General features: G+C 57.0%; 108 protein-coding genes. 56 read left to right on the top strand and 52 right to left on the bottom strand.

Annotation, left to right across the window (positions count from 1 at the left end; genetic code table 11):
• Positions 1-137: 137 nt before the first annotated feature.
• The gene (glmM, locus tag E1J53_RS16850; RefSeq protein ID WP_134273419.1) at positions 138-1,505 is read right to left on the bottom strand and encodes a phosphoglucosamine mutase; all 1,368 of its coding nucleotides are present in this window, start codon (positions 1,503-1,505) and stop codon (positions 138-140) included.
• A gap of 112 nt (positions 1,506-1,617) precedes the next feature.
• Between glmM and E1J53_RS16845 the strand changes: the two genes are divergently transcribed.
• The 5 genes from E1J53_RS16845 to E1J53_RS16825 all read left to right on the top strand — a co-directional run bounded on the left by E1J53_RS16845 (position 1,618) and on the right by E1J53_RS16825 (position 6,214).
• Positions 1,618-2,202 (top strand): phosphatase PAP2 family protein, encoded by a 585-nt coding sequence (locus E1J53_RS16845; protein ID WP_173021536.1) that lies wholly within the window; start codon positions 1,618-1,620, stop codon positions 2,200-2,202.
• Positions 2,203-2,366: 164 nt separating this feature from the next.
• Entirely contained in the window at positions 2,367-3,122 is a 756-nt protein-coding gene (locus E1J53_RS16840; RefSeq protein WP_134273421.1) for a ZIP family metal transporter, read from the top strand.
• 100 nt (positions 3,123-3,222) lie between these two features.
• Positions 3,223-4,152: a DMT family transporter gene (locus E1J53_RS16835; RefSeq protein WP_134273422.1), complete on the top strand. Its 930-nt coding sequence runs from the start codon at positions 3,223-3,225 to the stop codon at positions 4,150-4,152.
• Positions 4,153-4,199: 47 nt separating this feature from the next.
• Positions 4,200-5,609, top strand: coding sequence for a DNA repair protein RadA (radA, locus tag E1J53_RS16830; RefSeq protein ID WP_134273423.1), 1,410 nt, complete (start codon positions 4,200-4,202; stop codon positions 5,607-5,609).
• 173 nt (positions 5,610-5,782) lie between these two features.
• Positions 5,783-6,214: a cytochrome c gene (locus E1J53_RS16825; RefSeq protein ID WP_134273424.1), complete on the top strand. Its 432-nt coding sequence runs from the start codon at positions 5,783-5,785 to the stop codon at positions 6,212-6,214.
• Between the two features lie 57 nt (positions 6,215-6,271).
• Here E1J53_RS16825 and E1J53_RS16820 read toward each other — a convergent pair whose 3' ends face one another.
• On the bottom strand, positions 6,272-7,492 hold the full coding sequence (locus E1J53_RS16820) for a hypothetical protein (protein ID WP_134273425.1): 1,221 nt from the start codon (positions 7,490-7,492) through the stop codon (positions 6,272-6,274).
• Between the two features lie 102 nt (positions 7,493-7,594).
• On the bottom strand, positions 7,595-8,635 hold the full coding sequence (locus tag E1J53_RS16815; RefSeq protein WP_134273426.1) for an aldo/keto reductase: 1,041 nt from the start codon (positions 8,633-8,635) through the stop codon (positions 7,595-7,597).
• Positions 8,636-9,017: 382 nt separating this feature from the next.
• Between E1J53_RS16815 and E1J53_RS16810 the strand changes: the two genes are divergently transcribed.
• The 3 genes from E1J53_RS16810 (at position 9,018) to E1J53_RS16800 (ending at position 11,062) form a co-directional block, all read left to right on the top strand.
• Positions 9,018-9,596 carry a sigma-70 family RNA polymerase sigma factor gene (locus tag E1J53_RS16810; RefSeq protein ID WP_134273427.1) on the top strand — a complete coding sequence of 193 codons (579 nt, stop codon included), beginning with the start codon at positions 9,018-9,020 and terminating at the stop codon, positions 9,594-9,596.
• 64 nt (positions 9,597-9,660) lie between these two features.
• Positions 9,661-9,918 (top strand): hypothetical protein, encoded by a 258-nt coding sequence (locus E1J53_RS16805; RefSeq protein WP_134273428.1) that lies wholly within the window; start codon positions 9,661-9,663, stop codon positions 9,916-9,918.
• 106 nt (positions 9,919-10,024) lie between these two features.
• On the top strand, positions 10,025-11,062 hold the full coding sequence (locus E1J53_RS16800; protein WP_134273429.1) for a DNA topoisomerase IB: 1,038 nt from the start codon (positions 10,025-10,027) through the stop codon (positions 11,060-11,062).
• Here the strand turns inward: E1J53_RS16800 and E1J53_RS16795 are convergent.
• From E1J53_RS16795 to E1J53_RS16780, 4 genes are read right to left on the bottom strand one after another with little or no spacing between them, the layout of a single operon-like run.
• Positions 11,034-12,038, bottom strand: coding sequence for a DUF4835 family protein (locus tag E1J53_RS16795; RefSeq protein WP_134273430.1), 1,005 nt, complete (start codon positions 12,036-12,038; stop codon positions 11,034-11,036). The genes E1J53_RS16800 and E1J53_RS16795 overlap by 29 nt on opposite strands.
• A 41-nt stretch (positions 12,039-12,079) precedes the next feature.
• Positions 12,080-13,327 carry a bifunctional phosphopantothenoylcysteine decarboxylase/phosphopantothenate--cysteine ligase CoaBC gene (gene coaBC / locus E1J53_RS16790; RefSeq protein ID WP_134273431.1) on the bottom strand — a complete coding sequence of 416 codons (1,248 nt, stop codon included), beginning with the start codon at positions 13,325-13,327 and terminating at the stop codon, positions 12,080-12,082.
• A gap of 11 nt (positions 13,328-13,338) precedes the next feature.
• Complete coding sequence (locus tag E1J53_RS16785) at positions 13,339-13,686, bottom strand: DNA-directed RNA polymerase subunit omega (RefSeq protein ID WP_134273432.1); 348 nt, start codon at positions 13,684-13,686, stop codon at positions 13,339-13,341.
• A complete protein-coding gene (locus E1J53_RS16780) occupies positions 13,652-14,485 on the bottom strand; it encodes an outer membrane protein assembly factor BamD (RefSeq protein WP_134273433.1) in 834 nt (277 codons plus the stop codon). The genes E1J53_RS16785 and E1J53_RS16780 overlap by 35 nt, the downstream gene beginning before the upstream one ends.
• A 225-nt stretch (positions 14,486-14,710) precedes the next feature.
• On the opposite strand from E1J53_RS16780, the gene E1J53_RS16775 reads away from it, so the two are divergent.
• Complete coding sequence (locus tag E1J53_RS16775; RefSeq protein ID WP_173021535.1) at positions 14,711-15,646, top strand: DUF3137 domain-containing protein; 936 nt, start codon at positions 14,711-14,713, stop codon at positions 15,644-15,646.
• Positions 15,647-16,110: 464 nt separating this feature from the next.
• Here the strand turns inward: E1J53_RS16775 and E1J53_RS16770 are convergent, their stop codons facing one another.
• From E1J53_RS16770 to E1J53_RS16755, 4 genes are read right to left on the bottom strand one after another with little or no spacing between them, the layout of a single operon-like run.
• Positions 16,111-16,584: a T6SS immunity protein Tdi1 domain-containing protein gene (locus tag E1J53_RS16770; protein ID WP_134273435.1), complete on the bottom strand. Its 474-nt coding sequence runs from the start codon at positions 16,582-16,584 to the stop codon at positions 16,111-16,113.
• Between the two features lie 28 nt (positions 16,585-16,612).
• Entirely contained in the window at positions 16,613-17,524 is a 912-nt protein-coding gene (locus E1J53_RS16765) for a phosphatase (RefSeq protein ID WP_134273436.1), read from the bottom strand.
• Positions 17,525-17,551: 27 nt separating this feature from the next.
• Positions 17,552-18,037, bottom strand: coding sequence for a hypothetical protein (locus E1J53_RS16760; RefSeq protein ID WP_134273437.1), 486 nt, complete (start codon positions 18,035-18,037; stop codon positions 17,552-17,554).
• Positions 18,034-18,645: an outer membrane beta-barrel protein gene (locus E1J53_RS16755; RefSeq protein ID WP_173021534.1), complete on the bottom strand. Its 612-nt coding sequence runs from the start codon at positions 18,643-18,645 to the stop codon at positions 18,034-18,036. Before E1J53_RS16755 ends, E1J53_RS16760 begins: the two co-directional genes overlap by 4 nt.
• A 141-nt stretch (positions 18,646-18,786) precedes the next feature.
• Between E1J53_RS16755 and E1J53_RS16750 the strand changes: the two genes are divergently transcribed.
• Complete coding sequence (locus tag E1J53_RS16750) at positions 18,787-19,080, top strand: hypothetical protein (protein ID WP_134273439.1); 294 nt, start codon at positions 18,787-18,789, stop codon at positions 19,078-19,080.
• A gap of 95 nt (positions 19,081-19,175) precedes the next feature.
• Here the strand turns inward: E1J53_RS16750 and E1J53_RS16745 are convergent, their stop codons facing one another.
• Entirely contained in the window at positions 19,176-19,838 is a 663-nt protein-coding gene (locus E1J53_RS16745; RefSeq protein ID WP_134273440.1) for a hypothetical protein, read from the bottom strand.
• Positions 19,839-19,924: 86 nt separating this feature from the next.
• The gene (locus tag E1J53_RS16740; protein ID WP_134273441.1) at positions 19,925-20,491 is read right to left on the bottom strand and encodes a hypothetical protein; all 567 of its coding nucleotides are present in this window, start codon (positions 20,489-20,491) and stop codon (positions 19,925-19,927) included.
• A 130-nt stretch (positions 20,492-20,621) separates the two neighbouring features.
• Between E1J53_RS16740 and E1J53_RS16735 the strand changes: the two genes are divergently transcribed.
• Positions 20,622-20,981 carry a BlaI/MecI/CopY family transcriptional regulator gene (locus tag E1J53_RS16735; RefSeq protein ID WP_134273442.1) on the top strand — a complete coding sequence of 120 codons (360 nt, stop codon included), beginning with the start codon at positions 20,622-20,624 and terminating at the stop codon, positions 20,979-20,981.
• A gap of 12 nt (positions 20,982-20,993) precedes the next feature.
• Positions 20,994-22,841, top strand: a complete 1,848-nt coding sequence (locus E1J53_RS16730) for a M56 family metallopeptidase (protein ID WP_134273443.1) — start codon at positions 20,994-20,996, stop codon at positions 22,839-22,841.
• Between the two features lie 188 nt (positions 22,842-23,029).
• Here E1J53_RS16730 and E1J53_RS16725 read toward each other — a convergent pair whose 3' ends face one another.
• From E1J53_RS16725 to E1J53_RS16695, 7 genes are all read right to left on the bottom strand, one after another.
• Complete coding sequence (locus E1J53_RS16725; protein WP_134273444.1) at positions 23,030-24,346, bottom strand: gluconate:H+ symporter; 1,317 nt, start codon at positions 24,344-24,346, stop codon at positions 23,030-23,032.
• Between the two features lie 69 nt (positions 24,347-24,415).
• Entirely contained in the window at positions 24,416-24,730 is a 315-nt protein-coding gene (locus tag E1J53_RS16720) for a DUF4286 family protein (protein WP_134273445.1), read from the bottom strand.
• Positions 24,731-24,783: 53 nt separating this feature from the next.
• Positions 24,784-26,100: a UDP-N-acetylglucosamine 1-carboxyvinyltransferase gene (gene murA, locus E1J53_RS16715; protein ID WP_134273446.1), complete on the bottom strand. Its 1,317-nt coding sequence runs from the start codon at positions 26,098-26,100 to the stop codon at positions 24,784-24,786.
• Between the two features lie 387 nt (positions 26,101-26,487).
• Positions 26,488-27,195: a DUF4290 domain-containing protein gene (locus E1J53_RS16710; protein WP_134273447.1), complete on the bottom strand. Its 708-nt coding sequence runs from the start codon at positions 27,193-27,195 to the stop codon at positions 26,488-26,490.
• 239 nt (positions 27,196-27,434) lie between these two features.
• Positions 27,435-29,273, bottom strand: coding sequence for a glutamine--fructose-6-phosphate transaminase (isomerizing) (gene glmS / locus E1J53_RS16705; RefSeq protein WP_134273448.1), 1,839 nt, complete (start codon positions 29,271-29,273; stop codon positions 27,435-27,437).
• A gap of 304 nt (positions 29,274-29,577) precedes the next feature.
• Entirely contained in the window at positions 29,578-30,960 is a 1,383-nt protein-coding gene (locus E1J53_RS16700; protein ID WP_134273449.1) for a DUF4270 family protein, read from the bottom strand.
• 193 nt (positions 30,961-31,153) lie between these two features.
• On the bottom strand, positions 31,154-31,978 hold the full coding sequence (locus tag E1J53_RS16695) for a glycogen/starch synthase (RefSeq protein ID WP_134273450.1): 825 nt from the start codon (positions 31,976-31,978) through the stop codon (positions 31,154-31,156).
• A 333-nt stretch (positions 31,979-32,311) separates the two neighbouring features.
• Here E1J53_RS16695 and panC point away from each other — a divergent pair, with 333 nt between their 5' ends.
• Positions 32,312-33,181, top strand: coding sequence for a pantoate--beta-alanine ligase (gene panC / locus E1J53_RS16690; protein ID WP_134273451.1), 870 nt, complete (start codon positions 32,312-32,314; stop codon positions 33,179-33,181).
• 85 nt (positions 33,182-33,266) lie between these two features.
• Positions 33,267-33,611, top strand: coding sequence for an aspartate 1-decarboxylase (panD, locus tag E1J53_RS16685; RefSeq protein WP_134273452.1), 345 nt, complete (start codon positions 33,267-33,269; stop codon positions 33,609-33,611).
• Between the two features lie 198 nt (positions 33,612-33,809).
• Here panD and E1J53_RS16680 read toward each other — a convergent pair whose 3' ends face one another.
• Positions 33,810-35,048, bottom strand: coding sequence for an ABC transporter permease (locus E1J53_RS16680; protein ID WP_134273453.1), 1,239 nt, complete (start codon positions 35,046-35,048; stop codon positions 33,810-33,812).
• A 241-nt stretch (positions 35,049-35,289) separates the two neighbouring features.
• On the opposite strand from E1J53_RS16680, the gene E1J53_RS16675 reads away from it, so the two are divergent.
• Positions 35,290-36,804, top strand: a complete 1,515-nt coding sequence (locus E1J53_RS16675) for a lipopolysaccharide biosynthesis protein (RefSeq protein WP_134273454.1) — start codon at positions 35,290-35,292, stop codon at positions 36,802-36,804.
• Between the two features lie 140 nt (positions 36,805-36,944).
• On the top strand, positions 36,945-37,607 hold the full coding sequence (locus tag E1J53_RS16670) for a GDSL-type esterase/lipase family protein (protein ID WP_173021533.1): 663 nt from the start codon (positions 36,945-36,947) through the stop codon (positions 37,605-37,607).
• Here E1J53_RS16670 and E1J53_RS16665 read toward each other — a convergent pair.
• Positions 37,601-38,620 (bottom strand): WYL domain-containing protein, encoded by a 1,020-nt coding sequence (locus E1J53_RS16665; RefSeq protein ID WP_134273456.1) that lies wholly within the window; start codon positions 38,618-38,620, stop codon positions 37,601-37,603. The genes E1J53_RS16670 and E1J53_RS16665 overlap by 7 nt on opposite strands.
• A gap of 89 nt (positions 38,621-38,709) precedes the next feature.
• Between E1J53_RS16665 and E1J53_RS16660 the strand changes: the two genes are divergently transcribed.
• Positions 38,710-40,074 (top strand): RtcB family protein, encoded by a 1,365-nt coding sequence (locus E1J53_RS16660; protein WP_134273457.1) that lies wholly within the window; start codon positions 38,710-38,712, stop codon positions 40,072-40,074.
• A gap of 71 nt (positions 40,075-40,145) precedes the next feature.
• On the opposite strand, the gene E1J53_RS16655 is transcribed toward E1J53_RS16660, so the two are convergent.
• Positions 40,146-40,676, bottom strand: a complete 531-nt coding sequence (locus tag E1J53_RS16655; protein WP_134273458.1) for a biopolymer transporter ExbD — start codon at positions 40,674-40,676, stop codon at positions 40,146-40,148.
• 163 nt (positions 40,677-40,839) lie between these two features.
• Here E1J53_RS16655 and E1J53_RS24700 point away from each other — a divergent pair, with 163 nt between their 5' ends.
• From E1J53_RS24700 to E1J53_RS16625, 8 genes are all read left to right on the top strand, one after another.
• Entirely contained in the window at positions 40,840-44,877 is a 4,038-nt protein-coding gene (locus E1J53_RS24700) for an ATP-binding protein (protein WP_173021532.1), read from the top strand.
• A gap of 158 nt (positions 44,878-45,035) precedes the next feature.
• Entirely contained in the window at positions 45,036-45,161 is a 126-nt protein-coding gene (locus tag E1J53_RS24475; RefSeq protein ID WP_256366214.1) for a hypothetical protein, read from the top strand.
• Between the two features lie 38 nt (positions 45,162-45,199).
• Positions 45,200-45,694: a hypothetical protein gene (locus E1J53_RS24000; RefSeq protein WP_173021531.1), complete on the top strand. Its 495-nt coding sequence runs from the start codon at positions 45,200-45,202 to the stop codon at positions 45,692-45,694.
• 10 nt (positions 45,695-45,704) lie between these two features.
• Positions 45,705-46,193 carry a rhodanese-like domain-containing protein gene (locus E1J53_RS16645; protein ID WP_173021530.1) on the top strand — a complete coding sequence of 163 codons (489 nt, stop codon included), beginning with the start codon at positions 45,705-45,707 and terminating at the stop codon, positions 46,191-46,193.
• 102 nt (positions 46,194-46,295) lie between these two features.
• The gene (locus E1J53_RS16640) at positions 46,296-47,099 is read left to right on the top strand and encodes an energy transducer TonB (protein WP_134273461.1); all 804 of its coding nucleotides are present in this window, start codon (positions 46,296-46,298) and stop codon (positions 47,097-47,099) included.
• Positions 47,100-47,186: 87 nt separating this feature from the next.
• The gene (locus E1J53_RS16635) at positions 47,187-47,423 is read left to right on the top strand and encodes a DUF434 domain-containing protein (protein WP_134273462.1); all 237 of its coding nucleotides are present in this window, start codon (positions 47,187-47,189) and stop codon (positions 47,421-47,423) included.
• A gap of 115 nt (positions 47,424-47,538) precedes the next feature.
• A complete protein-coding gene (locus tag E1J53_RS16630) occupies positions 47,539-48,348 on the top strand; it encodes an energy transducer TonB (protein ID WP_173021529.1) in 810 nt (269 codons plus the stop codon).
• A 105-nt stretch (positions 48,349-48,453) separates the two neighbouring features.
• The gene (locus E1J53_RS16625) at positions 48,454-49,152 is read left to right on the top strand and encodes a DUF434 domain-containing protein (protein ID WP_134273464.1); all 699 of its coding nucleotides are present in this window, start codon (positions 48,454-48,456) and stop codon (positions 49,150-49,152) included.
• A 29-nt stretch (positions 49,153-49,181) separates the two neighbouring features.
• Here E1J53_RS16625 and dnaX read toward each other — a convergent pair whose 3' ends face one another.
• The gene (gene dnaX, locus E1J53_RS16620) at positions 49,182-50,918 is read right to left on the bottom strand and encodes a DNA polymerase III subunit gamma/tau (RefSeq protein WP_134273465.1); all 1,737 of its coding nucleotides are present in this window, start codon (positions 50,916-50,918) and stop codon (positions 49,182-49,184) included.
• A gap of 151 nt (positions 50,919-51,069) precedes the next feature.
• Between dnaX and E1J53_RS16615 the strand changes: the two genes are divergently transcribed.
• A complete protein-coding gene (locus E1J53_RS16615) occupies positions 51,070-51,567 on the top strand; it encodes a hypothetical protein (protein WP_134273466.1) in 498 nt (165 codons plus the stop codon).
• A 16-nt stretch (positions 51,568-51,583) separates the two neighbouring features.
• Here the strand turns inward: E1J53_RS16615 and E1J53_RS16610 are convergent, their stop codons facing one another.
• The 3 genes from E1J53_RS16610 to E1J53_RS16600 form a co-directional block, all read right to left on the bottom strand.
• Positions 51,584-54,133: a sigma 54-interacting transcriptional regulator gene (locus E1J53_RS16610; RefSeq protein WP_134273467.1), complete on the bottom strand. Its 2,550-nt coding sequence runs from the start codon at positions 54,131-54,133 to the stop codon at positions 51,584-51,586.
• 203 nt (positions 54,134-54,336) lie between these two features.
• Entirely contained in the window at positions 54,337-54,672 is a 336-nt protein-coding gene (locus tag E1J53_RS16605) for a DUF4296 domain-containing protein (RefSeq protein ID WP_134273468.1), read from the bottom strand.
• The gene (locus E1J53_RS16600; RefSeq protein ID WP_134273469.1) at positions 54,669-55,166 is read right to left on the bottom strand and encodes a histidine phosphatase family protein; all 498 of its coding nucleotides are present in this window, start codon (positions 55,164-55,166) and stop codon (positions 54,669-54,671) included. The genes E1J53_RS16605 and E1J53_RS16600 overlap by 4 nt, the downstream gene beginning before the upstream one ends.
• A 98-nt stretch (positions 55,167-55,264) precedes the next feature.
• Between E1J53_RS16600 and E1J53_RS16595 the strand changes: the two genes are divergently transcribed.
• The 5 genes from E1J53_RS16595 (at position 55,265) to E1J53_RS16575 (ending at position 61,137) form a co-directional block, all read left to right on the top strand.
• The gene (locus E1J53_RS16595) at positions 55,265-55,945 is read left to right on the top strand and encodes a response regulator transcription factor (RefSeq protein WP_134273470.1); all 681 of its coding nucleotides are present in this window, start codon (positions 55,265-55,267) and stop codon (positions 55,943-55,945) included.
• Between the two features lie 5 nt (positions 55,946-55,950).
• Entirely contained in the window at positions 55,951-57,000 is a 1,050-nt protein-coding gene (locus E1J53_RS16590) for a cell wall metabolism sensor histidine kinase WalK (protein ID WP_134273471.1), read from the top strand.
• A 149-nt stretch (positions 57,001-57,149) separates the two neighbouring features.
• Positions 57,150-59,102 carry a heavy metal translocating P-type ATPase gene (locus E1J53_RS16585; RefSeq protein ID WP_134273472.1) on the top strand — a complete coding sequence of 651 codons (1,953 nt, stop codon included), beginning with the start codon at positions 57,150-57,152 and terminating at the stop codon, positions 59,100-59,102.
• 84 nt (positions 59,103-59,186) lie between these two features.
• On the top strand, positions 59,187-59,375 hold the full coding sequence (gene rpsU, locus E1J53_RS16580; protein WP_134273473.1) for a 30S ribosomal protein S21: 189 nt from the start codon (positions 59,187-59,189) through the stop codon (positions 59,373-59,375).
• Positions 59,376-59,568: 193 nt separating this feature from the next.
• Entirely contained in the window at positions 59,569-61,137 is a 1,569-nt protein-coding gene (locus E1J53_RS16575) for an AAA family ATPase (protein ID WP_134273474.1), read from the top strand.
• A gap of 131 nt (positions 61,138-61,268) precedes the next feature.
• Here the strand turns inward: E1J53_RS16575 and E1J53_RS16570 are convergent, their stop codons facing one another.
• From E1J53_RS16570 to E1J53_RS16550, 5 genes are all read right to left on the bottom strand, one after another.
• On the bottom strand, positions 61,269-61,574 hold the full coding sequence (locus E1J53_RS16570; protein WP_134273475.1) for a hypothetical protein: 306 nt from the start codon (positions 61,572-61,574) through the stop codon (positions 61,269-61,271).
• Between the two features lie 6 nt (positions 61,575-61,580).
• Positions 61,581-62,102, bottom strand: coding sequence for a hypothetical protein (locus tag E1J53_RS16565; RefSeq protein ID WP_134273476.1), 522 nt, complete (start codon positions 62,100-62,102; stop codon positions 61,581-61,583).
• Positions 62,103-62,189: 87 nt separating this feature from the next.
• Complete coding sequence (locus E1J53_RS16560) at positions 62,190-63,602, bottom strand: peptidylprolyl isomerase (protein ID WP_134273477.1); 1,413 nt, start codon at positions 63,600-63,602, stop codon at positions 62,190-62,192.
• A gap of 10 nt (positions 63,603-63,612) precedes the next feature.
• Positions 63,613-64,464: a peptidylprolyl isomerase gene (locus E1J53_RS16555; RefSeq protein WP_216650069.1), complete on the bottom strand. Its 852-nt coding sequence runs from the start codon at positions 64,462-64,464 to the stop codon at positions 63,613-63,615.
• Positions 64,461-66,422, bottom strand: coding sequence for a peptidylprolyl isomerase (locus E1J53_RS16550; RefSeq protein WP_173021528.1), 1,962 nt, complete (start codon positions 66,420-66,422; stop codon positions 64,461-64,463). Before E1J53_RS16550 ends, E1J53_RS16555 begins: the two co-directional genes overlap by 4 nt.
• A gap of 235 nt (positions 66,423-66,657) precedes the next feature.
• Here E1J53_RS16550 and E1J53_RS16545 point away from each other — a divergent pair, with 235 nt between their 5' ends.
• The 4 genes from E1J53_RS16545 (at position 66,658) to E1J53_RS16530 (ending at position 70,807) form a co-directional block, all read left to right on the top strand.
• Positions 66,658-67,155 (top strand): hypothetical protein, encoded by a 498-nt coding sequence (locus E1J53_RS16545; RefSeq protein ID WP_134273479.1) that lies wholly within the window; start codon positions 66,658-66,660, stop codon positions 67,153-67,155.
• A 94-nt stretch (positions 67,156-67,249) separates the two neighbouring features.
• A complete protein-coding gene (locus tag E1J53_RS16540) occupies positions 67,250-68,335 on the top strand; it encodes a DUF6544 family protein (RefSeq protein WP_134273480.1) in 1,086 nt (361 codons plus the stop codon).
• 125 nt (positions 68,336-68,460) lie between these two features.
• Positions 68,461-69,333 carry a lipoyl synthase gene (lipA, locus tag E1J53_RS16535; RefSeq protein ID WP_134273481.1) on the top strand — a complete coding sequence of 291 codons (873 nt, stop codon included), beginning with the start codon at positions 68,461-68,463 and terminating at the stop codon, positions 69,331-69,333.
• Between the two features lie 55 nt (positions 69,334-69,388).
• Entirely contained in the window at positions 69,389-70,807 is a 1,419-nt protein-coding gene (locus E1J53_RS16530; RefSeq protein ID WP_134273482.1) for an HTTM domain-containing protein, read from the top strand.
• A gap of 108 nt (positions 70,808-70,915) precedes the next feature.
• On the opposite strand, the gene E1J53_RS16525 is transcribed toward E1J53_RS16530, so the two are convergent.
• Positions 70,916-71,626: an NUDIX domain-containing protein gene (locus E1J53_RS16525; protein ID WP_134273483.1), complete on the bottom strand. Its 711-nt coding sequence runs from the start codon at positions 71,624-71,626 to the stop codon at positions 70,916-70,918.
• A gap of 84 nt (positions 71,627-71,710) precedes the next feature.
• Here E1J53_RS16525 and E1J53_RS16520 point away from each other — a divergent pair, with 84 nt between their 5' ends.
• Positions 71,711-74,122 carry a beta-glucosidase gene (locus E1J53_RS16520; protein ID WP_134273484.1) on the top strand — a complete coding sequence of 804 codons (2,412 nt, stop codon included), beginning with the start codon at positions 71,711-71,713 and terminating at the stop codon, positions 74,120-74,122.
• A 60-nt stretch (positions 74,123-74,182) separates the two neighbouring features.
• On the opposite strand, the gene E1J53_RS16515 is transcribed toward E1J53_RS16520, so the two are convergent.
• The 6 genes from E1J53_RS16515 to E1J53_RS16490 all read right to left on the bottom strand — a co-directional run bounded on the left by E1J53_RS16515 (position 74,183) and on the right by E1J53_RS16490 (position 80,961).
• On the bottom strand, positions 74,183-74,737 hold the full coding sequence (locus E1J53_RS16515; RefSeq protein WP_134273485.1) for a M48 family metallopeptidase: 555 nt from the start codon (positions 74,735-74,737) through the stop codon (positions 74,183-74,185).
• A gap of 83 nt (positions 74,738-74,820) precedes the next feature.
• The gene (gene cysM, locus E1J53_RS16510) at positions 74,821-75,699 is read right to left on the bottom strand and encodes a cysteine synthase CysM (RefSeq protein WP_134273486.1); all 879 of its coding nucleotides are present in this window, start codon (positions 75,697-75,699) and stop codon (positions 74,821-74,823) included.
• A 248-nt stretch (positions 75,700-75,947) separates the two neighbouring features.
• Positions 75,948-77,297, bottom strand: coding sequence for a helix-hairpin-helix domain-containing protein (locus E1J53_RS16505; protein WP_134273487.1), 1,350 nt, complete (start codon positions 77,295-77,297; stop codon positions 75,948-75,950).
• A 10-nt stretch (positions 77,298-77,307) separates the two neighbouring features.
• Positions 77,308-77,814, bottom strand: coding sequence for a DUF1761 domain-containing protein (locus E1J53_RS16500; RefSeq protein WP_134273488.1), 507 nt, complete (start codon positions 77,812-77,814; stop codon positions 77,308-77,310).
• A gap of 222 nt (positions 77,815-78,036) precedes the next feature.
• On the bottom strand, positions 78,037-80,172 hold the full coding sequence (locus E1J53_RS16495; RefSeq protein ID WP_134273489.1) for a carboxypeptidase-like regulatory domain-containing protein: 2,136 nt from the start codon (positions 80,170-80,172) through the stop codon (positions 78,037-78,039).
• A gap of 60 nt (positions 80,173-80,232) precedes the next feature.
• Entirely contained in the window at positions 80,233-80,961 is a 729-nt protein-coding gene (locus E1J53_RS16490; RefSeq protein WP_134273490.1) for a hypothetical protein, read from the bottom strand.
• A 217-nt stretch (positions 80,962-81,178) separates the two neighbouring features.
• Between E1J53_RS16490 and E1J53_RS16485 the strand changes: the two genes are divergently transcribed.
• From E1J53_RS16485 to E1J53_RS16455, 7 genes are all read left to right on the top strand, one after another.
• Positions 81,179-82,228 carry a sensor histidine kinase gene (locus E1J53_RS16485; RefSeq protein WP_173021527.1) on the top strand — a complete coding sequence of 350 codons (1,050 nt, stop codon included), beginning with the start codon at positions 81,179-81,181 and terminating at the stop codon, positions 82,226-82,228.
• 1 nt (position 82,229) lies between these two features.
• On the top strand, positions 82,230-83,054 hold the full coding sequence (locus E1J53_RS16480; RefSeq protein ID WP_134273492.1) for a LytTR family DNA-binding domain-containing protein: 825 nt from the start codon (positions 82,230-82,232) through the stop codon (positions 83,052-83,054).
• Positions 83,055-83,090: 36 nt separating this feature from the next.
• Positions 83,091-83,906 (top strand): DUF5995 family protein, encoded by an 816-nt coding sequence (locus tag E1J53_RS16475; RefSeq protein WP_216650068.1) that lies wholly within the window; start codon positions 83,091-83,093, stop codon positions 83,904-83,906.
• 311 nt (positions 83,907-84,217) lie between these two features.
• Positions 84,218-85,081 carry a prephenate dehydratase gene (locus tag E1J53_RS16470; RefSeq protein WP_134273493.1) on the top strand — a complete coding sequence of 288 codons (864 nt, stop codon included), beginning with the start codon at positions 84,218-84,220 and terminating at the stop codon, positions 85,079-85,081.
• Positions 85,082-85,083: 2 nt separating this feature from the next.
• A complete protein-coding gene (locus E1J53_RS16465; protein WP_154640223.1) occupies positions 85,084-86,262 on the top strand; it encodes a pyridoxal phosphate-dependent aminotransferase in 1,179 nt (392 codons plus the stop codon).
• Between the two features lie 32 nt (positions 86,263-86,294).
• Positions 86,295-87,137 carry a prephenate dehydrogenase gene (locus tag E1J53_RS16460; RefSeq protein ID WP_134273494.1) on the top strand — a complete coding sequence of 281 codons (843 nt, stop codon included), beginning with the start codon at positions 86,295-86,297 and terminating at the stop codon, positions 87,135-87,137.
• 170 nt (positions 87,138-87,307) lie between these two features.
• Positions 87,308-88,384 (top strand): bifunctional 3-deoxy-7-phosphoheptulonate synthase/chorismate mutase type II, encoded by a 1,077-nt coding sequence (locus tag E1J53_RS16455; RefSeq protein ID WP_134273561.1) that lies wholly within the window; start codon positions 87,308-87,310, stop codon positions 88,382-88,384.
• Positions 88,385-88,465: 81 nt separating this feature from the next.
• On the opposite strand, the gene E1J53_RS16450 is transcribed toward E1J53_RS16455, so the two are convergent.
• Together E1J53_RS16450 and E1J53_RS16445 are read right to left on the bottom strand one after the other, a co-directional pair.
• Positions 88,466-88,645 carry a hypothetical protein gene (locus E1J53_RS16450; protein WP_134273495.1) on the bottom strand — a complete coding sequence of 60 codons (180 nt, stop codon included), beginning with the start codon at positions 88,643-88,645 and terminating at the stop codon, positions 88,466-88,468.
• 114 nt (positions 88,646-88,759) lie between these two features.
• On the bottom strand, positions 88,760-89,560 hold the full coding sequence (locus E1J53_RS16445; protein WP_134273496.1) for an SDR family oxidoreductase: 801 nt from the start codon (positions 89,558-89,560) through the stop codon (positions 88,760-88,762).
• A 99-nt stretch (positions 89,561-89,659) separates the two neighbouring features.
• Between E1J53_RS16445 and E1J53_RS16440 the strand changes: the two genes are divergently transcribed.
• Both E1J53_RS16440 and E1J53_RS16435 read left to right on the top strand, forming a co-directional pair.
• A complete protein-coding gene (locus E1J53_RS16440; protein WP_134273497.1) occupies positions 89,660-90,583 on the top strand; it encodes a DUF5996 family protein in 924 nt (307 codons plus the stop codon).
• 254 nt (positions 90,584-90,837) lie between these two features.
• Positions 90,838-93,207 (top strand): family 78 glycoside hydrolase catalytic domain, encoded by a 2,370-nt coding sequence (locus tag E1J53_RS16435; RefSeq protein ID WP_173021526.1) that lies wholly within the window; start codon positions 90,838-90,840, stop codon positions 93,205-93,207.
• Positions 93,208-93,229: 22 nt separating this feature from the next.
• On the opposite strand, the gene E1J53_RS16430 is transcribed toward E1J53_RS16435, so the two are convergent.
• From E1J53_RS16430 to E1J53_RS16420, 3 genes are all read right to left on the bottom strand, one after another.
• Positions 93,230-93,898, bottom strand: a complete 669-nt coding sequence (locus E1J53_RS16430) for a metallophosphoesterase family protein (RefSeq protein ID WP_134273499.1) — start codon at positions 93,896-93,898, stop codon at positions 93,230-93,232.
• Between the two features lie 167 nt (positions 93,899-94,065).
• Positions 94,066-95,163: a redox-regulated ATPase YchF gene (gene ychF, locus E1J53_RS16425; protein WP_134273500.1), complete on the bottom strand. Its 1,098-nt coding sequence runs from the start codon at positions 95,161-95,163 to the stop codon at positions 94,066-94,068.
• Between the two features lie 128 nt (positions 95,164-95,291).
• Positions 95,292-95,930: a rhomboid family intramembrane serine protease gene (locus E1J53_RS16420; protein WP_134273501.1), complete on the bottom strand. Its 639-nt coding sequence runs from the start codon at positions 95,928-95,930 to the stop codon at positions 95,292-95,294.
• 77 nt (positions 95,931-96,007) lie between these two features.
• On the opposite strand from E1J53_RS16420, the gene E1J53_RS16415 reads away from it, so the two are divergent.
• From E1J53_RS16415 to E1J53_RS16390, 6 genes are all read left to right on the top strand, one after another.
• Positions 96,008-96,469 carry a Dabb family protein gene (locus E1J53_RS16415; RefSeq protein ID WP_134273502.1) on the top strand — a complete coding sequence of 154 codons (462 nt, stop codon included), beginning with the start codon at positions 96,008-96,010 and terminating at the stop codon, positions 96,467-96,469.
• Between the two features lie 171 nt (positions 96,470-96,640).
• Positions 96,641-96,913: a hypothetical protein gene (locus tag E1J53_RS16410; RefSeq protein ID WP_134273503.1), complete on the top strand. Its 273-nt coding sequence runs from the start codon at positions 96,641-96,643 to the stop codon at positions 96,911-96,913.
• A gap of 287 nt (positions 96,914-97,200) precedes the next feature.
• Positions 97,201-97,758: a hypothetical protein gene (locus E1J53_RS16405; protein ID WP_134273504.1), complete on the top strand. Its 558-nt coding sequence runs from the start codon at positions 97,201-97,203 to the stop codon at positions 97,756-97,758.
• 42 nt (positions 97,759-97,800) lie between these two features.
• The gene (locus E1J53_RS16400; protein WP_134273505.1) at positions 97,801-98,583 is read left to right on the top strand and encodes a sulfite exporter TauE/SafE family protein; all 783 of its coding nucleotides are present in this window, start codon (positions 97,801-97,803) and stop codon (positions 98,581-98,583) included.
• A 24-nt stretch (positions 98,584-98,607) separates the two neighbouring features.
• Positions 98,608-98,880, top strand: a complete 273-nt coding sequence (locus E1J53_RS16395; RefSeq protein ID WP_134273506.1) for a MoaD/ThiS family protein — start codon at positions 98,608-98,610, stop codon at positions 98,878-98,880.
• Between the two features lie 9 nt (positions 98,881-98,889).
• Entirely contained in the window at positions 98,890-99,306 is a 417-nt protein-coding gene (locus E1J53_RS16390; protein ID WP_134273507.1) for a molybdenum cofactor biosynthesis protein MoaE, read from the top strand.
• On the opposite strand, the gene E1J53_RS16385 is transcribed toward E1J53_RS16390, so the two are convergent.
• The 3 genes from E1J53_RS16385 to moaA all read right to left on the bottom strand — a co-directional run bounded on the left by E1J53_RS16385 (position 99,303) and on the right by moaA (position 102,043).
• Positions 99,303-100,346, bottom strand: a complete 1,044-nt coding sequence (locus E1J53_RS16385; protein WP_134273508.1) for a HesA/MoeB/ThiF family protein — start codon at positions 100,344-100,346, stop codon at positions 99,303-99,305. The two genes, E1J53_RS16390 and E1J53_RS16385, sit on opposite strands and share 4 nt — an antisense overlap.
• Positions 100,347-100,348: 2 nt before the next feature.
• Positions 100,349-100,837 carry a cyclic pyranopterin monophosphate synthase MoaC gene (gene moaC / locus E1J53_RS16380; RefSeq protein ID WP_134273509.1) on the bottom strand — a complete coding sequence of 163 codons (489 nt, stop codon included), beginning with the start codon at positions 100,835-100,837 and terminating at the stop codon, positions 100,349-100,351.
• Between the two features lie 168 nt (positions 100,838-101,005).
• Entirely contained in the window at positions 101,006-102,043 is a 1,038-nt protein-coding gene (moaA, locus tag E1J53_RS16375) for a GTP 3',8-cyclase MoaA (protein ID WP_154640222.1), read from the bottom strand.
• 11 nt (positions 102,044-102,054) lie between these two features.
• On the opposite strand from moaA, the gene E1J53_RS16370 reads away from it, so the two are divergent.
• Positions 102,055-102,879, top strand: a complete 825-nt coding sequence (locus E1J53_RS16370; protein ID WP_134273511.1) for a GldM family protein — start codon at positions 102,055-102,057, stop codon at positions 102,877-102,879.
• 88 nt (positions 102,880-102,967) lie between these two features.
• Positions 102,968-103,363, top strand: coding sequence for a GldM family protein (locus E1J53_RS16365; protein ID WP_134273512.1), 396 nt, complete (start codon positions 102,968-102,970; stop codon positions 103,361-103,363).
• Between the two features lie 161 nt (positions 103,364-103,524).
• Here the strand turns inward: E1J53_RS16365 and E1J53_RS16360 are convergent, their stop codons facing one another.
• Both E1J53_RS16360 and E1J53_RS16355 read right to left on the bottom strand, forming a co-directional pair.
• On the bottom strand, positions 103,525-104,334 hold the full coding sequence (locus tag E1J53_RS16360; protein ID WP_253931915.1) for a family 16 glycosylhydrolase: 810 nt from the start codon (positions 104,332-104,334) through the stop codon (positions 103,525-103,527).
• A gap of 181 nt (positions 104,335-104,515) precedes the next feature.
• Positions 104,516-105,862, bottom strand: a complete 1,347-nt coding sequence (locus E1J53_RS16355) for a peptidoglycan DD-metalloendopeptidase family protein (protein WP_134273513.1) — start codon at positions 105,860-105,862, stop codon at positions 104,516-104,518.
• Positions 105,863-106,121: 259 nt separating this feature from the next.
• Between E1J53_RS16355 and E1J53_RS16350 the strand changes: the two genes are divergently transcribed.
• Both E1J53_RS16350 and E1J53_RS16345 read left to right on the top strand, forming a co-directional pair.
• The gene (locus E1J53_RS16350; protein WP_134273514.1) at positions 106,122-108,155 is read left to right on the top strand and encodes a LysM peptidoglycan-binding domain-containing protein; all 2,034 of its coding nucleotides are present in this window, start codon (positions 106,122-106,124) and stop codon (positions 108,153-108,155) included.
• A gap of 112 nt (positions 108,156-108,267) precedes the next feature.
• Positions 108,268-109,416 carry a CNNM domain-containing protein gene (locus E1J53_RS16345; protein WP_134273515.1) on the top strand — a complete coding sequence of 383 codons (1,149 nt, stop codon included), beginning with the start codon at positions 108,268-108,270 and terminating at the stop codon, positions 109,414-109,416.
• Between the two features lie 245 nt (positions 109,417-109,661).
• Here the strand turns inward: E1J53_RS16345 and E1J53_RS16340 are convergent, their stop codons facing one another.
• From E1J53_RS16340 to E1J53_RS16330, 3 genes are all read right to left on the bottom strand, one after another.
• A complete protein-coding gene (locus E1J53_RS16340) occupies positions 109,662-110,165 on the bottom strand; it encodes a metallophosphoesterase (RefSeq protein ID WP_134273516.1) in 504 nt (167 codons plus the stop codon).
• Between the two features lie 244 nt (positions 110,166-110,409).
• Positions 110,410-110,646, bottom strand: a complete 237-nt coding sequence (locus E1J53_RS16335) for a hypothetical protein (protein ID WP_134273517.1) — start codon at positions 110,644-110,646, stop codon at positions 110,410-110,412.
• 122 nt (positions 110,647-110,768) lie between these two features.
• Positions 110,769-111,203 carry a DUF2147 domain-containing protein gene (locus tag E1J53_RS16330; RefSeq protein ID WP_134273518.1) on the bottom strand — a complete coding sequence of 145 codons (435 nt, stop codon included), beginning with the start codon at positions 111,201-111,203 and terminating at the stop codon, positions 110,769-110,771.
• Positions 111,204-111,510: 307 nt separating this feature from the next.
• Here E1J53_RS16330 and E1J53_RS16325 point away from each other — a divergent pair, with 307 nt between their 5' ends.
• Positions 111,511-114,597, top strand: coding sequence for a T9SS type A sorting domain-containing protein (locus E1J53_RS16325; protein WP_134273519.1), 3,087 nt, complete (start codon positions 111,511-111,513; stop codon positions 114,595-114,597).
• Positions 114,598-114,612 lie beyond the last annotated feature (15 nt).

The raw sequence follows: 114,612 nt of genomic DNA, 5'->3' as shown, positions 1-114,612 counted from the left end.
CGACAAATTCTTTATTTCTGACGTAGTCAATATAAAGTTTGTCTGACGAATCGCGGTAGGGGAATTCGGGTAGTGGAAAGTGATTTTCACTATGACTTGATACCGGTAAGGACTCCGCCGCACAACCCGTCAAAAATCTAATAAACCAACCCCTTAACCCCTGCGGCCAGCTCCCGCGCCCGCTCCGCGGTCGGCGCTTCGGAGTATACCCGTACGATTGGTTCGGTATTGGAAGCGCGGAGGTGCACCCAGCCATCGGGGAAGTCCAGTTTGAGGCCGTCAATTTCGCTGCGCTTAACGTCCGGGAATTGTTCTTTGACGCGGGCGAAGGCGGCGCTGAGGTCAAAGTCAGCGTCGACGTCCACTTTGTCCTTGACCATCTCGTAGTGCGGGTAGCTGTCCCGCAGGGCGTTAATGGATTGTCCGGAGGTGGCCAGGTGGCTGAGTACGAGGGCCAGGCCGATCAGGGAGTCCCGGCCGTAATGGAGTCGCGGGTCAATGATGCCGCCGTTGCCCTCTCCGCCGATGGTGGCACTAACCGCCTTCATTTTGTTGACCACGTTTACCTCCCCGACGGCCGAGGCATAATAGGGCTGGCCGTAGCGGGCCGCCACGTCCGCCACGCAACGGCTGCTGCTGAGGTTGCTGACCACCGGACCGGGTTCCCGTTGCAGTACGTAATCCGCCACGGTGGCCAGGGTATATTCTTCCCCGATCCAGCGGCCGCCCGGACCGACCAGGGCCAAACGGTCTACGTCGGGGTCCACGGCAATGCCGAGGTCCTTGCCGGGCGATTTCATAGCCTCCATCAGGCCCTCCAGGTGCTGGGGGAGGGGTTCGGGGTTGTGGGCGAACTGTCCGGACAGCTCCCCGTTCATGATCTCACACGTTACCCCAAGGGCTTCACACAGGGGCGGGATCGAGACGGCGCCCACGCTGTTGACCGCGTCGAGTACGACGCTGAATTTGGCGGCTTTGATGGCCTCTGCCTCCACCAGGGGGTGGCCAAGCACGGCATCGAGGTGATGCTGTAGCGCCGTGGTATCGGTCCGCAAGCTCCCGAGTTGGTCCACCGTCACGTAGGTGATGTCTCCCGCCGCGACCTTGGCCATCAGGTCCTGGCCGGCTTCGTGGGAGATGAATTCCCCGCGGGCATTCAGCAGCTTGAGGGCGTTGTAGGCCACCGGGTTATGGCTGGCGGAGAGAATGATGCCGCCGCCGGCCCCGAAGTGCGTCACGGCCATTTCGACCGTGGGGGTGGTGGCGTATCCGCAGTCGATCACGTCAATGCCCATGCTCTGGAGGGTCGCGGCGGTGAGGGCACTCACGACGGACCCGGAGGGCCGGCCGTCCCGGCCGATGACCACCAATGGAGGGGCGCCGCTCTCCTTGAGCCAGGCGGCGTAGCCCGCTACGTTGGTGACGATGTCTTCCGGGGTGAGGTTGGTGCCGGGCTTTCCGCCGATGGTGCCGCGAAAGCCAGAAATCGATTTTTTCAGGGGCATATGGTAGTGGGGATGCTGATCCTTTTGGTGATGCGGATGAGGGGGCGCAAATATAGCCCAGGGGATTCCTACCGGGATTATGGATATTTGCGCTCAAATATTGCCCACCAGTATGCAAATTGACTACGCCATCTTTGATTTTATCAATCAGAGCCTGGCCCACCCCTGGCTGGATGCCGTCTTACCCACCTACCGGGAAAAAACCACCTGGATTCCGTTGTACCTGGTTCTGGTCGTCTTGCTGCTGCGCGAGTATGGCTGGCGGTCCACGCTGCGGTTACTGCTTTGCGTGGGCGTGGCGATCGCCGTTGCGGACCAACTGGCGGCCTCCGTGCTCAAGCCCTGGGTGGGGCGATTAAGGCCCTGTGCGGACGCCAGCATCGCGGACCAGGCGCGTATTTTGGTCAGCTGCGGTGGGCAGTACAGCTTTCCCTCCAATCACGCCACCAATCACTTTGCACTGGCGCAGGTGCTGGCAATGACCTGGCTGGTGGGTAAGCCACGGACGTTTACATTCCTTCTCTACGGCTGGGCGGCGAGTATTTCCCTGGCGCAGGTCTACGTCGGCAAGCATTTTCCGGCCGATATCTTCTTCGGCGCCCTGTTGGGCATCACGATTGCCTGCCTGGTGGTCCTGGCGGGTCGTCGCTGGCTGAGGGGGCTGCCGGGGAATCCGGCGGATGTGAGGGTGGAGTAAGCTTATTTGGCGTCACCGCAGGTGCAACGGAGTTTTCTGTGGCCATGAACTGGGTAGCTTTCTCCCCATTGGAGGAAGAAAGTCAGAAAAAAGAGAAGTGCAATGCTGTTGCATTTAACTTTTGGGGGAGCCCGGCGTTTGTGTACCGATAATGCCTTTATAAAATGCTCATCTGGCAATACCTGCTGCTGATTTCCAGTGTCTTCATTGGGGGTGGTTTCGCACAATTCCTCCGGGGGCGTGACGAAAGCCAGCGGTGGCGGATGTATTTGCCCTTACTGCTTTCCTTCAGTGGTGCCTATCTGTTGGGCATTGCAGCCATGGAACTGATGCCGGGGGTCTTTCAGCAGCCCGGCTACCACACCGGAGCCTGGCTGCTGGGGGGCTTCTTCGTGCAACTCCTGCTGGAAAGCCTCAGCCAGGGAGTTGAGCACGGCCACGTCCATACGCACCGCAACCAATCTTACCGGTACGCCATCGGGGTGATGATCGGGCTGGGGTTACATGCGCTTCTGGAAGGCTTACCCCTGGGCGCTTCGGAGGGCTTAATGGGGCATGACCACTCTTCGCACGATCACCCGGATAACGTGCACCTGCTTTTTGGGATCGTGCTCCATAAAATCCCCGCGGCCTTTGCGCTCGGACTACTCCTGCTCCACTCCGGCTATTCCAGAATATTTACCTGGGGGTGCTTGGCATTTTTCGCCATCCTGTCACCTATCGGGGCCTGGCTGGGGGAAATCATCAGCATTGATCCCGTGTGGCAGAACCGGGTGCTGGCCCTGGTCGTCGGTAGCTTTTTGCACATTTCCACCACCATTCTCTTTGAAGCGGATGGTGGACGGGGACACGGAATCTCCCTTAAAAAGTTTGTGGTCATCGTCATCGGAATGTTGGTCGCCTACTTCACCGCTCACTAAGGACTGACCGACTACGGGCAATATTTAGCGATTGTAAGTTGGGTAATTATCCGTCCAAACTGCGACTTGTCGGTCACGACCTTCGCCCCACGTATTCATCATGGCCAACCCCCTAACGCTCGAAGACCAGTCCGCTTACCTTCGGAACCGAAGACTGGGACTCTTGTGTCTGCTGTCGGGGTCCATCCTGTTCTCCTGCAAGGCCATCGTCATCAAGTTAGCCTACCAGTATGCCGTGAGCAGCATCAGCCTGCTGGGGCTCCGGATGGCTTTTTCTCTACCACTTTTCTTACTCATCGGATACTACCGTCGGGAACGCTCCAGTACCCACGGCAAGGTAAAGCGTGGCGACTACGTGGCCCTAGTCCTACTGGGTATTTGCGGCTACTACCTGGCCAGTTACACCGATTTTCTCGGCCTGCGCTACCTCAGCGCGGGGATGGAGCGCCTGATTTTGTTCAGCTATCCCACCATGGTACTCGTCCTGCAACTGATGATCTTTGGGGTCCCCATACGACGCGTTCAGTGGATTGCCGTGGTGATCTGCTACGGGGGAATCACCCTGGCCTTCAGTGGAGCTGATTTTAGCGCCGGGAGTAACCTGCCCCTGGGGGCAGGATTGATTCTGCTGAGCGCCCTGCTGTATTCGGCCTTCGTGATCGGAAGTGGCCGGCTGGCGCCCCGGCTGGGAAGTATTCGCTTCACCAGTATGGCGCTGGTGGTGGCCAGTGTTGCCGTACTAACCCATGTTTTCTTCTCCGGAGCGCCCCTGTTGGGCCTGCATTATATGGTGTACGTTTACGGTCTCATTATGGCCGTATTTTGCACCGTGATCCCGAGTTACCTCATGACGGAGGGGATTCGCCGCCTGGGGGCCGGAGATGCGGCCATCGTTGGGGCCATCGGCCCCGTAGCCACCATTGTCCTGGAATACTTTGTGCTCGGAGAAAGCCTGAACCTGGTGCAGGGTTTGGGGGCCTTCCTGATCATCTCCGGCGTGGTACTCATCGGGAGGAGTAAGGGGAACTAGGTGCTAACATTTTGTTGTATATTTGAATTTTTATAGCAAATCGTATTATGGCTAAGGTTAAGGTCGCCTTCTTCTGCCGCAACTGTGGCGCCGAATCACCAAAATGGATGGGACAGTGTCCGAGCTGCCGGGAGTGGAATACGCTCGTGGAGGAAAAGGTGGTGAAAACCAAGAATGACCGTTTAGAGCAGAAACCGGACTGGAGATCAGTTGGCTCCGGCGCCGCGGCCAAAGCCGCGGGCCCCCTGGGGAAGGGCCCCCGCCCGGTACCGCTCGACGAAGTGGTGGCGGGAGAGGTGAAACGGCTCGTCAGTCCCGATGCCGAGCTCAATCGGGTACTGGGCGGCGGTATCGTGCCGGGCAGCATCGTTCTCTTCGGGGGGCAGCCCGGTATCGGAAAATCAACTCTCTTGCTGCAGCTGGCCCTCAATCTGGGGAAGAAAGTCCTCTACGTGTCCGGAGAAGAGAGCGAGGAGCAGATCAAAATGCGCGCCGATCGCCTCGGCGGAAAGGCCGAGAACTGTTACCTGCTGACCGAAACCAACACCAATAAACTCCTGCAACACGCGGCGGACCTGAAGCCAGACCTGCTCATCGCCGACTCGATTCAGACCCTGGCCAGCCCCCACGTGGAAAGTATGGCGGGTACGGTAAGTCAGGTTCGGGAATGTGCCGCCGAACTGCAGCGATTCGCCAAGGAAACGGGGATTCCTACCTTCCTGATCGGTCACATCACCAAAGAAGGCAGCATTGCCGGCCCCAAACTGCTGGAACACATCGTCGATGCCGTGCTGCAGTTTGAGGGGGACCGAAATTATACCTACCGAATCCTGCGGACACTGAAAAATCGCTTCGGGAGTACGGACGAACTGGGAATTTACCAGATGGATTCCTCCGGGCTCCGGGAAGTCACGAACCCCAGCGAATTACTGCTTAGCGAACGGGATGAGCAGCTGTCCGGTTCCGCCGTCTGTGCTACGCTGGAGGGGATGCGCCCAATGCTGGTGGAAGTGCAGGCGCTGGTGAGCACGGCCGTCTACGGGACGCCCCAGCGCAGTGCCACCGGCTTTGACCTTCGGCGCCTATCCATGTTGCTGGCCGTGCTGGAAAAACGAGCTGGTCTCCCGCTTGGCAACCAGGACGTCTTTCTCAATATCGCTGGAGGACTGCGAGTCGATGACCCCGCCATTGACCTGAGCATTATCGCGGCCCTGCTGTCCAGTGCCATGGACGTAAACGTACCGCCGAACGTCTGCTTCGCCGGGGAGGTTGGCCTCAGTGGGGAAATTCGGGCCGTAACCCGGATCGAACAGCGCATCCAGGAGGCGGATCGCCTTGGTTTTCGGGCCATCTACGTCAGCAAATACAACGTCAAGGGCCTGGACCCCGACCGCTACGGCATCCGGATTCATACCCTGAGTACGGTGCGGGAACTCTACGAAGCGCTGTTTGCTTGATCTGGCCTTTCTCGGCCGTTGACAAAACAATGACAAATTGCACCAACGGGAATGATCTTGTTGGTATTTATCGGTTTTTTCAGGAACTAATTTGGGTGCTGAACCAGGAGGAATAGTCGTGGTCACCTGCGGCCTGTCCTTCATCTTATCACCCATTTAGTTTCCGAAACGCCATGCTTAAGCTGCCATCTAAACTTCAGACCATTTTTGCCTTTCTGCTTACGGCAGGACTCTTTTTTATCCTTCATTCCTGCACCGAACCCGCCCCCGACGGTTCCTTCGCCAAGCAGGCCGAGGCTGGGGAAGCTCACTTCATGAAATACTGTGCTCGTTGCCACGGCGAAGACGGCAAGGGAATCGTCATCGATTCTCTGGGGACCCAACCGGCGGACCTCACGCAAATCATGAAGGGCAGAAGAAGTAAGGAGTTCCCCATTTTGGAGGTCGCCTTCCAGATTGATGGCCGAGAAATGGCCAAAGCCCACGGTGCGCGCGATATGCCGGTTTGGGGAGAGGTTTTCTCCGAAGAAGAGTACATGAACGAGGGCGAAATCAAGGGTAAATTGGGTGAATTGATCGCCTACATCATCGAAATCCAGGAATGATACCATAGTCCTTATCCGAACGGCTGGTGGCTAGTGTTCATCAGCCGTCCGGATGGGCTACTCTTTTGCCTCGAAGCTGGCGCCGTCGATGGGCTCTTCGATGTAAACTTCCCAGGGCTGATTGCCCGATTTTAGCGCCCGGAATTGGGCGGTGGACGAGGAGGTGAAGTAGACAAACTGACGGACGGGATGTCCCTGCCCCAGCACGAAGCGTCGGCCGGTTTTTTCGTCGCGGGGATAGTATCGCTCGCGACCATTCTCAAAGCGCAGGGGGTGATGGTCCTCGGAGAATCCAAGTTTGGCGACTTCATTATCGTCTAACCGACGTTCTTCGTAGTACGTCCAGCGACCCCGCTCGCGGGTTGCATAAAAGTGACGCTTGCCACCATCTCCCGGGGAAACTACTTCCAGTTGGCGACTGATCGAACCGTCATCGTTGTCCCAGTCGAGTTGGGCCGTTCGGCCCACCGTAGCGGGAGCACCCTCCAGCAGGATGTCATCTCCCGTGCCACTCAGGTAAAAGGGGAAGGTGAGATCGTGCTCCGGAGCGGGAAGGATCCGGGGTTTGAGGAATCCACTGGATGAAGATGCCGCCCAGTCTTCTCCGGGGACGAAAATGCCGTCATCGGACGACCGCCGGGCCGCTTCCGCGGCGATTTTGTGCTCCGCCTCCTCCATCTTCTGCGCCATGGACGCCGGTAACCACTTCTTGATTTTTTGCAGCCTTTCGAGATTCGCCCGCACCTCGTCCAGGTTGAGCCCATTCATGGATTTACCGCTCAGGTTCATGCTGGGATCGTCCGCAATGCCCAGATAACGCTCCACGGTAGCTTCTACTTCGAGTAACCTTTCCTTATCCATTTCTGCGCCGATGAGCTTTACCCTGGCGTCCGTATCCAATTGGGCCATCAATTGATAGGTAGACTGGTTGTTCTGCTTCACCGGGCCAATCTCGACGTAGAGTTGTTTGACCGCCCGCGCGGGAATCTGCCTATCCTTGGAAAACCAGGGGATGGGGCCGTGGGTGATGGTCAGCTCCTGGGAACTGGCCTTAATGACCGACTTATTAAGGAACAAGGTCAGGGTATACCAGCCAATGAACGCGCCGGCAATCAGGTGGAATACAATGAACCAACCCGCGCCAACGGCCAGGAAAAACAGGACGAAAGCATTCCAGAAAAGAGAAAAGAAGGCTAGAAACCAGCGGGAGGGGTTACCCCAGGAATAGGTAATGTCCAGGGCACCGGCGCTTCGCTCGATTTTTAATTTTTTTGACATGGGATGGGCAAGTGTATGGCGCTAAAGATAAGTGCTGTCACGAATCAATAATAGCGGGGCTACACTTTCATGCCACTGCTCACAGACTTGTTACGGACAGGTTTATACCGAAGGGTTCGGGTACCTGGCCTGAACGGCATTGATGTCTTTGATTACTTCGGCGCTAAGCTGAAGGTCAATGCTATCAATGTTCTCCTTCAACTGCTCCAGGCTGGTGGCTCCGATGATGTTGCTACCGGTAAAGTCACGGTCATTGACGAAGGCCAGCGACATCTGCGTGAGGTTCAGGCCGTGTTTTTCGGCCACCTCCGCGTAGGCGGCCGTGGCCGCCAGGGCGTTGTCGTTGTTGTAGCGGGTGTACTGTTTGAACTGATTGAGGCGGGCGTCCGGGCGGTCGGTACCGCGGAGGTATTTTCCGCTGAGGCGCCCCATGGCCAGGGGGGAATAGTGGAACCCGGCGATGTTTTCGCGCAGACAAACCTCCGCCAGGCCAACTTCAAAACTCCGGCTCAACAGGTTGTAGGGGTTTTGGATACTCACCGGTTTGGGTAATCCGTGCACTTCCGCCAGGTGAAGGATACGCATAACTCCCCAGGGCGTTTCGTTACTGAGCCCCCAGTGACGGATGACGCCCTGTTTGATCAGCTCCTGCATGTTTTCCAGGATTTCCAGGAAATCATCCTCCCAGGGGTCATGCTTGATGCTGCTTACCCCCCGGGTACCGAAGAAATTGACTTTCCGGGCGGGCCAGTGAAGCTGGTACAGGTCAACGTAGTCGGTTTGCAGGCGCTCCAGGCTTTTGCCGAGGGCTTCGTCCAGCTGCGCCCGCCCGAAACCCAGGTTGGGACGGATATGGCTGGCAAAGGGTAGGGGGCCGGCGATTTTGGTGGCCAGGTAGTACCGGTCGCGGTTGCCGCGAGCCTTGATCCAGCTGCCGATGTAGCGTTCGGTACTGCCCTGGGTTTCGGCCCGGGCGGGAACACTGTAAAGTTCGGCGGTATCAATGATGTTGATGCCCCGTTCGAGTGCGTAGTCGAGTTGTTCGTGGGCTTCGGCCTCGGTGTTTTGCTGGCCGAAGGTCATGGTGCCAAGGCAGATGCGGGAAACCTCCCATCCGGTTGTTCCAAAAGTAGTGTAACGCATATCGGGGGGCGCCGGAGCGCATTAGTACGGATTGTTTTTTTAGGGAAGGTGGCGGCGGTCCAAAAGGTTTACCCCGAAACGGGAAAATACCCACCCCGGTAGAGACAAGGCACACTGTAGAGACAAGGCATGCCTTGTCTCTAAACACCCCCGCACCCAGAACAACCACCCACCGGTTTGCTCCTCCGAAAAACCACGGCACCTGCGGCCCCCGCAAAAAAAAATTAAAAAAAATTGCACCCAACGCAACTTCTGGTCCCGGTCGGGGCATTTTCCCCGCGTAAACAACATAACCTGAACCTTACCTGATTAAACTTAGGTAAAGCCGGAAGGCGGTATTTGTAGCATCGTCAGGCCGGCACAAACCCCACAAGGGACCATTATGGCACGCAACACCCGCGAGCGAATCTTCGAAACGGAAATGCTGGAGCACTACCAGGTGGTGTACAACTTCCTGTTCCGTATGTGTGGCAACGGCGCCGACGCCGCTGACCTCACGCAGGAAACTTTTGCGCGGGCGTACGTGAAAATCGATCAGTACGAACCCGGTACTAACGCCCGTGCATGGTTGTTCCGCCTTGGCCAGAACCTGTTCATCAACGAGTACCGTAAGCGTACGCGTCGGGGTGAAACGGAGCTGGACGAACGGACCGCCTACAACCAGCGTGACGAAGGCCATTCTATGGCCGGATTTACCGACCTACGGATCGCCGGAGCCCTTGATCAGGACTTCTCCGATCAGATCGTAAAAGCGATGGCCCTGCTCAAGGATGACCAACGCGCCATCATCATCATGGCCGATCTGTATGACTTCAGCGAAAAGGAAATTGCCGAGGCAATGGACATGAAGCTGAATACCGTTAAGTCTACCACGCGGCGTGCCCGCCTGGCCCTGATCAAGCAGCTCAGTGGCTACGCCGTGGATACTTACGGTATCGTCAATACGCGCAACCTCGGATAAATTCATCAGTGCCACTCCGCGAAAGGCTCGCGGAGTGGCACTTTTTTCATACAATTTCTTAACAATGCCAAATCACAGTCGCAACTCCCAAAAGCCTAAGCTCATCGATCCCAAACTGCCCGAAGTGGCGGACCGGGAACCCGAAGTCTTTGATCACGAATCCTGTCTGGACCTATCCATAGATGGCAGAACAGGAGACCTGAAAAATCCCGAAGCTTATCGCGTTTTTATGAAGCGGAATTTAGGGTGGCAGCGCCCACCGGCAGACTTACTACAAAATATCCACGCCCGCATCGAACGAATTAAAGCCGGCGAAGAATAGTTAGCGACTTTTAGCACATTTAAAATTTTGCCCGTTACCCCATCGGTAACGAACATATTTGCCTCCCGGGTAGCTTTGGTAAGAGCATAGTAAACGAAACCTACCCATGGGAGCTCATCCCGCACGTACGCAGTACGTACCCCCCAAGTTAGTCCACGTATCCGATGACCGCCCCGGTTGGTCACGCCGCCGTTACGGTCGCGGATTCCAGTACCTCCGGGAAAACGGATCCCCCATCCGGGAACCCCGGATCAAGGCCCGACTCCGGGCGCTGGCCATACCGCCGGCCTGGACCGACGTCTGGATTTGCCCGTTGGAAAACGGCCACCTGCTCTGTACGGGGCGGGACAATGCGCAGCGCAAGCAATACCGCTACCACCCCCTGTGGCTGGCCTACCAGCAGCAGAATAAGTTTGATCGCCTGATCAAATTTGCCGCCCGACTACCCGAGGCTCGGGGCACCATCCGTAACCTCCTCACCCAGGTGGGAGCAGGGTGGACCCGCCGACGGGTGACCGCCCTGGCCCTGGCCATCATGGACGAAACGGGGATGCGGGTGGGCAACGCCGGCTACCGGAAACTGAACGGGACCATCGGACTGACGACTCTGCGCCGTAAACACCTGGAAATTGATATCTCCAGTCTCCACTTCGCCTATCCCGGCAAGAGTGGGGTAGACCGTTCGGTCGATTTGACCGACCCACTGCTGGTTCGCCTCATCAAGAACGTCAGTGAACTACCCGGATACGAACTCTTTCGGTACCGGGGGAAGGACGGCAAAATGCACAACCTCGAAAGCGCGGACGTGAATGAGCTCGTCAGCGAACTGTTCGGGGATGAGTTCAGCAGTAAATACTTCCGCACCTGGGCGGGGACTTCGGCCGCCGTGCGGTCGCACTGGGCGCTGAAGCAGGAAAATCCCGACGAGGAACGTCCCGATTTACGCACGCTGGAAGGCGTCGCGGAAGAACTTGGTAATACCGTAGCGGTGTGCCGGGAATATTACGTCCACCCGGCCGTTCTCACGGCGATTCGGGAGGGCAATTTACCGGATGCCTCCAGCATCACCCCACAAGAGGATCGCCTGCTGGGGGACACTTTCGAACCGGAAGAAATTATCGCTTTCCGCGTGTGTTCCGCCTGACGGGAGCGCGGCTCACGGAAGGACGACGTCCACCGGTGAACCGGATGTTGCGGTAGGTGGAAGCCTTCGACGGGTCCAGCCGACTCATGGCGGAAATCACCGTGTTCTGCTCCGGTCCGGTAGCTCCCTTGTAGATTTCCACGATTTCCTCGCGCTTGGCGTCCACGAAGGCCTGAGCGTACATCGTATTGGGGTAGGCCTGGTTGGCCTTCACGGCGTCTTCGATGGCCAGGGTAATGTTGGCGCGGGCGGCCGCCACGTCGATGGTCATCATGTCCAGCCCCAGGCGGTGGTAGGTGTAGTAGGCCCGGCGAAGAACCAGCATCCGGCCTTCCAGCACATTTTCCAGCAACCAGTAGCGATTGCGGCTCTTGTTGCCCGAGCGCCATCCCTGAGTGTTCTGAATCTCCGTGGGCAGGCGGTTATAGAGATCCTGGGCCTTCTTGAAGAGTTCTTCTCCGCCACGGGGGGAGAAGGTATCGTAGTCAAATCCGAGAATCATGTAGGAATAAAAGGCCAGAATGTTGGCCAGGTCTCCGGTGTACGTCTGCTCACTGTACTGAATGCCCTCCCCGCGCTGGTACTGGAACTGCACGAACCGATCCTGAAAATTGAAGACCGGCGTTTTTTCCGTCGTGCCGTAAATGGGCCGACTGCTCTGCACGGCAACGGTGGCCTTGTAGACGTCGGGTACGACAACCGAAGCACCGCCGCCTTTATTGGACTCCTCAAAGACTTCACTGATCGTGAGGAAGATGGTGGCTTCCACCCGTTCTTCGGGCAGAAAGCGGTCCTTGGTCCAGAAAATACCGTCCAGGAAACGGACGATCTGGCTTTCCAACTCGTTGAAAATCCGCTTGTCCGTTTGGGTAATCTGATCGGTGTTGATCTTTACCGTCCAGTCGATTTCACTTTGGGCGTAGCCGCAGGTGCCAAGCAAGATCAGAAAGGTGCAAACAAGTAGGGAACGTACCATGGGGAAGTGATTGGTCAGTATTTCGTTTGATGGTGCCGGGCCTAGGTGGTCGGGGATAACCGCAGGACCAGCTCCTGCAGGATGTCGTGGGCCACGAGATCCTTAGATTTTAACTCGTAGGGCGTCACCTTATTGTGATCCACTACCTGAATTCGGTTGGTGGCGTGGCCGAAGGCTGCTCCGGCCTCGTTGGGGGAGTTCAGCACGATGAAATCAAAATTCTTTTTGCGGAGCTTGGTGCGGGCGTTGTCGACCTCGTTCTCGGTCTCCAGCGCAAAGCCGACCAGCGTCTGGTGGGGCTGCTTACTGGCCCCGAGGGTAGCGGCAATGTCGGGGTTGCGGACCAGATTGATCCGCAGGGGCCCTTCGCCTTTTTTGATTTTCTGCTCCGACACGGTGGCGGGGCGGTAATCGGCCACGGCTGCGGCCAGAATGCCGGCCTGGGCCCGGGGCCAGAGTTCCACGGCCCGGTCGTGCATCTCCCGGGCGGAACGCACGGAAATCAGGTTGATGCCCTCCCGTTGGGTACTGAGGTGGGTGGGGCCGAGGAGCAGGTCTACCGTGGCGCCGCGCGCCGCGGCGGCCTCGGCCAGGGCGATGCCCATGCGGCCGGTGCTGCGGTTGCCGAGGAAGCGGACCGGGTCCAGATCCTCCAGCGTAGGGCCGGCTGTGATCAGCAGGTGCTTACCGCTTAAATCATGAGGGATGGCAACCGGTTTGGTCCCGGCATCCTGCGCACCTGCGCCCTGAGCAAAAAAGGTATTCAGTTGAAGCAGGATATCCTCCGGTTCGGCCAGCCTTCCCGCGCCGACCAACCCACTGGCTAATTCTCCTTCGGCAACGTCGATCAGATGGTTGCCGAAAGACTGTAGCCGCTTGACGTTGGCGACGGTGGCGGGGTGGAGCCACATGTCCACGTCCATGGCGGGAGCAAAGAAGACGGGGCAGCGGGCGGAAAGATAGACGGCCACCAAGGCGCTGTCGCAGAGCCCGTGAGCCATCTTAGAGAGGGTAGTGGCGGTAGCCGGTGCGACGAGCATCGCGTCCGCCCACAGTCCCAATTCTACGTGGTTGTTCCAGCTAGCCTCGTCGTGTACCGAAGAGACGACCGCGTGCTTGGACAGGGTAGAAAGGGTCAGGGGGCTGATGAAATCGGTCGCCGCCCGGGTCATCAGTACCCGTACTTCGGCTCCGGCTTTCACCAACCCCCTGACGATCAGGGCGCTCTTGTAGGCGGCAATGCTGCCGCTGACGCCAAGAATTATTTTCTTACCGCGGAGATGTTCCAAACTCCCGCAGACTAAAAGTCATCTTCCTCCTCCCGGCGCTCGTTGTACCGGTGGTAGAGTTCGTCGTCGAGGAATTCCCGCATGGCGATCAGTACCGGGTTGGGAAGCTTCTCGTAGAACTTGGAGATTTCAATTTGCTCCTTGTTCTCCGTCACCTCTTCGATGGTGTCGGTTACTTCGGCAAATTCTTCCAGCTTCTGGTCCAGTTCATGCTTGAGGTCAACGGCAAGCTGACGGGCACGGCGGCTGACGATGGACAGCGTTTCGTACACGTTGTCGGTGTCCTTAACCAGTTGCTGAATATCACGTGCGGATACGTCTGGGCTAAGACCTTGGGCCCGTGCTTTGATATCTGACATCTTTGAGTTCGTTTAGTCGTTTATTTGATTTTTCCAGATTGCGTTCAATCTCTTCACGATTCTCGCTTTCCGGGTAGCGGTCCAGAAAAAGGTTACTTAACTCGACCGCTTCTTCGTAGCGTTCCCGCTGACGGGCAACGAAACTGCGTTCTGCGTACTGAAATTGTGATTTCGCCATCAGGTAGCGAATTTCTTCGCCCCGCTGGGTTTCGGGATAATCCTTCAGCAGGTTGTTGAAACTCTGAATCGCTGATTCATAACGCGAAAGGTCCATGTACAGTTTTGCCGATTCAAAATCCTTCAGCTCCATTTTGGCCCGCATCTCGTCGATGAGGCGGTTGGCTTCGGCTACCCGCGGACTGGTGGGGTAGCGGTTAGCAAACTCCTCGAAGCCCTCGATCGCCTTCTCGCTGTAGCTTTGGTCCAGGCGGTAGACGGGACTGAGCTGGAAATTAGAGTAGGCCGACATGAAATCGGCTTCTTCCCGCAGCGTACTGCCACCGTAAGTGGTGGCGAAGTTCTTGAAGTAATAGCTCGCCAGCACGTACTGCTTGGTGTAGTAGTAGGTGTAGGCGTAGCGGTAGGCGATTTGTTCGGCTTCGGCCTGCCCCCGGTAGGGAGCGATGGTCAGCTCATACAGGGTCTGAGCCCGCTGATATTCCTCAGCATCGTAGTACTCATTGGCCTTTTTGAGCCAGAGCTCGGGGTTGCCGCTGGTGCGCACTGATTCAAATTCAGAACGGCAGCTGGCGAAGGCCAGGGAAAGCAAAACAGCAAAAAATAAGTGGCTGATTTTCATAGGGGCGCAAAGGTAAGGCGATTTGGGGAGATACGGTAGCCCCAACTGGGACGGGGACTTTCTGGAGCTTCCCAAGAAGTAGTGAAGAATTAGTGATGGCATAAGTCGGTGCCCGGAACAGATCGGACACCCATGATCCATTCAAGGAGTATCCTGGATGCCGTTTTGGTTGGGTGGGGCCGGTGGTGGAGCCGACAAATCAAAAAATCAAATATCTTGGGGGCCATGATCGTACCCCCGCGGATTGATGAACTCCGGGTGTATTACAACACCACTATCCGGCCGGAGTTGCTCCGGCTGGAGCGCCTGAGGATTCGACTGATCCGGGGAATCGTCCTTTCCCTGCTGGCCATCGCGGCCCTGGGGGCCGCGTTCGTGATCTACGATCTCGGGTTTCTCATTTTCCTACTTGCGGTGCCGGTGGTTTTTTACATCGGTAGCCTGTATTTCCGCATCGAGAAGTTTCGTCAGGCCTTTAAGCCGGCCATCGTCGAACTGCTGATGACCTTTCTGAATGAGTCCCCCAATTACCGCTCGCTAACCTATGACCCCAAGGGCAAGATCAACCAGGATCGTTTTGAGCGCAGTGGGCTTTTTCGTCCCATGCCGGATACCTACCACTCGGAAGACTACATCCGCGGGATGGTGGGCGAGATGGCCTTCGAAATGGGGGAGGCCTACGTACGGGAAATCAGTCCGGCCAGCAACCGACTCCTTTTGGTGTTCAGTGGCTTGTTCGTCCACGCCATCTTCAATGAACCCACTACGGGCCAGCTGGCCGTCTGGCCCCGCCAGAACCTGCGCCGCCTGAAGCGCACCATCGATGCCTACGTATCGTCGGGCGGGAAACTGGCGGACGTGGAAATTATGAACCCCGGCTTCCGCGAAGAATTTGCGGTTTACGCCAAACCGGGTACCCACGTGGCGGGCATCTTAACGCCCCCGATGCAGGAAGCCATCCTGGAGTTCTCACGGGAGCAGGACCGCGACATCTTCTTCGCCGTCTACAACAAGGATCTCTTCATCGGGGTGGCCCACGAATACGACCTGCTGGAGCCCAAGTTCTTTTCCTCCAACCTCTCCTTCCAGCTCATCCGGCAGTTTTATACCGACATCACCATCATGCTGGAAGTGATCCAGGACTTTGACCAGACGCACTAGGGGAGGATAGAATGATAGAAGGACAGGATGATTGAATGTCGTCCGACGAATCCGTCACGGCCTAGCCGTGTACGCTTCGTCTGACGAATTGGGGGCTAAGATTCAGTTGGCGGACCGTCGTTGGTTAAAACCTTATGCCGGATAAATCCGGCGCTACAGAATGATCATTGTCAGAGAATCCGGTCGAGCACTTCTAGTGCGAGCGGTAATCCAGGGCTTTGACCAAACCCTTCAGATAGGGATAGAATGATTGAAGGACTGAATGATTGAGGGGCGGAGCACTGCATTGTTTAACCAACCTAGCCATTTCAGTAGCGACGGCTTCAGCCGTTGATCAAAACCTTTTGCCGGATAAATCCGGCGCTACAGAATCATCATTGTCAGAGAATCCGGTCGAGCAATTCTAGTGCGAGCGGTAAATAACGGACGCTGAAAATTGGAAACCTGGGTTGACGAATTAGGGGTTAAGATCCAATTGGCGGACCGTCTTTCTTCTGCCGATCAGTGGTGGTAAGTTTTACTTCATCTCCATCTTTCAGATCCTTAATCTGGAAACCCAGGTCACCACTCAGGCGAATCAATTCCTGAAAGCTAATTTTTCGAATATTGCTGACGTTGTACTGGCCACCCAATACCCCCGGAAGGACCAGATAAAATTTTTCGTATGGAGCCAATTCACCCAGGACGGCTTTGGCTTCCTTCACCAGATGATCCATCTCCCAATCATCAATAAACTCTTGTTCGGTGAGGACCTGGTTTAGTTCGGTTGCCGAGGAAGCAATTTTATGGCAGCTAAGTTCTTCGGGGCATAAACGCCAGTATTCATTCAGGGCCGTTTTAAAAATCACGTTTCCAAAATCATTGATCCGGATGGCTTCGGTGGCCGTAAACCCCTTCCAGTTCCAGGCTTGATTAATCGTGGAAATAACCTCCCTCATGTGAAATAGCTTGCTCACCGGGCGAATCCTACATCTCCGACAACATCCCCTCCTTCATCGCGTAATCACTGACCGTCACCCGACGGATGCCCGCGAGGGTGAAGACGAAGCGCAGCAGAATCATGGCCACCACGATCATGTCTGCGCGTTGGGCGGGGATGCCGGGCGTATGGAGCCGTTCTTCGAGGGTGGAGTTGATGATGCGATCGTGCAATTCCGCCAGCCCGTCAAGCTGGAGTTGGTGGCTCGTGGGATGCTTGGGGGCGTTTTCGTCGTAGAGGACGTTGGCGAGCACGTCGAAGGTTCCCGCAGCGCCCACCAGATGGTGGGCGGGGTAGCGCTCCAGTGCCCGCTGCAGCGGGCGCAACTCCCGGGAAAGGAAGTCCTCCAGTCTCGTCACCTCCCCGGAGGAAATGGGGTCCTGGTGGTGGAAGCCGTTGTGCAGGACGGAAACCCCCACCGGGAAGGATTGCCGCCAGAGCGCTTCTCCGTCCGCCACGATGATGAATTCGGTGGAGCCGCCACCGATGTCCATGATGAGGATGCGACCTTCGGGCGGAGGTATGGCCAGCAAGACGCCTTTGGTGATGAGGCGCGCTTCTTCGTCTCCGGGGATGAGGGTGATGTCGATGCCGGCCGCTTCGCGGGCCTCGCGAATGAAATCCGGACCGTTGCTGGCCGTGCGCAGGGCGGCCGTGCCAAAGGCCCGGACTTCCCGGACCTCCTGCTCATCCAGCACCTGGCGGAAGAGTTTCAGGGCCTCCTGGCCCCGGCGATAGGGCGCCGGCCCGATCTCGGCAATCCCGTTTTCCGCCAGCTTTACGAAGTGCCGCTCCCGGTGAATTTCGTGGATGTGGCCAACGTCATTCACCTCCGCAATCAGGAGGTGAAAGGTATTGGTGCCCAGGTCGATGACCGCATTACGGCGAACGGTGTGCATAGTGGGGAGGGTTTGTTAAGGAAGGAACTACTGTCCGCCACCTCCGGCCTGTTCCTGGACGGATCGCATGATGTTGTAGTAGAATTCCAGTCCTTCGGCAGTGAGCCCGTTGGCGTAAGCCGGTTGCCCGTTTTCGTACCAGACGTAGTAGGTGCACTGGTCGCCGAGGTAGATATCCGCTTCCTCCACGTTGACGCCGTTGACCTGGTACCAGAGGTGACCAATCGGCTTACAGGCGGGATTGATTTTTGGTGCTTCGGCACCCACCAGCACCAGGCTGGACCGGATTTGATCCAGCGTATTCTGGTTGATGGAGATGGGAACCTGATAAAAGGTGGCGTCCATGTAGGTCGCATTATCAAACAGGTATTCCAGTTTCTCTACGGGAATGGGCGGATATTCCGGCACTTGGGTGCTGGTCGTCGCGGTGGTGGCACCGCTATTGGAACTATCTCCTCCGCAGGCGAAGAGAAAAAGGCAGAGGCAAAGGGAGCAAAGGGTCTTTCCGATCATTGTTCTTCAATTGGTTGGGGCATTTCTTCCCCGTCACCAAAGGTATACACTAAACGCAAACTAACCGTGCGGCCGCGGAAGTCCGGCGCCTGCCGGTTGAAGTCACTCAGGTGCTTGGACCAGCGCATGTTCATGCCCCAGTTCGGACTGAAGTAGATGGTTGCTCCGGCCTTGAAGGCCACCAGGTTTTCTTCGAATTCGGTAACCTCCGTGATGTCCTGCCCGCCGGAATCCAGGGCGCTGAAGTTGATCAAGCGCTGATAGCTGAAGCCCGCTTCGGCGGTAATGCGCCAGTCTTTGAAGTAAACCATCAGCGGCACTTCCAGGGTGTTCAGGCGGAAACGGTCGTAGGGGCTGATGTTGACCGTGTTCGCGTTACGCCGGGCCCCCTGTTGGGAAAACAGAATTTCGGGACCCACGCGCCAACGGTCACTCAGGATGGCCACTACCCGCAAGCCGGCGTTAAGGCCCGGCTGGTAAAACCCATTCAGGTCATCCCCGTCAATCTGACTGAAGTTAACCCCGAAAAGGGCCGAACCACGGAACGTCTGGGCACCTGCGCTCGTCGCAAAAAACAGAAAGAAAGACAGGAAAAGTAGTTTTTGCATGGGGCAAAAGTAAATAGCATTTATAGATTCGGAGCGGTAAGCCATCGCCGGAGGAATCAAAATTCCTTCGCATCTTCGCGCTGGCCTTTTCCTCCCGGTCAGGGTGGTACGGGAAAGAAAAGCTCGGGAAATTTCAATTACATGGTACCCAACACCAAGCACGGACTGAAGAAACTGGAGACCCTCGCCAAGGAGCTGGGGTATACCGTCCGCTACGAAAAAGGGAATTTTCAGTCGGGATATTGTCTCGTCGAAAGTCGTAAGGTTGCCATTATCAACAAGTTCTTTGATACCGAGGCCCGGGTGACTTGTCTGCTGGACATCCTGAGCCAGTACCGTACTCCCGAAGCGGAACCCCAATTAAGCCCACCCTCCGAAAAATTGTGGGAAAAACTCAAACCCTTCCTCGGAATCCGGGATCCGGAAGAAGAATAGACTTTTGGCCTGAGGTCATACACGGAAAAGAAATAAAAAACCCCACCTCAAAAACTTGAGGCAGGGATTGACAGTGTGTTTGTTTGTCCAGTATCTTATTGATCGTCGTCCGTTGGGTCAAAGAATTCCGTACTGGCCCAGGGTGCATTGACCATCTTGGCCTTTTTCCATTTTCCGGAGCGTTCGTGGTAATCATACATCACCCGATTCGAGCGACGGGTTTCTCCGTCCTTCTGCACTCGGAAAATCTGCATGATTTCGAATTCGGTGTCTCCGTCCACGTCGGTCAGAAAGCTGTCGATCTGACGGCAGTCGTTTCCTTCACACTGGCGGTAGGCCAGGGTTTGTACGTGCTTCACCACCGCGTCATCAATCTGAAACATTTCGATGCGGTCCTGATCGGCACCTTCCATACGCACCAGGTACAACTTACCGCCCTGTCCGTCGCGAACGGCGGCAGCGGCGTATAGCGTGGCCTCCATCCGGTTGGCTAACCGCTGAATCTTATTGGGCAGCAGCGCGGTTTCGTATCCTCCGATCACCTGTCCACGCAGAAGGTATACTTCATTGGGATCAATGACGGGATCCGTGTACACGTGGAAAAACCCAACGTTCTGGTCGGGGAAGGCGGCATCCCAGGCGGCAAGACTCTCCGTCGGGAAATCCGATTCGTTCTGCGAAAGACTCACGCCCGCATCCTGGGCGATCAGGGTGGTAGATAAGAGGGTAGATATTATAAAGGCCAGTAATTTACACATGTTGGTTTTTTATTATTCAACATGAGCTGGCGGGGCATTTGTTCGTTTTTGCTGGGGGTCTGGTCCAAAAATTCTTTGGGGGGAGATTATTCTTCGATCAACTCCAGCCTGGCCCGTTGAAATCCGCTGACCAGAAAGGAGTTTACCGGGGGGATTTCTTCTCCGGCGTGTTCCTTGCCGCCACTTTCCCGGATGGGGGCTTCCTTGCCGCTGTGGATGGCGTAAACGAGGTGATCACCCCGGTGCTCGACGGAAGAAATGATGTAATTGCCCATCACGGTGAACATGCTCTGGTAAATATTGCCCAGGTAGTATCCGTCCAGTAGAATGGTGTTCTTCTCGTCACAAACCCAGTGGTGCGGCCCGTCGGGGCCCCGCACGATGTAGTAATCCCGTTTGCCGGCCACCTTGTCCTCCCCGTAAATGATGGTGTAGGTATAGGTCGTATCGTCCACCGGCAGAATGTGCAGTTCCATGGGCACGCTTTGTACCACGCCTTCCGGCCGGTAAATCTCGAGGGTGCCGCCCCATTTTCCCTCGAAGTCTTCGGGGAAGGCGGGCGTTGTGGCAGTTTGAGCAAAACAACTGGGCGCCGTGGCGCAGGTGCCAAGCAATACCAGAAAGAGCAGGGGGAAGCGGTGGAGTAGGGGCATCGGTAGTGATTTGCCACAAAGATGAAAAAGACAACGAAATACTCCCCGGAAAGGAAGGGGGACGAAAAAAATAGTTACTCAACTATAAAAATAGTTGCTCAACTAAAAATTTAGCCATAGCTTTGATTCCATGGAAACCCTGACCCGAAAAGAAGAAGAAGTACTACGGTTGCTCTTTAAGCTGAAGCGCGCCTTTGTCCGTGACATCATTGACGCCATGCCCGGCAAGAAACCCGCCTACACTACCGTATCCACGGTAATTCGTAAGCTGGAGGAAAAGGGCTACGTGGACCATGAGGACTTTGGTACCACCTACCGTTACTTTCCCGCCATCAGCGAAGAAGACTTTTTCCAGCGCGACATCCGGCGGGTAGTCAGCGACTTTTTCAACGATAGCCATAAAGACCTCGTTTCCCACTTCGCCCGCAACAAGAAGCTGACCCGGGCGGATCTGGAGGACATCCTCCGGATGATTGACGAACAAGAATAAACACCTAAAACCATGATTACTTATTTACTCAAGGCGAGTATCGTCTTGCTCTGCCTTCCACCCGCTTACTGGCTGCTCCTGCGATTCTCTGATCGCTACCAACTCAACCGCTTCCTGCTGCTGCTCGGGGTGGCCGCCACCCTGCTGCTGCCCGTCTTACCCCTGCCCAGTCCCTTACCCCCCGCCAGCGAGACGATTGAGCGCCTGATCCGGGAAACCCCGGTTTTCACGGAGGTTGCCGCGGTAACCGCGCCCACGGAATCAGTAACGATTATTCCAGCCGCAGCGCCGGCTACCAGCCCCGTCGCGGTTCCTCCGGCGGTCCGCGCTTGGACGCCGAATTACCTCCACCTCTATGGCCTGATAAGCGGTTTACTACTGTCGTTATTAACCTACAAGTTGGCCCGGATGTGGCTCATTCATCGTCGTTCGGCCGCCTTGCCGGGGTATGCGGGCTGCCGCCTACTGGAAGCAGGAGCGAGTGCCGGCCAGGCCTTCACCTTTGGCCGGACCGTGTATCTGTCCGCTGACCTACTCGGAACCCGTGACTTACCGCTGATCCTACGCCACGAGCGGATCCACGCCCGGCAACTCCACGCCCTGGACATCCTCATTGGAGAGCTCTTCCTCTGCTTTTTCTGGTTCCATCCCGGGGCCTGGTGGCTGCGGCGCGCCCAGCGCGCCAACCTGGAGTACCTGGCCGACGAAGGGGCCCTAAAACAGACCGGTGACCGCCGGGCCTACCAACTGGCGCTGGTGCGCCAGAGCATCGCCGGCCAACAACTGGCCCTGGCGCTGCCGTTCTCTGAGCCGAGCCTGAAACGCCGGATTGAGAAAATGGGACAACGCCGGAAGCAGAAAATGGTCGTTGGTCTGGCGGCAATGGGACTCATGGGGTGGCTGGTAGTAGCTACCTTCCTAATCAATGGTCGCGAGACTGCCCCGGTACTCTTTCCCGGAGCCGATAGCGTGGCCCAGCCCGGCGGGGCGGGCCAACTGATCGAAAATCACGCCCAGGTGTACGCGAACTGGTTCGACCAGAACGATTGGCTACCCGAACGAATCGACAAGTTTGAGCTGTATTTCCGGCGCCTGCCTACTCCCGAGGAATACGCCCAGATTAAGGCGGTCCTGCACGGAATTTCCAAGACAAACTTCTCCATTTATCATCCCTGTTATGATGATCCGGAGTCTTACGTGGTGCAACTTGATCATTATTTCAACATAGATGCCGCCAGTGAGCCCCTGCGGGAGGGGGAGTTGCTCAGGGATCATCGGGTGCTCAAGTTGGTCCCGAATGGTCCACTGGGGGCTGACCGTTCCCTGCCCCATCCAGTGGTGGGGCGTTTTACCCCGGAGCTCAAGTACACGACTACCGCATCCTTCTTCGGGGAGCAGCAACCAGAAGAAAATATGCGATTGCTTGATTACCGAATGGACATAGAGGAGGAAGAAATTGCCCTGTTTGTCAACAACGAGCGCTTCGATTTTGTGGATGGAAATCTGACCGGGCTACCCGCCATTCGCTCCTACAAGAGTATACCCGGCACGCTTCCCGTACCACCCAATGCCCGCCTTGGTTGTCTGCTGCGGGATTCCAGGTTCGGCGGCGGCATTCAAAAATATTTTTGGAACGACGTGGAAGATCATCGGGAATTTGCGGAAACCACCCTCGCAAAGGTATTAGCCAATAACACTAACCGGGCAGTTCACTACTTCCATAATGAGGCGGAAATGTCCCGGACCGCATTGTTTTCCCAGGACTTTCCGCGAGAGACCATCATCCAGCTCGGGTATCGGCCCAATGACCCTGAGGGAGAAATCATCGTCCAGATCATTGACGATATGCCCTGGAACTAGCGGGTGCTGGTCACCGATCTTGGCAGCAAATCAATGGTGTCGTCTTTCCCCGGCCATCGGCCGGGCAAGTCCGAAAGACGACCATGCCCTCAAGAAGCGGAATTGGACTCTGTCGATGAATCACCTGCTTTTGGAGAAAGTCGGTCATTTATCCTGGTCACCTAATCATTCCTCCCCGTAAGGCTCCCTTACACCACCAGGGAAAGTCCCAAACAGCCCACGAGTCCAATGAGGCTGACCACCGTCTCCATCACCGTCCAGCTGCGGAGGGTTTGGGGCACGGTGAGGCCGAAGTACTCCTTGAAGAGCCAGAAACCCGTATCGTTGACGTGGCTGCAGGTGAGGCTACCGGCACCGGTGGCGAGCACCAGCAGCTCCGGGCTAACGCTTCCTCCCTGCGCCAGGGGCAGGGCGATACCCGCCGCCGTGATGGCGGCCACGGTGGCCGAGCCCAGGGTGATCCGCAGGGCGGCGGCAATGAGCCAGGCAATCAGGATGGGGTGGGCGTTGAAGCCCTCCAGGGCACCGACGATGTAGTCACTGGTGCCACTGTCCACCAGCACCTGCTTAAAGGCACCGCCGCCGGCAATGATCAGCAGGACGGCGGCCATCGGGGCGAGTTGCTTACCCACGCGAGACATCAGGTCGGCGAAGGAAATGCCGGTTTGCCGACCGAGGATGAGCATGGCCGCCACCACACCGATGAGCAGGGCCACGGTGGCGTTCGTCACCAGGGCGATCCAGCGGTTGCCTTCCCCCTCGGCGCCCGGAAAAAAGCTTTGCACCAGCGCTCCGGCGCCCAAAAGAATTACGGGCAGCAGCGCACACAACAGACTGGCCCCGTAGCTGGGCAGTTGCTCCGGTAAGTCCTTGGCTTCCATCGGAATGGCGCCCTCCGTCTGGGGCATGTTTTTGAGGGTACGCGCTAATAATGGGCCCGCCAGGATCACGGAGGGTACACCGAGAATCAGTCCGAACAACAGCGTCTTCCCCAAATCGGCCCCGTAGGTGTCGGCAATGATCACCGGAGCGGGGTGGGGGGGCAGAAAGCCGTGCGTAACCGAGAGGGAGGCGACCGTCGCCACGGCCACCATGGCCAGCGGGAGGCCGGTGCGTTTGCTGGCGGCAAAAATGATCGGCGCCATCATGACGAAGGCAACGGTGTAAAACAACGGGATGCCGATGAGGAAACCTACGAAACACAAACCCCACAGAACGTCCGTTCCCTTCCGTCCGGCGACCAGGCGATCGGTAATGACCTGAGCCGCTCCCGTTTCGGCGATGATGCCACCGAGTACGGCACCCAGGCCCAAAATCATGGCCAGGCCACCCAGGGTGCCGCCCACGCCGCCCTTGATGGCCGTCATGGTGCCCTCGGGACCCATGCCCAGCCCAAGTCCCGCCAGAATGGCCACCAGGATCAGGGCAACGAAGGGGTGCCACTTAAGGCCAATAATCAGGCCAAGCAGCAATAAAACGGCCAGGAGGGTAATCAAAATGGGCATGGATCAAACGGTGGTTGGACGCCCAAGGTAACATCCTTCCTTCATTTTGGCCCCGGTGGGCTCGGAAGGCTAATCTCCGTGCGCCACCACGTCCAGCAGGGAGGGGAAACTGACGTATTTGCCCTTGAACTCCCGGTCGTGCATTTTCTGATGGTCCAGGGCATACTTCTCCTGGTAAATGTCGAAGGCCGGACGGGAAGAAAAGCGCAGCAACAGGGCGTAGGTGACACCATCGCTCTCGTCCACGCCGCGCAGGCGGCAGAGGTGGTAATCTTCAATGGTATTGCTGTCCATCAGGTGAGGGATGTAGGCGTGCTGCATCCACTGCAACCATTTGGCGTGCGCAACGTGGTCGATCTTGGTGGTGATGTTGTACAGTAACATGGGGAGCAAAGGTAGCACCGTCCCCGGTAGTTTTCATCTACCGGGTGTTCTCCCTAGTCCTCCCGTTGAATCCGGGCCCCAATGGCCCGCAAACGTTCGTCGATGCGCTGGTATCCCCGGTCAATCTGGTGGATGTTGTCGATCTGGCTGGTCCCCTCCGCGCTGAGCGCGGCAATGAGGAGACTCACGCCCGCCCGGATGTCCGGCGAAGTCATGCGGATGCCCCGCAGCGGTGCCCGCCGGTCCATGCCAATCACCGTCGCCCGGTGCGGGTCGCAGAGGATGATCTGGGCGCCCATGTCGATGAGCTTGTCCACAAAGAAGAGCCGACTTTCAAACATCTTCTGGTGAATCAGCACGCTGCCGCGGGCCTGAATGGCGGTCACCAGCGCAATGCTCATCAGGTCGGGTGTGAAGCCCGGCCAGGGAGCGTCGTAAATGGTCAGAATGCCCCCGTCGATGAAGGTCTGGATTTCGTAGTGATCCTGGGCGGGAATGTGGATGTCGTCACCGGGGTAGTTCATCTTGATACCCAGCCGTTCGAAGGTGCGGGGGATGATCCCGAGTTGGTCCCGCCGTACGTCCTTGATGGTAATGTCGCTCTGGGTCATGGCGGCCAGACCGATAAAACTGCCGATCTCAATCATATCCGGCAGCATCCGGTGCTCGGTACCGGAAAGGCTATTCACCCCCTGGATGCGGAGCAGGTTGGAACCGATGCCCTCGATGTTGGCGCCCATGCTGACCAGCATCCGGCACAGTTGCTGCAGATAGGGTTCGCAGGCGGCGTTGTAGATAGTGGTCTCGCCTTCGGCGAGTACGGCGGCCATCACGACGTTGGCCGTACCCGTCACCGAAATTTCGTCCAGGTGCAGGAAGGTTCCCTTCAGGCCCTTGGTCTCAAAGCCGTAGATATTGCGTTCGGCGTCGAAGTCGAAGTCTGCCCCCAGGGCCTGCAGGCCGAGCAGGTGGGTGTCCAGCCGGCGGCGGCCGATCTTGTCCCCACCGGGTTTGGGCAGGCTCGCCCGGCCGTACCGGCCGAGCAGCGGAGCAATGAGCATCACCGAACCCCGGATGCGCTGGGCATCGCGGACGTAGTCCTCGCTGAGCACGTAGTCGATGTCAATGTCGCGGGCCGTCACCCGTACGCTCTCGCGGTTCAGCCGCTCCACTTTGGCGCCCAGTCCGGCCACCAGGTCGAGCAGCTTGTTGACGTCGAGAATGTCGGGCAGATTCGAGATCGTCACCGGCTCCGGGGTCAGTAGGGTAGCGCTGATGATCTGGAGTGCTTCGTTCTTGGCCCCCTGGGGGATGATCTCGCCACTGAGCTGGTGGCCGCCTTCGACAATGAAGGTTCCGTTGGTGGTCATTCAATTGGTTTTGTCACGGCGGGATATACCGTGGTTTTCACTGCTCCGCGAAGGTAGTGAGACCTGCCGGTTTTCCAAGACCTCAATGAGCCTTAGCGGTGATTCGCGGAGTATTCGCCGGTACCGAATGAGTATTGTTTTTCGGGAATCGAAACTTCTAAGCAGCAATCCGGGCCGACGGCCCAGTAGTGACAGCTCCAAAGACCGGCTGTACTACCTTCGCTGTAGTGCTCCTCCGAGCCGTCGAGTGGAACGAGCTGCTCGTAGGTGTCGTGAAACGATGATCAGCTTACGCTTACCTCATCAGTTAAATAGTAGTGTGGAAGCACACCTCTACATCAAACGTCCTATTTCAAACATCAAACATCAAACATCAAACGTCACCCTCTACCGTCTCCGGTTCCGGCTCCTGCTCCGTGAGCGCGACCGATTGCCACCACCGGAGTTGTTGTGCTGGTTGCTGGGGCGCGTTTTCTTATTTTTTTTCTTCTTTTTCTTTTTGCGGCGATCATCGTGCTGGGCGGGCTGGTTGGGGCCGGGCTCACCGATTTTTGCGTCGGGAGGCAGGACGAGGGTGCGGTCGCTCATCTCGTAGAGGTCCTTCCGGATCATCTCTTCGTTGACGTGCTTGCCCTGGTTCCAGCTGGACAGCGCAATTTTCATGTAGTAGGCAGCCGTGTAGGTAACCAGGTCCCGCTCCGGACCGTCTTCCATCTCCTTGCCCTTGGCAATGAGTGCCTGCACGTGTTGCCCGTAGTGCCGCATCCGGCTTTTTTCCTTGCTGGGGTAGGGCAGGGCCTCCAGCGACTCGTCTTCGGCTTCCGGTTTGGGCTCAATGCCTTCCGGGAGCTTGACGTTCAGGGGTTCTCCGGCGATGGCGAAAGCGTGGTGCCAGAGCCGCTCCTCATAATTATCCTGGGTCTTGATGCCGGGCTGCATCTGCAGCATCAGCTTAATGACGCGCTCCACGTACGCCTGACGCTCTTCGTCTCCCTCAATGCTGTTGGCATTGCGGAGCAGGTCCTGCACCGTCCGGCCATATTCACTGATGACAAGTTCGTCTCGACTGGTGTTATAAGCGATATCCCATTCCATACGTAATCTTTCTTCTTTAATCGCGCAGCGCCCCGAATCCTATTGGCCTATTCAGCGCCAGAAATCTCTGTTCAGGGGGTTAATGCTGCGGAGGTAATTTTTCTTTGGGCGCAAGCGTGAAGCAAAGCGGAATACTCGGCTCAGCCGGTGCAGGTGCCGGGGGCAATCGGTAAAGCCAGCTTTCCGGGAGCTTCGCCGCCGTGCGGCCCCAAAGGTCGTGAATTATTTTATTTATCCGTTTATTCTACCGTCACGGACTTGGCCAGATTCCGCGGCTGGTCCACGTTCCGCCCGAGTTCCACGGCAATGTGGTAGCTCAGCAGTTGCAGAGGGATGACAGACAGCAGCGGAGAGAAGGGCTCGTCGGTGGCGGGAATCTCAATGATGTGGTCCGCAATCTTCGAGATGGCTTTTTCTCCCTGGTTAACGATGGCGATCACCCGACCCTTACGGGCGACGACCTCCTGAACGTTACTGACGATTTTCTCGTAGGCGGAGGGGTTGGTGGCCATCACGATGACGGGCATATTCTCGTCAATCAGTGCAATGGGACCGTGCTTCATCTCCGCGGCCGGGTAGCCTTCAGCGTGTACGTAGCTGATTTCCTTTAGCTTCAGCGCACCCTCCAGTGCCACGGGGAAGTTGTATCCCCGGCCAAGATAAAGCGCGTTGTCGTGGTTCTTGATCTCCTGAGCAATGTAGCGGATGTGATCGTTTTCCTCGAGTACCTCCCGCACTTTTTCCGGAATCAGCTCCAGCTCCCGCAGGTACTGCTGCAGTTCAGTATTACTGATGGTACTCAGCTTCTGTGCCAGACTCAGCGCCAGAATGGTCAGGACGGTCACCTGACCGGTAAAGGCCTTGGTGCTGGCCACCCCGATTTCGGGACCACAGTGGATGTAGCTGCCCGCGTCGGTCAGGCGGGCGATGGAGGATCCCACGGAGTTGACGATTCCGTAGATCATGGCCCCCTTTTGCTTGGCCAGTTCCAGGGCGGCCAGGGTATCGGCCGTTTCTCCGCTCTGGCTGAGGGCAATGACGATGTCGCCTTCGTTCAGGATCGGGTTCCGGTAGCGGAACTCGCTGGCGTATTCCACCTCCACGGGAATACGAGCCAGGTCCTCAATGAGGTATTCCCCAATCAGACCGGAATGGTAACTCGTGCCGCAGGCCACGATGATGATGCGATTGGCCCGCACGAAGCGGTTGGCAAATTCTTCGATACCCCGGAGGTAGACCAGACCATCTTTACTGCTGATCCGTCCCCGCATCGCGTCCACAATGGTCTGGGGTTGCTCGTGGATTTCCTTGAGCATGAAGTGCTCGTAGCCGTCTTTCTCCAGGGCTTCAATCTGCAGGTCCAGCTCCTGGATGAAGGGCGGTTGGGTCTCGTTGGCGGTGTTTTTGATCTTCAGCCCCTTGGTCCGACTGATCGAGGCGATCTGATTGTCGTCCAGGTAAACCACTTTCTTGGTGTGGTCCAGGAAGGGGGAGGCATCCGATCCGATGAAAAACTCATCTTCGCCAATGCCCACTACCAGGGGGCTGGCCTTTCGGGCACCCACCAGGATGTCGGGGTTCTCGCGGTCAATGACCGCGATGGCGTAGGCTCCTTCCACCCGGTTGAGGGCCAGGCGTACGGCCTCCTCCAGGGAGAGGTTACCCTCCCGCTGAATCTCTTCGATGAGGTGGACGAGGACTTCGGTATCCGTGTCGCTTTCAAAGGTGTGCCCCTCGGCCATCAACGCGTTTTTTAACACGCCGTAGTTTTCGATGATCCCGTTGTGTACGAGGGCCAGACGACCCCGACCACCGAGGTGGGGGTGAGCGTTGATGTCGTTGGGCTCCCCGTGGGTGGCCCAGCGGGTATGGCCAATGCCCAGTGTGCCGGTGGTGTCATGCTCGTTGACGATCGCCCGCAGCGCCGCTACTTTCCCCTGCTTCTTGTGGACTTTCAACGCTCCGTTTAAAATAGCAATGCCGGAGCTGTCGTAGCCCCGGTATTCCAGACGTTCCAGTCCTTTAATGATCAATTCGTCGGCCTGGCGGTTACCGATGTAGCCTACAATTCCACACATACTTGGGATTATTTTCTGAGCTTGCTCTTTGGGCAGTTGATGCTGGTCCGGGGGTACATAGGGGGTAAGCCTTAATATCCTGCTCCGTATCTCCCCCTTTCTCAGGGATTTTCCGCTACGGGGAGCCCGGACTCCGGTAGGGTGTCGGTTCCAAGAACAGTACTCAGGGAGCAAAGGTTGGCGTGATCGTACGCGCTGCTTGGGAAGAAAGCCCGGGCAGCGCGTACTTATGAATACTTAGAGCTTGTTTGGATTTTGGTCATCTGGCCGAATGGAAGTCGATTATTAAATTCCAAACAAGCTCTTAATCCAGTTCCGTAAAGGTCACCCGCACCGTAGCCGGTTTCACGGATGATTCGGGACCTCCCAGAATTACGCGGGAAGGATCAATGTCTACCGGCACCACGCGCATGTAGATGGTGGGCGGCACTTCCCCACTAACCATTCGCTGCATGTGGACGGAGAAACGGGGACGGTAGAAGGAGTCTCCGTCGCTGTCCAGTAAGTCTTCCCCGCCGAGGAATTGACGGATGATGTCACTGGAGAAGGGGTTCCCCAAGCGAACCCGGTCGTCAATGGGCGTAATCACACCTTCTTCGTTCCGGTAGTAGAGCGCCACAAAGGTGGGGATGGGACGATCTTCGGTGCTGTATCCACTGACCTCCTCGACCGTGAAGCTGATCTCTGCCTGATTGATGACCACGTCCTCCAGCGCACTAAGATCCGTAAAAGTGATTTCGGTCATGAGTCCCGCCTGACCGGACAAGAGTACTTGCTCATTGTCCTGGTCGGGGCCAAGCAGTGATCCGGCGAGCGAGCCAGTGTAGTTTTTCTCGTAGCGGGGAAGCCAGAGGAAAAGGGGAGCCCGGTAGAACGTAGGCTCCTGATTGGCCGTGTCGGGGTAGAAAAGGTACAAGCCGCCAAAGGGTGTGGCGCCCTGGCGGGTGGGCTGGGGCTCTAGCGTGAGCAGGCCGTCGGTATTGCCGTCGGGCTCCAGGTAAAAACCGGCCAGGAAACTCCAGAAAGCGGAATCCGACTCAAAAGTGGCGGTATCCTGGAGGTTGAGTTGGGTGACAAATTGATCCGTGAAGGGGATACGGATGTGGGAACCCAGCACGGAGTCTCCGTTGGAGGCGACGAGCGTATCGTAGAGCAGGCGTGGCGTTTTGGTCGCAAAGAAGGAGCTTTCCCGGTTCAGGTCTTCAAATCCCCGGGGGAAGCTTACGTTGCTGTAATAGTCCTGTTCCTGATCTACGGGACTGGCCAGTCTTCCGAGACGGAAATTGAACTCCCGGGTGTTGCCGTAAAAGGCATTGGCCGTGTCGATGGGGATGATGAGCACCACCGAATCAACCATCTCGTCGGTGAAGGCGAAGGGCGGAATCCGGGCAAATCCACTTGAATTCCGGGAGAGATTGGGAATGAGGTACGCACCGTGCTTGACGGAACCGAAAACATCGTCTTCCAGCGTACCGAAGGTGAAACCGGCAATGGCCGCGTTGACGGAGGCGTCAAAAGTGAGGATGGTATCATCGCGGACGACCTTGGTGGTGAACTCCAAATCCATCGTTTGACCGAGTTCCGCCCGGTCGACGTTGAGGATGTCCGACCCAACGGTAATGGGTTCAGTACAGGAAGGAATGACGAAGGTGAGCGCAACCAGGGCCAGGAATATGAATTGTTTCATTCGCTTGGGGAATAAAGTCGTAGTCGGTTAGTCTGTAAGTAGCGGTGAGCTGTTAAAAGTATTGGACTGTTGATGCGGTAGTGATCTGAGGGGAGAACAGACTAACGCTTCAACAGTCCAATCAAAGGGACACCATACGGCCATGGAGGGTTGTTTCGGAAAACTTAACGATGGCCGTTAGTGAGAGATTTGTTTACTTGGCGACTTCTTCTTCAAGAAGGTTCTGGAAGAATTCTACGGAAGCCGCGGGAGCTTCTTCGCCCTGTACGTCAAGCACGGGAATGGATACGCTGCCGAGGAGTTCCTTGGTCGCATCACTGGTCTCCGGGCTTCCGATGATGACCGCATCGGCGTACTGGAGTGCTCCGCGGTGCAGGTCGGGCTTGCCGTCGTGGACGTAGGCAGCCAAATCTTCTTCCATCAGGGCATTGATGCTGGCCTTGAGGGCAAAGTCTTCGTGGATGTGGTTTTCCGGACCGCTTTCGTAGAGGCTGTAGACGATCTTACTGTCTTTGAACAGTGGCTCGGTCTGGTAGGCTTCCCGCAGGTAGAAGGGAATCAGGCTCGTCATCCATCCATGGCAGTGAATGATGTCTGGTGGCCAGCCGAATTTCTTTACCGTTTCGATTACTCCCTTACAGAAGAATACTGCCCGGTCGGCATTGTCGTCGAAGGGCTTGCCTTCCTTGTCGTGGTGGACGAACTTGCGCTTAAAGAAGTCTTCGTTGTCGAGGAAGTAGACCTGCATGCGAACGCCCTTGTCCGGCAGAGAAGCCACCTTGATGATCAGTGGGTAGTCATCATCGTCCACGATGATGTTCATCCCGGAAAGACGCACTACTTCGTGGAGGCGGTGGCGACGTTCGTTGATGGTTCCGTACCGCGGCATGAGGACGCGGATTTCCATCTGGTTTTTTTGGAGGTATGGAGCCAGAGCCCTAACGGTTTTGGCGATGTCAGTTAACTCTGTGTAAGGGTCCATTTCCTGGGTGACAATTAGCACCTTCTTTTTACTCATATCGCAAGCGGTATCAATTCGAATTTTCTTTAGTGCGGACCATCATTATGGTCAGTCGCGGGGGCAAAGCCGGCGGCAAATTTACGAAATATTATACACACGGACTATCTTCGCCGCCGTTTTGCCCTTCCCGGCACCTTTTTGCACGCTGCCGTACCCATCCGTCCGGCACCTGCACGCCGCTGCTTTCATGATAAAATCAGCGGTCCCGACGACCACTACGGCACTCGGGATCGTGGCCCGCAAGGGTTTTTATCATCCGAATATGGTCGCCGGTAACCGGATTAATTGGGGGCATGCACGATCGTGTGAAGTACTAATGATGGAGCCGTCATGATAATCTGTACGACTGCCGCCGAACTGAACGAGCGGCTTGCCGGAGCCCGGAAGGAGGGCCAACGGATTGGGTTTGTGCCCACCATGGGAGCACTGCACCGGGGCCATATGGCCCTGATCCGCGCGTCGGTTACCAGCTGCGAACTCACGGTGGCGAGCATCTTTGTCAACCCCACCCAGTTCAACGAAGCCAGTGATCTGTCGGCTTATCCCCGCACTCCCCGGGCCGATGAGGAGTTGCTCATTGCCCACGGATGCGATTTTCTCTACCGCCCCGATGTAGCGGACATTTACCCCAACGGAGATCAGGAAAGTGCTGCCGCCGAACTGGACTTCGGTTCCCTCACCGAACGTATGGAAGGTGCCCACCGGCCCGGCCACTTTGCGGGAGTAGCCCAGGTGGTGAGTCGGCTACTGGACATCGTCAAACCACGGGTATTGTTCCTGGGGCAGAAAGACTATCAACAGGTGGCCGTGATCCGGTCCATGGTCCGGCAGCTGGATTTGCCCGTCATGATCGAGGTCGTAGAAACCGTACGGGAAGTAGACGGACTGGCGCTGAGCAGCCGGAATCGACGCCTGGGACCCCAGGAGCGGAAAGCGGCCGGCCTCATTAACCGCCAGCTTAGCGCCGTAGCCGCGGGCCTGCTGGCCGGATGGGATCCGGAAAAGCTGGAGACCGCCGCCATGGACGCTATGCAGCGACACCCGCTACTCAACCCTGAGTACGTGGAGGTGTTTACTGGCCACAACCTCCTTCCTTATCGGGGCGGACCGGCCGCCGCTGAAATCGTCGTGGCCTGTGCCGTGCACTGTGGCCCGGTTCGATTAATTGACAACCGCATTGCCATCCCGTCCAACCCTTAAGAAAATTTTACGTTTCTATGGTCGCAATCTTGCGTCCTAAAAGCGATTTAACTCCCCCAAACCGCCCCAACCTCATCGTCAGATTATGCTAATTCAACGCTTTAAAGGAAAAATCCACCGCGCTACCATCACCGAAGCTAACCTCAACTACGTGGGTAGCATCACCATCGATGGCCTTCTGTTGGACGCTGCGGGCATCCTGGAAGGTGAAAAGGTGCAAATCGTTAATAACAACAACGGGGAACGCATCGAGACCTACACCATTCGCGGTGAAGAAGGCTCGGGCGTGATCTGTTTGAACGGTGCCGCAGCGCGCAGGTGCCAGGTGGGTGACGTGGTCATCATCATCGCCTACGGCTACATGACCGAGGACGAGGCCCGGGCATTTGAACCGAAAGTGGCCTTCCCCGACGACAATAATCAGCTTTAGGGCTACACCAGGCTCCCCGAATAGCGGGGTTCAAAGTGCCTCCTGGGGTCCTGATGGACCAGTGGCGTAGCTAATTCAGTACCTGCTTTCCGTCAGTATGCATAGCGACGGACTGATCCCACGAACGGATATGGGGAGCGCCGAGGTATCCGAGGTCAACCCGCTGCGGCATGCTGTCGTTGCCAACCAGCAACCAGCCTACTCGTAGCGCAAAGATTCAATCGGGTCCAGGGCCGCGGCGCGCATGGCGGGGTAGAGTCCGGAGAGGAGCCCAACCACCGTACAGACGATCAGCGCCAGGCCGATCCATAGCCAGGGCACGATGAAACTGCCCCCGGTGATGAGGGCCACGACGTTACCCACGGCAACACCGAGGATGATGCCCAGGATGCCACCGATCTGGCAGATCACGACGGCTTCGATGAGGAACTGCAACAGTACGTTTTTGCGAGTTGCCCCCAGGGCCTTGCGCACCCCAATTTCCCGGGTACGTTCGGTGACGGATACCAGCATGATGTTCATCAGGCCGATGGCGGCACCCAGCAGGGTCATCAGGCCGATACTGACGGCCGCCAGGCGCAGGGTGACGGTGTTTTCCTTGATGATGGAAACCAGGTCGGAGCTGTTTTCTACTTCGAAGTCGTTCTCTTCGCCGGCCTTCAGGCGGCGGACTTTCCGCAGCGTAAGGGTGGCCTCCGCCATGGCCGCTTCGATGCCCGTTGGGTCTTTGACGGCGACGAGGATATCGTAATTGGTGCGGGAAGACCCGTAGAAACGTTTGGCCGTTTGCAGGGGAATGAGCACCCTCCGGTCTTCGCTGGCGTTCATACTGCTGCCCTTACTCTTCAGGGTGCCGACAACGCGCACCCGCAGGCGCCCGGCCACAATCTCTTTGCCCAGTGCCTCCTCGTCATTGCCGTCGAAGAGGGTTTCTACCAGATCGGAGCCAATGATGGCAATATTCCCGCCTTCCCGCACTTCTCGGTAGGTATAATTTCGACCGCGCTCGATCTCGAAGCCCTTACTGTTGAGGTAATTAACGGACATGCCGTAAATGGATACGTTGGGGTTCGTTTCCTTGTCTCCGAAGGTTACTTTGGTGGCACCACTGGCAAAAAAGCTTACGGAAACGGCGGCCGGATATTCGTAACGTTCCATGAACTCCATGGCCTGATCGTAGGTGAAGGGGTCGGAGCGCTTACCGCGTTCCCGTCCGCTGGCACTGCGGATGGTTTCCCGCTTCCTTTCCACCTCGAAGGTGTTGGCTCCCAAACTGGATAGGTTGGAAGACAGCGAATAGATGGCGGCGTCGATGGCCGTCAGAATTCCTACCAGCGCCATAATGCCCACGGCGATGATGAGCGTGGTGAGCAGAGCGCGGAGTAAGTTGGCGTTGACGCTGCGCAGGGCAACGCGGATGTTTTCCATTAATCCCATAGCGCCCCAAATGTAGCTTTTTCACTCCGGCCGTAACCCGCTTTTCGACGAATGACGGTTGTTGAACTACGGAGAGTGTCCCGGCAAACGGTCCGGTATTGATCGGACCGTGCCTCACGCGAAAGAACGCTGGTGCACAGAAAGGCGGCAATCACCGGGAATTTCCCGGCGAATAATCAATCACGGTGTTTTTCGCGGGGAAGCACGCTACCTTGTGCCCTGAAATTGTGAACCACCGCGTATGACCCTCCGCAAACTTGGCGGCGAAACCATCATCTACGGCTTCAGCAACGTCCTGGGGCGACTGCTGAACTACGTCCTGGTGACCTATTTCATCACCCGGCTCATGAGTTCGGAAGAGTTTGGCGTGGTCAATGATCTGCTGTTCTGGACGGCCTTCCTGATCGCCATGTTGGTCTTCCGGATGGATACGGTGCTTTTTCGGTTCGCCAGCCGGCAGGAATACCATGCCGACGGGGTTTTCCGCCGGACCCAGGCCTGGGTCACCGGAGCGGTGGTCATCCTGGTTGGGGGAATGCTGCTCTTCGCCGAAGAAATTGCCGGCTGGCTAAAGTATCCGGATCGGGTAGTCTACGTCCGGCTGGTGCTGGCGACCGTAGCCTTTGATGCCCTCAGCGCCGTGCCGCTGGGCCGACTGCGCCTCGATCAACGGCCGTGGTTTTTCGTGGCCGTCAACCTGGGTAACGTCATCGTGAACATTGCCCTGATTTACCTACTGCTCTTCATCTGGCCAGCTAACGCGGCTTGGGTAGCGGAAAAAATGGGCTGGACCTACGATCCGGCCTACCAGGTCGGCTATTACCTCTTTACGCTGGCGGCCGCCGCGGGACTTCGATTGCTGGCCCTGATGCTCGACCAGTGGTGGCGGGCGGGTAAGCGGAAAGCCCTCGCAACGGGCATCGTGCCGGATTGGTCGGAAATGCTCCGTTACGCCTACCCCCTGGCGTTGGTAGCCGTGGCCGGTATCATCAATTTTCTGGCGGCTCCCTGGGTGATCAAGATGTACAACGGGGGGACGGTCACCGAGAACTTATACTGGTCCGGACAATTTGGTGCGGCGGCCAAACTGGCCGTAGCCCTTAACCTTTTCGTTACGGCCTACAATTACGCGGCCGAACCCTTTTTCTTCCGGCAGGCCGGGCGAGGTCTGGAAAGCAGTGACCGTACGATTTACGCGGATGCGACGCGCGCCTACGCCATCATCGGGGTGGTGGCCTCCGTGGGGATTTTGCTCTTTCAACCCTGGCTGGAACTCATCATCGATGAGGGAGAGCGTGTGGGGATGTTCATCCTGCCCCTGCTGCTGGCCGCCAACTTCTTCTTCGGGTTGTATTCGAATTTTTCGGTGGCCTACAAGCTCACCGACAAGACCATCCTGGGCGGTGGCATCGCCCTGCTGGGGAGCGTGATCGTGCTCTTCGGAAGCATCACCTTTGTGGAGAAATACGGAATCTGGGCACCGGCTACGGCCATGCTGGCCTGCTTTGCCGTCATGTGCGTACTGGCCTACGGGGTGTCCCGCCGCTACTTTCCGGTAGATTACCCCCTGGGGCGCATCGCCGCATACCTGGTGTGGGGCGCAGTGGTGCTCTTGGGGACCAATGCCGTCACCGCCGCGATCAGCGGGCCCGCAGGGCTGGGTGCCCTATTGATCCGGGGTGCCAGTTTTCTGGTGCTGGTTGGGGGTTTGTTTCTGGCCGAACGGGCGTGGATCAGAAAAACCTTTGTGCGGTAGAGACAAGGCATGCCTTGTCTCTAATGTTTCGGATTGCGTACCTTCTAAACCACGGAGACAAGGCCTACCGAAAAATATTGCACCTGCGCTCCGTCGCCCATATATTACCGGCCCCTTGCGTTACCCCAAACAGAACCCGTATGTCACGCCTCCTCCTTCCCCTGATTTTCCTGGTATTTACCGCCTGCTCGGCCCGCTTCAGCAAACAACATCTGCTGGTGATTGGCGACAGCAACGCCGTCGGTAAGGGGTGGGTCGACCAACTGCAGCAGCTTCGGGGCGGCGGCCCCCTGGTCAATACGGCCCTGTCGGGCAATACGATCGGTTTCAATTACGGCAGCGAAATGTCGATGAATACCCTGGAAAACCTGACCTCCTACCTACGCCAGGGCTACGCCGAAATGGGCCAAATTGATGAGGTCATCATCGCCCTGGGCACCAATGACTGCAAGGCCCGCTTCGGCGGCCAGCACGGTAACATCATCACTAATCTGACCACGCTGACTAAACGTACGCGTGATTTCTTCACCAGCCGCGGGCAGGAAGTTCCGCGCATCGTGCTGGTGTCTCCACCCCCAATGGCCTCCGACGAGGTGGTCATCGACGAATTTACCGGTGGGGCCGCCTGCGTGGCCGAACTCACCGAAGCGGTGAAGGCCCTGGCGACCCGGGAAGGCTATTGCTTTGTGAACCTCCTGGAACAACCTGGCTCCACCCTGCTGAGCAACAGCGAAGACGGCATCCACTTCAGCCTGGAAGGCGATAGGTTGATTGCCCAATCGGTGATTAAAACCTGCTACTGATCTTTCGGGGCGTAGCGCCGGACGGCCCGCCGGAGCAGGTGATGGATTCGGCGGCGCAGCCGATTGGGGGCCAGCACCTCCACGCCCTCGCCAAAGCCCAGCAGCAACCGCTCCAGCTCATAATTCTGTTGGAGTTGCAGCCCGAGCACAATGCTGTGGTCTTCCCGTCTCTCCAGAAGTTCCTGGGAATGATGCAGGGGTTTGGTAAGGACGTAGGGCGCATTATGCCGGTCCACCCACAGCCGAATGTCCAGTGGCGATCCGTTGTGTACCGTCACCCCGAAAGTGTGGCGGTAATACGCTTCGGGATCAAAATTTTCCTTACGGTATTCGGCCCGTAAATCGGGCGTCACCCGAAGGATTCGGTCCAGCGCCAGGTTGACTACCTTTTCGGTCCCGTCCCGCCGCCCCACGAGAAACCACCGATTGTTGAACTCCTTGAGGATGTACGGGTGGAGAAGAATTTCTCCGGGTTTACGGGCGGTAAAGGACTGATACCCCAGCCGCACCACGATTTGCTTGTTGATGGCCTGATAGAGGGTGTCCAGATGTTCCAGCCCCTTGAGTTGTTCGTTTTTGTCGAGATGGATGATGGATGCTCCGTTGGCGGACTGCCGATAAATCCGGTCTTCCAGCTTCTGAATGACGCCGTTCAGCTCGGCGAAGAGGGAAAAATCTTTGAATTGTCGCAACATCGTGACGGATTCGGTCAGGACCTCCAGATCCGCTCCCGTCAGGGGGACGTCCGTGATGCTGTAATCCGGATCGGCGTAGCGGTAGTATTTCTTCTCGTACACCTCGATCGGGGCCAGGTAGCCAAGTTTGTCTCCGCGCATCATCTGGAGGTCCAGCTGAACGGTGCGTTTGCTTACGTAGGTGTCCTTCCCTTCCAGTTCGTAAAGGGCATCCGAGCAGGCCTGGATGAGGTCGTCCAGCGTCCAGCGACGCCCGGGGTTTTGCAGGCACTTATCGATGGTACGGTAGCGAATCAGCGCATTTTTGTTGGTGGGCACGGAGAAATTTTGGCGGGTTTGGCAACTACGCAAAATAATTGCGCAGTTGTAAAAATACCTTGCAGTATCGAAAACGAAAAACCCGAAAAATGATTACCGGAAAGACCCTGATTGACCTTGGATACACCCCCGGCAAGTGGTTTGCCGAAGCCCTGCGGGAGCTGAACGCCCGTCAGTTGGCGGGCGCGGAGATGCTGGCCTTCCTGGACGAGCGCCAGCCCCAGCTCATCGATCCGCACGCCGAAGCCCGGCCCTATCACCGTAATCTCCGGGCGGAGCACCCGGACGAGATCACGAACGTGGAGGCGGTATTTCATACGATGGACGTCCTGATGACCACCCCGACGGTAGTGACGGGCGCGGTGATGCCGGATGCCTGTCCCACCGGTGCTCCCGGACAGATTCCCGTGGGGGGTGTGGTGGTGACGGACAACGCCATCCACCCGGCCATGCACTCCGCCGACGTTTGTTGTTCCGTAATGATGACCAACTTCGGGCGGACCGATCCGAAGGTGGTGCTGGACGCGGCCCACGCCGTTACCCATTTCGGAAAGGGAGGGCGTAAGGATCCCTTTGATCTGCCGACGGAGCTGCGTCGGCAGATGGAGGATAACCCCTTCCTGTGCACCGAGCGGAGCCTGTCCATGGGTCATACCCACCTGGGAACCCAGGGGGACGGTAACCACTTCCTGTACGTGGGGCGCTCCGAGCAGACCGGCGAAACGATCATGGTGACCCACCACGGTTCCCGTGGCTTTGGGGCCGAACTGTACCGCAAGGCGATGAAGGTGGCCGAACGCTTCCGCAAGGAGCTCTCTCCCCGCACCGCGGAGCGCAACGCCTGGATTCCCTACGACGAACCCGAGGGCGAAGCCTACTGGGAAGCCCTGCAGACGGTGCGTCGCTGGACCAAGTTGAACCATACCCTGATTCACGAAGCTACGGCCCTGGGCGCCGGAGCGCAGGTGCAGGGGCGATTCTGGAACGAGCACAATTTCGTGTTCCGCGACGGAAGCACTTTCTACCACGCCAAGGGCGCTACCCCCCTGGATGACCGTTTCGTGCCCGACAGCCACGAGGGCCTGCGCCTGATCCCGCTGAACATGGCCGAGCCCATCCTGGTGGTCCGCGGCGAAACGACGGACACCAATCTGGGGTTCGCGCCTCACGGCGCGGGTCGGAACGTTAGCCGCACGGCCCACCGCAAGCGCAAGGCTGACCGCACGGTGCGGGCGGTCTTTGACGAGGAAACCGCCGGGCTGGACGTCCGCTTTTTTGCCGGTGGCATCGACGTGACGGAGCTCCCTTCCGCCTACAAGGACGCCCAGAACGTGCAGGCGCAGATGGAAGCCTTCGGGCTCGGCGAAGTGGTGGACCGCATCCTCCCGTACGGCTGCATCATGGCTGGAGAGCAGCGCCACCACCGCCGCCGCAAGAAGCGGCGGAGCACCTAAAACCCCCGGAAATTTGTGACTTTGTTTGTAATCAGCCGTTCTTCCCCGCCGGGGGAGGGCGGCCTTTTTTATCAAAGCTCCTTCCCGTGACCGCTCGGCTCCGCCTCGCTGATGATCATTGGTAGCTCGTCGCGGATGCTGCGCTGCTCGGCCGTGGTGAGCATGTCGTAGGCTTTGCCGTATCGCTGGCTGGCGACCTCCTCCCAGAGAACCTGATAGCTGTGCTTGAGGGCGTCGTAGACCTCCAGGTACTGCCGGTAGCTGGTGCCCCGGTCGTGGGTGAGGCTGACCACCGCCTGCTTGGGCGTCCGCTCGGGGGAAATGACGTGGTTGCGGACCATGTCCGGCAATGCGGCCAGCTGCGCCCGCTCGTTTTCGATCATCAGCTGATCGGCGGCGTTGACGATGACGGTGAGGACGTTTTTGTCGACGACGTCTTGCTTGATCGGATCGTCGTCCCAGATCGGTAATTTCACCAGCACCCCCTGATCTTCGGCGATGGTGGTGGTGACGAGGAAGAAAATGAGCAACAGAAAGGCGATGTCGGCCATGGAGCCGGCATTCACCCCGGGACCTTCCCGGCGCGTTTTTTTGGTAACCATAATTGTTTGGATTGTAACTGTAGGGTAGATGTTTTTGCGGGGGAAGTTTGGTGTGCCTGGTGCCAAAAAGGATTTCCCTTCCGAAGGGGACACGGCAGATTCTTGCGGAAATTCTTGTTATGTTTTACCCCAACATTATCTTTCGGGTCGTAACCGTCAGAAGGTGATCCGATCGCTAACCCTCGTCTTGCTGTCCATCGGGTGTTTGTTATTCAGCCTGTTTCCTGCCCCCTTGCCGGCTCAGGAATACGTGGTCAGTGCCCGTGAGTTCCGGACGACGGAAGGACTTTCCAACGATCAGGTACTCTCACTGCTGGAGGACCGGGAAGGATTCATTTGGATCGGGACCAAGTACGGCCTTAACCGTTTCGACGGACATAACTTTCGGGTTTACACCAAAGATGCTGACGGCCTGCAGTCCAATATCGTGGACCAACTGCTCGAAGGGCCGGCCGGTAACGTTTGGGCGATTCGCTTCGAAGAAGATCGGGGGAAGTACAAGTATTACAGTATTGATCTGGTCGACCCGGACCGGGAACGCGTCCAATCACTGACGGCAGTTTATCCTGACCTGCCGTTTACCCTGGAAGAGTTGGAGCGAATATATTCGGTCAGCGAAGGCATTCTCTTTCAGCTGGCCGACGGGAAATATCATCTACTGGACGGGCGGGCCTGCCGCCCCTTGCCCTTTCCCCGGGATTTTGGGTTTATCGGCGCAGCGGGGGAAGACATTTTTTTCGGAAAGCTGGGCGATGGCTACGGCACGCTTAATCTGAAGGGAGAGAGAACAATGTTCGTCCGCTTGCCCGAAGAACTGATCGTCGCCCACATGGCCAGCGATTATCGGGGGAACCTCTGGTGCCTGGCCGGAGAACGGATGCCGGGCAACGGAGGACTACAGATTACCCGCTTACTGAAGATTGATGAATCGGGCCGCGTTACGGAACGGGACCAACTTGATCACAGCAACCGGGACATATTATTTACGGGATTTCGCAACGGACGCTCCTTACTTTACCTCGTTGGGGGAGACATTCGGGAGTATGATCTGGTGTCGGGGAAGGTACTGGTCAATCGGGGGGTATTGAAAAACCGCAAGGTGATCAACCCGGCCTTTGTGCTGGGAGACCGGAACGAAGGTCTGTGGCTCGGGGATTACCTCGGGCTCCGCATTCTTTCCCTGGAAGCTTCCCGCTTCACGACCTACCTGAAGGATCAGGACAACCGGGTTTCCGCCCGGGGGATGGTGGTCCTGGATAACGATTTAATTTATACCTATCCCGCCGGTCCCCACGCGATCAATCTGAACACGGGGGAGAACCGTAGAATTTCTGAAGGAGAATCCATCATGGTATTCCCAACGCCCTTTTCGGTGAGGCGCCTCCCCAACGATCACCTGATCTTTGGGGGCAAGCAGATGATCGAGACCGACGGGGAGGGAAGGGTCCTGAGAACATCGGACCTGTCTGCCTTAGGGACCAAGCGCGTCTGGAGTTTCACCCGGGACGGGGAGGGGCAATATTGGCTGGGCTTTGGCCGGGGAGAGGTGGTCGTGATGGACGGGAATCTGGAGGCCTATCGCATGGTGCCGGAAAACGGATTCACGGACTTTAGTCTGGGAACCAAGTGGCATTTTTTGGAGGACAGTGATCATCTCTGGGCGGCCACGCAGAACGGACTGTTTCTGATTGAGAAGGATAAGGGTGTAGTCGCTCAGTTTGGCGCTAATGCGGCCGAAGATTACTATCTGCCGGCCGTTATCTTCCACCATATCCACCAGGATCAGCGGGGAGATTACTGGCTGGCCACGGGGGATGGTGGTTTGATTCAGCTGTCCTATGATCCCCGGGCGCCGAGTAAACCAGATTACCGACAATACCGTAAAGTGGACGGACTGCCGAGTTTGGAGCTCTACGCCGTACTGGAAGACGCAGAGGGTTTCCTCTGGATCAGTACGGCCAATGGACTGGTGCAGTTTGAGCCCACGAGTAAGTCCATGGTGGTCTACTACGAAGAGCAGGGGGTGGCGGATAATGAGTTTAATCGGCTGTCACATTATCAGCACACCGATGGCAGAATTTTTCTCGGGGGGTTAAACGGGATTACGGCTTTTTCGCCCGCAGAATTTGATCAGGCGGAGGAGTATCAGGTCCCCCTGCGCCTGTCGGCTGCGTCCCTTTTTTCCTCCGAGCAGGATGGGGTCAGAAGCGTCCGTAATGACTTTATCCGAAAGGGGGCATTAACGATGTACCCAACCGATAATTTCCTTAATCTGGAATTTGCCCTGCAGGATTATTTCTACAGCGACCTCGTCCGCTATAGTTACCGGATTCCGGGCATCCGGGAGGAATGGACCGCCCTGGAGGGGAATAATTTGCAACTGGTTGGGCTGCCCTACGGGGCGCATTCGCTGGAAGTACGCGCCCGGGGACGGATGAACCGACTTTCCTCCCTGCCGCTACAAATCGAGTTGATTGTTGTCCGGCCTTTTTACCTGCGCTGGTGGTTTCTCCTGCTGGTGGGGTTTACCCTGTTGGTGTCGGTCTGGCAGTACACCAGTCGCCGAAAATATGCCCTGCTCAGGCGGCAGGAAACCCTGGAGAAAATGGTCGCGGAGCGGACCCGGACCATCCGGGAAGATAAAAAGTTGATCGAGGAGCAGGCGGCGCAATTGAGGGAACTGGATGAGCTGAAATCTCAGTTTTTTGAGAACGTATCCCACGAGTTGCGGACGCCCCTGACGCTGATCCTTGGTCCGCTGGAGAGAGTCCTGAAGCGAAACCGACTGGAAAATCAGGATTTTACCCTCTTGCACCTGATGCGGGATAACGCCAAAAAGCTGCACAAGCGGATTAACGAGTTGCTGGACCTGTCGAGCATCGATGCCATGCGTATGAGTCTCGAACCCGAGCCCATCGTCCTCTACCCCTACGTAAAAAGTATCCTGGCCCAATTTGAAGGCAGCGCCCGTTTACGGTCCATTAATTTGTCCTTTGAATTCGCTCTGGACCATGAGTTACGGATACTGGCGGATCCGGATAAGGTGGAAAAAATCATTTACAACCTCCTTTCCAACGCCATCAAGTTTACGCCTGAGGGTGGCCAGGTAAGTGTACGGTGTGAGCGGCAGGGGGAGCAACTGATCCTTCGGGTCCGGGATACGGGGATCGGTATACCGGAGCGGGACCTTTCGGGCATCTTTGATCGCTTTCAGCGCGTCAGTACGGAGGAGCACTACGAGGGAACGGGTATTGGTCTGGCCCTGTGCAAAGAGTTGTCAGAACTGATGGAGGGTACAATCAGCGTCGACAGCGTAATGGGGGAGGGTAGTACGTTCACCCTTTCGATTCCCCTGGTGGAGACCTTTGCCGCAGCCCCGCAGCCCGTCGCGGAGGAAGTGACGCCGGCGATCGGGGAGTTGTCCGCCGAAACGGCGGACATTTCCGGGGAACCCATTCTGGTGGTGGAGGACAACCCCAGCCTGCGGGAATACCTGCGCCTGATTCTGGAAGACTTCCACGTGCGGACGGCGGCCCACGGCCGCCAGGCAATGGACATCCTCGAGGAAGGATTTACTCCGGCCCTCATCGTAACGGACATCATGATGCCGGTCATGGACGGAATGGAACTGCTGCGGGAAATTCGCAGCCGACCGGACTGGCGAACCTTACCGGTGATCATGTTGACCGCAAAGGCGGGGTCAACCGAAAAAATTAATGCGCTGCGGGTGGGGGTGGATGACTATCTGACCAAGCCCTTCGCCGAGGACGAACTAAACGCCCGGGTACACGCCCTGATCGAAAACAGTAGGGCCAGACTCGGGGAGCGAGCTAATGGTGCCGGGCATCAGTCGGCAACGGAGCCGTCCAACAAGCCGGTATCCCGGGCAGATTTGAAGTGGCTCGAAGAGGTGGAGGCCATCATTATGGCCCGCGTTGGCGACCCCACCTTCGGCATTGACCAACTGGCCGACCAACTGAATATGTCTACCCGCCGGGTGCAGCAAAAGATCAAGGCGATTACGGGGATGACCCCGAAAAAATATCAGCGGGAGATCCAGTTGGAACGCGCCCGTCGACTGCTAGAAAGCGGAGAATTCCGCTCGGTCGCGGAGGTCAGTTATCAGATCGGCTTTTCCGACGCTCATTATTTCTCCAAACTGTACGAAAAGCGCTTCGGGAAGCGCCCGAGCGAATACTGACAAAAGCGAAATTTCCCTTTTGACGGTAGCCATTTCGCATTTCTCCTGAGTTTCTTCGAGTTTATCCGGTGCGGGAGGGCGGAGCTTTGGGGTGTCAGTCAGAAAGAGCAGTGCTTTACTGACTGGCGACCACAAAACCGCTAAACTCACCCATCGCCATGAAGAATAACGAACAAACCACCCAGCCCAACGATCGCCAGCATGTGCTCATCTGCACTTGCTGCCTGACCTTCTTCCCGCTCGTGTACCTCATTGGTTCCTCCCTCCGCCACCTGTTGGCGTAACCGTTGGCGGTATTCGTGACGCCCGAAACGTAAATGCTATGAACGCTCCGCCCGTCATCATTGAGGTCCTTTCCCGAAAGGATGATCTGACCATCCGGCACACCCTCAACCGGGTGCTCTGGGCGGGCCTTCTGGTACTCACGGTACTCCTCGTGATGATGTGGCGGCTTACGAACGATCCATCGGGTCTGATGACCATGGCGGGCATTTTTTTGCTGCTGTACTGTAACGCAATCTTCTTTTTACGGAATACAATGATGGATCGATACATCAGAAGCCTCTACCTGGAGGAAGAAGGATGCTATTTATCCACGGGGGACCCCGGCACCTGCGCGCATGCGCCCTCAAATGCTGCCGGCGCTTTATCACCCACTACACTGTACTACAAGCAAGAGACCCTCACGCTGCATGAAAGAAGTGAAACCTCCACCGAAGCCAATTCAATCTACCGGGTACTTTCCCGCCGGGACTGGAGCGTCGTTAAACACCTCAAACCCGTCCATTCCCCATCGCCGCTCCTCCAGCGTCACTAATTATCCACTCATGACCGCCCTCGCCGTAGCAAAGAACCACCGGCCACTCATCGTTGACGTCCGGGAGCACGCCGAATACCGGGACCTCCACCTGTACGGCTCGGTAAACATCCCCTCCACCAATTTCTCCGCGCAGGATTTCGCGGCCTATCGCGACCGGAACATCTACCTGGTTTGTAATACGGGGCGTCGCGCCCGGAGCGTTATGGAATCTTTGTCTGCCGCGGGCTTTGCTAACGTGCAACTCTGTGAGATTCAAATGCAAAATTATCAGGAGCAGCACCAGGCCAACCCCGGCATTGAGGGGAGCTGGACGGTGGACCGACAGTTTCGCCTCTTTCTCGGGGCCATGCTGTTGCTCTCGCTGATCGGGCTGATGGCCGGAAACACCACCTTCCTGACCGTCCCCCTCATCATCGCGCTGGGCCTCACGATCACCGCAGTGATCGACCGCTGTTACCTGAAAATGCTGATCGCCCGGGCACCCTGGAACCGGTAGTAGTAGTAACCCCCTCCAATGTTGTACCTTGGTGAGCGAATGAGTGCAGCATAAACGCCTAATTAACCTTCCAGCTATTCTGGACGCTACCTATTGTTTTACATGAGAATTTCGCTCACGATTGCCCTGTTGGTTTTCGCCTCTAGCACTGTATTAAGCCAGCAGATAACGAACCCCGATTGCCCGCCCGACACCAGCCTGAATATTTATAAGGTGGTGCAAAAGATGCCCATTTTTCCGTGCGAGGGGTGTGCCGAGGAACCTGATTACGGGGCCGCCAAGGCAAGGGCCGATAAAGCCATGCTGGATTTTGTTTACAGTCACCTTAAGTATCCAGAAACAGCGGTTGAAGACGGCGCCCAGGGAATGGCCGTGGTGAGCTTTTACATTGAACCCTCCGGGTGCATTTCCAGCGCAAAAGTAGTCCGGGATGTTGGACGGGAAGATATTGGCCAGGCGGCGCTGGATATTCTGAAAGCCATGATTGAGGAAAAGGTCATTTGGCTACCCGGCAGGCAGGATGAAGAACCCGTCAGAGTGGTTTTCAATCTTCCCATTAAATTCAAGTTGGACCAATACCCCTGGAAAAGTCGCAACCGAAATGCACCCACGGAGCGAGAACCTGAAATGTACTTATCCGATGACGAAGAGATTGAAATCGGTTTTAGTTACGACTACGAGGAGCTGGTTCTAAAGGTGTACTACGACAGCTACGTAAAGGAGGACGTGATCTTGAAACTGTACGATTGGAACGGAGTCTTCCTCAAAGAGATTCCCTTTAAACTAAAGAACCGCAATCAGGAGAAAGTGCTCGACGGCAAGCTATTCATCGAGCGGCCGTCTAATTTCAAACTGGTTAACGAAGACGGTCAATTGCTGGTGGAAGGAGTTGTGCTGGTGTACTGACCGGAGAAGTTGCCAGGAAGAAGTGTTATATCTTGTCCGGCGACCTAATCGGTAGGACTAAAGTACCCACATCCCCAACAGCCCAGCATGCGCAATCGAGGCCCCCAACCCAACGACGATAAGCTATTTGCCGAGCGGCACCACGCCGCGCTGCGCGCGGCCACCGATGATCTCTCCTGGCTCCTGGCCCGGGCCTACGGCGTGGATTCGGCCCTGCAACTGGTGGGTAACCGCAACCGGCTCAACAAACGGCAGCGGCAGGCCGTAGCCCGGATGGCGGCGGCTCCCGGGAAGGGGGCTGCCCGGATATCTGCGGGCCGCTGAAGTGCTGAAGCGAGTATTTCATATTGTCGTACCTTGGACACGATGAGTGCCCGGGAACACCTGATTACTACACTACCTATTACCACCTATGCGACTACTTGCAACTTTTACCCTTATGTTGCTCAGCCTTCCTTCCCTTTTCGGCCAGGAAATTGTTAACCCATTTTGTCCCCCCGAAGACCATCTTGAAGTATACAAGGTCGTGGAACAAATGCCACTTTTCCCCTGTGCTGGGTGCGCGGATGAAGACTATGCAGTCGCTAAGGCAAGGGCGGATAAGGCCATGCTGGACTTCATCTATGCACATCGTGAATATCCCTTTAAGGCCGTGCGGGACGAGGCCGAGGGGATGACCATTGTGTCCTTTATTGTAGAACCCTCCGGGTGTTTATCCGGGGCACAGGTGGTAAGAAAGGCTGGACGTAACGATTTTGCGGAATCCGCACTGAATACCGTGAAGGCAATGATCGACCAAAAGTTGATCTGGGTTCCGGGCCTGAAGAACGGTCAACCGGTGAGGGTTGAATTTAATTTGCCCATCAAATTCAAATTAGATCAAACTACCGGCCAACCAGAGGAATATAAACCCCGGAATTACTCCCCTACGCGCCAGCAGGAGCCCCAACGTAGTGCACCAGTACCTTCATTTTACCTTTCGGCTGATGAAAACATTGAAATTGGTTTTGACTACGATTATGAACGGACCACTCTCGCGGTCAAATACGATAGTTACGTCAAGCAAAACGTCGTGCTGAAACTGTACGATGAGACCGGTGCCTTCATCCGGGAAGTACCCTTCAAACTGCGTAATCGATACCAGGAGAAGGTACTATCTAACCAGCTTTCCCTGGGACCATTGACTACCTTTAAACTGGTTGCCGAGAACGGAGAGGTCCTGGTGGAGGGCGAAATCCGGGACCGGTAAATAAGGAGATTGCCTTAGCTTCATCGGCGAGGGACTCGGGAATGAGGTAGGAGTGCTTTGCCGACTACCAATCCGTCCCCCGTAATTAAATGACCAACCAGTAGCATGCGCAATCGCGGTCCCCAACCCAACGACGATAAGCTATTTGCCGAGCGGCACCACGCCGCGCTGGGCGCGGCCACCGATGATCTCTCCTGGCTTCTGGAACGCGCCTACGGCGTGGACTCGGCCCTGCAACTGGTGGGCAACCGCTACCGGCTCAACAAACGGCAGCGGCAGGCCGTAGCCCGGATGGCGGCGGCTCCCGCCGCCGTGGCCAACCGGTGGGCCCGAAGCCTACCTCTGGCGGACATACCGGACCGGCAGGTAGCCATTGACGGGTTTAATCTCCTCATTCTCCTGGAAACGGCCCTGAGCGGCGGGTACCTCTTCTGCGGCAAGGACGGCACCTACCGCGACCTGTCGAGCGTACACGGTAGCTACAAGCGGGTCCGACAAACGCAGGAATCCATCCATCGGGTGGGGGAGGCCCTGCGGCCCGCGGCCGCCGTCACCTGGTACTTCGATGCCCCCGTCTCGAACAGCGGGCGGCTCAAAACGATCCTGCGGGAAATCGGCGAAGCAAGGGGATACGACTGGACGGTGGAACTCGTACACAACCCCGACCGTGACCTCGTGGCCCTGCCCGATGAAGTAGTCATCGTCAGCTCCGACAGCTGGGTACTCGATCACTGCGGTGCCTGGTGTAATCTGGGGAGGGAACTGCTGGAAAAGGAAGAGAACCTTCAGCTGTTTACTTGCTAAACCTTTGCCCTGGCACCTACCCCTAAAACTTACTCCTCCGGCCGCAAATCAAACCGTTTGCGCAGATCGTCGATGGCGGGATTCTTCTCCCGCATCTTCAGGAATTTATCCTTGGCCGTCAGGCGTTTTTTTACCGCCGTTTTGGCGGGGCGCAGGCTTTCGTCCACGGCCAGGCGCATGATCAGTCCGGGCCGTTGAAAGTGGTCCCGCAGGTGCTGGATCAGGGAATTGTCCTCCCGCAGCGAGGCCATCACCCGCTGGGAGCCCACGCGCACCACGACTTCTTCGGCCTCCAGGGTGGGTTTGGCCATTTTCAGGTGGAGCCCCAGGGTCGAACTGCCCTGTAATTCCAGAAAGGCCGCCCAGGATTCGTGCAGTCCCGCTTCGTCCAGCGGCGGGAGCTCTTCGGCCGCTTCCTCCGCGGCATCCTCCTCCTCGATCTCGGCCAGCATATTGTTGAGGTCGAGGCTCTGAAAAGCGGGCGCAACGTCTGGACTGGGGGCTGCGGGAGCGGGCTCGGCGTCGGGCTCCGCCGGAGGGGCGGAGTCTTCCGGCAGCTCGGGGCCCTCCGGTTCAGGAGGGCTTACTTCAGGACTTTTTTTTTCCGGGGGCGTGACCGCAGGTGCCGTGGCGGAATCCGCAGAAGCCACGACGACGGGGGTATTGCGGAAGGCCCGGCGGATGCTGACCATTTTGAGCAGGCTCATCTCCACGTGGAGTCGCTTGTTGCGGGCCAGGCGGAAGCCCAGGTCACAGTCGTTGGCGATGTCCAGGGCGGTGAGTAACAGGTCCGGCGGACTGAGGGCCGCCTGCTGGTGGTAGCGCTCCCGGAGACGGTCGCCCACCTCCAGTAGTTTTAGCGTATCGGGCGTTTTACAAACCAGTAGGTCCCGGATGTGGGCCGCCATGCCGTTGAGGAATAAGTCCTCGTCGAATCCCTTGCGGAGCACCTCGTCGAAGAGCAACATCATGCCCGCCCGGTCTTCGGTCAGGATGAAGTCGACCGCCCGGAAGAAATAATCGTAATCGAGCACGTTGAGGTTCTCGATTACGCCCTCGTAGGTGATTTTCTTTCCGCTGAAGGAGACGATGCGGTCGAAGATGGAAAGGGCATCCCGCAGGGCGCCATCGGCCTTCTGGGCGATGATGTGCAGAGCGTCGGGATCGGCCTCGATGCCTTCCTGCGCACAGATGCCCTCCAGGTGGCCGATGATGTCGGAGGGCTGAATCCGCTTGAAGTCAAAGATCTGGCACCGCGAAAGGATCGTCGGAATGATTTTGTGCTTCTCCGTGGTCGCCAGGATGAAGATGGCGTAGGGTGGGGGCTCTTCGAGGGTTTTCAGGAAGGCGTTAAAGGCCGCCTGACTCAGCATGTGAACCTCATCGATGATGAACACCTTGAAGGATCCCTGCTGGGGCTGGAACCGCACCTGCTCGGTCAGCGCCCGGATGTGGTCTACGGAGTTGTTGCTGGCCGCATCCAGTTCCGTGATGTTCAGGCTGGCGTTATTGTTGAAGGCCACGCAGCTGTCACACGTATTGCAGGGCTCAAAATCCTCCGTCCGGTTCTGGCAGTTAAGAACCTTCGCCAGGATCCGCGCCGAAGTGGTTTTCCCCACCCCCCGCGGACCGCAGAACAGGAATGCGTGGGCGAGGTGGTCCGTTTGCAACGCATTCTTGAGGGTCTGCGAGACGTGCTGCTGACCAACGACCTCGTCAAAACGGACGGGGCGGTACTTACGGGCGGAGACGACGAAATTTGACAAAGAATTCCTTTATGTGCTACGCGTAAAGGTAAGGACCGAAGGGTGAAATAAAAAGCTGGGAGGGGCCGTGTGGAATTTCTCCGGGCCCATCGTCCCTACGGCAAAATCACGGGTACTGTACCCGTTTTACGTCACCCTAAATCCTGCTTTTATGTTGCTCTTTCGTTGCTTTTTGTTCTGCCTGCTGGCCTTCGGGTTACCCTCGCTGGTCGAGGCCCAGCGTTCCTTTGCCGATCTTGGAGAAGTGAAGGCTATGGTATTCAATGACACCATCATGCTCAAGGCTTTCCGAACGGTTCCCAGCCTCGTTACGGTAGACCGCAAGGGAGTCGTTCGCCCGGCGGGCAAACACCGCATCTTTTATTCCAAGAAATTCAAGCGCCTCATTATCGGCACGCCAGATAAGGGACTCGAACTCAAGGAGGCCTTTCGCCTGCTGGGGAAAGGCCCCGGAAGCCTCGGCCCCAACGCCGAACTCCGCTGTTATCAGTGTGGTTGCACCCCCGTGTCAAAGGCCACTCCCAACGGGCAGGCCAAACAATGTGACGGATCCTGTCCCTGTCTGGGCTGGATTGTGATCGTCCCAACCCGGCCGATCGAGTACGAGACCCTCGATGGCCGTTGGACGAATTGGGGAGGCTTACCCTAGCATCCCCGGGTGTTCGTTAGCGCGTGAATTCGTTCCGGTCAATGCCCAGCTTGTTCATTTTGCTGAGCAGGGTGCGGCCGTTGAGTTGCAGCAACTCAGCGGCCCCGCCCGGACCGGTAACCTTTCCCTTGGTTCGCCGCAGGGCCTCCACGATGTACTGCCGCTGCATTTCTTCAAAGCTTACCAGTCGGTCTCCACCCAGTTGCAGCCCCTCGCTGCGGTCCGCCCGGCGCAGCGCCCGCAGGCTGGCGCCCAGATTCAGGGTGGAGGTATTGGAGGTGATCACGGCACGTTCAACGAGGTTGATCAACTCCCGCACGTTGCCGGGGAAATCGTATTCCTGTAATTTCTCCAGGTCGCGCTGACTGATCTGGGTAATGGGACGCCCCATTTTAGTGGCGTATAGCTTGGTGAAGTGTTTCACCAATACGGGAATATCCTCCCGGCGCTCGCGCAGCGCCAGGTTATGAATGGGGAAGACGTTGAGTCGGTAGTAAAGGTCTTCCCGAAAGGAACCATCATTGATCATGGATTCCAGATCACGATTGGTGGCGGCCACCACCCGGACGTCCACTTTAATGCTTTCGGTAGCGCCGATGCGCTGAATCTCTCCCTCCTGTAGGGCCCGCAGAATTTTTGCCTGCATGTCCAGTGGGAGTTCGCCGATCTCATCCAGGAAGATGGTCCCACCGTCCGCGATTTCAAACTTGCCCTTCTTTTGCGCGAAGGCACCGGTGAAGGCCCCCCGTTCGTGGCCAAACAACTCACTTTCGATGAGGTTATCCGGCAGGGCGGCGCAGTTCACGCTCACCATCTGGCGACTGCTGCGGTTACTGAATTGGTGAATGGACTGGGCGAGCAATTCTTTACCGGTTCCCGTTTCCCCCGTGATGAGCACGGTTGCGTCGGTGTCCGCTACCTGAGCCACCTGGGCCAGGATTCTTTGGTATTTGGTGGAAACGGTAATGATGGGCCCCGTGGCTTCCGCCGTTTCAATTTTCTCCTTCAGCGCTTCATTTTCGCTTTCCAGCTGTTTGCGCAGTTCATCTACCCGGCGTTTGGTTTGCTGTAAGCGGCGTCGGTTGTTGTATTCGGCGGTAACGTCGCGGCACAGCAGGCACAGAAACAGTTGATTGCCCGCCGCCACCTGTGCAAACCGGATTTGCAGACTCCGCTGATCCCCGCTGGCCGTAGCGAAGACGTAATCGACGGCCGCCCGTTGGCGGCCATCGAGTTGCTCCTCCCTGATTTCCGCGAGCGGGGGGATTTCCAGATCCGGCATCAGCCCGGCAATATCCTGGCCGATGAGTTCCAGGCTGGTCTTACGACTCAGCTTCTTGCGGGCGGCGGTATTGAGCATCACCAGCCGGTTATTGGCGTCGAGCCAGATCACCCATTCTTGCAGGCTGTTCAGGGTCGTGGTGTGCAGCTCCCGGTTCTCGTGGTCTTCTCGGAGCTGACTGAGGTCCTGAACCACCGCCACCATCAGTTTACGGTCACCCGATTCGCGAAAGTGCAGGACGGCCCGGCTGGGGAATTTCCGTCCGTCCTTACAGAGGGTTTCTGAGGTGAATTCCAGGAAATCCGTTTGGGGAAGTTCTTTCACGAGCTCCGCAAATCGTTCCCGGTCTTCCTCCGGGACGAGGTCGACCGCCCGACTTCGGAGCAGTTCCTGGCGATTATACCCCGTCGCTTCCAGGGCGTGTGCGTTGGCGTAGATAATGTTGCCTCCCTCCATGTCCACCCAGTAGACCGTATCCTGGCTGCGGTCAAGACTAAAGGCCAGAGCTTCGGCCTGGTCATCCAGCCCGACCTGGGGGCTACGGTCAATCGGTGGCGCGGCGCTACCGTAGACTTTGTAAACCTCCAGTTCATTCTCTACCGATTTCCCCCTCACCCGGAGGGAAAGGGTCGGCTGGTCGGCCAGGGTAACTTCAACGATACGGTCAAAGGTCTTGGCGGAGTGCAACACCTGTTCCAGATTACTATTTGCTCCCGAAAGTTCCCGGTCGCTCAACAATCCCCGCAATATTTCGGCAAATTCCGCCGCGGGGTAGTAGTCCCGTTCGGGAGAAAGGGCCAGCCACCGCCGCAGCGGCGGCGCGATGAACACCTGACCGGTGATGAGATTCCACTCCCAACCGGCAATGTCGCCGTGATCCTGTACCAGTTCCAGTAGGTCCGCCTCGCGCTGGACGGATTCCGTGGAAGAAAATACCACCACGCAGGTAGCGTGAACCTGCTGGGAGCTGGCGAAGTTAACTCTCCCCCGCACGTTGAAGAGCTTCCCGTCGGCGTTGACGAATTCAGTTTCCAGTCGCTCGCCGCCTAGTTCCAGGAGTTGCTTCCAGTACTTCCTCCACCCCAACAGACTGAAGTGAGGATTGATCTCAAAGTAGGAGCTTTGGGTCAGGTCTTTTTTGGCGTATCCGAGAATTTGGGCGGCCGCAGTGTTTGCCTCCGCAATTTTACCCTGCTGGTCAATCCACAACACCCCTTCTCCGACCAGGTCAAAGGTCGCGCGCTGGGCCATATTTTGCTGATCCGAATCGGAAGGTGTGGACATGGGAGTTCTAGAGAGAAAAGAAACGGCTATTGGCGAAGATACACGATTTTCTGCCTACCGATGAATTTGAAAAAATCAGCGGCGGGAAAGGCTATTTGGGCGGATGGAGGAGGGGAGATACTTCGAATTTGTTCCCTGATGACGGCACCTTGTTTATTCATAAGGTCGCCTCAGTGGTCGAAGCAAAGTACCGTAAGCTAAGCCTAGTTTTCAGACCGTTTTACCTGTCTGCGGGAAACAATTTCCCCCGCTTTTGAGTAGAGGGAGTCGATCCAGACGGGTTCCTGGCGAACCAGCCACATTACGCTATCAAATTCTTCCTGGGTGAGATCGTATTCTGCTAAAATGGAGAGCATGTAAACGTCCCGCATGGAATCCCGGACCATCACGGGAACCTCACCCGTGAGGGCTTCCGCCAGTTGCAAATCGGCAATCAGGGGCGCCATCTCGTCCAGGTCGACGGGGGGAAGTCCGGGGCCGTTTTGGGCACAGGACCAGAAAGCGGTGGCCAGCAGTACGGACCACATTAATTGTTTCATGTCACTTGTTTGGGGTACAGAAAGGCCGTACGCCTGGCCTTTTCGAGTTCAAAATCCTTCCATTTCTTAACGTCAATCGTTGCACCAACGATGCCACAGGTCGGAACGTTACCGATGTATTGGTCGTTTTTCAGCGCGTTGGCCACGTCCGTGAACCCGGGGTTGTGGCCAAAAATGAGCACCGTTGACCACTTGTCCGGAAGCTGGCGAATGGCCCTTTCGATGGTCTTCGGACTGGCGTGGTACAGCTCGTCCTGAATGAGCACCTGATCCTTATCGATGGAAAAGGCATCGCGGAAGTATTTGGCCGTTTTCTTTGCCCTTTTGGCGGAAGAAACCATTAAACCATCCGGACTTATCTTGGTGGATAGCAGTCGTTGGGCCATGAGGGGGGCATCTCTACGGCCACGGGTGTTCAGTGGGCGCTCGTGGTCGCTCAGGTAAGGTTCTGCCCAGGAACTCTTAGCGTGACGAATGAAGAACAGGCTTTTCATAAGGGGGGTAAATGTACATGCTCTTAACGGTGAGTTAACCGTTTGCAGACGCTTTTAGACTAATTTTGCACTTTATTTGAATTAAACGGCAACTCCCCATGAATTCCGCCAAAATACTACTGGTCGACGATGAACCCGATATTCTTGAGATCCTGGAATACAATCTTCGTCGGGAGGGCTACGAAGTCGCCACCGCCGATAACGGTGAGGAAGGTTTGCGGAGAGCAGAGGAAATGCGGCCGGACCTCATCATCCTCGACATCATGATGCCCATCATGGACGGGGTGGAAGTCTGCCGCCAGTTGCGCGCCAGAAAAGAATTCGACAATACCGTCATTACTTTCCTTACCGCCCGGGAAGAAGACTATAGCCAGATTGCGGCCCTGGATACCGGCGGTGATGACTACATCACCAAACCCATCCGGCCCCGCGTACTCCTCAGCCGGGTAAAGGCCCTGCTGCGACGTGGCGAACGTAAAGAGCAGGAGGAAGTTACCTCCATTGCCATCGGAGACATCGTCATCGACCTGGAGCAGATTGTCGTTCTCCGCGGCGAGGAACGCATTGAACTGGCCAAGAAAGAGTTTGATCTCCTCAAACTGCTGGCCTCCAAACCCGGCAAGGTGTTCAGCCGTGACGAGATCTTTAACAAGGTTTGGGGCACGGACGTCATCGTCGGTAACCGTACCATTGACGTGCATATCCGCAAGCTGCGGGAGAAGCTCGGTGATCACTACATCAAGACCATTAAGGGTATTGGATACAAATTTGAATTTTAGTTCCCTTGCTGAAGAATAAGACCCCAAGACAAATTGCCATCCGCGCCGGATTATCCCTGGGCGTGGCCAACATCATCAGCCTGTTCCTGCTGATGGGCGCCATGTCCTTTGAGTTTAAGTGGTGGATTTTTCCGGTTTTCTTCCTGCTGAGCTCCGCCATCAGCTATTACGTCATCCTGATTTACCTGGATAAATACATCTACCGGAAAATCAAGCTGATCTACAAGACGATCCACAACCAGAAGGTGAGTACGGACATCAAGCGAGAGGGCGTGGACATGGACCAGCCCATCATCGAGGAAGTCGAACAGGAAGTCGCCGAATGGGCCACGGAACAACAGGCCCAACTGGAGCAGTACGAACGCTTTGCGGAGTACCGCCGCCGGTACGTCGGTGACATCAGCCACGAACTGAAGACGCCGATCTTTAATATCCAGGGATATTTGCACACCCTGCTGGAAGGAGGCTACCACGACGAAAGTGTCTCCCTGTCCTTTCTCAAGAAAGCCGCCAAAAACGTCGAACGGCTGCAGACCATCGTGGAAGATCTAAGCGCCATCAGCCGCCTCGAAAGTGGCGACCTGATTCTGGACTACGAGGAGTTCGACATCAAGGCGCTGGCCCAGGAAGTCATTGAGGAAATGGACCTGAAAAGCCGCGACGCGGGAATTACCCTCACCTTTAAACCCGGTGCCGACCTGGGCTTTCTGGTGCGAGCGGATCGCGAGAGCATTCGCCAGGTCCTGGTCAATCTGGTGACCAATTCCATCAAGTACGGTAACGCCGGAGGCGCCACGAAATTTGGCTTCTACGACATGGAATCCTACATCCTCTGCGAAGTGGCGGACGACGGTATCGGCATTCCCGAAAAGCACCTGCCCCACGTATTTGACCGTTTCTACCGGGTGGACAAAAGCCGCAGCCGGCAAAAGGGAGGAAGCGGCCTCGGCCTGGCCATCGTGAAACACATCATGGAAGCCCACCAGCAAACGATCAACGTACGGTCTACCCCCGGCCTGGGCAGTACTTTTGGCATCACCCTGGCAAAGGCTTAGGGGAATTGACGATTTTCATCGTTTGCCTTCCCCGGAGATATAACGCATTGACCGGGAAATTTTAATCTGTTTTTTGGCGAAGCAGGTGCCAACAAATTCCCGGGTGCCAGCCTACCCGGTTTATCCACAAGATACTTACCTTGCCGGGGATGGAGGCACACGATCATTCATCGGATAACAGTAAAGTCGAACTGGCGGTCGCCATCGGTAGCGGCCTGTTTTGGGGCGCCGGACTACTCGTCGGGCTAATGGGGTGGGGCGGTAACCTCCTGCCCACGGGCTTGTTTGCCACCGCCATCGTCCTGGGTGGCTTCTTTACCGTCGGGGAGGCTTTCGAGGCCCTGCGTCACGGTCGTTTCGAAATCGATTTCCTCATGCTGGTGGCCGCCGCTGGCGCGGCGGCGCTCGGCAACTGGTCGGAAGGAGCCCTGCTGCTCTTTCTGTTCAGCCTGGCCCACGCCCTGGAACACCACGCCCTGCAACGCGCCCGTAAATCAATCGACGCCCTCTCCGAGATCGCGCCAGAAACCGCCTTCATTCGTCAGGGGGGAGAATTGGTGGAAGTGCCCGCGGATTCCCTCAAGCCCGGCGACCGGGTTTACGTAAAACCCAATTCCCGCATTCCCGCAGATGCGGTGGTGCGGGAGGGGGAGAGCGCCGTCAATCAGGCCTCCATCACCGGAGAAAGTATTCCCGTAGAAAAGTATCCCCTCGACGGAACCCTATCCGAAGAATTTTCCCGGATCCCACCCGCTCACCAGGTGTTTTCGGGCACCATCAACGGGTCCGGAGCACTGGAAATTGAGGTGGCCCGGTTGCCGGAGGATTCTACCTTGTCCCGCTTGATTCAGTTGGTACGGGAGGCGGAAGAGCAGCAGTCGCCAACCCAACGCTTTGCGGACCGCTTTGAACGGGTGTTTGTTCCCGTAGTATTGGTCTTTGTGGTGTTGTTACTCTTTGCTTTTCTGGTCATTGACGAGCCTTTCTCCAGCAGCTTTTACCGGGCTATGGCCGTGCTGGTAGCGGCCTCTCCCTGTGCCCTCGCAATTTCCACGCCCAGTGCCGTCCTGGCCGGGATCGCCCGGGCCGCCCGGGGTGGCGTACTCATCAAGGGAGGGAAACCACTGGAAAACCTGGGTACACTCCGCGCCATCGCCTTCGATAAAACGGGCACCCTCACCGAGGGAAAACCCCGTCTGACGGAGGTTATTCCCCTAGGAGATCATACGGAGGAATCCGTGCTGCGCCCCGCCGTAGCGGTGGAATCCCTGAGCGATCACCCCCTGGCGGCCGCCATCGTAACCGGCGGGCGGGAACGCCTGGGGGAAGACTACGCCTTCCCCGAACCCCAGGACATCGAGGCCCTCACCGCCCGGGGTGTCCGCGCCCGGGTGGAAGAAGCCAGGTTTCACCTCGGAAACCGCCGCCTGGCCACCGAAATCACCGGAAGAAAAGTGCCAAAATCAGTTGACGACCAAATGGCTGCCCTGGAAAGCCGGGGCAACACCGTGATGCTGCTGCTCCGGGAAGCGGAATACGTGGGGATCATTGCGGTGATGGACGTCCCCCGACCGGAGGCCAGGCCCACCCTCCAAAAACTTACGGAACTGGGCCTGGAAAGGTTGGTAATGCTTACCGGCGATCATCAGCTCGTGGCCGACGCGGTAGCGCGGCAGCTGGGTATTACGGACCCCATGGGAGGCTTGCTCCCCGAAGACAAGGTGGCCATTGTCGAGCACCTGAAGGGGGAGCTCGGTCAGGTAGCCATGATCGGCGATGGGGTCAATGATGCTCCGGCCATGGCCCGTAGCACGGTCAGTATCGCGATGGGAGCAGCGGGCTCGGCGGTGGCGCTGGAAACGTCGGACGTGGCCCTGATGGCCGATAAACTGGATAAATTACCCTTCGTGGTGGGCCTGAGCCGAAAGGCCCGCCGGATCATCGTGCAAAATGTCTTCATCAGCCTGGGTATGGTGGCCATTCTGGTGCCCCTGACCCTTTTTGGCGTCGCCAGTATGGGACCGGCGGTAGTCGCCCACGAAGGCTCCACCCTGGTAGTCGTCTTCAACGCCCTACGCCTGTTGGCCTATCGGGAAAGATAAATTAACGCAGGAAGTTGTGGATGGGCTTGGCCGACGGAAATTTTAGTCTTATCTTTGCGCTCCAATTAAAAATAGGAGTAGTTAATGCTGATCATCAACGTCCGTGAAGGAGAAAACATCGACCGCGCACTGAAGCGGTACAAGCGTAAATCTATCAACACCCGCGTTATTCGTGAACTGCGTAACCGTCGGGAGTTTAAAAAGCCCAGTGTCAAGCGCCGTAAGGAGAAGCTCAAAGCAGCTTACCGTCTGAAGAAGTACGGCCAGAGCTAAAGACACGCGCTTTAATATTTGACGGGCGCCGTTCGGCGTTTTGCCGTCTGAAACGGCTACGGGGAAGGTACATCCTCCCGTAGCCGTTTTTCTGTTTGTCCCCGTAACGATACAAATTCCCTTACCCACCTACTCAGGGCAAGATGAACGGCCCAACCGTAAAACCCAATGGAGGCTCCTGCGTTTAAGCGGCATGACAACCTCCCCAACCAATTCGCTCCGTCGGCGCACGGAATCCCTGCTGGAGGCCCTCGGGGCCGGCCTCTACGAACGTGAGCGGGCCGTAGGCCTCGCCCTGCTGAGTGCCGTGGCGGGAGAAAGCATCTTCCTGCTGGGACCTCCCGGCGTCGGGAAAAGCCTCATCGCCCGCCGATTGAAGTACGCTTTCCGCGATGGAGTAAGCTTCGAGTACCTCATGTCGAAATTCTCTACCCCCGACGAGGTTTTTGGCCCCATCTCCATCAAAAAACTCAAGGAGGAGGATAAGTACGAACGGCTCACCGAGCGCTACCTGCCCGGAGCCAACATTGTTTTCCTCGACGAAATCTGGAAGGCCGGTCCGGCCATCCAGAATGCCCTGCTGACCATCCTGAACGAAAAGATTTATCGCAACGGAGATGAGGACATTAAGGTGAAAATTCGGGGGATCATCACGGCCTCCAACGAACTGCCCGCCCGCAGTGCCAACCTGGCGCCCATCTGGGACCGCTTCCTCATCCGACTCGAATTGGGCAACATCAAACGGTACGAGAACTTCGTCAAAATGGTGGTCGACACCAGAGACGTTTACCAGGACGACATCCCCGAAGAAACCAAGCTCACCGAGCGGGAACTCGAGGACTGGTCCGCCATGATCGACGAAGTCGAGGTGCCGGCGGAGGTGCTGAATACCCTGCAACTCATGTTGTACAAGATCGAACAGTACAACGAGCAGCCCAATAATGCGGCCAACCAGATCCGGATTTACGATCGCCGCTGGAAAAAGGTCGTCCGACTCCTGCGGGCCTCCGCCTTCCTCCACGGACGCGACCGGGTCAACCTCATGGACTGCTTTCTCATGGAGCACTGCCTGTGGAATAATCCGGAGCAGCAGGAAGTCATCCGGGAAATGCTCGTTGAATCCGTTCGTAAGCACGGCTACTCCGTGGCCGTCAACCTGCAAAATCTCAAGCGGGAAGTCCGGGAGTTTGAACGGGACGTGGAGCAGGAAATCCGCATCCGCCACACCATTGAGGAGGAACAGTTGCTGCCCGTGGCGGAGAGCTACTACCAGCTGGAGAAGGATTTGAGTCAATTCCGGGGTGTGTTGGTCTCCATTGACCAGTTCCGGAACCTGACGAACGACGAGTTCAGTAGCGTCAACTTTTACGATGAAGATAAAAACCTGGTCAACCGTATCCGGGCACGGAAGGGACCGCGGGAAAACACGATTGAGGTGAATTTCAACGGAACCGATCAGGTTTTTCGCCTGAAAACGCACCTGGTGGAACGAACCGAAGTGATCCGTAAGCGCCCCCACCGCATCCTTGAAAAGTTCTGGGATGAGCGCCTGGAGCGACTCAATACCTACATTGCCGGGCAGCAGGAGGCCATTGCGAGCAATGGTCCGGAGGAGTTGCGGGACATCGAATCCCACCTCTTCGTTGAGGAAGCCTACGCCACGGCGGTTCGGGCCAATCTGGAGGAAGTGCGGGAAGCATTGGCGGGCCTTAGCCTGCGGCTGGAGAAATTGCATTTTGCCTACGCGGATCGCACTGCCTGATCCCGATCGGCCTGCGATGACCGAATATTGGTTGGCCTTTGCGAAGGATGGTTTGGGGGCGGAGCCCAGGTGCCGGCACCCACGTAATGAGCCAGGCACCTGCCTGCGGCCATAAACACGGTCGTAGTGACCTACTTCTCTATCCCCGCCTCAATTTCCACAATCGTCTTGCCCGTCTCCGTCCGGTAGTTCAACCTGGAAACCCGGATTTTTTTGGTGAACACACCGGGGTCGGGTAGGGGAGATGCGCTGCCTGAACCTCCCTGATCAGCGTCGCCGCCGGAAACCCCGCCGGCCTTTAAACCGCTAACCACATCGCCAAGGCCAAGATTGACCGCTTCGTCGGTGAGGCACAATTGGCCCTCGATTTTGGCCCCTTCCAGGTCACGAAATTCTGATTGGATCAGGTACTGGAGTACGGGATGAACGTCTGCCATGGTGGGTTATGCTTTAATCTGTAAGGAGACAATCAGTTGCTGTGGCTCGGAACGCAGGGCGAGCTGATGAATGAGCGGCACCAACCCCTGCTGGTCGGCGGCCGTCAGTAAGGCTGGCACGTGCACCCGGAGGTAATCGGTCGTCAGTTCAACGCCCTTGGGCAGGCGTTCGGCGAGCTGACCGTGGAGGAGTTTCAGGATGGGCTTGTCAAACAGTTTGAAACCATCCACGATGTCGAGGTGGAGCCAGGGCTGATCGGGAAAGGAAACGGTCCCCGTGGAGGAAAAGGTGATGGCCCGGCGAACCCGACCAACGACGGGGGCCTGTACCTCAAGGTGTAAAATGAACTGATTGTGGCCGAGGGGCTCAAGGGATAAATGCTCTACGGGAACGTCGTCCGGACGGGCGTCCAAAACGGTATTGAGTAGGCCCTGGCCGAGCGGAAGCCGGACGTTGAGATTGGTACCCGCCAGGTAGCGAGCGGGGTCGGCGAGTAGGGCTTCCAGGGCAGCGGGAGTGCTGGACATTTCTCAGGGGTGGTTTCCTAAATAACCGTGGGGTGCCCGCGGAGTTCACGGGCACCCCACGGTGCAAGATCAGTTTTTCGGTTTCGCTTACCGTTTTTCTCCGGCCGTGATGGTATCCCCGTCTTTTCCAACGGTGATCTGCCGGCTGTCGTTGAGCCAGTTTTGTACCGACGGACAGGGATGGTAACGCTCGTCGATCTTGACGAAGGTTTTTCCGATGGTCTCTTCAATCCAGTCACTCAGGAACTGCTGTTGCTTGGCCTGCTTGGTGGCTTCCTGAATCTTGGCGTAGTCAAGTTTAAGGGTCGCCTGGTGCGGCGCCGTGCGGCTCTGAAGCTGGATGATGCGCAGCATCTTTTCACCCCGTGGGCCCTTGTATTCCAGGGCTTCACTTACGTCACCGACTTCCATATCGTCGATGGTGAAGTAAATGTCGGGGTCCAGGTCCCCAATTTCGAAGAAGGTGTTGCCGCTGGCGGCGTTGGACATCCGTCCGTCGTTGTTGAAACTCTGGACCTTGTCGAAGCCGAAGCGCTTAACGGCAAAGCTGAAGGAAAAGCTGTCTACGCGAATGAGGTTGGCGATGCTGTCCAGGAACATCTTGGATTTTTCGACGTCCTCGTCCAGTACGGGCGCCTGCAGCAGGATGTGGCTGACCCGGATGGAGTTACCCCGACGCTCCTGAAGTTTGATGAGGTGGTAGCCGAATTCGGATTCGACCACGCCACTCATTTCTCCCGGATCCAGGTTGTAGGCAGCGGCCTCAAATTCGGGAACGAACTTACCCCGTTTGGTCCAGCCCAGATCTCCGCCACCACGGGCGGAACCGTCCGAACTGTATTTTTTGGCAGCTTCCTCAAACGTCAGTTCCCCGGAAACGATCATTTCTCGGATTTCCTCCAGTCTGGCAATGGTAACTTCCTTGGTCTCTGCGTTAGGCTCCGGCATGGCCACAATTTCCCCAACTTCCACCTCACTGTTGAAGTAGGGCAGGCTGTCCCGCGGAATCTCGTTAAAGAAAGCCATCACCTCGGCGGGCGTGACCTTCACCTGGCTGACGACGGAGCCCCGAATCCGGTCCACGGCGAGTTGTTCCCGGAGGTCTTCCCGGAACTGCTCTTTGGTGGCCGTAATGGTTTGTCCGTAGTAATCTTCGAACTGTTCGATGCTGCCACCCATGTATCCGAGAATACGGTCAATCCGGGCGTTGAGTTGCTGTTCTACCTCGGCGTCTCCGACCTCGATACTGTCGAGCTTCGACTGGTTATAAAGGAGTTTACCCACCAGGAGTTGGTCCATCATCTGGCAGCGGGCCTCGGGGGGCAGGGGGGTGTTACTCTGGCTGGAGGCCAGGGCAAATTGCTCCTCGAGCTGGGAAAGCAAAATGTATTCCCCACCTACGCGGGCAATTACCTGGTCGATGACCGCAGATTGCCCCTGAATGCTCAAGGGAAGAGCAAGGAATAAAATCGCTACGAAGGAGGCTATACAATGTTTCATGAATGCTGTTTTACCAGGTGGTAAAGGTTTCAATGCTGTTGCGGCGCAGTTCGCGCTCAAATATTTCTTCGCGGGCTTCTTGAATAACCCGCATTTTTCGGCTGTGTAAAATCACCTTGGTGGCCTGGTCTTTTACGTAATCCAGGGGAGCAATTTCCAGCCGTGGCTTTAGTTCCAGAAGGCGAAAGTAATACCGAAAGCTGCCATCCTGCTGGGAAAACTCCCTTTTTGAGTTCACGTTATTGGCCGTCAGGGTTCCTTCGGGGAGTTGATCGGCAATATCGTCCAGGCTGTACCAGGCGTCCGGATCTAGCAGGGAGACTTCCGCAAACCGCTCGCTGTAATTTTTCAGGGCCATGGTATCGGCGATTTTGCCGTTGTCCCAAAGGTCCTGTAGCGAAGCTTCTTCCGGAGTGGGGTAGGGCACCCGTAAAAAGAAACAACGCACGATCGGCCGCTCCAGTTGATACTGGTTTTTGTTGGCTTCGTAATATTCCTGCAGCTGCTCCTGAGAGATCGTGCTGTCCAGCCGCATGCTGACCAACACTTCTTCGTAGTTGCTGCGTACCAGGCTGGCCCGGTAATCCCGCACGAGCTGGTCGATGCCGGCGTCGGTGGGGAGGTTACGCTCGGCCTCCCACTGGAGAACGGCGTCCTTGGTCCACCGGTTTACGAAGGCGGTGATGATTCTGGAACTGTCTTTGGCGTCGGCTGAGGCGGGGAACATGCCTTCCAGTTCGGAAAGCCGGAGTTCCCGCTGGTGTACCCTGGCAAGCAGGGGGTCAGCTTCTTCCGTTTCAATACCGCCACAGGCCGTTGCCAGTAGCAGAGCGGCTACCGCCGCCAGAGTTGCTTTGCTCACGATTTGATCAGTTTAGCAAGCGCTTTTTTGTTGACTTTAATCGGGTACTGTTTGCGAAGGTTTTCGACCCACTGCTTTTCGAGGGCGTCCTGAAAGTCCGCAATCACGTATCCACGGGCTTCCCGCAGTTCTTTGTTCCTGGGGGGAAGGAGCCGCTCCACCTTGTGGAAAGTTGCCTGGTTCTTCCGCAGGTCGTTGGTGAGTTTGGTCAGGCTGCCCTTCTTGGCCTCCAGTCCCTCAAATTCCACCATCCGGTTCAGTTCGTAGGGGCGCGTGGTCACCTCCATGCTGGCCCGGCCAAATTCGTCCTGGGTGGCGTCCGGACCGTGGGTCCGGGCGTACTCGTACACCGACTTGGGGTCAAGGCCACCGGCGGTAGAGACGACGTAGGAGGTGATTTCTGCCCGTTCTCCCCAGCGGTAATCCTCACGGTGTTCTTCGAAGAATTGTTGGAGGCCAAGCGTATCCTCGCTGGCCCGGTCCCACACCTCCATCTTGGTAGCTTCGAACAGGAGGATGCCCTCACGGTATTCCCGCATCAGGGCACGAAACTCCGGATAATCCTTTTCCAGACGGGATTCGGCGTATTCCATCAGTTGCTCCTCGATCCAACTCTCGTAGAGATTGTTGGCCACGGAGTAGGCATTCATCGTCCGACCCATACCAACCCGCTTGCGGGTGTTTTTGGTCAGGTACTCCTGAAAGTCCGTTAGGGTCCGGTTGAAGTCGTCCTCAATCTTGAGTAGGCTTACTTCCCCCTTGACCGCCATGGGCGTCCAGCGAAAGTTAAAGAACGTGGAGTCCACCAGGGTCGCGGCATAGCGACCGAAGGCAGCCTTATTTTCCGTAACGTTATCGCCTGTCCTGATTTTATTGAGCATACGTTGTTCGGCGTCAGCAAACCGGCCGTCGGCCTTGATCTTACTCTCCAAAAGAGCGCGCACATCGTTGAGGGGTTGTATTCCCTTCCGGGAAATCCGCTTAATGATGTGGTAGCCGACTTTACTTTCCACGACATCGGAGTAATCGCCATCGGCTTCGAGGGCAAAGGCCGCATCCTCAATGGCCCGCTCGTAGCGGTTGATGCCAAAGAACCCGATGTAACCGTCGTTGTCCTTAGTCTTGTCGTCTTCACTGAAGGTAGCGGCCACCTGCCCGAAATCGGTACCGTCGTCGAGCAGCAGCTTGGCCTTGTTGATCTTGCCAATGACCGAGGCAGGATCTCCCGATTCGGGTTTGCGTACCATGATGTGGGCCGCTTCAATTTCTCCGCGGGCCGGACGGCTGGCCGTTTTGGCGGCCAGGTGGTACCCCGCTTCGGTGCGGATGGGACCCACTACGGTATTGACCGGTGCTTCGTAGAGTGCGGCTTCCAGGTTGTGTAATCCTTTCGGGAAGGGAGCGGTAACGAAACCAATTTTTCCTCCCTTGTCCTTACTGTACTTATCCTGACTGTACTGCTGCGCCTTTTCCGCGAAGTTGTCGATGGTCACGGTTTGCCGGACACTGTTGGCCAGCTTGAAGAGCCGGAGGGTATCCTCCGGACGCGGATTACCCCGAAACTGAAAGAGGATATGTTGAATTTCAATGTCCTGCTGCTGGTGTTCATGCAGCTCCTGGATCAGTCGATCGGTCACCTGACGGTTGACGAGGTAGTTATCGGCCAACTGCCGCCGGTAGCCCGCCAGTTCCTGCTGTAACGCAGCAACCGTATCAAGGCCCATGGATTTGGCACGGACCACCTTCAGTTTAAAGCGCTGGTACAGGTCCAGGTACTCTTTGATGCTGCTTTCGCTGAAGTCCGCATCGTCTCCGTTGGTCTTGGCGTATATATAGGTGAACTCCTCCACCGTGACGGGTTCTCCGGCGACGGTAAACAGGATATCACTATCTTTTTGACCGGTAAGCGTGGTGCCGCCTACCAAAAAAATGGCCAGTAAAATGAAGTGTTTAATCATCTTCATGCATGGTTTCAATTCATCCGAATCAGTCCCTTTCGGGACCGCAAAAGTAACCATTTTTCGTAGGGTATTATTGTTGGGCGCTAAGAAGTGTTGTTCGCCCCCACCTCCATACGGCCTCTTTAAATGATCATTACGTCAGATTACGCCCGGTAACGGTTCCAACCCTAGGAGCATCCCGCCCGAACTTATTGGGGAGTATCACCTTTCCTTGAAAAAGCCCGCTTGATTTATGCGCTTGATTCTTCTACTACTTTTAGGGGGCCTCTGGTCCTGCTACGGTTCCGAAGGCCGCCAGAATATTGACCTGAGTGACGCCGTGGCGGAACGCCCCGTTGACGGTATCGGCCACTATGTCTACGCCCTTTCCCTGCCGGAGCGGGTGGAGGCCGGTCGGCCCATGGACATCCAGATGGAGTGGCGCACCGCCGGAAGCGTAGACCCCAACGCCCGCTACGTGATGGATATTCGTTTTTCGGGTCCGGCCACCAAGGATTACACCGTTGCCTCTTCCGCCAACACGGTAGGAGAGCTGCACCTTAACAACTGGTTAAGCCACCGCTTTGTGGTGCCGGCCGACTTCCCCGAAGGAACGTATACCGTGGGGGTTAGACTACGCGACGAAAAAAACAACCTGGCCACCGTTCCGGTGGGCTACCGGCAGGAACGGGCCATGGAAGATGGGTTTTGGCGACTGGCGGATTTCGCGGTCGTAAGCGTCATGGACTAGGTGATCATAATCAATTGCTGCGTTGACGGTTGAAGTTCGCCGCAGGGTTGGGGCTCCCTATTTTGGTGCTGATGATCAAACTTCATGTTTGCTGATGAAAACGGTCGTAAGCATCCTGTTAATGCTGCACTTTGTCCTCCACACCTTGGGCTTCCTGCTATCGAACGATTTATTGGGGGCCGTCCACCTTCCACTAGAATTAAGTCGATGGGAAGGGGTTTGCTGGATGCTCGCGGGCATCCTGTTTGCGGGGACGCTGGTGCTTCTCTGGGCCGATTATCCACGCTGGCCGGTAGGAGCCTTTGTGGCCGTGATTCTTTCTCAGGTCCTTATTATCCTCGCCTGGAAGGTGGCCTGGCCGGGGACTCTGGTCAACGGGTTGATACTGTTGCTGTCGGTGGTGTATTTCGCTCAGCAGGAATTCCGGTTAATGGTCAGCGCCGAATCCGAGGAGCTTTCTGCTTCCGTCACGTCGGTAACTGGGGTAATTGGGCAGGACGACCTCAAGGAATTACCACTCCCGGTGAAAAATTGGTTGATGGGAACGGGACTTGTGGGAAAAGCTCCCATCCAGGAAGTCCGGCTGACCCAGTCCCTGAAAATGAAACTCAAGCCGGACCAATCCCAATGGTCAGAGGGAAGCGCCGCCCAGCGCATCTACAGTAATCCGCCGGCTTTCCACTGGTCCGTGGACGTCCGGCTCAACGCCCTGATGGGCTTCATGGGAAGAGATAAGTGGTCAGATGGTGAGGGCTACATGCTGATCAAACTCCTTGGGCTAATACCCGTGGTCAAGGAGGGGCCGAACCCACAAATCAACGAGGCGGCCCTTCAGCGGTTCCTGGCCGAAATCGTTTGGTGCCCCTCGCTGGCCCTCAGTCCGGAGTTGGCGTGGGTACCCGTCGACGATCATTGCGCCCGGGCCATTTATACCCACGGGGAAGTCAGGGGTGAAGGTCTCTTTTGTTTTGACGACGAGTACAACTTCCGCGAGTTTACGGCCCTGCGGTTCAAGGAAACCACCGACGACGCACCACGCCTGCCCTGGAGAGTCAGTTGTGATCGGACCGAGTGGCGAAGTGGCGTGCGTATTCCCACCCGCTGCCGCGCAAGCTGGGAAGTAGAGGGTAAGGAATGGACCTGGCTTGAACTGGAGGTTGGGGAATACGAGCGCCGGTAAGCAGAGGGACATTTCGGGTTTACGGCCAGGGAGAGTCGGATCATCGCCACAACAAATGTCAAATTATCGTCCTCCTTCAACCCAATCCGGCTACCTTTGTATTGTATTGGCAACCCCTACTGAGTATGATCGATCTTCCCGTAGCATCCTCGAAAAAAGAACGTCAACGCAAGCCGGACTGGCTGCGCGTCAAACTCCCCATTGGCCCGGAATACAAGAAAGTCCGGGCACTGGTGGACGAGTACAAGCTACACACCATCTGTCAGAGTGGTAATTGCCCGAACATGGGAGAATGCTGGGGAGCCGGAACGGCGACCTTCATGATCCTCGGTAATACCTGCACCCGCTCCTGCAGCTTCTGTGCGGTAAAAACCGGGCGCCCAACGGAATACGATACCGATGAACCCCGGCGGGTGGCCGAGGCCATCGACCTCATGCAGGTCAAGCACGCCGTGATTACCTCCGTCAACCGCGATGAACTCAAGGACCGTGGTGCCGAAATCTGGTACCAGACCGTTCGGGCGGTAAAGGAAAGAACGCCACAGACCACCATCGAAACCCTCATCCCCGACGTGCGCGCCAACTGGGATGCCCTCTACCGAATGATCGAGGGAGGCCAGGAGGTGGTGAGCCACAACATGGAAACGGTCAGAGAACTTTACCGCAAGGTGCGCCCCCAAGGGAAATACGATCGTAGTCTTGAAGAGCTTCGTCGCATCAAGGAGGCCGGTCACCGGACCAAGACCGGATTCATGGTGGGCCTCGGCGAAACGGACGATCAGGTAGAAAAAATTCTGGACGACCTGCGGGAAGTCGGGGTGGACGTTGTAACCATCGGACAGTACCTGCAACCCACCGCCATGCACCTGGCCGTGGAAAAATTCGTCACTCCGGATACCTTCGCCCACTACAAGGCTATGGGGCTCGAAAAGGGCTTCGATTACGTGGAAAGCGGCCCGCTGGTCCGGTCCAGCTACCACGCCGAGAAGCATATCTAGGGAGCTTGTTACTGGTTGTGAGTTGCCTGGTTGTTGGTTTAGCTATTTTTACGCTATGCCCACTCCGTCGCTAAGTGTCCTTAATCGGCCCGTACCGATCTATACCCTGGTATGGCTACGGATTGCCATGGGCTTACTGGGCGGAGGGGATATTTTGGGAAACGGAATTTACCACCACTGGTACCGGGGAGATTTTGACGGATTCACCTTCCCTTATTACGGGTTCGAGTGGGTGCAACCGCTTCCCGAACCATTCTTCTCCCTGTACTTTGTCATTGGCTTCCTGCTGGGCCTGGCCGTGGCGGCCGGATGGCGGTTTCGGGTCACGGCTCCGCTCTTTGCGGTCTTTTTCTCCTACCTTTTTCTGCTCGAAAAAGCACATTACCTCAACCACGCCTACCTGTTTTGTTGGCTGGTGTGGCTGTTACCCCTCACCCCCGCATGTCGGGAATGGTCCCTGGACGTTTGGCGGCGGCCGGAACGCTGGTCACCGGTAGCACCGGCCTGGGCCGTTTACCTCTTTCCGGCGCTCATGGGACTGGTCTATTTCTTCGGCGGAATCGCTAAACTGAACGCTGACTGGTTACTCCACGCCATGCCCCTCAAACTTTGGCTGTCCGCTCACGCCGATATGCCCCTGATTGGCCCCATCTGGACCAAAGAAATCACGGCCTACCTGATGGCCTGGGGCGGCATGCTACTCGACCTGTCGGCCGCATTTCTCCTGCTCCACAAGCGCCTGCGGTGGGTAGCCCTGGGGCTTCTGGTGTTTTTCCATGCCACCAACCATCTGATCTTCAACATCGGCATTTTCCCCTACCTGTCTATGGTCCTGACGAGCATGTTCTTCGCCCCGGACTGGCCCAAACGTTTCGTCAAATGGCTGGCGGACGGTAGTATTTTTCGGGGCACCTTTAGTTGGGCGCAAGCGCAGGTGCAAGCCTGGCGGGCGAGGTGGCAGCGCAGAGTGGCGCCCCATCTTCAGCAGCCGGCGGAGATTCCCGTGGCCCCGGTCCGGCTACTCCTGGCGGCCGGAATGATACTGTTGGCCATCCATGGTTACCTCCCCTTCCGACACTGGCTCTTTCCCGGGGACGTGGCCTGGACGGAAGAGGGCCATCGCTATAGCTGGCGGATGATGTTGCGGAGCAAGCAGGGCCTGGGAACCTTCCTGCTCGTCGACCGCGCCACCGGCGCGGAGGAAATTGTCCGGCCCAAGAACCGGCTTACCCGGCGGCAGTACCAGAAGATGAGTACCCATCCGGACATGATCCTGCAGTACGCCCACTATCTGCGTGACGAACGCGCAGCAGCGGGCCAGGAGGTGGCGGTCTACGGCCGGTTTCGGGTTCGACTCAACGGCCGCTCCCGGCATCAGTTCATTGACCCCGAAGTGGACCTGGCCACCACCGAATGGCAATGGTGGGGAAGGAAAGACTGGGTAATGGATGAAGGCGTAAAGCAACCCGAATAATGGTCTTGCTTTACTATCAGTAAACGGAGCGCTACGGCGGCGGGGCCTTCCTGGGGCTAAATCCAACGGGAAGGTGGTGAACCTTTGATCGTTAATTGAAGTTTCGGGTCATTTTTTGAGACGATACTGATAGGGGTTACGTCCCGGGGTAGTTTTTTGTACCCGGGGTAGTCGCTCAAATAAGCCGGTCGCGAGCATCGTCTTTTGAAACCTGCTACGGTCAACCTTACTCCCTACGATGGCTTGATGTAGCCGGTGTAGGTCCGGCATCGTAAACACCTCCGGTAAAAGATTGTGGGCCGAGTATTCTCGCTGGGCATCTCTGGTCAGTTGTTCGCGGGCAGTGAGTACAATGTCCCGGTGATCCATCCACATTTCCGGAAGGTCATCAAAATCAAACCAGGCAAAAGCTTCATCAACAAAACTTATTTTGGGGTGGGTCTTCTCCTTGTTGACCAAAGAATAATAGGTCAGAGAGACAAAACGGTTGTTCATCCAGTAATCTTCCGACCACTCCATTCCCAGTTTTTGCATGAACTCCCGGGAAACTTCAGAGAACTGACGGTCCTTGCCACCAAAAACGGCTAAAAACTTCAGGTAGGTATCCTCTAGCCCCGTACGGGTTCTGAGAATGTTTACCGTTGCTTCCTCTACCGACTCCTCCCGCTTCACGTAGCCTCCCGGAAGCAACCACTTGTCACCGACTTTAAGCAGTAGGCACTGAAGCGCATCGTCTCCGTAGCCAATGATGACCAGGTCAATCGATAGGTTCGGAAGAAAATGGCGGTGTCCAAATGCTACTACTTCTTTAATCTGCATGGGGCAAAAGTAATTTATTTTGTGACACTTTGCCACAATTAACTTTGGGACTCTATATTTGTGGCAGATTGTCACAAATATGCTATGGGAAAATTTCTGAAGATTTCGCTGAAGGTACTGGGGGTTCTGGTACTGCTGCTACTGATCACGGGCGTTGGGGTCTGGTGGTACCTAAACGCTACCTTCCTGAGCTTTGAAAAAGGTTACGAGGAAAAAACGGACATTGCGGAACTAACCATCGACGGCTATACCTTTTTAGACCGCAACGGCAACGGGCAATTGGACGTTTACGAGGACGACCGGAAAAACACCCAGGAGCGGGTAGAGGACCTGCTGTCGCAAATGACGCTGGAAGAGAAAATCCACCTCCTCAAGGGTTCCGGTTTGGCCTCGGCAATGGGGACGGGTAACTCCGCCGTAGCTGGTGCCGTTGGCACCATTGTTCCTACCCCCCGTTTGGGGATACCCACCATTTACCTTTCCGATGGCCCCGCAGGATTGCGGATTGAGCCCACTCGGGAGGGCGAAGATCGAACGTACTACGCAACCGCTTTCCCCATTGGAACGCTCCTCGCTTCCACCTGGAATACCGAATTGGTGCACAAAGTCGGTCTGGCCATGGGTAACGAAGCGCGGGAATACGGTATTGACGTAATTCTGGGCCCCGGAGCAAACATTCACCGGCATCCCCTCTGTGGCCGGAATTTCGAGTACTACTCGGAAGATCCGCTGTTGACGGGCTTCATCGGTGCGGCCATGGTGAACGGGATCGAATCCCAGGGCGTAGGCACTTCCGTGAAGCATTTCGTGGCGAACAATCAGGAAACCAACCGAAACTTTAATGACGCGATTGTATCCGATCGGGCCATGCGGGAAATTTACCTCAAAGGCTTTGAAATTATCGTAAGGGAGGCGCAGCCCTGGACCATTATGTCCTCCTACAATAAGGTGAACGGTACCTACACTTCAGAGAGCAAAGAGTTGCTCACGGATATCCTTCGGGACGACTGGGAGTTTGACGGTCTGGTTATGTCGGACTGGTTTGGCGGGCGTGATGCCGCGGCCATGGTCGCCGCGGGGAATGACCTGCTGGAACCCGGGACGAACCGGCAGTGGAAGGCATTGAAGGAAGCCGCAGCGAACGGTAGCCTCACGGAGGAAGAAATTGACCGCTCCGTGCGGCGCATCCTGAAGCTGATCATCGAGTCAAAAAAGATGGAGGGCTATCAATACAGCGATGACCCGGATCTCGACGGCCACGCGGAAATTACCCGCCAATCGGCCGCGGAAGGAATGGTGTTGCTGAAAAATGATGCTACCCTCCCCATCCGGAACGCCAGGAACATTGCGTTGCTGGGGGTAACTTCCTACGACTTCATCGCCGGTGGCACGGGATCGGGTGACGTTAACGAAGCCTATACGGTTTCCCTGGAGGAGGGCCTGACCAACGCCGGGTTTGTCATCAATGAAGCCGCTAAGTACACCTACGAAACCCACAAATCGAATAATCTCGAAGCCTTCGACAAGCCCGAAGGGATCAACGCCATGTTCTCCCCCTACAGCCCACCGGAGTTGGACTACAACAAAGAATTACTGCAAACCATCGTGGAAAGCGCTGATTTAGCGATCATTACCGTCGGTAGAAACAGTGGCGAAGGAGGAGATCGGGTCGAAAAGGACGACTTCTTGCTGACCGAAAAAGAGCGGGAAATGATCAGTAATACCTGCGAAGTTTTTCACGCTGCGGGAAAGAAGGTCGTGGTGGTCATGAACATCGGCGGGGTAATCGAAACCGCATCGTGGAAGTCCCAACCAGACGCCATCCTCCTGGCCTGGCAGGGCGGACAGGAGGGAGGCAACTCGGTAGCAGATATTCTGAGTGGAGATATCAACCCCAGTGGAAAACTGCCCATGACGTTCCCCGTCAACCTCAATGATCACGCAGCCAATGCAAACTTCCCCCTAGATGGAGACCCCATCAACATCATGGATATGTGGAAATCGGATGACGATATCCCCCAGGAAGAAAAAATCAAAAACAAGGATTACACCAACTACGAAGAGGGTATTTACGTGGGCTACCGGCATTTTGACCAGGCCGAACTACCGGTGTCCTATCCCTTTGGCTACGGGTTGAGCTATACCAGCTTTGCGTACGATGATTTAACGGTAACCCTAAATCAGGATACCATCACCGCCCAGCTTACGGTTACCAATACCGGAAATGCCGCGGGGCAGGAAGTCGTTCAGGTGTACACCTCCGTGCCCGATACGAAAATCGACCGCCCCGTCAGGGAACTCAAAACCTTCAGCAAAACCCCCAGCCTTGCCGCGGGAGAATCGGTGACCCTAAGTTTGCGGATTCCGGTATCCGACTTAAGATACTGGTCAGAGCAGGATGCGCAGTGGACGTTGGAGCAGGGCGACTACGAAATTCAGGTAGGTGCATCCTCCAGGAATATTCTGCTGACCGAAAGGATCACTATCGGGGAGTAAAACCGCTGGCGGTCGCAAATTCAGGTAAGGTATTGGTTGGGTTGATTCCTGATGGAAATTTTAATTCCAACTAAAAATTCCGTTTGCCTTAGTGATTTTCCAAAAAGCTTTTACTACCTCAGAAATCGGCATTCTAAATCCGTTGAGATGGTATTTCAGGTGGCCCGCATAGTCCAGTTCTTCCCCGTTCAGCAGCGCGAGGTGCCACTCAGCAATTTTTTCAACCATCGGACCTCGCCAAAACTTGCGGCACTGTTCCAGGTAGGCCAGTACCGATTCTACCCGGCCCGCCTCAATTAGCTCTTTGGCCAGCAGCATATTGGGACCGAAGCTGTTCAACTGCGGGGAGCCGGGGGTAGCCCCCGCCCGGTGCAGGTAAACCACCGCTTCGTCCGTTCGTCCGTTTTCCAGCGCCAGCAGCCCCAAAACGGTATTGGCGCAATGAATCGCGTTGCCGTAATTCCAGCTGTCCGGATGTTTCCGGGCCATGATCAGGTACTCCTCCGCGAGGTGCCTGGCCCGGCCATCTTGATGATTACCCTTATGGTAGACGAGGCCAAGTTTCATGCCCAGTCGAAAAAATGCTTGGTTTTCTTTACTAATGGTCTTTTTCATGCCAAGAATATAGTGGTGTAACTACGGATGAGCCACATCTTTTCGATGAGGCTTCCGTAATGCTCGGCCAAAGGCCGACCTGCCTAGAATATCCCACTCGACAAATACCGGTCCCCCCGGTCACAGATGATGCACACCAGCAGTCCCGCCTCCAGCTCGGCGGCCAGCTTCAGGGCCGCGAACGTGGCCCCACCGGAACTCATTCCGGCAAACACGCCGGCCTCGGCGGCGAGCCGCCGCATGGTGGCAATGGCCTCGTCCTGGCTCACGTCAATTTTGCGGTCCACTACACTGTCGTCGTAAATTTTGGGCAAAAACTCCGGGCTCCACCGTCGGATACCGGGAATACGGCTGCCGTCCGTAGGCTGCACGCCCACGATTTGCACCGCCTCCGATTGTTCGTGCAGGTAGCGGCCCGTGCCGGTGATGGTGCCCGTGGTGCCCATACTGGACACAAAGTGGGTGACCTTCCCCTGGGTGTCCCGCCAGATTTCCGGACCGGTGGTCCGGTAGTGGGCCCGCCAGTTGTCGGGGTTGGCAAACTGGTTGAGCTGCAGGTGGCCCTCCCGGTCGGCCATCTCCTGGGCCAGCTCCCGGCTGTATTCAATGGTCTTTTCGGCCGGCGTCAGGATGACTTCCGCGCCGTAGGCGCGCATGGTCCCGACCCGCTCGGCCGTAGCACTTTCGGGCATGATCAGGGAGATGGGAACCTTGAGCCTGGCGGCAATCATGGCCAGGGCAATGCCCGTATTCCCACTGGTGGCTTCCACGATTCGACGACCACCGTCCAGCTCCCCGCGTTCTTTGGCGCCCATGATCATGCCGTAGGCCGCCCGGTCCTTCACGCTCCCGCCGGGATTTTGACCTTCCAGCTTACCAAATATCCGGACGTCGGGATTGTCCTGAAGCGACGATAGGTCAACGAGCGGAGTGTTGCCAATGAGGGAGAAAAGGTCAGTCATGGGGGGAGTTTTATTTCAAATAACCTGTACGATGGCCGCAGGTTTTAGCAAATGTTTTTGTGGCCCTACCTAACGATCATCAGGCTTTGGTATTCCTGGACATGCGGTCGGCAAGTGTAGTAAATTTTGACGTTTAGACGTATCTATACGTTAGCCTTCCCTTATTCCAATCTCGCCCTCACCATTACCCGAAATGACCGCACCACCAACCCGTTTTTACAAGCGCAAAGGAAGATTCGACAAATACCCTATTCAAAGCTCAAATAGGGGAGGAGCTGCTCCAGATTCTCGGGGGTGAGCAGTCGGAGCGGTCGCAAATCTTCGGCCGAGCGGTAGGGGCCGTGCTTTTGCCGGTAACTGACGATGTTGTTGGCCACCTTTCGCGAGATGTAGGGGTGGCGGTTAAGCTCGTCAACCGTCGCCCGGTTAAGGTCCAGTTTGCGGGTCACGGGACTGCCCTTCAGCCAGGGCCGGATGCGCTGGAAGGTAGAATCTGGCAGGCCGTGGGTGTCGGCAATCTGGTGGATGTCCCGGAAGCCGCCGAGCGCATCCCGAAAGCGGATGATCCGTTTGGCCCGGTAGGGGCCGATGCCGGGTAGCGTCTCCCAGTCGGCCGCCGTACTTTGGTTGACGTCGAACGAGGCCGGCGGCGGTGTTGCCTTTTTTGTGGCGTAAGCTTTGGGGGTGGCGGAGTGGTCGTAGGGGCGAGGGGCCGCAGGTGCCGCGTCGTCCGGTAGGGCCAGGCGAATCAGGGGAATCACCTCGGTGAGAAAGGCGGAATCCAGAGTGTTCACCCGGCGCACCGCTTCGGGGTAGCGGAAGGTAATCTCCCGACCCGCCCGGTAGCGCTCCAGCGCCCGGACCTCGTGGGGCAGAAAACCTAGTCGGGCGAGACTATCGCCCGGCGTGCGGTTTGGATCCCAGGAGAACCGTTCCCGCTGTCGGGCGGGTGGGGTAGTGGGGTAGTCCTCAACTACCGCCAGGGCCACCAACCGGTCTTTATCCGCCTCGCTGAGTACGTACAACTTCCGGATATCCTCCGCGCTGCGGAAGGCCCGCCTTCGATCCCCCCGGAATTTTATCCATCCGGCGGCCTGCTTTTTACTCAGGCCAAGCTTTCGCAGATCAACAACGCCCACGGTATTGGGATCAAAGGGAAAACTTTGCACCTGCGGTGACGCCAAATAAGCCCTGCTTTCCCCAAATATCGCCAGCTCCACGAGTCGGTCCTTATCCGCTTCACTCAGTACGTAAAGCTTGCGGATGTCCTCCGGCCCGCGAAAGGCGCCTGACCGATTTCCCCGGAATTTGATCCAGCTGGCCGCCTGTTTTTCACTCAGGCCCAGTTCCATCAGCTTTTCTGGGGAAACAGTGTTGGGGTCGAAGGGAAAGGAAGCCGGCTCCACGGACGTGATGGCTTCCCTCCGTTCCCACTCCGCCAGCAGGAACGCGTGCGCCCGCAGGTACGCTTCGTTTTCCGGAGGGGTCGACCTTGCGGGAGACCACCAGTAGCAGCACCCCACCGCTACGCAGAGCAGGGCAAAAAGTCCAAGTCTTTGGTGCCGGGGCCAGGCTCCGATGCGGTGGCGTGCTACCATGGTGAAGCAATCAGAGAATGAGGAACTGACACAGGATGCCGCCCATCAGCGTCATGGCGATGAACCAGTAGCCGAGGTGAATGAGGATGTACTTCCAGCTGCGCCGTTCAAATAAAGCATTGATGGCAATGAGGGTGCCGGCGAAAAAGATGGCCACCAGCCCACCGTGCAGGGCACCGTGCCCGAAGTGGCGGTGGCGGGAGTACAAATCGTACTTTTCGTCCAGCGCGTTCAGGTCGTTCATCAGTTCGCTGCCCTCCTGCCCGAACTCCGGCATCATGCCGAACAGCCCGCTCAGGGCCGTCTGATGAATGACCAGCATACTCAGCACGATGGCCACGAAAATGGAGAATACGTAGGCCAGCCCAAAAATTTTGAGCATGTTGCCGTTCTGTAGCTGCTCGTCGGTCACGCCCGCTTCCCGTTGCCAGGCAGTGCCCAGGACCTTGGGGTTATAGTAAACCGCACCGACGATCAGCGGGATCAGCGCGACGAGAAAATAAAGGGGCCAAGTCATAGTAGTGGTGGTTTGTTTTCCTTAAAACTAGCGGAAATTATTACTTCCGCCACGCTTTCGCAACTAGGGGCGTCCGTTGCTTGCCCCTGAGCCCCCCAAATTTGATCCCGTTTCCGGTTTTTCTGGCTCTCGCCATCCAGCCCTACCGGCCCACCAACAGACTAACGTACTAACAGACCAACAGACCAACAGACTAACAGACTAACGAACCAACAGACCAACTCACCTCCGCCACACGCCCCCAAAGAACACCAGCCTTCTACTGTACACTTCCGCATTCCGCTCGCTAAAGCTGGGATCATAGCGGTAGGCACGAATGTTTTCCCGGTTCAGTAGGTTGTTGACGTTAGCGTAGAGAATGAGCTGGCTCTTCCCGATGATGATGACGCGGGAGAGGGAAGCGTCCACCCGGGCGTAGTCCGGGTAACGCCGGCCTGCGGCCGGCCCGCCCAGGATGGGCGATTGCCACCCCGCCGTACCCGGAATCGGCGTCGTACCGATGACCGGGAGGAAAAAACTACCGCGCCGGAAGTTACCCGCCACCCCCAGCGTCCACCCATCGGGATTTTTCCACTGTAGCTGGGCACGCACCAGCCAGGGCAAATCCCGGGCCGTGGGCGCGGAGCTGGTCAATTCCCGGCTGCGGACCAAAGCCCCACTCAGCCAACCCATCCAGCTTCCGTCGCGATATTGAACGCTGGCCTCCGCTCCCCGGACCCCCACGTCGTCCAGCACGCCGTACTGCTCGCGCTTGGCGTAAGTGGCCGCATTCACCGTCCAGTTGTCCCGCGCATACTGGTATTCCAGCACCAGTTGTCGGAGGTTGAGCCACTGCCAGTCCCGGACTTCCGGCCCCGGACTCAGCAGCTGAGAAAAGTACCCGCCTCCCAGATTGAAGCGGTGGTGTTCACCGGGACGGTACCGGAGGGTTGACTGCAAGACGGGCCGCGAGACCCCGGTGTTGAGCCGACGCAGCAGTTTGGCGCCCGCCCCCCACAGCCACCGCTCCCCGAGCCGCCACTGTCCGTAGACGTAGGTTTCCAGCACCTGATTCGCGGTCTGCGTCCGGTAGCTTCCGAATTCGTCTTCGGGGGCGATGCGGTGATCCTGCAGGGGGAAAGTACCGAATACCTTGTCGTCGTAGGCGTTGAGGAGGGTACCGTGCTGAAAGGTAAACCCGGGCCGTTCCAGTCGGCCGTGGTGCGCGGTATGCACACTCCGTCTGCGGGGCGAAGTAGCGATGTTGCCCAGGGAAAAATCTGCGTGCTCCCAGTCGACGGACTGGTTCAGCGTCCAGGTCCAGTTGCCCCGTTTCCGGGTCCAGTTGACGATGCCGAGGTGGCGGGGTTTGTGCTGGGAAAATTCCCCCTCGTAGTAGGTTGTCTGGGTGGTAAACCGGTAGCGTTCGTCAAAGCCCAGGTAGAAAACCTGTAAGTGAGCGTCATCCCCCGTTTGGTGCACAAACTGCAGGGCGGCGTCTATGGCCCGGGAGGCTTGTAGTTCGGGCAAACCCGTGGCGTTAATGCCCCGGAAGGCCGCCAGGTTGGAGAAGTTCAGGAAGGCCCGCAAGCCACTTTTCTGGCCGATGGGCCGGGCGTGGGCCAGTCCGAACCCCGCCAGGTTGAGCGAAAGGCCGTAGGTGGTGCTGTTGGGGAGTTCCGGACTGGTGTACAGCGCCACGGCTCCCGCACTGGACTGAGAAAAATTAACCGGTGGGTTGGCCGAATACACCCGGACGTCCCGCAGGGGAATTTGCCCGAAGATGCTGAACTGCCCCACTCCATTACTTTGGTCAATCCGTACGGCTGAGCGAATGGGGACGTCGTTCAGGAAGATGCCGGTCGCCTCGCTGGGGCTACCGCGCAAACTGACGTTGGCCGTCTCGTCGGGATTGGTGGCGGCGGGCAGACTGTTTACCGCCAGTAGAGGGTCTGCCTTGGCGGCGGGGTTGAGGTAGACGTCGAGCTGATTGATCCGGGTGCTGGCCAGTTCTCCGTAGGCAATCTTGGCGGCCCGTACCGTAACGCCCTCAAGGGAGGCCGCTGCGGTGGGGCGCAGTGAGAGGAGGAGGGAATCTCTAGCCCCACTAATCCACTGCGTTAGGGTGACGTAGCCCAGGTAGCTGACCCGTAGGGAATCGGGGGTGGTTAACTCGAGGGTGAACTGGCCGTTGGGGTCCGTCGTCTGCACCTGGCCGGGGTTCGCCAGCGGATAGACGTACGCCCCCACGAGTGGCTCTCCGCTGCCGGCTTCCACGATCTGCCCCGTCAGGCTGAAGGCCTGAGCGTGGCCGGTGGGCGACAGCGCGGAGGTGCCCAGGTAGATCAGGAAGAGCAAAGTAGTTTGGAGCTTCCGCATGGGTTCAGGGTTTTGGGTTTGGGCAGGCGTCGTGACACGGACGACCCTTGTATAATCGGTTTACTTGCCGCGCTTTTCGAGTTCGGGCAGCAGCAGGTATTTCACGTAGCCGAAGTTGGGCTCTTCCGTCAGCGCCTGCAGGTAGGTGTTCCGCGCGGCTTCCAGCTCCCCGATGGCGGCCTGGGCCTGTCCGAGCAGGGCGTAGGTTTGCAGGTAGAACCAGTCGCAGGTCTTTTCTTCGGCGGAGAATGCGGCCAGCGCCTTCTCCAGGTGCATTACGGCCTTTTTGCCGTCGCCTCCCCACATCTCGGGCGTGTAGTGAAAGCGGGAGCCCGCCTGGTACTGGGCAATGGGGTCCGTCGCACCGTACTGAATACCCTTGCGGGCGTAGCGCTCGGACTTACCGCCCAGCAGCATGCCCTTTACCGGCGAGAGGGCAATTTTCATGCCCAGCATGCCCGCGTACAAACCGTTGCCGCCGGCGTGTTTGGGTTGCTCCCGGAGCAGGGCCTTCAGAGCCGTCTCCATCAGGTTCAGATAGGCCTCCATCTTATCTTCGGACTCAGTGGCAAAACCGGTGCCCAGGGCACCGAAGGAGGTCCGGGCCAGGAGGTAGTTCTGTTCGGGGCCTTCCGGAAGTTTCATGATTTCCTGGATGGCGGCATCCCAGGCGGCGAAGTCGTTCTGCAGGTAGCCCTGGCGGGCAAAGCTGGCGTAATCGCCGGGTTCACACTGAGCGAAGAGGTAGATAGGGAGGGAAAGCAGCAGCATTAAAAAGGTACGCATCATGGTGTTGTATTTATGGTTAGTGACCACAAATACGGGGCCAGCAGAGGCAGGCTTCAACTTCGATTGACGAACGGTCGGGCCAGCTTGACGGGCTGCCGATCACGATGAGGGAACCATTCGTCAAGGGAATACGACCACTCATCAAGGCGCGGCCGGATTCCAGCCCGGATGGGCTACCTTTAGGTACGGAAATGGACACCTAAAACCTATGTCCTTCATGACCACCTCCTCCGGAACCATCCCTACCGTTTTTCAGCGTGGCTGGCGCGTTGATGTCCTCTTCTGGTTGGGTTACGCCCTGGTCATGCACGTCATTTTTGCGCCGACCCCCTTTGATCCGGGGAATATGATGTTTACGGCCGAGCTAACCTTCTGGCAGGCCGTTGCTTCCTATCTGCACCTGGCCTGGCCCCTCCGCTTGCGCTACGGCGGAAAACTGGGCTTCCTGCCCTACGGACTCCTGACCGTACTTATCGTCCTCTTTTTCTCGGCCTGTTCGGGCACCACGATTTACCTCCTGTTCTGGGGCCTCGCCGGAGAAGCGGAAACTCAGCGCTTCCTCGACACCTTTTATGACTACTGGGTTCCGGCCTTACTGGGAGGGATGGGGATGGCCGTGGCGCTCACCGGTGCCATCAGTCTGTTTGGTCGCCGCCGCCTGCGGGACAAGCAGGAAAAAGAACTGGAAACCAACCGCATTAAAACCGAGCTGGCCTTCCTGCGCGGACAGCTGAACCCCCACTTCCTGTTCAACGCCCTGAACAGCATTTACGTCCTCATCCCCCGCGACCCCGACGCCGCCCAGCTTGCCCTGAGTGGCTTTTCGGACCTCCTGCGCTACCAGCTCTACCAATCGGAGCAACCCCTGGTGCCCCTGGCGCAGGAACTCCAGCAACTGAAGAAGTTTGCCGAGTTGAGCCGCCTGAGACTGGAGGAAGATTTCATTTTTCAGTTTGCGGAACCCGACGATGTTGAAGGGGTAACCATCCCGCCCATGTTATTGCTGCCACTTCTGGAGAACGCCATAAAGTACAGCCCGACCCAGGGCGGACGGGTCACGGCATCCCTACAGTTGGTGGAGGGGCGGATGCAGTTCATGTTGGAAAACCGGATTGGCCTGGCCGTGGACCGTTCGGATGCGGACAGCGGGGGGATCGGACTGCACAATATTCGCCGCCGATTGGCCCTGCTCTTCCCGGATGACCATCAGCTGGACACCCGGCAGGAAGGGGAGCATTTTTCCGTAGTACTTAACATCCCCCGGTAGTATGGAACCCATCCGGACCCTGATCGTGGACGACGAGCCGCTGGCCCGCACCGGCATGAGCGATTACCTCAACCGACTTGACTACCTGACCGAAGTGGGGCAGGCCCGTGACGGCCTGGAAGCCCTGAACCTGCTGCAGAGCAAGACCGTGGAACTGATGCTGCTGGACGTACAGATGCCGGGACTTTCGGGAGTGGAGTTATTACGGGGATTAAGAAAACCACCGCTGGTGATCTTCACCACCGCCCACCCCAGCTTTGCCGTGGAGGGGTTTGAACTGGAAGCGGTGGATTATTTACTGAAGCCCATCCCCTTTACCCGTTTTCTGCGGGCGGCCCAACGGGCCGTGGATAGGCTGCGACCCACGGAATCGACAATCCCGACCACTCCGGAAATGCCGGCACCTGCGCTTCGTCGCAATCCCCCTGTAATTGAAGATGCCGATGAGCTTCGCGGAAATCGGAACCATCGCCAAAACGAACGGACGCCCGCAGCAAATGGCGGCCCCGCGGATATTTTCATCCGGGAAGAGGGACGGGTAGAGCGGGTCATGGTGCAGGATATCCTTTTTGCGGAAAGCATGCAGAATTACTGCAAGATTCATACCGCCGTGCGTACTTACCTGCCGCTCCTTCCCCTCAAGGATCTGGAAGCCGCGCTCCCGACGACGAAGTTTTTCCGGATTCATCGCTCCTATCTGGTTCGTCTCGGGGCGGTGACGGCTCTGGAGGGCAATCAGGTGCGCATCGGTGAGGCGCTGCTGCCCGTGAGTCGCGCGCAGCGGAGTGAACTCGAACGCGCACTCGTCGGAGACCGGCTGCTATAAACCGGGGGCTATTTCCTTGCCAGAGAATCTTTCCCAATGCGGGAAGAAGTTGTTTATCCTTACCTTGGTTTCTCCACACCCACCATCCTTCGAATGACCGCCACCACGATTGACGAAGTCATTGCCGCACTAGACGAGATTATCCGCTCCGCCAAGGAAACGGAGAACCCGCTCGGCTACTTCGCGGCGCTTTACCGAAAGGTCACCATCCGGGTGAAGGAAAAAATCGCGGAAGGCTACTTCGACGACGGGGCGCGGATGGAGCGACTGGACGTCATCTTTGCCAATCGCTATCTGGAAGCCTACGCCGCGTACCAGTCCGGACGACCCACCACGGACGCCTGGCGGGAGGCCTTTGTCTCCGGAAAAAACCCAAAGCTGATTGTTCTGCAGCACCTTCTGCTGGGGATGAACGCCCACATCAACCTGGACCTGGGCATTGCGGCCGTAGAGGTTTCCGGGGACGACGACCTGGAGGGGCTTCATAATGATTTTAATAAGATCAATAGCATATTGTCGTCCCTGGTCGAAGACATTCAGGGATGCCTGAGTCGGATCTGGCCGGGACTGGTCTGGATCCTGAAACTTACGCGGCGGGCCGATGACCTGATCGTGGACTTCAGCATGGAGGTGGCCCGGGATGGCGCCTGGAAGTTTGCCCGGGAGCTAAACGCCGAGAGGGCCGATCGGCGACCGGCGGCGATCAGGAATCGGGACCAGAAAATTGCCCGCCTGGTACGGGTGATTTTGGCACCGGGCTGGGTGGAGCGAACGGTGATTCGACTGGTCCGCTGGACGGAGCTCGGTCGTCCGGCCCAAAAAATCACCATCCTGGAGGAGGCGCTCGATTAGGATTGTCGGTCCCGGAAAAAGCGGAATCACGGCGGTGTGGTTATCGGTGGGTGGCCGTAAATCCTGATCGTTGCCCAAACAACATTTTGCTAAGTGAAACTATCGCCGTAGGTTTGCTGGTGAACGCAGCTTTGGTTGCGCAACGTAAAACAATGATTAACCGCAATTTTTACTTCTGGGCTGACTTTTACTTTTACCGCCGACGGTAAGGGACGCTCACTCATTGGTAAATTGCTAACGAATAAAAGTGGTCCCGAGTAACTCCGGGGCCACTTGCTTTTTAACCCCTTCCGTCAGCAAGTTTTTTTCCCATGACCACCTCCACCATTTCGACCGATACAGATCAACTCCGGGTAAGTATTCAGGGCTATGCCGGGGCCTTTCACGAGGCCGCCGCCCGGGCGCATTTCGGTGCCTCAAGGGTTTATACCGTTCCCGCCCACACCTTCGCGGAGGTAGTGGAGCAGGTAGAAGGCGGAGAATCGGACGTAGGGCTGATGGCCATCGAAAATACCCTGGCGGGTAGCCTGATGGCCAATTATGACCTACTGCAGCGCTCTAATCTTCGCATTACGGCGGAGGTTTACCTCCGCATCCGGCAGAATCTCATGGCGCTGCCCGGCACCCGGCTGGAGGATCTGCGTCAGGTGTATTCTCATCCGGTAGCCCTGGTACAATGCCGGGAGTTTTTCCGCGATTACCCCCACATTGAGCTGATCGAAGCGGTGGACACCGCACTGAGTGCCCGGGAGGTGCAGGAAAAAAAGGACCCTTCGAGAGGGGCGATTGCGAGTACGGTAGCGGCGGACCTTTATGGCCTGGAAATCCTGGCGCCCGGCATTGAGACCAATAAGTTGAACCACACCCGTTTTCTCGTTTTGCGGCGCGGGCGCAGGTACGATGAGGACCTGGGGAGCAAAGTAAGTCTGAGCTTCGCGACCAGCCACGAGCCGGGGAGTTTGTACCAGGTGCTGATGGTGCTGGCCGCCTATAAGGTTAACCTCACCAAGATCCAAAGTGCACCAATCATTGGACGACCCTGGCAATACCGCTTTCACGTGGATTTTCTGCTGGAGGGACACATCGGATTAGCGCAGGCCCTGGAAGCCATCCGACCCATCTGTAGTGAGCTACGGGTGCTCGGAGTATACGCCAAAGGACAAAAACCAGTCTAAGCATGGAAACGACGACACCGGCGGCCATCGAGCCGATCATCAAGGCATCCCGGCGACTGGGAGAAACCAAGGAATACTACTTTAGCACCAAGTTGCGGGAGATTGCCGAACTGCGTAAACTCGGCCACGACATCATTAATCTCGGCATCGGAAGTCCGGACCTTCCACCCGCGCCCGAAGTCATCGCGGCCCTGACGGCGGCCGCCAGCCGCGCCGACACCCACGGGTATCAGCCCTACGCCGGACGACCGGAGCTCCGGGAGGCCTACGCCGGCTGGTACCGGCGCTACTTTGGGGTAGACCTTGACCCCGCCGGAGAAATTTTACCGCTCATTGGCAGCAAAGAGGGCATCATGCACATCAGCATGGCCTTTCTCGATCCCGGTGATGAGGTGCTGGTGCCCGATCCGGGTTACCCTACCTACCGCTCGGCCACCGAGCTGGCCGGAGGGACCGTGCGCCCCTATCACCTGAAGGAGGCCCACGGCTGGTTACCCAATCTCGAAACCCTGGAGCGGGAAGGCCTGGAGAAGGTAAAGATCATGTGGGTAAACTACCCGCACATGCCGACGGGCACGGCGGCCCCACCGGATTTTTACCGGGAACTGGTCGATTTCGCCCGCCGGAACCGTATACTATTGGTAAACGATAATCCCTACGCCTTCATCCTCACCGATACGGTGCAGAGCATATTGTCCATTCCCGGTGCCCGGGAAGTGGCCCTGGAACTGAGCAGCCTCAGCAAGGCCCAGAACATGGCCGGATGGCGGGTAGGGGTAATGGCCGGAGCCGCTCCTTACCTGAAAACGGTGCTGCGCTTTAAGTCCAACATGGACAGTGGCAAATTCATGCCGCTGCAGGTGGCGGCCGTGGAAGCCCTGACGCTCGGCCCCGAATGGTACGAAGCCCTCAACGCCGAATACCGGAAGCGGAGGGTAGTGGCGCGGCAAATCATGGATGCCCTCGATTGTACGTACCGGGAAGACCAGGTAGGCATGTTCGTCTGGGCCCGTACGCCGGCGGGGACGAGCGGCTATGAGGTCAGTGACCGCGCCCTCTACGACCAGAACGTTTTCCTCACGCCGGGGGGCATCTTCGGAGAAGAGGGGACGCACTACGTACGGATTTCGCTCTGTAGCGACGTACCCACCCTCGAGCGGGCGCTGGCGCGCCTGCGGTAATTCATTGTCAGATCGTAAAGTTTTTAGTAGCAGTGACTATTTGTTTCATCGGAATTGGACTCATTGGAGGATCGCTCGCGATCTCGCTCAAGGAGAACGGATTTGCCACCCGGACCATCGGCGTGGACAGCAGTTCCGATAATTGTGATAAGGCCATCCGTCGTCGACTGGTGGACGAGACGATGGAACTGAACGCGGCCATTGCTGCTTCGGAGGTGATCGTTTTGGCGACCCCCGTAGACGTAATGCTCAAATTGCTGCCCCAGATCCTGGATCAGGTGGGCGACCACCAAACGGTGGTGGACGTAGGTTCCACCAAGGAGTTGCTCTTGAATCTGGTGGACGACCACCCGAACCGCAGCCGTTTCGTGGCAGCTCACCCCATGGCGGGCACCGAGTTCAGCGGCCCGGAGGCGGCCGTACCGGAATTGTTCAGCCATAAGACCTGCGTCATCGTGGACGGAGAACTGAGCGCACCGGATGCGCTGGAAACCGCGCGACGAATGTTCCAGAGCTGTGAAATGAGACTCAGCCGACTCGACCGTAAGAACCACGACCTCCACTGTGCCTACGTGAGCCACATCAGCCACATCGCCAGTTTTGCCCTGGCGCTGACCGTGCTGGAGAAAGAACACGATGAGCAGCGCATCTTCGAATTGGCGTCCTCCGGATTCGGGAGTACCGTCCGGTTGGCCAAAAGTTCGGCGGATATGTGGGTACCCATCTTCCGGCAAAACCGCGACCACGTGCTGGATGTGCTGGACGAACACATTGAGCAATTATCCCGCTTCCGGACGCAGCTCATCAAACGGGATTTTGATGGCTTCTACGAACGCATCGAGCGGGCCAACCAGATCAAAAAAATACTCAACTGAATTATGGGGCACGGCCATTCCGAAGAAGTCTGCACCTGCGCTTCGCCGCATTCTCTTTGAATCGGTGATCCCGACGAGCCTCAGGTAACTCGGGACCGTCGCCCAGCAGCTTTTCCTGGCTCGCCCAACATTTTTAAACACTAAGAAAATAATCCTCAACGATGGAAGAAATGGAAATCAACAAGGTAATTGAACCTACGCCGGGACGCGGCGTCGTTATCGCCGGCCCCTGTAGCGCCGAGACCGAAGGTCAGGTGATGCAGACGGCCAAAGAGTTGGCCGCACTGGGACAGGTAGACCTCTTTCGCTCCGGTATCTGGAAGCCCCGTACCCGCCCCGGAAGTTTTGAAGGGGTAGGGACCGAGGGTCTGGCCTGGCTTAAAAGGGTGAAGGCGGAAACCGGCCTGAAGACCACGACGGAAGTGGCCAAAGCCGCTCACGTTTACGATTGTCTGAAGGCCGGAATCGACGTGCTGTGGCTGGGCGCCCGGACTACCGTCAATCCCTTCTCCGTCCAGGAGGTGGCCGATGCGCTCAAGGGAACGGATATCCCCGTACTGATCAAAAACCCCATCAACCCCGACCTGGGGCTGTGGATTGGTGCCATGGAGCGCATCTACAAGGCGGGCATCACCCGGATCGGACTGATTCACCGGGGCTTCAGCTACCACGGAGAAACCATTTACCGTAACGTGCCGCGGTGGCAGCTGGCCATTGAGATGAAGCGCCGCTTCCCCGAGGTGCAGATGATCGTGGACAACAGCCACATCTGCGGTCGGCGGGATTTGCTGGCCGAAGTTGCCCAGGAAGCCCTCAACCTCAACTACGATGGCCTGATGACGGAGGTACATCCCCGTCCGGACGAAGCCTGGAGTGACGCCAAGCAGCAGATCACCCCCGCCGTATTCGGGGAACTGATCGAGAACCTCCGCCTGCGGAAGCCAACGGCCAACGAAATGGAAATGGCCAAGCTGACCGAATTGCGCCGGCAAATTGACGAGGTGGACAACGACATCCTGGGGATGATCGGCCGGCGGATGCGGCTGGCGGATGCCATCGGAGAATTTAAAGCAGAACGCAACCTGGCCGTTTTACAGGAGGACCGCTGGGATGAAATTCTGCGGGCCGCTACCCAGAAGGGGAAGTTGCAGGGCCTCAGCGCAGAGTTTATGGAAAGGTACCTCCGGGCCATTCACCAGGAGTCTATTGATCATCAGGACGCCATCGTCAACAAGAAGATGGCCTAAGGCGATCCCGATTGCTGACTACGTAAAAGCCCCGGCCTTCGTAATGAGGACCGGGGCTTTTGCCTTGGGGTAAGTCCGGGCTTAGGCCTCGAACTGGTTACACCCGAAGTCGGCTTTGGTGACGATCTTGGTAGACGTCGTTTCGTTCTGGATGACGGGGAGAACGAACTTCATTTCGCTCTGACTGAGGACGTCACATTGCCCCAAATCTTCCTGTTCCTGGGCTTCCCAGTGGTTGCAGCTGTTGCAGGTACCTTCCATGTTTGGTGTGTTTTTATTTGATTGAATACTACAACTATAAGACAGTCGACGCTATGGTAGTTCGGGTATTGCGCTGATTTTGTGTAGTTTATAAGAGGACTAAATAACCTTAGGCTAGCCATTATCCCGGAATCCGGGATAGAGCATCATCCCTCCGTCCACGTAGAGGGTTGCTCCGGTAATGTAATCGGCCGCGTCGCTGACCAGGAAGGCACACACCTTGGCTACGTCTTCTCCCTGCCCGATCCTGCCGTAGGGAATCAGGGTGAGGAGTTTTTCCAGGCTTTCTTCGTCTTCCCAGGCGTCCTTGTTGATGTCGGTCTTAATCGCTCCGGGGGCAATGGCGTTGACGCGGATTTTGTCCTGGGCCAGTTCCTGGGCCATGCTTTCCATAAGCATTTTGACGCCGCCCTTGGCCGTGGCGTAGTTTACGTGTCCGGCCCAGGCGATTTCATCGTGGACGGAACTCATGCAGACGATCTTACCGGCCGCCCGGCCGTGTTTGTGGACTCCCTGCTTACGGAAGATTCGAGCTGCCGCCCGGCAGCAAAGGAATTGCCCGGTGAGGTTGACGTTGATGACCTTATTCCACTGTTCCAGGGTCATTTCGGTGAAGGCCGCGTCGGCCTGCAGGCCGGCATTGGCGACCATGATGTCGAGATGGCCGTAGGCTTGCACACAAGACTCCACCAAATCCTCAACGTCCTCTTCCTTACTGACGTCGGCCTTAACGCTAATGGCTTCGCCTCCCCGTTGGGTGATTTCCTGACGTACCGCTTCCGCTCCCTCGGCATCGCTGTGGTAGTTGATGATCACCTTCACCCCCTCCCGGGCCAGGGCGATGGCGCAGGCCCGACCGATTCCGGAGCTGGATCCGGTGATGATGGCTACTTGCCCGCTTAAATTCAGGTCCATACTTTTCTCAAGTAACTGCCGGAAGGGGAAAGTGTTCGGCGGGGTGGAGCTGTAAGGCTCTGCCTGCCCGCGATGTACCGTATCTTAGGGGAAAAAGGTATGCTGACTTCCGCCCCCACCCAGTGGCCATCCCTGGACTATCATTCCTGGAAGGATACTTTGGCCACCTTACACCAGTGGATTCAGATTGTGGGGAAAATCCGTCTGCGGACGATGCCCTGGCAGAACCATTCCTGGCACGCCACGCTTTACGTTTCCCCCAGAGGCTTTACGACGGGTTCCATTCCGTACCGGGGCGCAGCCTTCCAACTGGATTTCGACTTCATCAACCATCGGCTGACGCTGCAGTCTACTCACCACCCGGACCAATCGATGAACCTCTTTCCCCGCACGGTGGCCAGCTTCCACGAGGAGCTTTTTACCTTGCTGGATCGCGCCGAAATCCCGGTGGAGATTCACGGTAGCCCGAACGAGCTCGAGGAGGCCATACCGTTTCACCTCAACGAAAAGAATGCGCACTACGATGGTCCTGCGGTGAAAAATTTCTGGGAGGCCATGATCAAGATCAATGAGGTGTTCACGCAATTCAGGAGCCAGTTTATCGGTAAGTGTAGCCCGGTACACCTGTTTTGGGGTGCTTTCGATCTGGCGGTCACCCGGTTTTCCGGTCGGCCGGCCCCGCTGCATCCCGGTGGGATGCCCAACATGCCGCTGGACGTAATGCAGGAGGCCTACTCCCACGAAGTGTCCAGTGCCGGTTTCTGGCCGGGGGCGGATACTTTCCCGGAGCCGGTTTTCTACGCTTATTGTTACCCCACTCCGGAAGCATTTAGTAAACAGGGAGTGCTGCCCGAAGCGGCATTTTACAGCGAGGAGATGGGGGAGTTTTTCCTGAAGTACTCGGACGTGGTCGCCAGTGATGATCCCGCCGGGGTGTTGATGGATTTTCTGGAAAGTACCTACGCGGCAGCCGCAAATACCGGCGAGTGGGACCGGAAAGCGCTAGAACGACCAGCTCCGTGACTAAGAGCTTGTTTGGACTTTAATGATCGACCTCCATTTGGCCTTTTTTGGCGCTAGCTTCGTTGGGGAAATCCTCATTTAGCGCTGCAATACTCCGATTTCGCTTCGCGGCTACTTCGTGGTTCCCGCCTTGCTACCACCAAAAAATTCTCAAATTCGGCCAGATGACCAAAATCCAAACAAGCTCTAATCGCCCCGGCCAAGTACTGATGGTACGCTATGGCCGCCGTCTAAGGAACAGTAAACCGGTTGCCATGAGACGTTCTATTTTCTTTTTTCTCCTTAGCGTGTTGCTGAGTGTCCCCCTCGCGGCGCAGTGGTCGGCGGAATGGATCTCCCACCCGGACGTGGGGAGCACGGAGTCCGCCGTGGTCCTCTTCCGGACGGAATTCGAATTGGCTTCCGTTCCCGATAGCTTTCCCGTTGACCTGACGGCAGACAACCACTTCCGGCTCTACGTAAACGGAGAATGGGTGGCCTGGGGGCCACAACTGGGGGATATTCAGCACTGGAGGTACGATCATCACGACCTGAGCTCTTACCTCAGGCCGGGACGTAACGTGGTGGCCATTGAGGTTTTCAATTGGGGCCAGTACCGCTTCTTTGGCATGGAGTCCGTACACACCGCCCTGCTGGTGCAGGGATATGGTGCCAGTGAGGTTTTGACGACCAGGAGAGACCAGTCAAATTACCGCTGCCGAATCAAACCCGGCTACCGAACCCAGCAGATTCGTTGGCGCCAGAGCGACCGGGACATTATCGGCGGGCTGTACGCCAATAACCCCACCGACATCGTCGTCGGCCCCGCTTACCCCTGGGGCTGGGAACAGCCGGACTACAGCGATGGCGCCTGGGAGGAGCCCGTCTTCGTGGAATGGGGGCACCTGGCCGCGAATGGTGGTGGGTTTCTATGGTTGCTGGAGCCCCGAAATACGCCGCCCATGGTGCGGTCCCGGCAGTCCTTTAAAACCCTCCGGCAGAGCCAATCACCGGCCCTGCCGAAAGGGTGGTGGCTGGGCAGGCAATCCGTTACACTGCCCGCTAATGGGAGTTACCGGTTTTTGCTTGACATGGGGGAGGTTACCCTTGGGTTCCCCACGCTGCAGTGGAGCGGCGGCCGGGGGACGAAAATGGTCTTCACCTGGGCGGAAAACCTCTTTCTGCCCAACGGAGAAAAGACCCATCGCGACACGGTCCGGGGGACGATGGTCAGGGGGTATTTTGATACCGTTTACTCCGACGGTGGGAAAAACCGAAAGTACGTCCCGTCGTGGTACCGGACGTTCCGGTACCTGGAAATTAAGGTCCATACCGGTCGGGAGCCGCTTGAACTCCTGGCACCGACCTTTCAACGAGTGACCAGCAGCATCCCGGTGGTGGCGACCTGGTCGAGTGATGATCCGGAACTGGACGAAATAATGGCCATCAGCCAGCGCACGGTGGAATTGTGCACCCAGGACTACTTTCTGAGTGACGCCTACTACGAAACGATGCAGTATATCGGCGATACCAAGATTCAGGCTCCGGTATGGGAATTGCTCACCGGTGATCGTCGGCACACCCGCAACGCGCTGCGGGATTTTCACCGGGGGCGGAACCCCGACGGAGTCCTGAAGTCGGCTTACCCCAACCGTTATCAGTTTTATCATTCCACCTATTCGCTGGTCTGGATCGACATGCTGCTGGATTACTACCGCCGCTCCGGAGACGCGGAGTTTGTTCGCGAGTTTCTGCCGGGTGTCCGGCATACCCTGGCCTACTTTGATCGGTATTTCGACGAGGGTTCCGGCTTCCTGGGGGAAATGCCCTACCGTCCCTTCATCGACTGGTACGTTAACTCCCGCACGATGGGTATCGCGCCGGGCGCGGATCCCGCCGCTTCGGTCCCCGTTACGTTGCACTACGCCCACGCCCTGCGGAGTGCCATTGCTCTGCACGAAGAATTACGTGACGCGAAGGACACGGAGGATTGGGAAAGGCGGTTGGCGTCGATCCAGAGTTCAATCAGAGACCAATGTTACGTGCCGGAGCGAAAGCTCCTGGCCGAGCGACCCGCCAAAGATTACTTCGATCAGCACAGTTCCATTCTGGGCGTATTGCTGGACGTAATCCCACCGGAAGACGTAGATGCCGCGCTTGAACGCCTTCTCCGGGACCCCGAACTGGGGCAGGCCACCTATTACTATCGCTATTACCTTTTTTCCGCCCTGCGTGAAGCCAAACGTCCGGACCTCTTTCGGGAGGCACTTCGCCCCTGGCGGGAACTGGTGGCGCTGGGAGCTACGACCCTCGTTGAGCGTCTGGAGAGCCCGATTAAGCCGACCCGTTCCGAGGCGCACCCCTGGGGGGCAAGTCCGGTGCTGTTTGCCTACGGTATGCTGGCGGGGATTGATTACGAGCGTCACGAAGGGCCGATCCGGATGTCCCCCACCTTTGGTCATCTGACCAGCATGGAGGGTTTCGTTCCGGTGCGTGGCCCGGAAAACGGGGTTAAGTTTCGCCTGATGCGGCAAGGGACTTCCGGCATCCGGGGGACCGTCACCGCCGGAAATACACCCGTAGTATTCTCCTGGAAAGGGCAGGAATGGATGATTTCGGCCGGTGACACCCTGGAGTTGGAATGAGTCCTCCGGCTTGAGAAGCCGCTTATCGGTCCCGGTTAGGCATGAAAGTCACCCGCTGATCGTCCAGATGAAAGACGCAAAGATTCCCCCGACCGGGTAAATCGTAGCAGCATCCGGCGTCAATGTTCATGACGGGGAGGTGGTTGAGATAAGCAAGGTTTTCTTTAATTTCGGACAGGGTCCGGGGAGTATGCCCGTGCACGATGATCCGCCCGTTCAGCCAGTCGCGGTCGACCTCCTGACTCCATCGCCGGATCCAGAGCATGGCATCCTGATCTTCCATCGGATTGGCCCTACGGAAATTGAGGCCGGCGTGCGTGAGAATGTATCCGGGAGTTTCCAGGTAGTGGGGGAGGGCTTCCATCCATTGCAAGTGTTGCTCATCGGGCATATGGTCACCAAAGCTGCCCATGGTTTCGCGGCCACCGTTTTTTAACCAGATTGGTAGCCAATTTGGGTCTTTGGTTCCGTCCAGGCACATTTGTTCATGGTTGCCCTTCAGACATTGCACCCGGTACCCATCACGCTCAAGCTCCCAGATGGTATCAATCACGCCCTTGCTGTCGGGGCCACGATCGATGTAGTCCCCGAGGAGGAAAAGCTCATCGTCCTTGTTCAGACCGATGGTATCCAGCGCGGCCAGAAAGGTCTGGCGGCATCCGTGAAGATCAGAGATTGCGAATCTTGCCATGGTGGGGGTTAGCTTTGGACGCAAGCGTGAGGTGAACCGGAATATTCGGCTCAGCCGGTGCAGACATATTTTGTCCCACTAGCCTTACCGGAATCCCGGACAAGGAAAACTCACCCGCCAAACCGGAGCAGGGCGCCAAAAGTTTCCACTACGGGAAGCTAATCTGTCTACACGTTAAAACGGAAGTGCATTACGTCGCCGTCCTGCACGACGTATTCCTTTCCTTCCACGTTCAGCTTGCCGTTGTCCCGGGCACCGGATTCTGATCCGTAGGTCACGAAATCCGCGTAGTGGATCACTTCGGCCCGGATGAAGCCCTTCTCGAAATCGGTGTGGATCACACCGGCGGCTCCCGGTGCTTTGGTTCCTTCGGTAATGGTCCAGGCACGGACTTCTTTCTCTCCGGCGGTGAAGTAGGTCAGTAGATTGAGCAGCTGGTAGCTGGCCCGGATCACCCGGTTAACTCCGGGTTCAGCCAGCCCCATTTCCTCCAGGAACATGTCGCGCTCCTCCTTGGTGTCGAGCTCGGCAATTTCGGCTTCAATCTGGGCGGAGACCAGGATGGTCTCTGCCTTTTCGTCCTTGATCGCTTCCCGGAACGCTTTGGTGTGTTCGTTGCCGTCGGGGAAACTGTCTTCATCCACGTTACAAACGTACAGGATGGGTTTGGCGGTCAGCAGCATGAGGCTGTCCACTACCTCCTGACCTTCCTCCGAAGTCTCGAAACTGCGAGCGGGCTTTTCGGCCTCGAGGTGTTCGAGGAGCGCCTGACCGACCTCCATCGTTCTGACGGCTTCCTTGTCGCCGCTTTTGGCGATGCGGCGGAATTTATCAATCCGCTTCTCTACCGTTTCAATGTCCTTGAAGATGAGTTCGGTATCGATGATCATCTTGTCCCGCACGGGGTCTACGGACCCGTCGACGTGGACGACGTTGTCATCCTCAAAACAGCGCACGACGTGAATGATGGCGTCTGTCTCGCGGATGTTGCCGAGAAACTGGTTGCCCAGTCCTTCCCCCTTACTGGCGCCTTTGATCAGCCCGGCAATGTCAACGATGTCAACGGTCGTGGGGATTTTTTTCTGCGGGTTAACCAGTTCCTCCAGCTTGTCCAGCCGGGGATCGGGGACGGTAATGACGCCCACGTTGGGCTCCTTGGTGGCGAAGGGGTAGTTGGCCGCCAGGGCCTTGGCCGAAGTCAGGGCGTTAAAGAGAGTAGATTTGCCGACGTTGGGCAAGCCTACGATGCCACATTTAAGTCCCATGGGGAATATTCTTTCTGCTATTCAAAGGATCGTTGGGCCATCGGGCCCGTTCCGGGGCGCAAAGGTAATCCTTTTCCCGTGGTTTTGAAGCGCGGAAATGGCACCAGATTGATATCACCGCAATCGGGTTACAGGAAAGCGGGGCCGCGGGGTTCAAACAAACGATTGAAGAAGGTCTCCAGGATTTCCGGAGCCGCGAACCAACTGATGGCCACGTAGATGACGAGCCCGAAAATGGCCCCCCAGAGGTGAGCGTTGTGGCCCACGTTGGAACCTCCCCGTTTATCGGCGTAGTGGCTGTAAGCAATGTATCCGATACCCAGGATGAAGGCCGGCAGGGGAGGGAAGATGAACCAGTTCCAGGGATCGATCATGATGTAGGGCCACATCGTGGCGGCCACCGCTCCGGAAGCACCCAGGCTGGCGTAGGCCCGGTTATCCTGGTGGCGGAAGTAGTCCGGCAGGGAGCTGGCGGCCAAGGCCAGCAAGTAAAAGACCAAAAACATCAGCTTGCCGAAGGTAGGACCGAAGATGTAGGCCGAAAAGATGGATTCTACGGTGGGACCAAAAATGTACAGCGCCCACATATTCAGCAGGAGGTGATTGAAGTCCGCGTGAATGAATCCGTGGGTCAAGAAGCGATAATATTGCCCCTGATTCTTTACGGCGGTGGGAATGAAGAGCATATTTCCCCGCAGTTGGGGGTTATTAAATGCCTGGTAAGAAATCAGTACCGTCAGGGCAATCAGGATCAACGTGAAATTCATAAGGCGAAAGTAAGCTATCTTGGCCGGACGGCGGGGCGGGGCCCCGCCTTTTCCATCACTCACCCAATACTACTCAGATGTTTAAGCCTACTTCGGTCATTTCCGTTTCTCCCCAATTGATCATCCTGACGTTGGCCCTGCTTTCCACGGGCCTGTACTCCTGCAATAAAACCACGGAAGAAGTCAAGGAGGTCGAAATTGAACGGGTCATCGATGGTGACGCCGAGCCGGGTTTGGTCCATACCGTGTATTTCTGGCTGAACGAGGACGTGGACGAAGCCTCCGCCAAGGATTTTGAGGAAGGGGTCTGGAGCCTGGAGGGCATTCCTTCCGTAAAGCGCATGTTCTTTGGTCCGCCGGCCGCTACGCCCTCGCGCGGTGTGGTGGATAATTCCTTCGACTACGCCCTCATCGTGTGGTTTGATGACGTTGCCGGTCACGATATTTATCAGGAACACCCCATCCACCTGAAGTTCGTCGAAGAGCAGGAAGCCAAATTCGGCCGGGTGCAGGTTTACGACAATGTCTTGATGGAGTAGCGGCAATACGGTAGCGAAGGAAATTTTGGTTTAAAAGTTTGTAAATCAATTTTTTACAGATTTTTTAAATCTTTCTTAACGATTGAAATTAATCGAGATTCCTTCTCGGTTCGTCGACAAAGCTTCCTCCGCTATGGGCCCCAGACGACATTTGGTTCAAACAAAACAACCATGTCACCCGGCCATTATCCTGTTTCTGGCCAGGCCCGTAAAGCCCATAGAAACTACCGCACATTTTCTCTTCGGTCCACGACCGAAACTACTCTTGATCAATCGCCCGCCAAAGCGCCTATTTCGGAGGCTGAAGTTCCGGTTTATGGCAAACCGGCCTACGATACTACGCTTTGCTGGATTGGGATTCTTGCGCTCCTGATGGGACTCATCCTCATCCTCAACCTGATCGTTCACGCCGTGCAACACTGCGACGCTACGGTGGTCGTTTAGTGATCACTGCTCGGGGGTGACGCCGCCGTTAATCGATAAATATCCAACCTTCGTCCGAAGGGGCGAAAAGGAATCCGCTACCTCCTTACCTTAAGGGTAGATTGGTATCCAATGCTGATGCTCAGGGGGTTAGCCCTGACCTTTGTCCTGGTCTTATCGGCCGGGACTTCCAGGTCGCTGAGGCTTTTTCCTTCAGGCCCGGGGCTTTCAAATGATCGAATTTTTCCGTTCTCCCAAGCGCCGTTTTGGACCAACCAGCCGTTATCTAATTGGAAACGAACTGCATCATGGTGTTAGGACAAGGAAAGAACCCCGGTCATAGCGGAACGGACCATAAGCATCGTAAAGCCTTTGCGGCATTACGGCGTTGGAAAAGGGGCAGGGACGCTCGCCGCGAAGGAGGAAATCATCGCTCTCCTGATGAGGCTTACCGGATGACGTCCACCCGGCCATCGGGCCGGGTGCCGGGCTTTTTACTCACCGCGCTCTGTGCCGGCGGTCTCTACTTTTTTGGGGCCCTGCTGCTGGGAGTTGGCGAAAATTACGTTTCCAGCGCCTGGAAGGCGGCCGCAGTCCCCGCATACACGGCGGAGGAAGAGGAGGCTTACGACTACCTGGTCTCGAGCGGTTGGCGGAATTTTGAACGGGGAATATTGAAAAATGCCTACCTGGAATTTAACCAGGCGCTTCAGATAAAACTGGATGGCAAGGAAGCGCATTTGGGGGTCGCCCAGACGCTGGAGCAATTCTGTACGACGGAGGGTAAGTACTGTGAAGAGGCCGAACGTAAAAAGGAATTTATGGTGAAGACCTACCATAAGAATAAGGACGACACCATCCTCTGATCTGCCCATTACTCGGGATATACGTTGTAAGTTTATGCCGCAATGATATCCGAGATTTACTGGCTTTTACCGGCATTTTTCCTGGTGGCCTTCACCTACGCCATGGCGGGGTTCGGCGGCGGTTCCAGCTACCTGGCGCTCCTTGCCCTTACCGCATTACCCACCCTGGAAATGCGGGCTACGGCCCTGCTGTGCAATCTGGTGGTGGCCGGTGGCGGCGTCTGGCATTTCTCCCGTGCGGGCAAAATGCCCTGGAAGCGGGCGATGCCACTCGTGCTGCTGAGTGTGCCGGCGGCTTTCCTGGGGGGCAGCGTGACCCTGCCCCGGGACCAATTTCTCTTGCTCCTGGCCCTGGTTCTCATCTTTGCGGCCGGTGCCATGTGGTGGCAAACCACCGGGCAACCTAAGCCCTCCAATGCTGCTCAACTCAAGTCGCCAACCAGTGACCTGGCCGGTGCGGGCTTTTTGGGAGCGGGACTGGGTTTTCTGGCCGGATTGGTGGGCATCGGCGGGGGGATTTTCCTGTCGCCGGTCCTGTTCCTCCGGCAGTGGGCCGCCGCCCGCTCCATTGCGGCCGTGACGAGCCTCTTCATTTTCGTTAATTCTCTGGCGGGTCTTGCCGGGCAGTATTCCGCTTTTGGCGACGGAGCGCAGGTGCAGTGGGTATTGGTGGGGAGCCTGATGCTGGCCGTTTTTATGGGCGGACAAATGGGCACCCGGCTAAGCCTGAACCGCCTGAAACCGGCCAGCATCCGACGCATTGCCGCTACCCTGATTTTTTTGGTCGCACTCCGGCTCCTGGCGCGCCACTTCGGCGTTTGGTAACTTTGCACGCTAACTTCCTCCCCGATGACGGAAACGCCAACCATCGCCATTCAATTACTGTGTTTCGGTATCGCCCGTGACCTCACGGCTGCCCCGGAAATTACGCTGCACCTGCGGTCACGCCCAGACGATCCTCTGACCATTGCGCACGTCCGTAAGGCCCTGCTGGAGAGCTATCCGGCCTTTGGCGACCTGGTCAGCTTTGCCATCGCCCGTAACGAAGCCTACGCCCGGGATGCCGACCCCGTGGTTGCAACCGACGTCCTGGCCATCATCCCGCCCGTAAGCGGAGGATAATTCTCAGTTATGCTGGACATTGACCTTTCCGATTCTCCCCTGAGCGTTGATCATTGCTACGGCAAAGTGCAGGACCCCAGTTGTGGGGGTATTTGCCTGTTTGTGGGCACCATCAGAAACCACAGTAAAGGCGAGCCCGTAGTACGGCTGGAATTCGACAGCTACGCCCCAATGGCCCTGAAGGAAATGCGCCGGATTGCCGGCCAGGCAAAAGAACAATTCGGCCTGACTTCCGTCGTGCTGCACCACCGGGTAGGTAAGCTGGCCATCGGCGACATTGCGGTGATCATCGCGGTGAGTTCCGCCCACCGGGCCGCCGCCTTCGATGGTTGCGAATGGATTATCGATGAGCTCAAAAAGGACGTCCCCATCTGGAAAAAAGAGTTCCGTCCCGACGGTAGCTACTGGGTGAACGCCCGTCCCTAGACGGAAGGCTTCTCCAGGGGTTTTCCTCCCCGCAAGCTGAAGGCCTTTACCTCGGGGTTGGCCTTACGAACTTCGGCGGCCAGGACCAGACTGAGTTTGCCGGATTTACAGTAGATCAGGTATTCCTTTCCGGCCCGGGCAAGCTGCATTACCTGTCCGAGTGGGTTACGTTTTGTGAGCCGGATGGCGCCAGGGGGTAAGTCCGGCTCCTGTGCTTCGGTCAGCATGCTGAAGACGGCACCGAAGCGCGACGGGTCCTCCAGGGTTTCCCGTCCCACCTCGAGTTCGGTCCGGGTAGGCGACCGTTGTTCCGCCCAGGGGGCGATTACCGGTTCCCGATAATTTTTGGTGAGTTTCATCCGCATCTGGCGGTGATCCAGCGCATTGTAGGTCAGGAGTTCCCGGACCGGCGGCCGACCGATACCCAGCAGGAAGTTGAGGGCGGCCGTGGCCTGCAGCAGCGCCACCAGACCCACGGCAGTGGGCAAAACGCCTACGGTAGCGCAGTCGGGGAGGGTAGGATCCGGGGCGGGAAACAGGTCCCGGAGGTGGATGTCCTCGGAGGATTCGTGGGGGAACAGCGCCACGTAGCCCTCGTATTTATGTACGGCCGCGTAGACCAGGGGAATGCCCAGTAGATGGCAGGCATCACTGACGAGGTGCTTGGTGGCGGCGTGGTCGGTGCACTCCAGGACCAGATCAGCCCCCTCCAGCAACTCCCGGACGTTGTGTTTTTCCAGATAGGTGACCTGCGGGCGAATCTCAATGTCGGGGTTCAGTTTCCGCAGGTGGTCTGCGAGGAGTTCCGCCTTGGGGGCGGACTGACCGTCGGCAAAAAACACCTGCCGGTGCAGGTTAGTGGGGTGGGGGGTGTCGCCGTCGATCAGGCTCAGGTGGCCCACGCCGGCGCCGGCCAGCCAGGCGGCAGCCGGGCTGCCGAGTCCGCCGCAACCGATGATCACTACCCGGGCGCGCCCCAGGCGCGCCTGGCCGTCATCTCCCACTTCGGGTAGCACCCGTTGTCTTTGGTAGCGATCCATGATCAGGAAGGCGTTTCGGAGCGATGAAAATCTGACTTTCCACCCGTTTTGGTCTCCAGCTGCACGTCCGTAATGCGAATGTCGTGGCTCAGGGCCTTGCACATGTCGTAAATGGTCAGGGCGGCTACGCTCACGCCGTGCAGGGCTTCCATTTCCACGCCCGTAGGGGCCATCGTTTTGACGCGGCAGCGCAGGTGCAAAGTCGTCCCGTCTTCACTGGGTTCCACGCTGATTTTGCACCCACTGACGGGAATGGCGTGACAGAGCGGAATGACCGACCAGGTCTGCTTGACGGCCATGGTGCCGGCCAGAATCGCCGTCTGGAAGATGCTTCCCTTGTGATTCTGGTAATTGGCCTCGGCCAGGGACTTACCGACCTCCGGCCCGAGCAGCACCTTCGCACTGGCTACCGCTACGCGCGCCGTCGTTTCCTTATCGGAGACATCAACCATGCCGGGCTTGCCCGTTTCATCTAAATGCGTCAAAGGCATAAAAAGAATCTTTTTTAGACAGGATAACTTTTCTCGGGCCAAAACTACTCCGCCGGAAATCGATTGGCCAACGAACTAACAGACTAACAGACCAATAGACTAACAGACCAACGAACTAAAAGACTAAAAGTCCAACGAACTAAAAGACTAACAGACCAACAAACCCCCTTACCCCCCAATACTCGTCATACTGGCAAAAACTCCACCTTGTTGTTCCTTGCGTTCCGTAACGAAACCGTCTATCTCCTTCGTGGCAACGAAATCGGTGATTAGCTGTTCAAGCTCGTCCTCGGAGATTCCTCCCCGCAGCAGTGGGCGGAGCTCCAGTCCTTTCGTGGAATAGAGGCAATTTAACATCGTTCCCTTCGGGGTCAGGCGCAGGCGGTTGCAACTCCCGCAGAGGCTCCGGCTGTAGGCCGGAATGAGGCCAACGTTTCCCCGGAAGCCGGGGACCTGGTAGGTAATACTACTACTGTTCTTTTCTCCCTGAATTTGGGTCAGCTCGGGATAAGATGCGCGTAGCCGGTCGAGCATCTCGTGGTAGGGAAGAAACAGGTGGTGGTTGCCGTCGTCATCGTTGAAGGGCATCGCCTCGATGAACCTGACGTCCAGTTGTCGGTCTTTGGTCAGGGCCACGAAATCCACCAGTTCGTCGTCGTTGGTACCCTTCAGGACGACAACGTTGATTTTGGTGGTGACCCCACGCTCGAGCAGGGCATCCAAAGCGGCCATGGTTCCCGTAAAATCATCGCGGCGGGTAATGGCGGCGAAGCGGTCCGGACGCAGGGTGTCCAGGCTGAGGTTATAGCGGGTAAGGCCACTTTCAATCAGGGTGTCGAGAACGGGAGGTAACAAAACCCCGTTGGTGGTCATGGCCAGGGTAGGGAAGATTTGCCCCAGTTCGTGGACCAGCTCGGGAAGGCCCCGGCGGACCAGGGGTTCTCCCCCCGTGAGGCGCACCTTGACGACGCCCATTTTTCTCAGGACGCGGCCCAGGAACAGGATTTCCTCGAAGGTTAGCAACTCGCTTTTATCGGAGAAGTTGATGCCCTCGGCGGGCATGCAGTAGCGGCACCGGAGGTTACAGCGGTCCGTAACGCCGAGTCGTAGATAGCTTATTTTTCTTCCGTGGGAATCCTGTAGCACGGGGTAAAGATACGCTGCGTCCCACACCGTGACGGCAATTCCGCTATCTTTAGTAGACAATCCACCCTCAGATGAAATTTACCCATATCTTCTTCAGCGGTTTGCTGATCCTGCTTTGTGTATCCGCTGCTTCCAATAGCAGTCAATTTCTTTCTTCGACCTTAATTGATGATCGGATTGCCCTGATGGAACGAGACACTGTTCCCCGCCCGACGAGGATTCCGGACCGGGAGACGGTCCCCAACACTAGAGAAGGAACGGGAGGAACGACTCCGCAGCCTTCTCGTGGTGCGAATCAGGACATTGTTTCCACGCGATTTGGTGCAGTAACCCCCGTGGCTACTAAAATGAATGTGGTGTACTTGGGGCTTGACAACCCCATTGAATTAAAGGGTTTAGTTGGAAATGCCGAAGAAGTATTGTTAACAACTTCGAATGGGCGAATTACAAAAGCGGAGGACGGCAAATACTACTGGAGTCCAAAACGAATTGGTCCCGCCGAATTAATTGTGCGTCAGGCCGGTCAGTCATTAACGAGAAATAATTTTCGGTTTGTGGTCAAACGCATTCCATCTCCCGTAGCAAAACTTGGAAGTTCCCAAAGTGGATTAATGGGGAGTGGAGAATTTCGAGCGCAGGCCGGTATTCAGGTGGAGATTGAGGATTTTCACTTTGACACAATATGCGATGTGGTCAGTTTTAAAATGACTTACCTGGCCAATAGACAAGATGCCATACCGGCACTTAATCGTGGAGCCAGGTTTTCATCTCAATCCCGGACCCTGATTAATCGTGCCAAGCCCGGCGACCTTTACTTATTCGAGGACGTCAGGGTAAAATGTCCGGGCGACACGGGTTCCCGAACGGTCAACGCCATGGTTTTCAAAATCAAGTGATTGGCAACTGCGAAGCCGTTAAATTGAAATCTGCTGGCAAGGTGGGGCCCAAGTATGCGTTTATTGAGGAGATACTAAAACCTGCCCAATGCTAAAACTGACTGTCCTGGCTGCTTTCGGCCTATTTACCCTTTCCTTCGGTGCCGTCTCCCTTGATCATTCTGATCCGATTGTGCCTGTGCTTGGTGAGTCCGAGGGAGGAGAAATCGAACGCGAAACTTTCCTTGCGGAAGAAGGCCTTAGCCTGGTCTACGACGAAAAGAAAACCAGCTGCGCGATTACGAGCTTTGATCTGGTGATGGTTCCGAAACAAAACGATGCTGTCTTGAGCAAAAACCCGGGAGGAAATTACACGGCGGCTTCTCGTTCTCTCGTCCAACGGGCGAAAACCGGAGACCTCTATTATTTCAACAGCGTAATGGTAAAGTGTACCGGAGATACGGAGGCCCGCAGCGTGGGGACTTTGTACTTTAAGATTAAGTAAGATTAGTCATTAGATATAGGGTGATATGAATTTCGCGCTTGAGTTACAGATCAAATCGTGGTCGGACGCCATTTCACTCGGCTACGCCTTCGCTAAATAGGCTTCCGACCACGATTTACCCTGGTCAGAATAGTGAATTTTCATCACCCTATATTAAGTAACTATTTCCCCATGTCGTAGACCCGCACCCAGTCGACCTCCATCCGCTGGGGCCAGATATTTTCGTCGACGCCCCGGGAGCCGCCCCAGTTGCCTCCGACGGCGAGGTTAAGCAGGAGGTAGTGGGGCTGATCGAAGGGCCATTCGGCCCGGGTGGCGCCGGCTTGCTTGCGGAAGGTGAAATATACTTCTCCGTCCAAGGCAAATTCAAGCCGGTCGTCGTGCCAGTCTACGGAGTAGGTGTGGAAGGCGGACTCCGCATCGGGGAGGTAAATGTTGTCGCTGAGGTGGGTGCCGATTGAATGATTGTAGGCCCTGGTGTGCACGGTGCCGTAGATGGTGTCCGGTTCGTAGCCCACGTGTTCCATGATGTCAATCTCGCCGCAGGTGGGCCAACCCACTTTTCGAATGTCGGTACCCAACATCCAGATGGCGGGCCAGGTACCCACTCCGGAGGGAAGTTTCGCCCGTACGGCAACCCGGCCCCGGTTCCAGGAAGCCCGCTCGCGGGTGATCAGGCGGGCGGAGGTGTATTGCCGATTCTCGTACTCCTCGCGGTGGGCCTCAATGATCAGGTGGCCATTTTCCTGCCGGGCGTTACGTTCCCGATTGGTGTAATGCTGCAGCTCATTGTTCCCCCAACCATGCCCACCAAGGTCATAGTTCCATTTTTCGGGATCGGGAAGCCCCGTACCGTCAAATTCATCGGCCCAGACGAGGACCGGTCCGGACTGAGCGGGACTGATTTTGGGGGAGCAGGCACTGAAGCCCAGCCCGAAGAGGCAAAGAACAAACGGGAAGTAGCGCATCATGATTGGGGGTTACGCCCTAGTGACGATGCCCGCCGAAGTATACCAGTACGCCAGCCGAGAACCGGAGAGCAATTGCCGATCAATGCCTGATGGTCGACACGATTGCGACGCAAGCCAGTTCTAACAGGCCAACGAACCCAACAGCCCAACGAACTAAAAGACTAACGAACCAACAGACTACTTACTTCTTCTTCGCTGACTGCTCCTTAATCTCCTTCATCTCATCAATGAGTTTTTTCTCGTCGATGATTTGCTGTTCCGTGTCCTGGGTGGGGGCTCCTACGGAATTCAACTGGGCCAGGTACTGATCACGCAGGACCATGAATTCTGGCAACAAGCTGTCCGGCATGGATTTGGCCGGAGGAAACTGCAACTTGGTGTGATCAATCTGGCGGCCATCCTTCCAGAATCGGAAGCAAACGTGGGGGCCAGTGGCCAGTCCTGTAGAACCAACGTAGCCGATCACTTCTCCCTGGCTGACCCGGCTTCCAACGCGTTGCCCTTCCTGAAAACGCTGCATGTGTAGGTACTGGGTGGTGTATTGCTGGCTGTGGCGAACCTTCACGAAGTTACCATTACCGCCACGACGGCCCCGCTCGACGATGACGCCATCCGCAACGGCCATGATGGGCGTGCCGTAGGGAGCGGCGTAATCCGTGCCCAGGTGGGGGCGGGTGCGCTTCAGGACGGGGTGGAAGCGACGTAGATTGAACTTGCTGCTGATGCGGCTGAAACGTACGGGGGCCTTCAGGAAGGTAGACTTCATGGGCTCACCGTTGAGGCCGAAATAACCCCGGTAGGTAGAATCGGGACTTTCGTACCAGAAGGCGTAGATGTCCTTACCGTCGCTGCTGTAACGGGCGGCGAGTACCGGACCGAGGCCGGCGGCCTCGCCCTCCACGTAATCTTTTTCGTAAACGAGTTGGAAAGCATCACCGGGTTGTACGTGATAGAAGTCAACGGACCACTGCAGCGCGTCCTCCATTTTGTCGGTCAGGGCGTAGGAAAGCCCGTTGCCGGTCATGGCGTTCCAGAGAGAGGTTTCGATCTCACCCGCCGCCAGATTGACCTTGGTCTCGACGGGGAGCTTGATGCGCTCACTCTGGTGTTCGCCCATTAGGTCGAGGCGAACGTACTCGTAAACGGAGGGATGGTAGATCAGGAAGTCCGCCCGATCGGTATCGGGGTCATCGAGGATCTGATAGGTTCTGCCGGCCCTCAGGTTGCGAACATCGAGCAGGTCGTTGAATTCGTTGGCGGCCTCAAAGGTTTCCTGGTGGTTCAGTTCCAGGGCGAGGAGGATATCCGAAAGGGTTTGTCCTTCCCGGATGGTGTCGACCCTTAGCTGGAAGGTGTCCAGCGCTACGCCGTAGCGTACGGTGGGGGGGACGATGGGAAAGGCGTTGGCCGTCAGGCTGGGTGGGGGAGGGGCGGGCGCAATGGCGACCAGCGAGTAGAGAATTCCTCCACAGACGGCCAGGCAAAGGGCGGAAACCATGGCGACCCTGGGTAGTCGCAGTTTCCGCATGCTATGCGGTAAGTTCACGTTTGAAGTGTATTTCGTTGGACCCTTGAGGGAATCAGAAGGTCAAAAGCTCTTTTTTCGAACCGACTGGGGTTCGGGGCAAATATAGACAAATATTTATTTGGATTACTTCCCCCTCAATTTCGCCCGTTCCGTAATTCAAATGGCCCAAACCAGGCCCGGGAACCCGTTCGCTGGTTTTCGGTTATATTTGTAAGGAGTTTTTATACGTTACCAACTTACTACACCAAAACGTCCCAAGATGAAATCTTTGATTTATCTGGTCGCCCTGCTGTTGCTGGGTGCCGGAAACCTGCACGCCGAACAGCTATTCGTTCTGTTCGACGGCAACTGCGGTGACCGCATACGGTACGAGCAATCCGTGGCCCAACAACCCAACATCGACTACTTCGCCTACACCTTCCGGCTTACCGGAGGGGACAAGCTCATCTTGGAGACCGGAAACGAAGGAACCACCGTACAAAACTACCTGCCCCAGGGCTACGTGTACTGTGGCGATCAACGACTGGACGCCAACCTGGTAGCGCGCGTAAACAGCGGAGAAGACCGGGTATTCATCCTCCTGCCAACCAACAGTGGGCAGTACCTGATTCAGCCCGTAGTCATGGCGGCTTCCCTGCAGCGGGTGGGCAAAACCCTATCCTACAACTCCAGCCTGACGGCCTTCCAGTTCAATTCCGAGAACAGCATCATCGGCGTGAACCTGTCCTATAACGATAATGGTGCCAAAGTCTACTTTGAGGGCAGGGAAGAAAGTCCCTGTTCCGGGTTTTATCTGTTCCGGCAGCTGAATCCCCGGACTTCCTATCCGGTGATCGACTACAAGGTGGCGCCGGAACTGGGCCTGATGGAGCGTCGTTTGGGAAGCGATAACTCCAGCACCACCGGCGGAACCATCATCGCCAAGGCCGTCAACGGATACCCGGTACTCAATTACCTGTATAACCTCTGTGGCGCAACGCCTACGGCGGCCACGCCCAGTCCGCAACCCTACGGAACGCCGGGAACCTACAACGCGCCCCAGTCCTACAACGCTCCGGAGCCCTACGTTCCGGCATCCCCCCAGACGGTAACCCCTCAGCCTCAGGTGCAGCCCCAGCCGGAATCCGCCGCCTACGCGGCGGCGAATGCACCGCAGCCCGTGATCGTCAACCATACGGTCAGCAAGGGAGAAACCCTGTACGCGATCTCCCGGAAGTACGGTACCTCCGTGGACGCCATCCGCGCCCAGAATGGCATGACGGGCAGTACCGTTTACGTTAACCAATCTTTGCAGGTGCCCACGCTGCAACAAGTGCAGGCACCCACCACGGCAACCCTCTCCACCCCGGCACCCAAAGCAGTTTCTCCATCTCCCGCTGCTCCAACGACTTACGGCTCCGGCACTCCGGCGGCCCCCGTTGCCTACGGCAGTGATGTGGCCAGTCGTGGGGAAGCCGTTTACGGGGAAAACCTGCACATCGTTCAGCCCGGGGAAACGGTCGCCAGCGTCGCCCTGAAGTACGGGTTTACCTCCGCCAAATTCCGGGAGATGAATGATCTGGGGGCCAGCGAGGTCATCAAGGTCGGTCAGCGACTGAAGATCGACGATTGTAATTGCCCACCGCCCACGGTGGCGGCTCCCGAAGCCTACAATACGACTCCGGCTGCTCCGGAGCCCTATCAACCCACCGCTCCGGCACCTCAGCCCTACCGTCCGGCCACGCCAACGGTGGGGACGGCAACCCCAGCGTTAACTACGAGCCCAAAGGCACCGACGGCGACTACCGGAGTACCCCTGAACCAGCCGCGGACGTACGGTTCGGCTCCCAGCCTGGCAACGCCCGCCGAGGTGACGACGCCCGCCGAGCGCCCGACGGTAATCAATAACAGTCCGAACTTCGGACAGGTGGTCACTGACGCCGCGGCGCCACCGACGGCTACGATGGGTACCCTCGAAAGCCGGCCCCAGCCCACTAACTCCACGCCCAGCCCCACGACCTACGGATCGTACCCGGCCCCACCGACCTCCGCGGCACCTGCGTCCGCGCCCACTACCTACAACGCCACGCCGATCCCCACCGATCCCAACGTAATGGGCACACCGGTCGGTGCCAACATTAATTACTCCACCCCGGCACAACCTACCAACCGGTCCTTCCACCTCGTGCAGGAGGGCGACAGCCTATTTTCCATCTCGCGTCGGTACGGACTGACGGTGGATGAACTCCGGGCGCTGAACAACATGAAGCCCTCGGACGTCATCGTGCCTTTCCAGAAGTTGTACATCAACTGATGCCCCGGCGAACACGGACGCCAATCGATTCATTTAAGGGATACGGCGAAGGTTTCAACAACCTTCGCCGTTTTTCTTCTACCTTTGTACCTCAAATTCGGCAATCCCACCTATGGCCACACTGCTCGTCTTTGCGACGCTTTCCATCGCCTTTTCCTTTATGTGCTCCATCTGGGAAGCGGTTCTGCTTTCCGTAACGCCTTCCTACGTCAAGATCAAGCTTGCGGAAGGCACTCAGACCGGAAAACTCCTCCAGGAATTTAAACAGGAGGTTAATGCGCCCCTGACGGCCATCCTTTCGCTGAACACCATTGCGCATACGGTGGGGGCAATTCTGGTGGGCGCCAGCACCGGTGCCGCTTTCGGAGAAGGAGGTTTCACGATTGGCTCATTTGAATTGAGTTACGAGGTTATTGTGAGCGTGGTCATGACATTGGCCATTCTGGTGCTCTCGGAAATCATCCCGAAAAACCTGGGGGCCACCTACTGGAAGCAGCTGGCTCCATTTACCGTAAAGGCGCTGAACGTGCTGGTGAAAATCTTTACCTGGACGGGCTTCATCTGGCTGTCGAATAAGATCAAGAAATTGTTACTGCGGGGCGATGATCCCCACGGCACTGCCCTCACCCGAACGGAATTCCTGGCCATGGCCGAGGCCCAGACGGAGGAAGGACAGCTTAAGGAAGAGGAGGGCCGCATCCTGCGGAACCTGCTGGCCTTCGAGAGCCTGACGGTACACGACGTGATGACGCCGCGGACGGTGGTGCTGGCCGAGCGCTCGGATACGAGCATCGGAGCCTTCTACGAGAAATACGACGAAAGTCCCTTCAGTCGCTTTCCGATCTTCAAGGAAAACCGGGACCAGGTGGAGGGCTACATCCTCAAGGACATGATGTACAAGGCCATCATTGACGGCCGGCAGACGGAGCCGATCAGCGCCCTCAAGCGCGAAATGCTGTTGGTGCCCCACACCACGTCTCTGCACCGACTGATCGACCTCATGCTGGAGCGCCGGGAACCCATCGCCCTGGTGGTGGACGAATTCGGCGGCATGGAGGGGCTGGTGACCATGGAAGACGCCATGGAGACTCTGCTGGGCCTGGAGATTATGGACGAGTCCGACAATACCAAGGACATGCAGCACCTGGCGCGGGAGCGCTGGCGCAAGCGGGCCAAGGCCATGGGGATTGATCTGGCCGACGTGGACCATCTCCCCAAGCGGACGTCAAACTCCGGTACGGAAGTACCCGAGAAAGAGTAGGGCGCTGATACCAAGTATCATGTCAACGGCGAGTACTTTTAATACCGCGATTCGTCAGACAAACTTTATATTGACTACGTCAGAAATAAAGAATTTGTCGGACGACCGCTCAGCAAAATAGGGGGTAAATAGTTTGACGCTCTACTTAGCTTACGAAAGTTCTAGGATGCGCAGTGCAGTCTACACCGTAGTCGGATCATCCGGGCAACGCGTGCAGGTGCCGGGTAGATGGGGTAGAGCCGTGTTTATTCGATGGCTCCCCGGAGGCCAAGTTCGATGACCTCCAGGTGTTCTATTTTTCCCTGGGTGACGGAAAAGCGGAGCAGGGTCCGCATCCGGTGGAATCCGTGTTTGCCGCAGGCTCCGGGGTTGAGGTGCAGGAGTTGGTTTTTTTGATCGGGGACCACCTTCAGGATGTGGCTGTGGCCACAAACGTACAGGTTGGGCTGCTCCTCCTGAATGAGTTTTCTGACGCGGGCCGTATAGCGACCGGGGTAGCCTCCGATGTGGGTGATGAGTACCCGGAGTCCTTCCACCGTAAAGAGTTGGTTGAGGGGTAATCGGCTGCGGACCACCGTATCGTCGATGTTCCCGTAGACGGCGCGGAGGGGCTTGAAGGCTTCGAGGGCGTCCAGTACGGAGGCATCGCCGACGTCGCCGGCGTGCCATATTTCGTCGCAGTCGGCGAAGTGATCGAAGATGGTGGGATCCAGGAAGGAATGGGTATCGGAGAGGAGGCCGATGCGCATAGGTGAGAGCTTGTTTGTAATTTAATAATCGGCCTCCATTTGGCCTTTTTGGGCGCTAGTTTCGTTGGAAAAATTCTCATTTAGTGCTGCTATACTCCAATTTTTCCGCCTCACTATCACCAAAAAAATCTCAAATTCGGCCAGATGACCAAACTCCAAACAAACTCTGTACTAACGTTGTGTGGGAAGGGAGGGCAGTAATTGAAAAGCGCCGGATCGATTGCTCGGTCCGGCGCTTTGTGGATCAGCTTACGCTCAGCTGATAGTCGATGCTGGCGTAGTCCCGGAGGAAGCGCAGCAATCTCCGCCGGGGCTGGAACTTCACTTTCGGTAAAGCGGCCTGGGCTTCGGTGAGCTCCGCGAGCTCTCCGCGCAGTACCGGGTCAGCGGCCAGGGCCGCCTCCGTCGCCTGCGTCTGGGCTGCGGTGCTTTCGCCGTACAAATAGGCGATCATGTCATTTTGGGTAAAGGTTTGCTTCATGTGGTATGCTTCAGGTTTGATCATGATGAAAGACCGGGGAAGTGGTCTTTCGACTTTAAGATACGCAACATCGGCGGGACGTGGTCTCCCCGAGGGTACGAATGAATTTTTAGCGCTCTCGTTTACTCTCTCAGCCACTTCTGGGTACGGAAGAGGCCCGTCCAGTGTTTTCCACGAATGAAAAGGGTATTAGGGTCCTCTTCAAACCAGGCGGATAACTTGTAGGTAGCTCCCTTCTGGGGGTCGAGGATGGTACCGCCCTTCCAGTAGTCGCCGGAGGGTTTGAGGTCTTCGACGATGACCATTCCCAAAACGGGCTGGTCTTTTCGTTCACCGCTGCATTTCTCGCAGATGGCGTCGCGCCGGTTGGTCAGGATTTCCGCAATCCGGCCGAAATAGGCACCGTCCTGCTCGTAAATTTCAACGATACTTTTGGTCTCCCCGGTTTCGTCGTCGATGGTTCGCCAACGGCCTTCGGGGGAGTCGGTGCTCTGCGCACTGAGTCCAAAAAAGGATACCAAAATGAAGAAGGGGAATAGAAAGTAATGTTTAGCCATTAACTGCATTTGATTCGGGATTTAAACGGTTGGGTGGATGCGTTTATTTCAGCTGAACTGAAACATTTTGTCGGGAGAAGGCGGTGGGGTGTGGAAACTGTGGAAAAGTGTGAATTCTACACGAAGGGATCAGTGGATATGGATAAATATATTTCAAATTAAATAAAAAATACTTTGTTTATGTTTGGTAGTGAGTTGATTTTGGGTGTCAATCCGCGAATAACTTACAGTTAACACTAAAGTAAAAGGGAGTTTATGAAGCGAAGTGACCTTTGCGCTAAATCAACTCCAAAATCCAACTTCACTTATGATCAGCAGATTGACAATTCTTTTGTTCGCTGTGTTGTTCAGCACGTTCAGTTTTGCCCAAACGGAGGTTACCATTAAAGACGGTGACCTGGAGGGTAACATGACGTACAACTGGACCAGCGACAACACCTACATCCTTGACGGACTGGTTTACCTTGAAGCCGGAGGCCGACTTAACATTGAGCCCGGTACGGTAATTAAGGCACTATCCCAGGACCAGGTCACCACCGGTGACAACACCACTGCGCTGATCATCACGCGTGACGCCCAGATTTTCGCCGAAGGCGCGGCGGATAACCCGATCATCTTTACCGCCAACGACGATGACACTTCTGACCCGGAAGATTTCTCCGCCGTAGATCGCGGAGAATGGGGCGGTCTAATCATTTTGGGTAACGCCACCATCGCTAACAGCGACGAAACGGACAACATTGAAGGCATTTCGGCCAACGAAACCCGGGCCGTTTACGGTGGTACCAACGATCAGGACAACAGTGGTGTCCTGCGCTATGTATCCATCCGCCACGGGGGGGCTCAGCTGTCTACCGACAACGAAATTAACGGTCTGACCCTAGGAGCCGTGGGCTCCGGAACGGTAGTTGAATACATTGAAGTATTCGCTAACCTGGACGACGGTATCGAATTCTTCGGAGGAACGGTGGACGTCAAGTACGCTACCGTTGCTTTCTGCGGCGATGATGCCTTCGACTACGACCAGGGATGGCGCGGACGCGGCCAGTTCTGGTTCGCCATCCAGGCACCCAACACGAGCACCGGTCGTTCCGGTGAGCACGATGGCGCTACGCCCGACAACGTGGCTCCCTTCAGCAACCCGACCATCTACAACGCTACCTACATTGGTATTGGAGAAAATGGTGTGGCCACCGGCGGTGACGCCAACCGCGAAGGCCGCCAGCAGAGCGTGGTGTTCCGGGACAATGCCGGAGGTGCTTACCGCAACTCCCTGTTCACCGGCTTCAACCAGCGGGCCATTGCCATTGAGGACCGGCCTAACGACGACATCGATAGCTACCAGCGCTTCCTGGACGGTGACCTCGTGATTGAGAACAACCTGTTCGAAAACTTCGGCGCGGGCAACACCGCCGCCGATTTGTTTAACGCCATCAACCAGGACGAAGAAATCGTTCCCGGTGCATCCAACGACATGGTGAATGCCACGCTGGGAGGAGCCAACGAAATCGGAGCCTCGGGTATCGCCAGCATCAGCCGGGAACCCAACATGATGCTTGATCCCCGGATCGACGCCGAGGGTGCGGCCCTGACTGGAGGAGTACCTGCGGACAGTGATGACTTCTTTCAGGCAGTTTCTTACCGGGGAGCCTTCAACAACTCCACCAACTGGCTGGAGGACTGGACGGCCCTTTCTCATATGAACTACCTGGGTGATCTGGTGGAGGAAGTGGATGACTTTGACTGCATCGTTATCCGTGACGAAGACCTGGTCGGTGGCATGACCTACAACTGGACCAGTAACAACTGTTACACCCTTGACGGCCTGGTATACCTGGAGGCCGATGGAGTACTCAACATTGAGGCCGGTACGGTTATCCGTGGTCTTGACCGCGACCGGGTGACTTCCGGTGACAACACCTCTGCGCTGATCATCACCCGTGATGCGACCATCAACGCTACCGGCACGGCTACGGACCCCATCATCTTTACGGCCGCCGACGATGACCTGAACGATCCCGAAGATTTCACCAGCGTGGACCGCGGTGAGTGGGGTGGGGTAATCATCCTCGGTAACGCCACGATCGCGAACAGTGATCCGACCGACAATATCGAAGGTATTGCCGCCACGGAAACCCGCGCAGTATACGGGGGTAACGACGACGCCGACAACAGCGGTATTCTCCGTTACATTTCCATCCGTCACGGTGGAGCCCAGCTTTCTGCCGATAACGAAATTAACGGCCTGACCCTCGGTGCCGTGGGTTCCGGTACGGAGATTGACTATGTGGAAGTATTCGCCAACCTGGACGACGGTATCGAATGGTTTGGTGGTACCGTAACGGTTGACCACGCCGCCGTTTCTTTCTGCGGTGATGATGCCTACGACTACGACCAGGGATGGAAAGGTGGTGGCCAGTTCTGGTACAGCCTCCAGGGCCCCGGAACCTCTACCGGCCGGGCCGGTGAGCACGATGGTGCTACCCCCGACGGTGCCATGCCCTTCTCTCAGCCGCTCATCTGTAACGCTACCTACGTGGGTATCGGTGCCAACGAGTCCGCTACCGGTGGTGACGCCAACCGGGAAGGCCGTCAGCAGGCCGTTATCTTCCGCGATAACGCCGCCGGATCGTACAACAACAGCATCTTCAGCGACTTCAACGGCAGCGCCATTGCCATCGAAGACCGCGACAACGACGAGGTAGACTCCTGGGCGCGTTTCCAGGCCGGTGACCTTGAGCTGAACAACAACATCTTCTGGAGCTTCGGCTTTGGTGATACCCCCGCGGATATCTTCACGGTGGTGAATCCCGACGAAGAAGTTCAGACTACGCAATCGGCCACCTTCGCCACGGCGATGACCACCGCCGGTAACCGGATCCTGGACCCCAAATTCATCGACGCGGACCGGGACATGGCCGGTGGTGACATCGACCCCCGTCCGAATGAATTTGCCGACGCTGGCTACGGTGCCCCCGCAGTAGACGGTTGCGAAACCGTGGAGTACTTCGGTGCCTTTGAGCCCGCCGAAGACAACGGAAACTCCCAGCCCGCGTGGATCAACGGTTGGACGGCCCTGACGACTTCCAATATCGTCATCAACGCTACGACCAGCGTTGGTGAAGTGGAGGAAAACGGCTTCCTGCTGGATGCTCCCGTTCCCAACCCCGCTTACGACGTGGCTACGGTGAGCTTTACGCTGCCCCAGGCCAGCCAGCTGACCCTGACGGTCGTTGACCTCATGGGCCGCCCGCTGAGCTCCACCACCCGTCAGTACGGCGCCGGTGAACAGCGCGTACGCATCAACGTCGGCAACCTGCCGAACGGTACTTACCTGATCCTGCTGGACGCCCAGGGCAGCCGCCTGGTCCAGAAACTGGTGGTCAACAAGTAAGCACTCACCTACCGC

Origin of the sequence: Lewinella sp. W8 (genome assembly GCF_004375085.3) — a bacterium.
GTDB lineage: Bacteria > Bacteroidota > Bacteroidia > Chitinophagales > Saprospiraceae > Neolewinella.
The sequence above is the reverse complement of the archived record's forward strand: the minus strand, read 5'-3'. Positions and strand labels throughout refer to the sequence as shown.

Coding starts and splice junctions, on each gene's coding strand:
- E1J53_RS16365 (WP_134273512.1), top strand. CDS start 102,968: ATGCTAAAACTGACTGTCCTGGCTGCTTTCGGCCTATTTACCCTTTCC.
- panC (WP_134273451.1), top strand. CDS start 32,312: ATGATAATCTGTACGACTGCCGCCGAACTGAACGAGCGGCTTGCCGGA.
- E1J53_RS16735 (WP_134273442.1), top strand. CDS start 20,622: ATGGAAACCCTGACCCGAAAAGAAGAAGAAGTACTACGGTTGCTCTTT.
- E1J53_RS16720 (WP_134273445.1), bottom strand. CDS start 24,730: ATGTTACTGTACAACATCACCACCAAGATCGACCACGTTGCGCACGCC.
- E1J53_RS24475 (WP_256366214.1), top strand. CDS start 45,036: ATGAAGAATAACGAACAAACCACCCAGCCCAACGATCGCCAGCATGTG.
- E1J53_RS16430 (WP_134273499.1), bottom strand. CDS start 93,898: ATGGCAAGATTCGCAATCTCTGATCTTCACGGATGCCGCCAGACCTTT.
- E1J53_RS16455 (WP_134273561.1), top strand. CDS start 87,308: ATGGAAATCAACAAGGTAATTGAACCTACGCCGGGACGCGGCGTCGTT.
- E1J53_RS16410 (WP_134273503.1), top strand. CDS start 96,641: ATGTCACCCGGCCATTATCCTGTTTCTGGCCAGGCCCGTAAAGCCCAT.
- E1J53_RS16495 (WP_134273489.1), bottom strand. CDS start 80,172: ATGCGGAAGCTCCAAACTACTTTGCTCTTCCTGATCTACCTGGGCACC.
- E1J53_RS24000 (WP_173021531.1), top strand. CDS start 45,200: ATGAACGCTCCGCCCGTCATCATTGAGGTCCTTTCCCGAAAGGATGAT.
- E1J53_RS16530 (WP_134273482.1), top strand. CDS start 69,389: ATGCCCACTCCGTCGCTAAGTGTCCTTAATCGGCCCGTACCGATCTAT.
- E1J53_RS16740 (WP_134273441.1), bottom strand. CDS start 20,491: ATGCCCCTACTCCACCGCTTCCCCCTGCTCTTTCTGGTATTGCTTGGC.
- E1J53_RS16345 (WP_134273515.1), top strand. CDS start 108,268: ATGGCCACACTGCTCGTCTTTGCGACGCTTTCCATCGCCTTTTCCTTT.
- E1J53_RS16395 (WP_134273506.1), top strand. CDS start 98,608: ATGACGGAAACGCCAACCATCGCCATTCAATTACTGTGTTTCGGTATC.
- lipA (WP_134273481.1), top strand. CDS start 68,461: ATGATCGATCTTCCCGTAGCATCCTCGAAAAAAGAACGTCAACGCAAG.
- rpsU (WP_134273473.1), top strand. CDS start 59,187: ATGCTGATCATCAACGTCCGTGAAGGAGAAAACATCGACCGCGCACTG.
- E1J53_RS16610 (WP_134273467.1), bottom strand. CDS start 54,133: ATGTCCACACCTTCCGATTCGGATCAGCAAAATATGGCCCAGCGCGCG.
- E1J53_RS16550 (WP_173021528.1), bottom strand. CDS start 66,422: ATGATTAAACACTTCATTTTACTGGCCATTTTTTTGGTAGGCGGCACC.
- E1J53_RS16500 (WP_134273488.1), bottom strand. CDS start 77,814: ATGACTTGGCCCCTTTATTTTCTCGTCGCGCTGATCCCGCTGATCGTC.
- E1J53_RS16335 (WP_134273517.1), bottom strand. CDS start 110,646: ATGAAGCAAACCTTTACCCAAAATGACATGATCGCCTATTTGTACGGC.
- E1J53_RS16595 (WP_134273470.1), top strand. CDS start 55,265: ATGAATTCCGCCAAAATACTACTGGTCGACGATGAACCCGATATTCTT.
- E1J53_RS16635 (WP_134273462.1), top strand. CDS start 47,187: ATGCGCAATCGAGGCCCCCAACCCAACGACGATAAGCTATTTGCCGAG.
- E1J53_RS16415 (WP_134273502.1), top strand. CDS start 96,008: ATGTTTAAGCCTACTTCGGTCATTTCCGTTTCTCCCCAATTGATCATC.
- E1J53_RS16400 (WP_134273505.1), top strand. CDS start 97,801: ATGATATCCGAGATTTACTGGCTTTTACCGGCATTTTTCCTGGTGGCC.
- glmS (WP_134273448.1), bottom strand. CDS start 29,273: ATGTGTGGAATTGTAGGCTACATCGGTAACCGCCAGGCCGACGAATTG.
- E1J53_RS16845 (WP_173021536.1), top strand. CDS start 1,618: ATGCAAATTGACTACGCCATCTTTGATTTTATCAATCAGAGCCTGGCC.
- E1J53_RS16440 (WP_134273497.1), top strand. CDS start 89,660: ATGCTGACTTCCGCCCCCACCCAGTGGCCATCCCTGGACTATCATTCC.
- E1J53_RS16350 (WP_134273514.1), top strand. CDS start 106,122: ATGAAATCTTTGATTTATCTGGTCGCCCTGCTGTTGCTGGGTGCCGGA.
- E1J53_RS16445 (WP_134273496.1), bottom strand. CDS start 89,560: ATGGACCTGAATTTAAGCGGGCAAGTAGCCATCATCACCGGATCCAGC.
- E1J53_RS16475 (WP_216650068.1), top strand. CDS start 83,091: ATGCGGGAAGAAGTTGTTTATCCTTACCTTGGTTTCTCCACACCCACC.
- E1J53_RS16800 (WP_134273429.1), top strand. CDS start 10,025: ATGGGAGCTCATCCCGCACGTACGCAGTACGTACCCCCCAAGTTAGTC.
- E1J53_RS16645 (WP_173021530.1), top strand. CDS start 45,705: ATGACCGCCCTCGCCGTAGCAAAGAACCACCGGCCACTCATCGTTGAC.
- E1J53_RS16700 (WP_134273449.1), bottom strand. CDS start 30,960: ATGAAACAATTCATATTCCTGGCCCTGGTTGCGCTCACCTTCGTCATT.
- E1J53_RS16575 (WP_134273474.1), top strand. CDS start 59,569: ATGACAACCTCCCCAACCAATTCGCTCCGTCGGCGCACGGAATCCCTG.
- E1J53_RS16675 (WP_134273454.1), top strand. CDS start 35,290: ATGACCCTCCGCAAACTTGGCGGCGAAACCATCATCTACGGCTTCAGC.
- E1J53_RS16570 (WP_134273475.1), bottom strand. CDS start 61,574: ATGGCAGACGTTCATCCCGTACTCCAGTACCTGATCCAATCAGAATTT.
- E1J53_RS16470 (WP_134273493.1), top strand. CDS start 84,218: ATGACCACCTCCACCATTTCGACCGATACAGATCAACTCCGGGTAAGT.
- panD (WP_134273452.1), top strand. CDS start 33,267: ATGCTAATTCAACGCTTTAAAGGAAAAATCCACCGCGCTACCATCACC.
- E1J53_RS16840 (WP_134273421.1), top strand. CDS start 2,367: ATGCTCATCTGGCAATACCTGCTGCTGATTTCCAGTGTCTTCATTGGG.
- E1J53_RS16660 (WP_134273457.1), top strand. CDS start 38,710: ATGATTACCGGAAAGACCCTGATTGACCTTGGATACACCCCCGGCAAG.
- E1J53_RS16465 (WP_154640223.1), top strand. CDS start 85,084: ATGGAAACGACGACACCGGCGGCCATCGAGCCGATCATCAAGGCATCC.
- E1J53_RS16625 (WP_134273464.1), top strand. CDS start 48,454: ATGCGCAATCGCGGTCCCCAACCCAACGACGATAAGCTATTTGCCGAG.
- E1J53_RS16775 (WP_173021535.1), top strand. CDS start 14,711: ATGATCGTACCCCCGCGGATTGATGAACTCCGGGTGTATTACAACACC.
- E1J53_RS16755 (WP_173021534.1), bottom strand. CDS start 18,645: ATGCAAAAACTACTTTTCCTGTCTTTCTTTCTGTTTTTTGCGACGAGC.
- E1J53_RS16765 (WP_134273436.1), bottom strand. CDS start 17,524: ATGCACACCGTTCGCCGTAATGCGGTCATCGACCTGGGCACCAATACC.
- E1J53_RS16795 (WP_134273430.1), bottom strand. CDS start 12,038: ATGGTACGTTCCCTACTTGTTTGCACCTTTCTGATCTTGCTTGGCACC.
- E1J53_RS16710 (WP_134273447.1), bottom strand. CDS start 27,195: ATGGAATGGGATATCGCTTATAACACCAGTCGAGACGAACTTGTCATC.
- E1J53_RS16355 (WP_134273513.1), bottom strand. CDS start 105,862: ATGCGGAAACTGCGACTACCCAGGGTCGCCATGGTTTCCGCCCTTTGC.
- E1J53_RS16805 (WP_134273428.1), top strand. CDS start 9,661: ATGCCAAATCACAGTCGCAACTCCCAAAAGCCTAAGCTCATCGATCCC.
- E1J53_RS16605 (WP_134273468.1), bottom strand. CDS start 54,672: ATGAAACAATTAATGTGGTCCGTACTGCTGGCCACCGCTTTCTGGTCC.
- E1J53_RS16615 (WP_134273466.1), top strand. CDS start 51,070: ATGTTGCTCTTTCGTTGCTTTTTGTTCTGCCTGCTGGCCTTCGGGTTA.
- E1J53_RS16750 (WP_134273439.1), top strand. CDS start 18,787: ATGGTACCCAACACCAAGCACGGACTGAAGAAACTGGAGACCCTCGCC.
- E1J53_RS16745 (WP_134273440.1), bottom strand. CDS start 19,838: ATGTGTAAATTACTGGCCTTTATAATATCTACCCTCTTATCTACCACC.
- E1J53_RS16780 (WP_134273433.1), bottom strand. CDS start 14,485: ATGAAAATCAGCCACTTATTTTTTGCTGTTTTGCTTTCCCTGGCCTTC.
- radA (WP_134273423.1), top strand. CDS start 4,200: ATGGCTAAGGTTAAGGTCGCCTTCTTCTGCCGCAACTGTGGCGCCGAA.
- E1J53_RS16520 (WP_134273484.1), top strand. CDS start 71,711: ATGGGAAAATTTCTGAAGATTTCGCTGAAGGTACTGGGGGTTCTGGTA.
- E1J53_RS16370 (WP_134273511.1), top strand. CDS start 102,055: ATGAAATTTACCCATATCTTCTTCAGCGGTTTGCTGATCCTGCTTTGT.
- E1J53_RS16695 (WP_134273450.1), bottom strand. CDS start 31,978: ATGAGTAAAAAGAAGGTGCTAATTGTCACCCAGGAAATGGACCCTTAC.
- murA (WP_134273446.1), bottom strand. CDS start 26,100: ATGACCACCAACGGAACCTTCATTGTCGAAGGCGGCCACCAGCTCAGT.
- E1J53_RS16545 (WP_134273479.1), top strand. CDS start 66,658: ATGCGCTTGATTCTTCTACTACTTTTAGGGGGCCTCTGGTCCTGCTAC.
- E1J53_RS16670 (WP_173021533.1), top strand. CDS start 36,945: ATGTCACGCCTCCTCCTTCCCCTGATTTTCCTGGTATTTACCGCCTGC.
- E1J53_RS16360 (WP_253931915.1), bottom strand. CDS start 104,334: ATGATGCGCTACTTCCCGTTTGTTCTTTGCCTCTTCGGGCTGGGCTTC.
- E1J53_RS16585 (WP_134273472.1), top strand. CDS start 57,150: ATGGAGGCACACGATCATTCATCGGATAACAGTAAAGTCGAACTGGCG.
- E1J53_RS16325 (WP_134273519.1), top strand. CDS start 111,511: ATGATCAGCAGATTGACAATTCTTTTGTTCGCTGTGTTGTTCAGCACG.
- E1J53_RS16565 (WP_134273476.1), bottom strand. CDS start 62,102: ATGTCCAGCACTCCCGCTGCCCTGGAAGCCCTACTCGCCGACCCCGCT.
- E1J53_RS16490 (WP_134273490.1), bottom strand. CDS start 80,961: ATGATGCGTACCTTTTTAATGCTGCTGCTTTCCCTCCCTATCTACCTC.
- E1J53_RS16640 (WP_134273461.1), top strand. CDS start 46,296: ATGAGAATTTCGCTCACGATTGCCCTGTTGGTTTTCGCCTCTAGCACT.
- E1J53_RS16390 (WP_134273507.1), top strand. CDS start 98,890: ATGCTGGACATTGACCTTTCCGATTCTCCCCTGAGCGTTGATCATTGC.
- E1J53_RS16540 (WP_134273480.1), top strand. CDS start 67,250: ATGAAAACGGTCGTAAGCATCCTGTTAATGCTGCACTTTGTCCTCCAC.
- glmM (WP_134273419.1), bottom strand. CDS start 1,505: ATGCCCCTGAAAAAATCGATTTCTGGCTTTCGCGGCACCATCGGCGGA.
- E1J53_RS16485 (WP_173021527.1), top strand. CDS start 81,179: ATGACCACCTCCTCCGGAACCATCCCTACCGTTTTTCAGCGTGGCTGG.
- E1J53_RS16450 (WP_134273495.1), bottom strand. CDS start 88,645: ATGGAAGGTACCTGCAACAGCTGCAACCACTGGGAAGCCCAGGAACAG.
- E1J53_RS16655 (WP_134273458.1), bottom strand. CDS start 40,676: ATGGTTACCAAAAAAACGCGCCGGGAAGGTCCCGGGGTGAATGCCGGC.
- E1J53_RS16725 (WP_134273444.1), bottom strand. CDS start 24,346: ATGCCCATTTTGATTACCCTCCTGGCCGTTTTATTGCTGCTTGGCCTG.
- E1J53_RS16420 (WP_134273501.1), bottom strand. CDS start 95,930: ATGAATTTCACGTTGATCCTGATTGCCCTGACGGTACTGATTTCTTAC.
- E1J53_RS16730 (WP_134273443.1), top strand. CDS start 20,994: ATGATTACTTATTTACTCAAGGCGAGTATCGTCTTGCTCTGCCTTCCA.
- E1J53_RS16810 (WP_134273427.1), top strand. CDS start 9,018: ATGGCACGCAACACCCGCGAGCGAATCTTCGAAACGGAAATGCTGGAG.
- E1J53_RS16330 (WP_134273518.1), bottom strand. CDS start 111,203: ATGGCTAAACATTACTTTCTATTCCCCTTCTTCATTTTGGTATCCTTT.
- E1J53_RS16680 (WP_134273453.1), bottom strand. CDS start 35,048: ATGGGATTAATGGAAAACATCCGCGTTGCCCTGCGCAGCGTCAACGCC.
- E1J53_RS16515 (WP_134273485.1), bottom strand. CDS start 74,737: ATGAAAAAGACCATTAGTAAAGAAAACCAAGCATTTTTTCGACTGGGC.
- moaC (WP_134273509.1), bottom strand. CDS start 100,837: ATGCCTTTGACGCATTTAGATGAAACGGGCAAGCCCGGCATGGTTGAT.
- E1J53_RS16770 (WP_134273435.1), bottom strand. CDS start 16,584: ATGAGGGAGGTTATTTCCACGATTAATCAAGCCTGGAACTGGAAGGGG.
- E1J53_RS16385 (WP_134273508.1), bottom strand. CDS start 100,346: ATGGATCGCTACCAAAGACAACGGGTGCTACCCGAAGTGGGAGATGAC.
- cysM (WP_134273486.1), bottom strand. CDS start 75,699: ATGACTGACCTTTTCTCCCTCATTGGCAACACTCCGCTCGTTGACCTA.
- E1J53_RS16820 (WP_134273425.1), bottom strand. CDS start 7,492: ATGTCAAAAAAATTAAAAATCGAGCGAAGCGCCGGTGCCCTGGACATT.
- E1J53_RS16560 (WP_134273477.1), bottom strand. CDS start 63,602: ATGAAACATTGTATAGCCTCCTTCGTAGCGATTTTATTCCTTGCTCTT.
- E1J53_RS16480 (WP_134273492.1), top strand. CDS start 82,230: ATGGAACCCATCCGGACCCTGATCGTGGACGACGAGCCGCTGGCCCGC.
- E1J53_RS16340 (WP_134273516.1), bottom strand. CDS start 110,165: ATGCGCATCGGCCTCCTCTCCGATACCCATTCCTTCCTGGATCCCACC.
- E1J53_RS16435 (WP_173021526.1), top strand. CDS start 90,838: ATGAGACGTTCTATTTTCTTTTTTCTCCTTAGCGTGTTGCTGAGTGTC.
- ychF (WP_134273500.1), bottom strand. CDS start 95,163: ATGGGACTTAAATGTGGCATCGTAGGCTTGCCCAACGTCGGCAAATCT.
- E1J53_RS16525 (WP_134273483.1), bottom strand. CDS start 71,626: ATGCAGATTAAAGAAGTAGTAGCATTTGGACACCGCCATTTTCTTCCG.
- E1J53_RS16630 (WP_173021529.1), top strand. CDS start 47,539: ATGTTGCTCAGCCTTCCTTCCCTTTTCGGCCAGGAAATTGTTAACCCA.
- E1J53_RS16505 (WP_134273487.1), bottom strand. CDS start 77,297: ATGGTAGCACGCCACCGCATCGGAGCCTGGCCCCGGCACCAAAGACTT.
- E1J53_RS16815 (WP_134273426.1), bottom strand. CDS start 8,635: ATGCGTTACACTACTTTTGGAACAACCGGATGGGAGGTTTCCCGCATC.
- E1J53_RS16835 (WP_134273422.1), top strand. CDS start 3,223: ATGGCCAACCCCCTAACGCTCGAAGACCAGTCCGCTTACCTTCGGAAC.
- E1J53_RS16785 (WP_134273432.1), bottom strand. CDS start 13,686: ATGTCAGATATCAAAGCACGGGCCCAAGGTCTTAGCCCAGACGTATCC.
- E1J53_RS16405 (WP_134273504.1), top strand. CDS start 97,201: ATGGTGTTAGGACAAGGAAAGAACCCCGGTCATAGCGGAACGGACCAT.
- E1J53_RS16600 (WP_134273469.1), bottom strand. CDS start 55,166: ATGAAAAGCCTGTTCTTCATTCGTCACGCTAAGAGTTCCTGGGCAGAA.
- E1J53_RS16760 (WP_134273437.1), bottom strand. CDS start 18,037: ATGATCGGAAAGACCCTTTGCTCCCTTTGCCTCTGCCTTTTTCTCTTC.
- E1J53_RS16825 (WP_134273424.1), top strand. CDS start 5,783: ATGCTTAAGCTGCCATCTAAACTTCAGACCATTTTTGCCTTTCTGCTT.